We start from the raw sequence: 115343 nt of genomic DNA, 5'->3' as shown, positions 1-115343 counted from the left end.
CTTTATATAATCATATAAAGGAGTCGCAATAATAGAGGGGAGGGACTCAGCATGCTTCAGAACCATCTCCTTATGATGGTCGGGCATCTCTTCGAACCTCGTTGTTTCCTTCATAAGCTTAAGAAATCTCTTAATCTCACCAAGCTTCATATCGAAATCTTCCTTCAACTCTTCCTTGGTTAGGTCTCTCATTCCCTCCCAATCAAACTTTTCCCTGATGAAAAGATCGGCATAATCTGAAAAACCATTCTCTATTAAAAATGTTTTTATATCCATCTAAAGTCTCCTTGCTTGTTGGTAATCTATTACAAAGTATACCAGAGGTTTTGGAATAAGAGATATCCCCCTGTAAATTGTGAGGTCATCAAATAAAGGTGGTATAAAGAAAGTTTATGTCTGTCAGAATAGGTAACACCCTAATTTAGTAGAAACTCATTATCTCTTTTTCCGGGTGCGGAAGAAACTGACATCAATCTCTAGAACTGGGAAATTAATAGCACTTTTTATATTTATCCAGACTATTATCAGTGGTACAATTTACCTATGTAGTATTTTGACGGAATAAGTAGGGGTTTGTCGGAAACTATTTTATAGGTCTTAAGTACGGGGTATCTATTAGCCTGTTGATGTGAATTATACCCGTAGGCTAATAGTTCATATCACAAAGGAGGTCCGCAGCATGTCTCATCACTTAGCTTTTTTAAAGCCAATCCATCCAGATTTATATGTGCAAATGAGAGAAGTAGAAAGCTATCTTAAAACCAAACCGACTCTGGCAGCTACCCGGATTCGTGTTGCACTCGAGACTTATATGATTTGGGTAGCACTAAGGAATGGAACTGCAATTGAAACGGGTGGCAGGCCAGCGACACTGAATGACCTTATTGGCCAAAGTGCCTCTAAAGGATTTGTGAATGGAGAGACACTCCATAATATAAGGAAATTCAGTAATCCGTTCAGCCATGGAACGGTATCAGATAAAGAGAAAGATGCAGTTCAATACCAAGTCATATTAGGATATTTCAAAGAACTTCTTGAATCGATTCAGTCTTATGTGGAAAAAGAAAAGTTGCTTACTGATACGGATTTTTATGACTTTAATGAAAACATGCTGTTGATCAATGATTTTCTCCCGGTAAAAAATATGGATGTGGATGAAGCAGATGAAGGCTGTAATTTAAAGCTTCTCTGTGTCCAAGAATTTAATGGAGAAAAATACTATTCAATCGTACGGCAATTTGAACAATCGGATGATGAATCTGACAAGTATTTTTATAAAAGGGATTATATAACGCTGACTAAACTATGGGCCGGGGGAGTTCATCCAAGGACGGTTATTGCGGCTAAGACACTGGAAACAGAAGAGGATATTCCTTTTATTTTCACAGCCTTCACATGGAATGAATCATATGAAACTCTTAAAGACTTTTTAAAAAAGGAAGTCTCCTATCTAGACAAGATTAGAATTATCCGGGATATAGGAGAGGCACTTATTTATCTCCATTATAGCAAACCGGCAATCTATCATCGGGCCATACAGCCTAGCTCAATCTTCGTCACTAGAAATGTTTTAGACGAGCCTGTCGGCTTACTTGGAAACTTTGAGTTTTCAAAACATATAAATCCTGCAAATGGAACCGTCATTTCAAGGCGCTTGATAAAGAAGCGGAGTGCCTATGACCCGCCGGAGACGTTGACTAAAGACACTAATTGGGAAAAGGTCGATACATATTCTTTTGGCATATTGATTATGCAGATGCTGCGATTGAACCTTGAAAAGGATTCTTCACCAATTGCTGAACTGGTTTATAAAATGATAAGCCAGCATCCAGATCACAGACCGGAAATGAAAGAAATCTATGCTTTTCTTAATAGAGAGGTGTTCCGCTATGAATAATTTATCTTATACGAAGAATCATGATTTTCGTCTTCTTGAAAAATTACATGAAAACAATGGCTCTTCTTTTTGGAAAGCCATGGATTTAGCAGAAAATCGCATCGTCGGTATAAAGAGACTAGCAAGAAGTTCAGCACCGATAAAAGATCTTCAGGCTGAAGCGGATAATCTCAAAAGGGCGAGCCAGTTTTCACGCAATGTTCCTATTGTTTACCAAACTTACATGGATAGAAATTACTTCTACACCATTATGGAATTTTTCGATGGAGCAGTCTTGCTGCGTAAAATGATGGAGCAGCCAATTGTGCTTCGTAATGCATTATCCATGACAATAAAGCTTTGTGAAACATTGCGTCCATTCCACGAAAATGGCTTCTTTCATCGAGATTTAAAGCCGGAAAATATTTTTATAAACAAAAAAACGAAAGATGTTTTCCTGATCGATTTTAACTTAAGCAGCGCAAAGCCTTTTGTTGGCGAGGGTACGCGTAATTATCAGTCACCGGAACAGCGTGAAGCTAACGGCCGTGTGGATTATTCACGGACTGACATTTTTTCTATTGGAATCATTCTTTATGAATTAGTAACCGGAAAAGTACCCGAACCAGACAAGGATTATTACCGAGACCGGTTTAAAATTAAATGGGAAATGTTCACACCACCAAGGGAGCACAATCCTGACTTGCCTGTTACTATTGAAAAAATCATCCTAAAATGCCTGGCATATAACCCGGCGGAAAGATACCGTCTTGTAAACGATGTTGCCAGAGAACTGAATAGAGCAATGAGAGCAGAGCGCTTATAACCAGAATATTGAAAGGGGAGGTTTGAAAATGAACCTGGATGAAATAGACCTTGAGTTTTTATCGGAGCTTAGAAGAGGAGATCAGATTGAACAAGAACTTACTCAATTGAAGGAGTGGTTGGATGAGTACAATGTACAAGAAAGAAGAAACGATTGAACTGAAACAGCCATTCGTTTTTATTTTAACAAACAATATGAAAGAAACAGCAGCGGAATTAGGGCTTCAATGGAACACTCTCGCCCACGAAATCGCTGGTCTTCAAAATTTGTTAGTCAGGTTAAATGCGGCCAAGCGTGAATTGCGTTTTATTACCAGTAAAGCAATTTTCGTATGTGCGATTAACACTGAGTATCAGTTTATCATTAAAACGACAGTCCGAAAGAATGCAAGAAGCCAGGCAGAATTCGTAAAAGATGGCGTAAGTATTTATAGTCCGATGGGTTTCTCCATTAAAGAAGGTAATTCTGTTTTATCAGGACCTACTGTTAATGTCAGTTCTAATAGTGCCTACGTCGAGTCTGTATTGCCAGAAATTTCTGCTAAAATGGCTTACACAGTAATAGAGAATGAAGAAGCGGAAGAGCTAAGCATAAGTGAGGAGCTTGAAAGTTTTCTCGAAACCGCGAAGGCTTATAACGATATAGAAGATGAGCTGGAACGCAATAGATCTTTAGGCAGCCCGCGGCACCCTTTTACGAAGCTTTCGTCAGTCACAGACCAGTCGAGAGTGAAGCAGTTGACATACCAGTTTCTATGCAGCGAAATTGAAATCGATGAGTATAAACCTGGAACAAGATTGCTTCTGACTTTGTCAGATATGGAAATTCCGGCGACACTTGAGGAAATTCAACAAGGTGAAAATGAGCACTTAGTAAAGGTCTTGCTGAATCAGGAAATCAACCACTATGAATTAGGTGACTGGGGATTTTTTCAACTGGAATATAATTCAGTCCAGACAAAGACTAGGTTGAAGGTTGTTGAACAGTTTGAGGAAATGCGGACGAAAGCAACTTACTTGTATAAGGGTATAGGTCATAATGAATTTAGTCCAATAGAGGAAAAGGGCAGGACTGCGCTTGAGGAGGAACTTAATAAGAAAAAGTACCCACCGAATGAGAGCCAGATAGAAGCCATTTCAAAAGGAATTCATGCGGAGGATCCAGTGCTTGTCCTTGGACCTCCAGGTACAGGAAAGACGACGGTAATCGTCGAATGGGTCAAGCACTTCGTGAAAAAAGAGAATAAACGGGTGCTTATCTCATCCCAGAATAACAAAGCAGTTGATAATGTCCTGGCGAAACTGGCAGATGACGAAGACATGACGGTTATTAGAGTAGGCAGGGAAGAAAAAGTTCAGGAAAACGTGAAGCCTTTTTTATACGAAATGAAAGAAGCCGAAATGAAAGAATCAATTTCAAATTCTTTAGCTCATTATAGTCCATTGGTGGATCGGACTTTGGCTACAGTTAAGGATAGGATTAATTCATACAGTGCTTTTATAGAGAAGCTAAGTAACTATTTGGAGAAAAAAGAATATCTAGATGGGTACTACCGTCAATGGCATGAAACATATTTAAGCAGGCTGAGAGTTGGAAGCAGGGCTGTCCATGCCCTCAGGGAAACAATAGCCGAAGGTCAGGAAAGAATCGATCGCAAAGTTTCATTTTTAGAAGATAGGAAAAATAAATCTCTTGGCATTAAGATGTTAACTTATCCGGGTGTGTTGTTTAGTAAAGGAACAATGTTTGCTGCCCAGAGGAAAATACAAGCAGCCTCAGAAGAGATGGCAATGACACTTAAGGAACTGGATGGAGAATGGCTAAGAGCAAAAGCCTATAAGAATGAGCGAATTGATCCCTTAAAACAAGACTTTGCTGTTATTCGTGAATTGATAAACAGTACGAGGGAGGGCTTAAAGACTGAAAGAATTGATGGTATCTGGGGGGAAGACATTGAAGCCTTCCATATTGATTCTTACAATCGTGCTCTTTTGAAAGAGGTTGAACGCTATATTGAGAAACTAGAAGATTTCAAAGTGCAATTGTTAAAGGTTCAAACAGTCCTAAATTCATGGCGGGACCAAATGCTTGATCACTCAAACAGTGCTATTTCTGAAGTTTTGCTAGAATCCGTGAACGTCGTTGGAGCAACCTGTATTGGCATCAATAGTCAGTCAAGATTCCAGCATCTTGAGTTTGATGTGACCATTATTGATGAGTCCGGTCAAATTCAGCTTCACAATGCATTCGTGCCGATGTCGCGCTCTCCAAAATTAATTATGCTCGGTGACCATCTTCAAATCCCTCCTATAGTTGATGAAGATATACTAAAACGTGCTGAGGAAAAGGGCATTAGGTCGGATTTGCTCGGGAAGAGTTTATTCGAAGAGCTTTATAGCCAGTTTCCAGAAACGAATAAGGTTCTTTTGGACACGCAATATCGAATGCCTCATGTGATTTCTGACATTTTGTCCGAGGAATTTTATGAAGGGAAATACCATGCGCATGAAAGTAAAACTGGACTCAATGGAATTGGAGCCGGATTCAATTCTCCATTTGTGTTGATTGATACAGGCAAAGACAGTAACCGGTTGGAGAAAAAGCATGAAAACGGCGGTTATGTGAATCCGCTGGAAATTGATATAGTAGTCAAACTGGTGCGTCACCTTGTGGAAGAAACGGGCTATTCCTTGAATGATATGGGAATTATCGCCCCTTACCGAGCTCAAATTGATGCATTGAAGGATGCAATATCAAAGGCATTTCCAGAATACTCCGAAAGGGATTTGCAGGACATCGTTGCCACTCTGGATAGTTTTCAAGGGCAGGAACGTCCGATCATTATTTATAGCGGGACCAGGAGTAATAGGAAGGCGGAGGATCAGAAACGGATTGGCTTTTTGGCAGAAACGCGCCGGCTAAATGTTGCGCTGTCCAGGGCTGAAGAACAGCTATTCTTCATCGGTGACTTCCCATTCTTGTCTTCTTGTGATTATGAAGAAGTGATAGAATCTGATGATCTATATGGTGAAGACATTGTCCACTCAGAGCGCCCATTCAGCCGATTCATAAGGCGGATATTATCTCATGTGGAGATGGGGAATGTTCAAATGCTTCCTGTGGAAAAACTGATGGAAGGAATAGATAAGAATGAAAAAAACACACGATTTCAACCTGACTTAATGATACAGTCGCTATTCCGGGAGTTCCCTTCATTAATAGATGAAGAAGTCGAAGCGCTGATGCCGATCGAGCTTCCAATCGCCGAGCTTATACTCGAGTTGGAAGAACGTTCTACAGAGAGTTTCCAGATTGTAGAAGAAGCCATCCTGGATTTGATTGCAGCTGGATTAACTGATGTTGATTTGATATCAGACCTTCTTGGTTTGACACCACGTTACGTTTTGCGAATCATTCAAACATTGGAATCGTATGGGCACATAAGACAATCGGAATTGACAGAACAGGGAAAACAATCCTTGAAAGAGAGGCAGAGTATTACTACATATGCAGTAATCCAAAAAATTCAGGCCGAACTTGTCTTTAAACAATTCCTCCCATATTCGATGGTGCAAAATGATGAGACATTGATAAACAGACAAAGCCTTGTCCCTCATAGGGATATTGTTTTACTGCCTAATGCTACATTGAATGACCAGTTTACGGCTAATTTCCTGAATAATACTTCAATCTACGCAAAGGATCAGGTACTTCATACAAATGTTGAACGGATCAAGGATATAAAAGGGCAACGTATTAAATTCGCACCGGCCTATCTAATAAAATTTAAAAATAAGATAGCTTTCCTTCCGGTTTTATCAGTAAAGCATAAGGGCAAGAGAATTTGGCGCCCTATGGTCTTACCTAAAAATTATACGCTGGCACTACAGGAGCATAAGATTCCGACTATAGACAATTCACATTTTCGAGAACTCCAGGGCTTTGCTATGACTGTATGGGAGGATAAGAGCGACAATTTTGAGAATAAAAAGAAGGAGCATCATGCTGAGAATGTAGCTAAAGATTTTAACCTTCAATCGTTGGAACTGCTTGATGATGGAAGGTTAAGACTGGATCCTGGTGACTTTAAGGAGTATACCATAAGGAAACTTGATGTTTTAAAACACCTTTTTATCCCCTATGCAAAACGGATCATGTATAATGAACGGATTTGTTATTTCACTATTGAAGATGAAGAATTAAGGTCACTAGGAAAAAAGTTGTGTGATTTGTACCTCTCCAATATGTCTGAGTATAAAAAGACATTAAGGGAAATGGCATCAGGTCAACCACAGAAAAATGCATTGCAATTTTGACCAGAAATAGTCCGTGACAATGGATAAAATTTAAGATGAAAATATACGGACTTTATAGTGCTGCCAATGACGAAGAATAGACAAAAAGGAGAGGGACAATTGGTCTCTCTCCTTTTTGGAATCTTAAATTCGATAGGCTTATAAATTTGTAAACTTCTTCTCAATATATTTAATTCGTCTGTTAATCGAAGGGTGAGTCGAGAATATATCCAGAAATCTTCCCATTCCATTAAATTGAATTGCGGCATACTTTTTTTGGCTTTTAAGAAGTTGAGCTGGACCATCTAATTCTTTTAGGGCGAGAATCATGTTAGCTGGTGTAGTTAATTGTGCTGCTAAGTGGTCTGCTTTAAATTCTCTCTTCCTTGAAAAGCTTTTGATGAATAAGCTGCTAATAAATAACAAAATAGTGGTGACGATAATTTCAACAAACAAAATAATATAATAAACAAATATATTCTCGTTATCCGACACGAAAAGTGCAATCAACCTGTATAAAGTAATAGGTAAGATAATAACACCGATGATCATTCTTAGAGATGATTGTAATAATGTTTGTGTAACCATATCTCCATTCACAATATGAGCCACCTCGTGTGCGATGACTGCCTCTACAGCTTCCTCACTCATTCCATAAAGCAAGCCTGTTGATACTGCGATTAGAGATTTATTTTTTGAACGTCCAGTGGCGAAGGCATTCTTATCATTAGAAGTATAAATTGCAACTTCGGGCATCTTCTTCATTCCAGCTCTTTTACACAGCTCATAAACTTTTTCCCGGTACCATTCTATATCATCATCATAAGTATAGTTATCATCCAGAATAGTTAACTTATAAGCTTTTTTTACATAATACTTCGAAAACATAAGACTGAAAAAAGGCATTGTTAATGCATAAATCAATAAGAATGGAATAAACTCATTCATTGCTCCCTGAGTGATGACTATTATTGAGATAATAATTGTGACATTAAACCCGAATAGCCATAGAATTCTACTTATAAAACCCGTTTTTAATTGCTTCTCCATTTTTTCTCCCCCTATCTCTACTTTAAAACGAATTACAATCCATTCCATATTAGGAATGATAAACCCTAATAAGTATTATATAGGAATAAAATACTATTTTTGTAGTTTTTTGTCGATATGGAATGAAAAATGTTTTGTTTTGCAAAATGGGGGAGTTTTTTAAGCTGATAAATGATCAAGCAGGTGTTAGTGAAGGAATCGCGGACTATTCAAATACATATAAATAAAAGGCTGAACTCCATTAGTTAGACACTCATAACAAATGGAGTTCAGCTTTTTTTAAGTACCAATATTGTGTTCTAAGTAACCTAAGACTGCAAACCCTACCGTTTCGTCCTGTCGCTGACAATACCTTTTAATGTCTGGAGGATTACTGGATAGTCTTTCTTGGAAATAACGTAATAAGTGGGGATGTAGATGCTGTCTCCGCCAATTAAATTTAACACGTATGCAGGGGTCTTTATTCCCAGGTACCCCGTTGGTATATTGTTTTCTTCTTCAACATTCTTAATGGAGTTCAACTTAACTGATTGATCACGGACTGTGAGGGTTTCCTTGTCGTAGCTGAACATCTGCTTATTTCTGAATAGAAGGATGAGGAGCATGATAGCCATTCTGCCAAAATAAACAATTCCCATGATACCTGCAGTAACAGAAATTACCTTCCTTATAGTGGGAGCATCCAAAAAGATACTTGCCAGGATCAAGGCAACTCCAGTGATGATAAAGATTGCGCAAATGAGTAACCTTCCAATAATGGTTGTATTACGATAATTTACTATTTTCATATTTCCACCTTATAGTTTAATCCGATTTTAAGAGATTTTGCTTGTTATCACTCGAGAAAGAGTTGTTTCCAATAACTGTTGCCATTCTACTTTATGAAGAGTTTTTATGATAATGTTTTTCTCACCCTCGAGTTCTTCTTCCTTCATAGCCCATATGCGCTCTTTCCCAACAAGTAGCATTACAACCTCGAGAAAGTGGGGGAGTTCTTCGTCTTCAGTTCGAATGAGAGAAAAATTAACGATATTACCGTTGTTTTCATGAAAATCATTAGCGAATTGGTCAGCTGTAAGCCCAAAATTGATCTTTTGCTTTAACTGAATCGAGGAAATGAGTTGTTCAAAATGTTTTTCTTTAACTGTAAATTGCATGGAATCCCAGTTATTGAATTGTGGCTGGAAAAAGGCAGTTACTTCCTCCATAAGTTCATCTAACTCCATTTCACATAAAACGTGAACAACTTGATTGGACACTAAATGAAGTATGAATCCATTTCTGCTGCTATGAGCAGTAAGAACGAACTGGCCATTTTCATTTTCATTATATGCCCGGAACATATTATTGGATGTTGCCAGATCTTGTAACAGCTCGCTAAAACCTCCTGTAAATGCGTTGTCTGGATGACCTTCATCAAGCTTAAGCAATATCCCTTTTGTAAATAGGCTTCGGGAAGCTGTTTGAAAAATCAATTCAATACCTTCTTCGTTAACGTCTCCGACACATTCCTTTAGTATGGAAGACGCAAGTACATCATGCTGGCAAAGTGCCAGAGCAAAGCTGAGTTCCTCTGATGATAGAATGAATTCCTGTCGCTTCAATATCTCAATCTCCCATCTTTATTTGAATAAATCTTTGGCCCAATTGAACCCCTTATCCAATCCCTTTTTTATACTGCTTCCGGCATCCTTTATTGCTTCACCAGGGCCCTCGCGAATAACCTTCTCTGAAAAGCCGGCAGCCATATCTCCAAGCCATAGGCCAGCAGATCCTCCTAGAAATGAACCAACTGCTGCACCACCCGGTCCTAATGCCATTCCAAGCGTGCCTCCAATGATGGCCCCTGCAGCGGTCGCGCCAGATTTAATGATTATATTTGAGGCCGCTACAGCGACATCCTGGCCGTCCAAGGTCCCTTTTTTGTGTTCTTTATACAGACCTACACTTTCCTCTGCTGTATTAAAGACTGCATCGACCGCATATACCCGCTTCGCGATCATCTTTGGAATTTTGGAGGTTGCAATGCCATGAACTCCATCATCAATACCTGTAATAACAGTCTTCATAAAATGAGGAAAACTTTTTGCTTTGGAAATACCGATTAATTGGGCTCTAGTTACCTTCTCTAAAAGACCATCAGCGGTTTTCAGCACTTTCATGAACATTCCTGGATTCCGTATAGATTTATCCATTGTTTTTGCGAGTTTATTTAAAAGCTCACTGCTTCCTTTACCTTTAATCCATTTGGCAGTATGAATTACTGCTCTGCCAGGATGGCCTTTTTTGTTATCAATGCGAATTTGCTTTCCTAAAATAAATGCAGCTGCTACCGCACTTTGGGACAAAACTGCAAAATTCCCATACTTTTCAAGGAAGTCAAAAACTGAATCTTCTAGGGCTTTCTTCTGTTCACTGTCTTTCTCATTTACCTTCGCGGCAATATCCTTTAAACGGTGAGAATTGATTTTTCTCTCTGACGCAGCATACCTTTCGAGGGAATTGTCAATAAAGCGTCCCAGTTCAGATAACTGGAGCTCGATTTTGCTTCCCTTTCCGATTGCTTGCGCCATTCTGGCTCCAATCTGTCGACGGGCCTTAATTTGCGGGTCGATAGAATGTTTTAAAGATGTTAAACCTCTTCCTAGATTGTCTACCCCGTGTATTTGTCTTGCTAAGCTTTGTTTAGCACTTCTCACATGCCCCAGATTGAGTTTGATCGAGGTCATTTAAACCACCTCCTGAAAAGGAATTAACCATGCTAACTGAGTGGGTTTCTTAATAAATATTATTATATATAAAGAACAGAAAAAATGTAAAACTTTACCTGAAAACCTGTTTAAAATTGAATCTAAATAACTATTTCCTAAGATCTGTTTGATAACGAATTCGAGTGAAAAATAACAGGGGAATATGGAAGTGGATTTTTTTACTGTTTGGTTTTTTTGATTGTTAAAAGGATTTAGCAAACACATAATAAAAAACAAAAAGGAGGCTGACAAATCCGTCAACCTCCTTTTTTCTATTTAAGCTTCAAATGGGCTTTTAGTTCATCTTGAACTCTTTGTTTTTCACTCTCAGGAACCATTAAATAATAGATTTTGTCTATTTTTGTTCCAGACCCTTTAATTTCCATTTGTTCAATGTTCTTGCCGGCTTCTTTATAGTTCTTTTGAATATCCACCATTTCATCGAAGGTCATGTTCGTCTTTACGTTTTTACCAAGAGCTGCAAAGATATCATCGAATTTAGTTAAAGATGAAAAGCTTGCGCCTTTGTTGATAACACCCTGGATGATTTGTCTTTGTCGTGTTTGACGTCCGAAGTCGCCTCTTGGATCCTGGTAACGCATCCTTGAATATAACAAGGCTTTTTCACCATCGAGGACAAGTTCACCTTTTGGAAAATGAACTCCTCCTTCTTTGAAATCAAGCGTGTTATTAACGGTAACTCCTCCGACTGCATCCACGATGTCTTGAAAGCTTTCCATATTGATTTGCATATAATAATCGATCGGGATATCCAGGAAGTTTTCGACTGTATCCATAGACATCTCAACGCCGCCAAATGCGTATGCGTGATTGATTTTATCGTCATAGCCTTTTCCGATGATCTCGGTTCTTGTATCACGAGGTATACTCAGCATTTTAGTTGATTTCTCTTCAGGATTAACCGTTAAGACAATCATCGTATCTGATCTTCCACGGTCACCCTCACGCTCATCGACGCCAAGCATCAATACTGAAAAAGGCTCTTTCTTATCCAGCGTAATGTCTTCAAGCCTTTTTTCTGATTTATCTCGCTTAATCGGCTGATGCATAGTGTCTACTGCTTTAGTTAGTGAGGAATAGACATTATATACATAAGCTCCGACACCTAAAATCAATAAAAGAAAAATGACTCCAATGACACGGAGCCATGTACGTTTCTTCTTTCCTGTATGTTTTTCAGCTCTCATTAGTTGACCCCCATAGTCTGACAAAAAATCTTTTCTTCTGACAAATAGAATACCAAAAAATAACGGTCTTGAATATCCTTATTTTTGTAAATGTAAGATTGTCTTGTATTATTTTGTCTGCTTATTCTTTCAATATTCTTTTTGCCTGTCAGTTAAAATCTGCATTTTTTTTGCCTTGGATATTATATGTAGAGAAGTTAGAATTTTATGAAAAAGCAGCTGCTTTTATACTCAATTAACAGTTTGAGTGAAAGTTTACTAGAAATATATATTTGTAAAAAAAGCAATATAGCAAATTAATAAAAATTTCACACTTTTTTTACAAAAAATGATATATTCTTCCTAGTTTTGCATATATAATAGATTTGCTGTTACTTACTAGAGAGGTGGGAATAGGGTGAAGAAAGAGTTCAAAAAGAAATTAAATGGACTAGCTGTATCTGCTTTAACTGTTGGTTTACTAGCTTCTCCAATGTATGGTTCATCAGTATTTGCTGAGGGCACGCCGACAAAGGTTATGTCAAGCGAGGCACTTGTGAAGCTGAAAATCATGGAGACAACTGACGTTCATGGCAGCATCATGAATCATGACTATTTTACTGATACAGAAGCAACAAAAGGGTTAGCGAAGGTTTCTACATTAATTAAGGCTGAAAGAAGTGAAAACGCTAACAACCTATTATTGGATAATGGGGACATGCTTCAAGGTAACCCATTCACTGACTATGTTGCAAAGGTTAATCCTTTAACTTTTGTCGACCGTCTGGCCGGCTTTGGCCGTTATGAAACAGCTATTGATATCTCAAAAGAAGGCTGGGATTCAGCAGAGACAGTCGTTCTTGTCAGGTCTGATCAATTTGCTGACGCTTTGGCAGCAGCACCGCTAGCTTATAAATACAACGCACCGATTCTATTGACACAATCTGATAAATTAAATGCAGATACTAAAGCTGAGATCAAACGCCTTGGCGCAAAACGTGTAGTAATTGTAGGTGGTACAGGAGCTGTCTCCGCAGATATCCAATCTACACTATCACACAAAATGAAGCTTTGGGTTAAGCGTCTTGGTGGAGAAAACCGTTTTGACACAGCTGCTCTTGTAGCAGAAGAACTAGGCAACAGCAAGAAAGCAATATTGGTAAATGGCCACAACTATCCGGATGCGATTTCTGTAGCTCCATATGCAGCTAAGAATGGCCTTCCGATTTTATTGACAGACGCAGCAGCACTCCCAGTTGAAACGAAGGCAGCTTTAAATGGGGTTACTGAGACTATTTTAGTCGGTGGCACGAGCGTTATCAGCGACAAAGTTGAAGAGTCTGTTAAAGGAGCGAGCCGTTTCGGTGGAAATAGCCGTTTCGATACATCCTATAAGGTAGCAACTGAACTCGATAGTGTTAAAACAAGAGTATTCGTTGCAACAGGACGTGGATTTGCTGATGCATTGGCAGGTTCTGTTCTAGCAGCAAAAGAAGATGCTCCAGTCGTTCTTGTAGATAAGGATTCCATGCTGAAGAAAGTAGCAGAGCTTGTTGATGGCAAGTCTGTTACGATACTTGGTGGCGATGCTGTAGTTTCCGGTTCCTTGATCAAGAATGAAAATCATCCAATCTATGAAGCTATGAATGAACTAAATTATGACGCTGCAACACTTGGAAACCATGAATTCAACTATGGTCTTGATTTCCTTGAAGGCAGCATGAGGACTGCAGAATTCCCGTTTGTTTCTGCTAACGTATACGAAGATGACCATGATAATGACCCTACTAACGATAAGAACTTTGTAAAGCCTTATCAGATCATTGACAAAGAAGTTGTAGACGAAGCGGGCAAGAAGCATATTGTTAAGGTTGGGGTTATCGGTTTCGTTGCACCGCAAATCATGCAGTGGGACAAAGCGAACCTTGAAGGCAAGGTTGTAACTGAAGATGTAGTCGCTTCTGCTAAGAAGTGGGTTCCACAAATGAAGAAGGATGGCGCTGAAATTGTTGTAACTTTAGCACATACTGGATTCGATGAGGATAAGAGCAATAAAGAAAATACAGTTTTTGCTTTAAGTGAAGTCGAAGGAATCGATGCAATCCTGTTCGGACATACACACAAAGCTTTCCCATCTAAGGACTACGATGGTATTGCTGGTGTCGATAGTGTTAATGGAACAATTAATGGCGTTGCAGCTGTTCAGTCAGTCGTTGATGGAAGCCACCTTGGTGTCATCGACCTTACTTTGGAAAAAGTAGACGGCAAGTGGGGCGTAAAGGGATCAAAGTCAGAGGTTCTTTCCGCTAAAACTGCTGAAGTAGATAAGAAGATCGTTGATGTCATGCAACCTTCACATGAGGCAACAGTTGACTATATCAACCAGCCGATTGGTCAAACTACTGCACCTATTTACAGCTACTTTGCACGCGTTCAGGATGACCCATCCGTACAGATCGTGAGCAATGCTCAAAAAGAATACATTGAAGATGTAATGAAGGGTACAGAGTATGAAGACCTGCCTGTTCTTTCTTCTGCAGCGCCATTCAAGGCAGGAAGAAACGGAGCAGATGAATATACTTATTTCCCATCGGGTGATATTTCTGTTAAGAACGTTTCAGATTTATATAAGTACAATAATACTGTCTCTGCACTTAAGCTTTCTGGAGCTCAAGTCAAAGAATATCTAGAGTGGACAGCAGTAAACTTTAATCAAATCGATCCTAATGTAACAACTGAACAATCGTTGATTAACAGTGAATTCCCTGTATATAACTTCGATACTCTTGATGGAGTTACGTATGAAATCGATGTAACTCAGCCAGCTAAGTATGATAAAGACGGCAAAGTAGTCAACGAAGGTGCAAGCAGAATTAAGAACCTTTCTTATGAAGGGAAGCCTGTTGCAGATGACCAGGAGTTTGTCATCGCTACCAACAATTACCGTGCTGCATTCACTAAGCTTGCAAATCCAGACGGACAGCGAGTCATCTATTCATCACCAGATGAAAACAGACAAGTTGTCATGAACTACATCATCAAGAATAAGACAATCAACCCAAGTGCAGATAATAACTGGACCATTTCACCAATCAACGGGAATGTGAATGTTGTATTTGAATCTTCCCCAGCTGCGAAAAAATTCGAATCTGAATCTATTAAGTATGCCGGTGAAGGTAAAGATGGTTTTGCCAAGTATTCTATCGACTTAAAAGGGCTGGAAGTACAACTGCTTGGAATCAATGACTTCCATGGCCAATTAGACACTTATAATAGCAAATTAAATGCAGGCGGTGTCGATTACTTAGCTGCGTATTTAAAGAAACATGAAGCTGAAAATCCAGAAAACACACTAATGCTGCATGCTGGTGATGCGGTCGGAGCAAGTTCTCCTGTTTCTGCATTGCTTCAGGACGAGCCTACGATCAATATCATGAATAAGCTAGGTTTTGATGTAGGAACTGTTGGAAACCACGAATTTGATGAAGGCGTAGCTGAAATGCTTCGTTTGATCAATGGTGGAAGCCACCCGAAAACTGTAGATAAGTACGGTGTATTCGGAGGAGCAGACTTCTCTTATGTAGCTGCGAACGTGGTCGATGAAAAGACAAACGAACCAATTTTGGATCCTTACGTAATTAAAGAAGTCAGCGGTGTGCCAATTGGCTTTATTGGTATCGCATATTCTGATACACCATCTATCGTCACTCCAAGCGGCGTAGCAGGTGTTAAGTTCACTGATGAAGTTGAGGCAATCAATAAGTATGCTGCTGAACTTAAAGAACAAGGTGTCGAGGCGATCGTTGTTATTACACACAACCCTGCGAAGTCTGATAGTGATGGCAGCAATCCAACAGAAGAATTAGTTGAAATCGCTAAGAATGTTGATGACGAAGTAGACGTAATGTTCGGAGGACACAATCACCAGTACACGAATACTATTGTCGATGGCAAGCTTCTTGTCCAATCATACTCTTACGGTACTGCTTTCTCTGACGTTGACCTTTTAATCGATCCTGTTACGAAGGATATCAAGAAGAAAACAGCTGCGATTGTCAATGTTGCTCGTGATGGTATCACTCCTGATCCTGAAATCAAGGCAATCTTAGACAATTACATTGCAGATGTAGCTCCAATCTTAAATGAAAAGATCGGTACGACTCCTGGATTCATCAGCAGAGAAGCGAATGCTCATGGTGAGTCAGCGATGGGTAACATGGTAGCAGACGCAATGCGCTGGAAAACAGGAACTGACTTTGCGTTCATGAACTCAGGCGGAGTCCGTTCAGACATTGATGCAGGTGAAATTACCTGGAAGGAAGCTTTCACAGTTCAGCCTTTCGGAAACGACCTTGTTAAAATGGAAGTAACAGGTGCTCAAATCAAGACCTTGCTTGAACAGCAATGGGGCAGCAAAGTACGAATCATGCCAATCTCTGGCTTGAAGGTTACTTACGATGATACAAGAGCGGCAGGGGACCGTATCGTTTCTATTGTCAAGAACGATGGAACTCCAGTAGCTCCTGGTGAAACTTACTCGATCACAGTCAATAATTATATGGCTGATGGTGGAGACGGTTATGCAATCCTTGCAACTATTAAAGATCGTACTGTAGATGTAGTCGATCTTGAGGCATTTGTAGGATATATTAAGGAAAACGGCACTGTAGATCCTAAGATCGAAGGCCGTGTACTGAATATTAAAAAGTAAGAAGATTGATAGAGAAGAGTGCTGAATTCAGCACTCTTCTTTTTTTTGGCAAGTTATATATAAGTGATTTTTATATGTCTTTATATTCTATATATATAAAATGTTTAAAATAATATAAAAATATAATAGAATTTGCCTAGTTTAAATTGACTCAATTGGAAATATCTCGTAGAATTAAACTGTATTTTCTAAATATTATAAGAAATGGGGGTCTTTTTTCACATTCGTTTCATTTTTTCAATATATTACTAGGGAGGAAAAAGGATTGAAACTTAGAAAGCCGTTTACGTATCTGTTGGCTGGTTCATTGTTGTTCTCTAATGTGAACTTCGCATTAGCAGAAACTTTGAATAACTCAAAGCCATCAAAGCCTGTAATTACGAAACAATTAGATGGCAGAAAGGCATTTGATAAGTCAAAGCTACAATCAAAAGCTGATTTCAAGGTCTCGGACAAGGTTCGTGTGATTGTTGAAGTTGATGGGGAAACTCCGATTGAATACGCAACCAAAAATAAAAAGCTGTTCAAGGAGCTGCCTGAAAAAACAAAACAAGATCTAGCTGCTAAAGTAGAAAAGCAGCAACAAAATGTGAAAAAATCCCTGGCGACAAAAGGTATCAAAGTTAAGTATAAAGGCAATTTCTCTACTGTCTTCAATGGCTTTAGCGGAGAGGTTACATATGGTGATATCGCTAAAATTGAAAATACAGCTGGAGTTAAAAATGTATACTTGAGCAATGAGTATAATCGACCTGAAGTACAGCCGAACATGGATAAAAGCCATCAGTTCATCCAGTCCTACCAAACCTGGGGAGATGCAAAATACAAAGGGGAAGGCCAGGTTGTAGCTGTAATTGATACAGGCGTGGACCCATCTCACAAGGACTTTGTTCTTAGTGAAGGAGTCGAAGGTGATTTAGAGGAAAGCGAAGTTAAAGAATTAGTAGAAGAAGCTGGCCTTAAAGGTAAGTACTTTACTGAAAAAGTTCCTTATGGCTTCAACTACTATGATATGAACGATACAATCCTTGACCTTGGACCGGGTGCTTCCATGCACGGTATGCACGTTGCAGGTACAGTGGCAGCGAACGGTGATGTGGAAAATGGCGGCCTCCAGGGGGTTGCACCTGAATCTCAGGTGTTGGCGATGAAGGTTTTCTCGAACGATCCACTTTATCCATCAACATGGTCAGATGTATATTTGGCTGCAATTGATGATGCGATTAAATTGGGCGCTGATGTCCTGAACATGAGCTTGGGAAGTACAGCTTCTTTCTACGAGCCTGAGAGTGTTGAAGACTTGGCGATTACTAGAGCAGTAGACAATGGTGTATTAGCTGCTGTTTCTGCTGGTAACTCCGGCCATGTTGGTTACGGATGGGACAACCCTAACTACGAAAACCCGGATATCGGTGTAGTAGGAGCGCCAGGACTTAACCCGGATACATTGCAGGTAGCAGCTTCTGGAAACGAAGGATATCTTTATGAAACTAAATTAACTGTTGATGAGTCTGGTTTCAGTGCAGTTGGTTTTGGGCGCGACAGCTGGGAAGACCTTGCTGATAAGGAAATCGTCAGCCTTGAAGGCAAGCTTGGACACCCAGGAGACTATGCAGGCTTTGATGTAGAAGGCAAGGTTGTTTTAGTCCAACGTGGAGCATTGTCGTTCTACGATAAAACTCAAAACGCTGCTGCTGCCGGTGCTGCCGGTATTATCGTTTATGACAGCAATGCTGGAGCTCCATTCTATAAAGACCAGGGTGGCTGGGACGTTCCATTTACGATGATTTCTCACGCTGATGGAAATGCTCTTCGTGCAGTTGTTGAAGATCAAAACCTTAAGACTCTTGGTACAGAACAATTGAATAAGAATCAAGATCCTGAAATGGGCAGAATGACAGATTTCACTTCTTGGGGAACAACTCCAAGTCTTGAAATGAAGCCTGAAATCACTGCTCCAGGAGGAAATATTTTATCTACTCTCCAAAATGATTCTTATGGTCTTATGAGTGGTACATCCATGGCGGCTCCTCATGTTGCCGGTGGATCTGCCCTTATCCAGCAATACTTGAAGACCGATGAGCGCTTCAAGGATTTAGAAGCTTCTGAGTATACTAGACTTGCAAAGATCTTGCTGATGAACTCAGCAAAAGTGATTGAAGATCTGAATGGCCAGCCTTTCTCTCCTAGAAGACAGGGTGCTGGTATGATGCAGACTTTTGCTGCAGTTGATACTCCTGTATTTGTCGTTAACAAGAATACTGGAGAAGCAAAAGTCGAATTGAAGGATTTCAAAGCGAAGTCTCAAAGCTTCACGCTAACTGCTACGAACGTTTCTGATAAGGAAGTTACTTACAATGTAAATACGCGTCTGCTGACAGATACGTATCAAGAGGTTGAAGGTGCTCCTGACCAAAACGCATTGATTGCTGGTGACATTCAGGGTGCAAAAGTGGTTGCTCCTAAAACAGTAACAGTTCCTGCAGGTGAATCAGTTGACTTTACAGTATCTTTTGACTTAACAGGTGCTAAGATTCCTGGAATCGACAAAGATGGAAAAGCAACTAGTAAGGACTTGGTCGAAGACATCTTCGTTGAAGGCTTCGTCCAGTTTACAGATGCTAATGGTGCAGAGGCCAAGCTTAACGTGCCTTTCCTTGGTTTCTTTGGTGAATGGGATCGTCCGGATATCTTGGATGGATTCAGAGTTAATGATGAAGTAAAGTATTTTGACTATGGCGTAGATGATGTCCTGGTTGATAACGAAGAATACTTTAATTCACCAGTTCCTGAAAAAGGATATTATGCACTTTCGCCTAACGGTGATGGAATGTTGGATAATATGAACCCATTCCTTGGTGTGTTACGAAATGCCAAAGAAGTTCAGTACAACATTCTTGATGAGAAAGACAGCTTATTAAGAAGAGTTTTCATGCAAAATAACGTCCGTAAGACTTATATCAATGGCGGTCAAAACCCAGGATACACTTACGATTCAAACGCTATTTGGGATGGAACAGTAAAGTCGGAAAAGGTTGAAGATGGACTTTACTATTATGAAGTTAAATCCGTTGTTGATTACGCTGGAGCAGATTGGCAATCCAAGAAGATTCCAGTATACGTAGATACAACAGCTCCTGCCGTTGCTGTAACTTTCGACGAAAAGACAGGAGAGCTTAAGTGGGAAGCTAAGGATGAAGGTGTAGGAGTTGCAAGTTATGTAGTTGTAGCAAATGGCGAAGTGGTACAAGAACTCGGCGCAGAGGTTACTTCTCATACATTTGACAATCTTCCAGAAGGAACTTTGTTACAGGTTCACGCTGTAGACCATGCATACAATGTTGGTTATGACGAAGTTGCGAATGGCGATACTGAAAGTCCACTTCTTTTAGTTGATTCACCAGAACCTTATGGTGCATATAACACTAAGGAAGTTCCGGTAGAAGGATATGTCCTTGAGAACGTTAAGGTGGCGAAGGTAACAATTAACGGTGAGCCAGCTAATGTTTCTTATGATGAAGAAGAAGAAGCCTACTACTTCAATGGAGTAGCAAAGTTTGATAAAGACGGTAAGTACGATGTAATCATCACCGCAACAGATGTATCTGGAAATGAATATTCTATCTCTAGAAAGGTCTTCGTTGATTCAACGAAACCAACTGTCACAACTGACGCACCGGCATTTGTTGACAACTCTGTTGGAGAAGTGAAAGTTAACGTTGAAATGAAGGATAACTTCGATTACTTCTCACTATACGTGGATGACAATCATTTATATGATCAGTCTATCGAAAATCCAGTTTCTGTTGTAAATGAGGGAACCAGAACAGTGGCTGTTCCTCTTTCTCTGAAAGAAGGCGACAATGTATTCACAGTGAAGGTTACCGATATTGCTGGAAACGAAACAGTAGAAGAAGTTAAGATTCACCGTAACACAGATGCTTCACGCGTTAATCGCCTTGCAGGTGACGGCCGCTATAAGACAGCTGTTGAAGTCAGCAAGAAGGGCTGGGGTTCTGGGGCTGAGACTGTAGTCCTTGCTCGTGGAGATAACTATGCAGATGCACTTGCTGGTGTTCCATTGGCTAAAAAGTTCAATGCACCGCTATTGCTCACTGAACCAAATAAGTTCACGCAGCAAGCAAGTGATGAAATTAACCGCTTAGGAGCTAAAACTGTATACATCCTTGGCGGAACAGGAGCGGTAAACGAAGCTACTGAAAAGGCTCTTAGGGATAAGGGAATCAAAGTAGAACGTGTATCCGGTTCTGACCGTTATGATACAGCAGCTAAAATCGCTAAGCATGTTGCTCCAGAAGGAGTAGAAGAAGTTGTCGTTGTAAACGGAAATGACTTCCCTGATGCATTGTCTGTTGCATCATTTGCAGCAGCTAAGGGAATGCCAATCCTGTTGACACAAGCTGACTCACTTCCAGGCGTAACAGCTAAGACGATCCGTGACCTTGGCGCATCCAAGTCATTGATTGTCGGTGGGACAAGTGTTGTATCAAATGGTGTAAAGGTTGATCTTCCATATGGTTACCGTCTTGGAGGACAAAACCGTTATGACACAGCCGCTAAGGTTGCAGAATACTTCCACAAAGATTCAAACCATTACTATCTAGCTACTGGCAAAGGATTTGCTGATGCTCTATCTGGAGCTGCATTAGCTGCTAAGGATGGTACTGGAGTATTGCTTACTGACGAAAACCTATCTGCTGAAACTGAGAAGTTTATCAATGGCAAAAACCTTGATAAAGTCACAGTTCTTGGTGGAAGTGGAGTCGTAAGTGACTCGATTGTTGCTAAGCTTAAGAATCTTCTTAAGTAATATGTAAAAAGAGGGAACCGTTGATTCATTCAACGGTTCTTTCTAATTTTTCACTATTTATACAGCTCCTTTGAATTGAGGTGGATTCAATTTTCCATATATGATGGTATAATACTATATAATATTTGATCATTAGGAGGAACGACATTGGCAATCCTAGTAACTGGCGGAGCTGGCTACATTGGTACCCATACTTGTGTAGAGCTGCTTAATGAGAATCATGAAATTATCGTGGTTGACAATTTTGATAATAGTAAACCTGAAGCCTTAAAAAGAGTCAAAGAGATAACGGGACAGGATTTTAAATTTTATGAAGTTGATTTATTGGATCGTGAAGGTTTGCGAAAGGTTTTTGCAGAGAATGACATCGATGCGGTTATTCATTTTGCTGGATTAAAGGCAGTGGGAGAATCCGTTTCTATTCCTCTTCGGTACTATCACAATAACATTACTGGAACGCTAGTTTTATGCGAGGTCATGCAAGAGTTCAATGTTAAGAAGCTGGTATTCAGCTCATCGGCAACTGTTTATGGAATGCCTGAGGAAGTACCGATTTCTGAGAGCTTCCCTCTAAGTGCCACAAACCCATACGGACGCACTAAGCTTATGATTGAGGAGATTTTAAGGGATCTTTATGTTTCCGACGATAGCTGGAGTATAGCACTGCTTCGTTACTTTAATCCGATAGGCGCACATGAGAGTGGAAGGATCGGGGAAGACCCAAATGGAATCCCGAATAATCTGATGCCTTTCATTACGCAGGTCGCAGTTGGCAAGCTGGATGAGCTGAAGGTGTTCGGAAGCGATTATCCAACCGTCGATGGTACTGGTGTCCGTGACTACATTCATGTTGTCGATCTTGCCAAAGGCCACTTAAAAGCCGTGGAGAAAGTATTGTCAGCCACAGGGGCAGAAGCCTATAACTTAGGAACAGGAACAGGTTATAGTGTTCTTGAAGTAGTGAATGCTTTTGAAAAAGCATCAGGAAAGAAGATTCCCTATAAAGTAGTGGAGCGACGTCCTGGTGATATTGCAGAGTGTTATGCAAATCCTGACAAGGCAGCTGGAGAACTAGGTTGGAAAGCAGAAAAGGGAATCGAGGAAATGTGTAAAGATTCCTGGAAATGGCAGTCCAATAATTTGAATGGTTATGAATAAGAATAACTCTGAAAACCGGCTAACTGCCGGTTTTTATTTTTGTGAAATAAGTAAATGACTAAGTGGAATTTTCTTGAACACCAATAATGCTAAATGATATAGAAATACGCAATTATTTTAAAATAAAAATATGGAAACAAATAGGTAGAAATGGTAAATTAGTTAGGGGGGTATAATTAGGTATTTAGAATTAGGACCAATAGGCATTTAATATTATTTAAAGGTAATAGTACGGAAAGGAAGTATGATGATTAAAAAGACTAGCTTTGCTTTGTTTATTTTATTAGTAATGTTTACGACAAGTGCTTATGCTGCAACAGAACGCATTCAAGGAAATGATCGATATCAAACCGCAGTGGAAATTTCGAAGGCAGGCTGGGAGGTATCCGATATTGTTGTTCTTGCAAAGGGTACGGATTTTCCAGATGCACTGGCCGGTGGACCGCTTGCGTTTTATCATGATGCTCCAATCTTATTAACGGATTCGGACAGGCTGCCTTATGTCACGGAAAAGGAAATTAACAGATTACAGACAAAAACAATTATTATTATAGGCAGCGAAAGCGCAGTATCAAGTAAAATTTCTAATAGATTGATAGATTTGGGATTAACGGTTCAGAGAGTCGGAGGAAGAGACAGATTTGAGACAGCAGCGTTGATTTCCCAATTAATCCCTTCAAATCAGGCTATTATTTCAAATGGTCGCAACTACCCGGATGTATTATCGATAGGTTCATATGCTGCCAGGAACAATATACCGATTCTTTTAACCGAGAAGGATCGTTTGCCTATACATACTGAGAAAGCGTTGCAGGATAAGATAAACACTTTGGTCATCGGTGGAGAGAAAGTGGTCGGAAAGGCAGTTGTTTCACAGCTTGCCAAACATAATCCTGTTCGTATTGGTGGCACTGATCGATATGATACCGGGAGAAAAATCATGAACGAGCTTCAGCTTTCAAATGAGATGGCGTATTTGGCAACGGGAGAAAATTTTGCAGATGCATTGGCCGGGTCCGTTCTCGCAGCTCGGACTAATGCCCCGATATTATTGACTAAGACTAGTGTAATCCCAACTCCTACGCGTGCCTTGTTACCAGAATTCAATGAGATTAAGATCCTAGGCGGACAAGGAGCAGTCCATGAAAATGTGAGAAGGACGATTGATGGAGAACCACTTATCCTTGATAATCCTAAGGTCAACACAATAACTGATAATATGTTTAAAATAAGTGGAAGTGCAACAGCTAACACCAAACTAATAGTTAGAAGAAATAATAAAGATTTCAATGTTGTCAATGTACCTGCTAACGGGAAGTTTTCGATATCAATTCCTCTCCAAAAAAGCGGTGCGATGTTCAGTTTCTTCATATTGGATGGTGAAGGGAATAAGAGTGAGACTGTAAATGTGCAAGTTAAAGCTCAAAGTAATCCTTCCAAGAAGATGCTGTATGCTCCACTGGTAAAACAAATGCCAGAGCTTCCAAGAGGCTGTGAGGTTACTAGTTTGTCAATGCTGCTTCAATATACAGGAGTTAAGGCAGATAAGATGAAGCTAGCAAGAGAAGTAAGGAAGTCGCCTACCCCTTTAAGATGGATTAATGGAAAAAAACATTTTGGCGACCCGAATGAGGGATTTGTAGGTGATATGTATTCCTTCAGTAAGCCGGGGTTTGGTGTTTTCAATAAACCAATAGAAGAGCTGGCAAATAAATATCTCCCTGGCAGAGTCGTGAATTTATCGGGAGGTTCTTTCGATCAAGTACTGGATTATGTAGCAGCTGGACATCCAGTCTGGGTGATCACTACTAGCTGGTTCAGTCATGTTCCTGACCGCTATTGGGAAACGTGGTATACACCTAATGGTCCTATACGGATTACCATGAAAGAACATTCTGTCCTTATAACAGGGTACGACAGTCAATATGTATATTTCAATGATCCGCTTGATACGTATATCAATAAAAGAAAACCGTTAAAGAGCTTTATCCAGGGTTGGGAGCAGTATGGAAAGCAGGCAATAAGTTACTACTAAGCTTCAACTTATAATGTAAATGGAAGCCAGGAACCGTTATCGTCATTACGGATCTTGGCTTTTTTATGTTGTAGGTCAAACGGCATGGTTGCTTGGTCCGATTGTTCACTCAGATTGATTTCTCTAGAATGAATACTAGACTACCGAGATGGAGTGAACTAGATGAATAGGTGGAAAGCAATAGTATATTTGATTGTTTTGATCATGCTCATGCCAATATTTCCGCAAAATGTTGTTGGAGCTGAATCAAATGCTGTGAATCCGATACAATGGTCCTCATTCAACAATGGGAATCCAAATGATTCAGACGCTCTTAGAATAAAAGGGATTCTCCTTAATACTAATAAATATGGACTATCTACATGGTGGAATGAAGTCCGGAATTTTGATAGCCAAAGCAGCACCTACTTACAGTTTGGCGGTGTTCTAGAACATGAAATTCGGCATCCTTCTGCTATGTCATTAGGACTGGCCACATCACTTGCATTTGGGCTTTATGACCCAGGGGTTACAGGTGTAGCAAAAGAAGAAGCTATAAAGAAAACTGTCAAGCTAGTAAGTTCTCTATCATATAGACATAGAGCAAATTCTCCTGGTGGCTGGGGAAGCCACTGGCAATCAGCACATTGGGCGAATTTTTCAGGTTTTGCAGGATGGCTGTTATGGGATAAACTCTCTGCCGCAGAGAGGGAATATGTCAGGAAGATGGTTGAGTATGAAGCTAACCGCTTGATTCTTTATAAAGCACCATATTGGAAGGATCCAGCAGGGAATACCGTTTATAAGGGTGACACAAAAGCGGAAGAAAATGCATGGAACTCCCAGATTCTTCAGCTAGCTACAGCAATGATGCCTAATCATGAGAATTGGAAACTATGGATGTCCAAAAATCTGGAATTGATGATTTCATCTGCAGCTATGCCATCTGACTTAAAGAATGAAACTGTAGTGAATGGAAAGCCAATAAAGAATTGGATTAGCGGGACCAATATCAATCAAGATGGAACCGTCATAAACCATGGTTTTATTCATCCCGATTATATGGAATTTATTGCGTTCAATAATACTTCTGCTTTGCATTATACACTGGCTGGCATGCCAACACCGGAAGCAGCATTCTTTAATTCGGATATCGTTTATAAAAGCCTGGTAGATGTACCATTCGATTCTCAAGATTATCTGCCGCCAGGCGGGACTATATATAGGAAGGATTCTTCCGACATTTATTACCCTGAGGGAAATGATTGGGGTAATGATCGGAGAATGCAATTTGCTACACTGGATATCTTTGCGAACGAGTTTGGTTTCGATGGGCTCGCAAGCAGTAAGGGTGATTACTGGGAGCCGCTTCATGCCCAGAAAGTCCTTGATATGCAAAACCGCCATCATGATGGCCGAACTTATGCCGCTCATGAGGAAGATACTTATCGAGGAAGAGAAGAATGGGTTGCGCACCATGCTGCCTGGGCATGGATTGCCAAATGGGTAGGACATAGTGGGGAATTCCACCAGACGAATGCATCATTCGGACCTACCTATACCCGGGTAGCAGGCGCTGGACGATACGAAACAGCTGCTGAAATCTCTTCTACAGGCTGGGAACACGCAGATACAGTCCTTATTGCCAGAGGAGACAACTTTCCCGATGCGCTGTCGGGTACTCCGTTAGCTTATCAGCTGAATGCTCCTTTACTACTGTCAGAAAAAGATTTCTTGCCGAGTGCTACGATTTCCGAGATTTTACGACTAAATGCCGAAAAGGCAGTGATTTTGGGTGGGGATTCGGCAATTGATAAAGCAGTTCAAGAAAAGTTGATCTCATTAGGACTAAAGGTGGAACGTATAGCCGGGGGAAACAGGTTTGAAACTGCCGCGAAAATCTCCAGGTTAATTGATAATCCTTCGGGTAAAGCTTTTGTCGTTAATGGACATGATTTTCCAGATGCACTTGCAGCTGGAGCTATAGCAGCCCAAAAAGGATATCCCGTCCTTCTAGTGGAAAAAGAGCGGATTCCTTTTCATACAGCCCAAGTTTTGGATAAAAGTACTGGAGCCTATGTCGTTGGTGGAAAGGCAGTCATCGATGAAAGAATATTATCAGGGATTCCGGAGTCAGAGAGAATTGCCGGAGCGAATAGATATGAAACAGCCGCCAAGCTGTTCAATACATTCAATCTATCCTCAAAAGAAGCAATGGTGGCTAATGGAACAAGCTTTCCAGATGCACTGTCTGGGGCAGTTTTAGCTGCTAAACAAAACAATAATTTACTACTTGTTGAGGATACCAGAGTTCCTTCGGAAGTGGCTGCCGTGTTAAAAGAAAATGGATTACAGCACTTCAATGTTTTGGGAGGACAGCGTGTTATTGACCGTCAAGTAGTCAGGTTGCTAATGGAATAACTTGAAAGAGGGGGCTGCTTATTGGTCTCCTCTTCTTTCGTTTCCTTTAGGAAGGTATAAGAGTTAGCTATAAAAGTGTGATAGAATTAACTGGAAATACTATTTTATATGAGATGTGCATATATAAATAAGTTTAGTAGAACTATAAACTTTTAATATCTATAAAGGGGAATGCCCTATGAAGTGGAATACGAAATATGCTGTATTCATCGTTACTTTATTTATCCTGGCTTTTTCATTTGATTCCGATCATGAAGTTTTTGCTGGGGAGAAATTTTCGAAGCAATCATTTAAAAGGTTAAGTTCTACGAAGGAAATCACAAATAATATTCATAGTCGACAGATTTTAATAAAGTTAAAAAATAGGAATGTTAATCTTGAGAGTCTTGATTTAATAGAAAAGGAATCACCGACGGCTCTTGATAGCAGAGGCATAGTTCTTGTAGAAGTTCCAATTCACTTTAGTTATCAAAAAATGTTGGATATGTTAGCACAAAACCCTGGAATTGAATATGTAGAACCCAACTATCTGTATGAGCATTTGAATGTATCTGATGATCCTTTTTATAACTATCAATGGCATATACCGGTTTTAAATATTCATAATGCTTGGGGATATATACAAAACCCTCACCCTGTAAGAGTTGCAGTGTTAGATTCTGGAGTAGATCCACATTCAGACCTTGCCGGAAAGGTGCTTCCTGGTTATGACATTCCAGCGAATACTCCCTTTCAGACTGATCTAATCGGCCATGGTACAAACATTGCAGGAATCATTGCCGGAATAAAAAATAATGGAATTGGTATAGCGGGGATTAATGAAAATGTAGAAATCCTTCCCGTGAAAATTACTGACCAAACCACGATTCAGTTGACTGATGTTATTGAAGGCATTTACTATGCTATTGATAACGGAGCTCAGATCATTAATATGAGCTATGGTTCTGAAGAGGGGAACCATATGGAATACGATGCTCTCAAGGAAGCATATACAAAAGGGATTACTTTGATAGCTGCTACTGGCAATGATTATGGAGCTCCAGTATCCTTTCCGGCAGCATATCCATTTGTTATTGGCGTGGGAAGTGTAGATCAAGAGGGAAAACGCTCAGCCTTTTCTAACTACGGTGATTCATTGGATCTTGTAGCTCCTGGAGAAGAAATTGTATCGACTGGTCTCCGCGAAGAGTATGAGTTTGTGAATGGTACGTCTTTTTCAGCGCCAATCGTATCTGGGATTGCTTCCATGTTGCTGAGCCAAGACCCGAAATTATCTCCATCGGAAATAGAGTGGAAATTAGAGAATTCAACAGAGCGTAGTTGGACTGAAACCAAGGGCTTTGGACAAATTGATGCTGTTAAAGCACTTCTAATGCCAAACCCTTCATTACACGACGATGCAGGAAACTCTGTGAGTCAGGCCAGATTGATAAAGGTAGGGCATACATACGAGGAAAGCATCCAAATTCCCGATGATGTGGACTACTACAAGTTTGTAAATAATGAAGTCAGTGATTTATCTTTTCAAACCACTAGTCCTGCTTCCCACGACATTAAAGTCACAATAAAAAAAGTAGCCAATGGGCATATAGAATGGGAAGAAATAGTGGACAATCTGGGCATCGGTGGAATAGAAAAATTATCATTGAGGGTTAATCCGGGTACTTACTATATTGAAATCAGCGATTTTAATTACAGATGGTCAAAGAACCAGTACAAGCTTAAAGTATCTTCGAACAGTTATCATCGTATTGAAGGGAGCAGCCGGACTCAAACAGCTGTTAATATTTCCAGAAAAGGCTGGCCAAGTGGATTGACACATCAAGAAAGAGCAATCATTCTGGCAAGAGCAGATCATCCGGCAGATGCACTGTCTGCTGCAGGTATTGCTGCCATGAAGGATAGCCCAATCCTGCTCACTTTCCCTGAACAGATTGATACCGTTACACTTCGTGAAATTTTTAGACTTAACCCGGAAAAAATCTATCTATTAGGCGGTAAGAATGCCATTGATGAATCTGTAGAAACATTGCTTAAGAATAAGGGTTATACTGTTCAGCGTGTACATGGAAAAGATAGATTTGAAACGTCTATTAACATTGGCAGAGCTGCTGGGTTAACCAATCAAAATGAAGCAATCATCGCCAATGGGATCACAGTTGCTGATGCCCTTTCAGCTTCTAGTATTTCGGTGAGTAAACATATTCCAATTTACCTTTCACAAAAGGAAAAAATGCCAATGCAGCTGCCAGAGGCTATTAAGAAAGTGTATATTCTTGGAGGAGAGGCTGCCATTAGCACTCAGGTGGAAAGTGACTTGAAGAGAAAGAGAATCGAGGTTGTCCGAATAGCTGGACATAGCCGCTATGATACAAATATTAATGCGATTAAGAAGCTTACAAATCCAGATACATTGATACTTGTGAGAGGCACCTCCGCGAAAACAGATTACGAGGATTATCCAGATGCCGTTGCTGCTTCAGGGCTTGCACATCGCAGAAATGGGGCAATTGTTCTGGTAAATCCATTAAAAATAGAAAACGTTACGAAATCATATGTATCGAGTCGTTCATATCCCATGTATGCTCTTGGGGGAGAAAAGGCTTTGCCTGGTGGGCAATTGACTCATCTGGGACTGAAAATAGCAAAATAAAACGAAGAAACCCTTGCATTTCGCAAGGGTTTCTTCTATTTCCTTTTTTCACTTTTTATTTCAAGGATAGCTGTTTCATACTTTTTGGCATTTGCTTTCCAGGTGTAGTGCTTTTCAATAAAATCCCTTGCGTTGAAGGCCATCTGGGCACGAAGCTCATCATTATCAGCAATCTTTTTAATTGCTTCAGATAGGTGCTCGTTCGTGTTCTCTTCTAGGAGTATTCCGTTGTAGCCTGTTTCAATTAACTCCTTGCATTGACCGAGGGCAGGAGCTACTACCGGCTTACCCATTGCCATATATTCAAAGATTTTAAGTGGAGAGAAGTGGAAGAACTCAATATCCTTATATGGTGCAATTGCAATATCCATAAGGTTAAGAGCACCTGGAATCTCTTTATGGTCAAGAAATCCCGTTATTTCAACATATTCAGTAAGTGATAGCTCATTTATCTTTTTCTCGAGTCGCTCTCGCTCATTGCCATCCCCTATTATCAGAAAGCGGAGATTCGGCATTACTTTGAGCAAATCAGGAAGGATATCGATTCCTCTTTCAACTCCGTGCCATGATTTCAAACTTCCCAGGAAGCCAATGACCACGTCTTTGTCCCATTTTTGCTTTAGCGGGACTAGAAAATCAGGAGCAGGAGCATCCAGACTGAATTTATCAATATCAACACCATTTGGGACAACAATAGTTTTGGATACATCATAACTATTTTCCGCAAAGTATCTTTTCAGTTCATTAGATACGACAGTCACAGCATCAGAACTTTTGAACACTTTCTTTTCAAACCAATTCAATAAACCTTTAATATAGAAACGCTTCTCAAGATCTCTTTCAAATACAACAGAAGCATTCACCTCATAAATCACAGGAACATTCATTAGTTTACCAGCTATAATGGCTGATAGATCATAAGGGGAATACCGGTTAATAACACAATCGGGTTTGTGTTCCTTAATAAGCTTGATCAGTCGTAATACCCTCGGGATGTTCATTGCAACTGACCTTGCTTCCCTTAAGATTAGTTTGAGCTTATTGCTCTTTTGTTGAAGCTCCTTTGTCCGCTGGATATTGGAGGCTTGATTTTGCTTGCGCAATGACAATTCAACAGGGATGACTTCATGTCCAAGCTGTTCCATTGCTTCTATAAATTCACTTGCGTGTACTTGTGAACCTTCTCCTGATGAAAACCAGGAAAGATAGATTATTTTCATATACTTTCTTCCTCATCGCTAATAAATTTATTGAACATTAGCCCGATAATGATAAACAAAATGGTGATTGATTGTAGATTGTACCAAACCTCAGCAACCATGCCCATTACTGCATAACCGACGATTGTAAGGTTAATAGCCAACCCAAGAAATTGTTTTGACTTATTTCCTTTAACGATGGAGTAAAAAGTCCTTGCATAAATGTATAGGTACAAGCCGGCTAAAACTAAAAGGCCTAAAATACCATATCTCGCTAGAGTATAAAGATATGAATTATCTGCAAAACGGACAAATCCTTCTTTCATTGGACCTGAGCCAATGATAGGGGACTCCTTGAACTTCTCAAGGTTTAAATTCCAATAGTAATATCTGTTTTTAAAAGAACTCACCGATTCAACACTTCTCTTAAGTCGCTCATCGTCTTCGGAATTAGCGTTGTCACCATCTTCGCCTTCTGAATCTTCTCCACCTTCACTTGGAGCATTTGCGGAAAGTCCGGAAATGATTTGATCTGCAGCATAGTCAAGGTATGGAACTTTAGGGATGACTACGAGTGCAAGCATTGCAAAGATGCCAAGTACGATTAGACCTTGAGATAGGGACTTGATAAAAGTACCTTTTCTTAAAACGAGTCTCAACAGTAGCCAGTAGACAATAACTCCGGCTGTAATAATGACAGCTGTTCTAGAAGTAGTGAAGAATACACTTAGCAAGCTTAAAGTAATAAAGCCATATCCAATAATCGGATTCGTTTTGTAAATTGTCATATATGAAAGAACTAATGCGACAACAATGATCAGGAAAGATCCATACATATTCGGATTCTGGAATGTACTTGTCACCCTATGCTGATGGTCAATCATCTTATATAAGCTTTCACTTTGTGTATACAATAAACCGATATGATTATTAATATTAAAGATATTAAAGAATTGCAGGATACCGAATATCTCAATCGCTAAGATAAAAAGGAAAATCGGAAAGATAAGTTGTTTAATTGATGGAACTCTGACTTCTCTTGCGATTAAATAAAATGAAATATAAAAGGCATATCGATATAGTTCAATAAAGTCACCCAGCCCCGCCTTCGGTAATGCTATAATTCCATACACAGTGGAAATAATGAGTGAAAGGGCTCCTAGTGATAGAAAGATTGTTACATAATCTGGTTTTTTATCTAAATAATAGAGGTTTTTTGGATTTTTCAAGAACCAGTCTTTTGTCATGATGAGCAAAACGACGAAACTGATTAATAAGATTATGATTGGAATGATCTTGACTGAAAAAGAACCGAATAATATGCCTGGTGCCGGTTTAAACATCAGTAAAGCAATCAAAACAAGGAAAATCAATTTATGTTTTTTTGTTAACTCATTAGTCTGCATGTTATTCTCCCTATTAAATTAATTTTTATAATATACAGTTCATACTGTTTTGATTTTGTAATTTAATTAATTTTTATTATAACGAATCGTTTTATTTAATGATGATATTAAAAGCTTGGCCTTATTTTCCCCTTGGATTAAGTTGTACTTTTTGAAAAAGAACAATGTAATTAGTGCCAGGGATACAGGAGTATTATACATTCGTTTAAACATAGGTCCCTTACCCAGAACCGTTTTTGTATTCAATCTTGTAACGATATCTTTCTTCTCGTGATATACAATCAATTCTGGTTCATAAGCAATTTGATACCCTAAAGAATATAAATCAAACAAGAGAATGTTTTCCTCTCCTGACGGATACTTCGCGCCAAGGCCGAACTCCTCATCAAAACGAAGATGTTCTTTCTTTACCTTTTTTAAATCAATGAAAATTTCAATTGATGATTTGGACCACAGTCCTCTTTTGGAAACTGTGGGCTGGACTTCATCAGGGTAATTCTTTAGATACTCATTTTTATCAGGATCAAACATTTGAAAACAAATAATTCCTGCACTGGAATTTTTTAAATAAGAATGCACTTTTTCAAAACTGTCATTCAAATACCAACAATCATCGTCTGAAAAAGTGACGATATCGCCGGAAATATAATTCAAGCCCACATTTCGTGCATGTGATAGGCCTTTTTTATTAATGTGAATATGTTTATGTGAGAAATTATAGTTAGAAAGGAGATTCTTTATTTTCTCTTCGTTGTCCTGAGACACAAGAATAACCTCAAAATCACCATTTGATTGATTTTCCAGACTATCGAAAAGTCGTATGAGTTCGATTTGGCGTGTCCCTAAAGTGGGAACAATTACACTTATCATTAAAAATCACCCTGTTTTTTATTTTAATTAAATACCTAGATATCTTAATTTGAAACAAAAAGTATTATAACATACTTATTGTTTATGATTCGTTTTTAAGTAATTTGTAAAGAGAAATTAACGTAACAATTTTTAATGATGATTCCTGAGTTTCTAATTATAAATAACTATAACGAAAACACCCGGCCAATCAACATAAAAGAACCTGTTAATTAACCGGGTGTTTTAATATTTTACTGGTTGGGATAGTGGTACTTACCTCTAGGATCTTCTAGCAGTTTTTTGAAATCATAGCTTACAGATGTATTGCCAATAGCGTACCTTTTATAAGCAGGGTCCCATAAAGAATAAGCGAGAATGGCTCTTTCTATAAAGGTATCATAGCTTGAATGATAATCCTCATATTCACCTGGCCACAAATGGCGTTCAACATTTTGTATATAGAACTTTGTCTCGCTCAGCATACCGAGGTTATACAAATTCAGTAGAGCAAGACCTGAATTCCGGTGGTCAATATGGTCGTCATGATAGCTAAAGGCTGTATGCTCGGCGGCTGGGAATTCGGCCTTGAAGCGGCGAATGACTTTTTCGATTTCTCCTGCATTGGTGGCTCCATCACGCATATATTCAAAATGCATATTTCTTCGTTTAATGCCCAAAGCTTTAGCGGACTCTACAAATTCACGAAAACGAGCCCGTGAAAAATCATTTACCGTTAATGGTGAAAATGCTTCTTCATTCAACCGTTTGTTAACAGTGTTAATTGCTTTTGACGACGCCCCGTCTGTTAAGAGAACAAGGTGGACATCATAGCCTCTCTGTACATAGTGAACGATTGAGCTCCCCATTGTCAGAAGCTCATCATCCTGGTGAGAGACATAGAAGATAACAGTTTTACTCTCATTTATTTCTTCAGCGAGTGCTGCATGGTTTGGTAAGAAACAGAGCAGCAACACAATAACAATCATTAGCTTATTTTTAAGTAACATTTTAACTACCTCATTTATTTTAAGTACTCATTTAGATTATAGATAACAGAATCATTAACCACGGCACTACCACCGAACACTGTGAAGTTATTGATCGGATAGGTTTCAAAAGTCTTCCCGGTTTCAGCCGGAACTTTATCCGGCCCTACTAACAGCAGAGGCGAACCTTGCTTGGCCGCGAGCACTGAACCTGTTAATGCATCAGCAAACCCAAATCCATTTGCAACATATACATTTTCTGTATTCAATTTTAGCTTGGAGACGATTTTTGCTGCGGTATCGAAACGGTTATTCCCGCCAATTCGGACAGGGTTGTACCTGTTTAGCTCAGAAAACACATTCTTTCCGATAACGGATTCTCCGCCAATCACTAAAGCCTCTGTTTTCCCCTCTAATCCTTTTTTAGTATAGAAGGGCAGACTGTCCTTTTCTGTCAGCAGAATTGGGTAGCCTTTTTGAGCTGCATAGGATGCGATTGATAACGCATCTGGAAAGTTATGTGCGAATGCTATGATTGCTTTTTCAGGATTGCCTGTAAGCTTTTCGGAAATCTTATATGCCGTTTCAAAACGGCTGTTACCGGCTATACGTTCGACACTTTCAACCACTTTTTTGAGCGATTGCTCCACCTGAGGAGAGATTGCCCCAGATCCTCCGAGGATCACTACTTTTTTTGCCCCCAGCCTTACAATCTCTTCTTTTGTAATTGGAGTTAACTTTTCTTTCTCGGTTAAAAGAATAGGCGACCCCATTTGGTACGCAAGTGGTACACCTGCTAATGCATCCGGAAAGGAATCGCCTTTAGCGATAAACACCGTATTAGCCTGGGACCATCCTGAACGGGAAATTTCGACTGCTGTATGATATCTGGTAGTTCCTGCTATTCTATTTTCATCAAACGTAAGGTATGAAATCTCATCGTACTGAACTTCAACTCCTCGAGATTCCAGTAGTTTAATAGTATCGAGGGCATCCGGGAACAGTGGATTTCCCTTCAGATTTACTGATCCGTGCTGTATATTCCTTAATGCCCTTATATCTGTAATCTTATTATTGCTTAAGTCTATGTATCCTGCGGTTACATTAGATAGCGCGTTAATATCGATAATTCTATTGTTCATCAAGTTTAAATAATGAACATCCTCTTGGTTCAGGTTTAATCCCTTCAGAGATGAAATCAAATTATTGCTGGCTTCTATATCAGTTAACTGGTCTAACTGTGCAAGTGATGAAAGGCTAGAAACCTTATTATTGTTAATGTTCAACTTTCTTAAATTCGTGAGTTCTGATAAAGGTGCAAGGTTTCCAATTGTGTTATTAGCAGCCTCAAGTGTCGACAATTTACTAATAGATTCGAGACCATTTAGGGAGTTTACTAGATTATTGCTAATATCCACAGAGAAACTGTTGTTTATTTCTGTAATTTCTATATTCATTAGAGAAAAAATGCTTTGTATTTTATTCTTGCTCAAGTTAAGGTTGCACGAATTACAATTAAACTTCATGCTTTGAAGAGGTGAAATATCATTTATTTGATTTTGATTAAGTCTTAAATCTTGGATATTCTTCAAGTTGCCCAGTGATCTTAAATCCTGTATGGAATTCCGGGATAAATCTAGAATTTCTATCTGATTGAGATTGCTAATAGGGGCAAGGTCCGTTATGAAATTATCTGAGAGATATAGTTCAGTGGCCGTTAACAGATTTTCAAGCCCAGCGATATTGGAGACCCCCATCCAGCTGGCATCGAGGTCTGTCAGCGTACCCATCCAATCGGCTGTAATATCAGGGTTGCGTTCATTTATTCCAGCTAGAGTCAATCTTAAATTTGGATCGGGAACTAGGAACTCCTCGGCCGAAGCAAATCTATTATTATGTGAATACGAAGTGAATAACAATGGCAAAAGTAACAGAATTAGCGATATTTTTTTCATAGCTTATGTTTCACCTTTCGACTGAATTTCCTTGGCAATTATACTACCATTTTACATTTAATGAAATGTTTTATAATATTTTGCTAATAATTAACAAATAAAAAGAGGTTTAATGTCGCAAATGTAATATTTTTGTAAAATTGTAGAATAGAGATAAATGATAGAATGGACGAAAGGAACATCGAAGGGAGTCCCATTAATGACTTTAAATTTTATGCGTAAGGGCTTGCAATTAGGGTTTTTGACCTTTCTTGTTACACTAGGATTTGTGTTTTTGGATACTGACCGTGGACATGCTGTTGAAATAGATAGGATTTATGGACAAAATAGATATGAAACTTCTATACATATATCACAGAAAGGCTGGCCGGATGGAGCAGAGACAGTAATTTTTGCTGTAGGAAATAACTTTCCGGACGCTCTTGCAGGAGTTCCGCTTGCACATAAGTTAAACGCTCCGATGTTGCTGACGGATAAAAATTACTTGCCTGTCAGTGTAAAAAAAGAAATTGGGCGATTAAACGCTAAGAAGGCAATCTTACTTGGTGGATCACAGGTCATTTCTTCCAAGGTTGAGACAGAACTTGATGCTCTTGGACTTTCAGTCATCCGTTATGCGGGGAAAAATCGCTTCGAAACAGCTGCTCAAATTGCTAAGGAAGTTGGCAATGGAAAGGCTGTTATAGCAAATGGGTATTCTTTTCCTGATAGTCTTGCGATTGCTTCCTATGCAGCAAATAATCAAATCCCGATTTTGTTAACGAATAAAGATAATTTGCCACAGGAAACTAAAGAAGTAATAGGAAACTTTAAGGATACGCTGGTCATTGGCGGAAGTGCGGTAGTAAATGATAACGTCCTTGGAGATTTGCCTAATCCAGAAAGAATTTCCGGGTCCGATCGATATGATACTGCTGCAAAAATTGTTGAATCTTTATTTGAACCAACTTTGGAAAAGTCCTTCATGGCAACAGGCGAAAGCTTTGCGGATGCTTTGACAGGATCTGTGTTGGCAGCTAAATATAATCGGCCAATGATTCTGACGCGTTCTTCTAATTTATCTTCTTCAGCGTATGACCTGATACAAAAGAAAAATGTCGAAAGGCTTACGGTTATTGGAGGAGCAGGTGTGGTATCTGATGCCGCGCTTAGTAAATTGAATTTAAATGTGGACAAAATAATAGAAACTGCAAAATCCTTACAAGGCACCAAATATGTCTGGGGTGGAACAACTACTCAGGGGTTTGATTGCAGTGGATATCTGAATTATGTATATGACGCACATGGTATCAATCTTCCTCGGACTACTGCGGATATATGGAATAGCGGTATAAAAGTGGACAAACCACAAGTAGGGGATATTGTCTTTTTTGAAACCTATCAGCCTGGACCTTCCCATGCTGGAATTTATATCGGGAATAATTCTTTCATTCATGCAAGTAGTTCCTACGGAGTAACGATCACAAGTATGGACAATGTTTACTTCAAACCTAGATACCTCGGTGCAAAAAGAGTGTTTTAATAGAATTGAAAGGTTAAAGCTAATCTAGCTTTAACCTTTTTTTGTAAAAAATCTAAATCGACAATGTCAAATTATTTGCACTCGATTTTACCTATTGGATAAAAGTACCAACACCTAATTTGGACTATTTTCCAATTTTCTTATTTTTTATAGCTACATAGATTGCTATAATACTACACAGATACAGAAAAATTGACAATATTCTAGGGAGGGCAACAATGAGGATCAAACTGTATGGATTTATGGCTGCATTAATAGGGATTTTTCTATTTGCAGCACCTTCTTTCGCTGGTGCGGAGAAGGTAGTAGTAATTGACCCGGGACACGGAGGGAGATTTTCTGGTACTTGTGGACTTACTGGAAGTAGTACAGGGATCTGTGAAGAAACTAATAATCTTAACGTGGCATTAAAGTTGAAGTCTTTATTGGAGAGCCGTGGAATCACAGTGAAAATGACGCGCTCCGATGACAGACACTTTTCGACATATTTAAGTGGGGATGGCGGAGACCTGGATAAAAGAACTCAGGTAGCCAATGGCTTTGCAACGAATAATAATGATAACACGGTTTTAATTTCCGTTCATCATAATGCACACCCACGAGATCCCTACGTTAAAGGAGTCGAAACATATTATTATGATGGAGTGAATCACTACCAGTCTGAATACCCACATGACCCACTTCAGATTAAATACCTGCCGGACAACAAACGTCTTGCTACTAACATACACTCTAAGCTAATTCCTAGCTTAGGAACTCTTGACAGAGGTGTTCGGAACAATCAAAGCTTTTATGTGATTAGAAATGCAAAAATGCCAGCCGTATTACTTGAGCTAGGTTTTATGACGAACAGGGAAGAAGAAAGCAGAATCAAAACAAGCAGTTATCAGTGGGCAGCTGCTAAAGCAATTGCAGAAGGTGTCGTTAATTACTATAAGGTTTTTGAAGTGTTCGATGAAAATAATAAGCGACTTGCTACTTTTACAACATTAGAAGAAGCTAAAAACTATGTATCAAAGCAAACAAAGTTAGCGAAAGTTTTTGACAAAACTCAACAAAAGTTTGTTTTTGAAAATGGTAAATTTATCGTCGTTCACAAAGAAAATGGCTATCTAAAAGAATTCTACTCTATTGATGAAGCAATTAAATTTGCCAGCAATAATGGAGAAACAAGAATTTATGATAAGTACAACAGATGGACTGTTTGGTCCAACTACCTAACGAAAAAGTATGCTGTCAAACAAAGTGAAACTGTGAAGGAAGAGTTGTTTGACTACAACCAAGCAGTTACAAAAGCAAACGAGCTGGAAAATAGCTATATTGTCCGCAATGACACTGGAGAGGTTATCTGGTCTAAATCAGATGCTGTTAAAGTAGAACGATCTGCATCTCCTACATATATAGCCGGATCTGGAAGAATTCAAACATCAATTGAAATTTCTAAGAAAATATACCCTAATGGATTTGCGGCAGATAAGGCAGAAAAGACTGTCCTTCTTACAACAGGTGTTGATCCTGCAGATGCACTATCTGCTGGTCCGCTATCCGGATTGTATGGTAAAGCACCAATCATACTGTCAGAAGCTGATGTTCTTGTTGAAAGTGTAAAGACAGAGTTAAAACGTTTAAAAGCATCCAAGGTTGTCATCATTGGTGGTCCAGCCGCGATAGATACTGTTGTTGAAAATCAAATCAAAGGACTTGGTATTCAGGTTGATAGAATCAATGGAAGCAACCGTTATGATACCAACAGGAAGATCCTCGCCAAACTTGGGAATGTAAATGGCTATTTTGTTGCATCAGGCAAGCAGTACGCAGATGCATTAGCAGTCGCGCCGATTGCTGCATCACAAAATTGGGGCATTGTTCTGACCGATTTGGATAAAGTGTCAGATGTGTCAGTTAATTTAATGGCAGGAAAACCAGTAAGGATTGTTGGAGGAGACAAAGTCGTTGGTTCTGCAGTAGAAGCTAAGATTAAAGAGAAGACTAGCAATTTAGTCCGTCTTGCTGGTTCTAATCGTTACGATACATTGGCTAAAGTACTGTGGGCGTTTGGCGACAAGCTTGAGTCTGAAACTGTGCTGCTGACGACAGGTGAGAACTTCCCTGATGCTCTTGCAGCTGCACCTCTTGCTGTGAACAATCCTGCTCCACTGATCCTAATCAATGGATCAGTAAAGGTTAATCTCGAATCCTTCTTGCTTGAGCATGGTGAAAACCAATCAATTAAAGAAGTATTGGTCATCGGTGGAACTCTAAGCAAGGATGCCGTTACGGAAGTGACTAATAAAGTTAAATAAAGACTCGGTTTTACCGAGTCTTTCATCTATGGAGGAAGCTTATGTTTAAGAGATTACTAATTCCTTTCTTTCTAATAATTTCATTGCTTTTCGCTTGTTCCAATGACGAAAGCAAGCCGGTACAAGATGATGAAAAATCAGAAGAACTTGATCAAGTATCTGAAGAGAATGATGCTGAACAAAATGATGAAGCGTCTAAAGATGAAGACAAAAATGCCGATAGTAATAAAGAAGAAAATGGTGATGAATTAACCGAGGATAGTGGTTATGTGAAGTATAGGCCTAGCACAGGAGAAGTAAGGGAGTTTGTGGAAAAAGGTGCAGTTCTTTTTACAGAAGAAGTGGTTGACCAAAATGACCAGTACCTGCAAATGAAAGTTACTCTCGGATCTTCTGTTACTACAGAGGTTTATCTCTGGACCAAGGATAAGGTTGCTTTGGTCTACCAGAATACTAGTCTGGATGATCATAATGCTAGTATCCTTGACACATTTGAGTCAGAAGTGGGCCCAGAGGTATTGCTGGGTAGCGATAGTGACTGGGAGTTAGTAGCAAGAGACACTACGGTCAAGATTGGAAATCAAGTTCTTCAAAGTGTCTATGCTATTAAGCTAGTGACGGAAGAAGTAGTTGGGGCAGAAACAATCAAAACACGTTATTACGCACCTGAACATGGAATGGTAAGGGAAGAAGTTGAGGTTACTGGAGAAGGTGGCTATAAGTCGACTGTTGATCTGGTCATGTGAAAAACATTTACGGGGGAATATATAAATGAAACAAATATACAAGCAATTGATTTTGCTTATAGCTGTCTTTTTGCTTGCAAGTACGTTTTCGGGTAAAAGCACTTTAGCCAATTCAGAACCAATTGTGAAAGTTAAACTAGTAAACTATTTAGGGAACAAAACTAGTATTCCATTAAAAATAACTGGGGAATACTTGCTTGATGGAACATCCCTAACTTCTGGCAATCAATATTATGTAAAAAATGAAAATGGAAAGATAGCAATCTACCATGGTTCAAAGCTATTGAAAAGTTCGGACATGCCATTAACGATTACTCCAAAAGAGTACGGGCAATCCCATTATGCCAATATAAATGGAAGAAACTACCTTGGTACTATGAGGTTTACTAAGGAAGGGAGTTATGTTCGGCCAGTAAACGAACTTTCGATGGAAGACTATTTGAAAGGCGTTGTTCCTGCTGAAATGCCTGCATCATGGTCGCTTGAAGCATTAAAGGCACAGGCTATAGCAGCTAGAACATATATTAAGGCAAGAATCTCCCAAGTAATTGATGATACAGTTAAGTATCAAGCATATTCTGGCTATACATGGAACAGCTCTTATTATGCTAAGACAAATCAAGCAGTCAACGACACTGCAGGGCAAGTTCTCACTCATAATGGCAGATTGATATCAGCTGTTTATTCATCAAGCAATGGAGGACATACAGAATCCAATTCAAATTATTGGGGTTCTGCAAAGTTACCATACCTCCCTTCAAAGCCGGACCCATACGATCCTAAAATTGAATGGAACATTACATTAAATAAAGAGCAAATCAGTCTATCAGGCCTGGATTTAAGTCAGCCTCAATTGTGGTGGGGACAGGTGAGGGAAAAGGCACAAGGCAATGAATTGCTGAATATTAACTATATCAAATCCTATATAAGGAATAACTATCATCCGAATACTGAAATCAAGGTTACTGGCATTCCAAAAGTTGGTGTAGGAAGTGGTTATACTTTAGCGGATAGCGGCACTACAACAGGAAAAAGGACAACAGGTACCCTGCATGTAGAATATATTATGAAGGATTCAAGTGGTAACTATGTACGAGACTTGCCAGGTAACCTTCCTGATAATTATTCTACAACACTTGGAGGGCCTTCAAGGTATCACACTAGTGTTGATATTTCTGAAAAGGGATGGCCAAGTACTGCTTCTGCCGTGGTGCTGGGAAGAGGTGACATCCATGTGGATGCCATTACAGGAACGGTTCTTGCCAAAAAGTTGAATTCTCCATTGCTTTTGACAAAATCTGATGAAGTTCCATCTGTAGTTCTAGAGCGAATTAAGGAGCTGCAGCCAAGTACTGTTTACCTGCTTGGTGGAGAATCAGCAATCGATAGCTCTTCAGAGAATCAGCTGAAGACAATGGGATACAATGTGGAGCGGATTAATGGGGCTTCTCGTTACCATACTGCTTTGAAAATAGCAGATCAAATTGGAGCATTCTCAGAAGTGTTCATTACAAGTGGTGACGAAAATTCACCTGATGCTTTGTCTATTGCATCCTATGCAGCAAGCAAGCAAATTCCTATTATCCTTACGGCACAGGACAAGCTCCTCCAAAGCACGTTAGATACGTTGAAAAAGCATCAAGTAAATAAAGTCACGATCATTGGTGGCGAGAGTGCAGTTTCAACAGGAATTGTAGATCAATTGAAGTCATCGGGAATTGGTGATGTCAGCCGAATTGAAGGACCATCACGCTATCATACAAGTATTGAGATTGCCAAGAGACTTTCATTTGATACAAATACCCTTTATTTCGCACAAGGTCAGACTTTCATCGATGCTCTTCCTGGTGCTGTATTAGCATCAAAATCCAATGCACCAGTCATCTTGACTGAAAAGGATTCATTGTCATATGATGCGGAGAAGTGGATTAAGAGCCTAGGTATTAGACCGAGTGTTGTATATTTAGGCAGTGAAGCGGCTATTTCTGAAACAGCAAGACAAGAAATTAAAAATGCATTAATTGGCGACATTAAGGTACATGTAATGAAGAAGGACAATGTAGGCATTGGAGTCCTAAGGGCGATGATGGGTGGAACTTTATTTAAGAGCTATCATATTGACAATGTTAATGAAACATCAACACAGTTTGCTATAAATGGTAAAGGATTCGGTCATGGAGTCGGCATGAGCCAGTATGGTGCCAAGAAAATGGCGGAACTAGGAAAACCATACCAGGAAATACTAGGCCATTATTATCCGGGTTCAGTGATTACCAAATAACAAGATGAGAGAGACGGGGTATTGCCTCGTCTCTTTCATTTTTTTCAATTGTGTTAAATGTTTAGTTTGTCGATTATTAAGGAATAACATTTATGGTATTCTAGAGTATAGTTATACCAAAAGCTTTTTTTATGTGCTTATGATATAATACACATGTTAAAAAAGTAAATTGAGGAGTGTAAAAATGGTAAAAGTTAAAAAAGCAATCATACCTGCGGCTGGCCTGGGAACAAGGTTCTTACCCGCCACAAAAGCTCAGCCTAAAGAGATGCTTCCTATCGTTGACACACCTACTATTCAATATATTATTGAAGAAGCCGTTTCTTCAGGAATCGAAGATATTCTGATTGTAACAGGTCGAGGAAAAAGAGCGATAGAAGATCATTTTGATAAAGCTATGGAACTTGAAGAATCACTTGCAGCTAAAGGCAAGTTTGAAGAGCTCGAAAAGATTAAACAAATCTCGAACTTAGCAGATATCCATTATATCCGCCAAAAAGAACCAATGGGACTAGGGCATGCAATTTGGTGTGCAAGAAAGTTCATCGGCAATGACCCGTTTGCTGTTATGTTGGGTGATGACATTGTAGTATCTGAGACGCCATGCCTCAAACAGCTTATAGATCAATTTGAAGAGAAAAATGCTTCCATCATTGGTGTACAAGAGGTTGAAGAGAATGACATTTCTAAGTATGGTGTTATTGATCCTATCTCCAAGGAAACTGATGGTGATTTATATAAAATCAGGAACCTGGTGGAAAAGCCTGCAAAGGAGGAAGCTCCTTCAAACCTGGCTATTATGGGACGATATGTGTTAACACCAGAGATATTGGATATCTTAGAAAATACAGAACCAGGCAGAGGAAATGAAATTCAGCTTACTGATGCGCTTCAAGCTTTAACAGAAAAGCAAGATATGTATGGGTACTTATTTAGCGGCAGAAGATATGATATCGGCGATAAATATGGATTTGTACAAGCTACAGTAGAATTCGCCCTTATGAGGGACGATTTGAAGGATCCTTTAAAGAATTGGTTAAAAGAAATTATTAAGTGACAATAAAGGAGAAACATCATGAATGTATGTGTTGTAGGTACAGGCTATGTGGGATTGGTATCGGGAGTTTGTTTTAGTGATATTGGTAACAAAGTTACATGTATCGATTTAGATCAGGAAAAAATTGACAAGCTGAAACAGGGGATTATACCTATATATGAACCAGGTCTATCAGATCTTGTTTTAAAGAATATAAATGAAAATCGACTTTCCTTCTCGACGGATTTGACGGAAGGATTGAAAGATGCAGATGTTGTATTTATTGCCGTTGGTACTCCGCCGAAAGAGAATGGGGAGGCAGACTTGCAATATGTAGAAGCTGTTGCAAAGTCTATCGGTGAGCATCTGGATAGCTATAAAGTGATTGTGACAAAGAGTACAGTCCCTGTTGGAACCGGGAAGCGAGTTAAAGAAATTATCGCTTCAGTTTCGGGCCACACAAACTTTGATATTGCTTCGAATCCTGAATTCTTGCGTGAAGGATCCGCGATTTACGATACGATGAATATGGAAAGAGCGGTCATTGGTGTTGAAAGCGAAAAGGCGGGCGAAGTCCTGACAGAGCTTCATAAACCGTTTAATACAAATATTGTTTTAACAGACGTTGAGACTGCAGAAATGATTAAATATGCATCTAACGCCTTTTTGGCTACTAAAATCAGCTTCATAAATGAAGTAGCGAATGTTTGTGAACTAGTTGGAGCTGATGTCACTAAAGTAGCCGAAGGAATGGGTTTTGATAACAGGATTGGGAAAGCGTTCTTGCAAGCCGGAATCGGTTATGGAGGTTCTTGTTTCCCTAAAGATACAAGTGCTCTTGTTCAAATTGCAGGGAAAGCAGGCTATGACTTCAAGATTGTCCGCAATGTAGAGGAAGTCAACCAGAACCAGAGATTCAAAATCATTGATAAGCTAGAGGCTGTATTTAACAATGATCTCTCCGGCCGCAAAATTGCTGTCCTGGGATTGGCCTTTAAACCGAATACAGATGACATGAGAGATGCTCCATCTATTGATTTGGTACCATTGCTGCAGGAAAAGGGAGCAGATGTTTTCGCATTTGATCCTGTAGCTGCTGAAAATGCTCGAAAGGTAATTCCTGGTTTGAATGCAGTGGAAAACCTGCAAAAAGCAGTTAATAACGCTGATGCGGTGGTCATTTTAACGGATTGGCCGGAATTCAAAGAGATGGATTTGGTGCAACTAAAAGAAACAATTAACCAGCCAATCATCATTGACGGGCGGAATATGTTTGAACCTGAAACAATGAAGGAATTAGGTTATTATTATTCCTCTATTGGTCGCCCGTTAGTTGACGGCAGGGAATAATAAAATTCCATTGATCAATGGATAATAAATAATATTAGTAATGATAAACCTTGTCGACAGGCAAGGTTTTCATCCTTTTTTACTGAAAGGAAGAAGATAATGATGGTATTGCAAGTCGCTTTTTGGTTTTTGATTTTTTTAATAGTATATATTTATTTTGGGTACCCGGTATTACTTAAAATTATTTCTTCGTTCAAAAAAGTTCCTTCAAACGAAGGCCAGACTTTTAAGCCAAAAGTTACATTCTTTATTGCTGCCTATAATGAAGAGAAAGTAATTGGGGAGAAACTTCAAAACGCAGTGGGTTTAAACTATCCCAGGGAATTATTAGAGATTATTGTCGTATCTGATGACTCATCAGACAGGACAAATGAAATTGTCGAGGAATACTCAACGAAGTACCCTTTTATCACCTTGAATGTTGTCAAGGGACGTAAAGGGAAGACGGAGGCGCTTAATAAGTCTGTTCCTTTAGCAAAAGGGGATGTATTAGTCTTCTCGGATGCGAATTCAATGTATGAAAAGGATGCGCTGCTGTATCTGGTAAAGCATTTTAGCGAGCCATCCATTGGTGGAGTATGCGGTGAACTAAAACTTCTTAACTCTACAAATTCATCTATAGGGGAATCTGAAGGCGCTTATTGGAAATATGAAAAACTCCTTAAAACGTTAGAAACCCAAACGGGGACAAGCATTGTCGCGAATGGTTCCATCTATGCGATCAGGAGAGAATTATTTAAAGAGATGAATCCTAATGTTGGGGATGACATGCAAAATCCATTAATCATCATTAGCCAGGGGAAAAGATTCGTCTATGAGCCAAATGCTATTACAAAAGAAGAAACATCGACTAAAGAAAAAGAAGAATTCGGACGTAAAGTCAGGATTGTCACCAGAAGTTTTACTGGAATAATGGCCTATAAAAAAGTTCTTAATCCATTTAAAAACTTTGATTTCTTTTATAAGTATATGTCCCATAAATTCCTGAGATGGCTAGTGCCTTATTACATGATTGCCGTATTTATTATGAATCTTTTTTTACTTGAACATGAATTATACAAATGGGTCTTTGCTGCTCAGCTTCTTTTCTATGGATTGGCCGTACTAGGAATTTGGGTAAAACACAAGATCACCTATATTCCGTACTATTTCTGTTTAGTTAACTATGCTGCCTTGTTGGGTACAATGAGAGCTATGACCGGCAAGAGGCAAGCAACATGGAAACCTACTTCACGATAGGTGCTGCCCCTCTAAAACAATGGATGCCGTTTTAGGGGGCTTTTCTGTTGTTTTTTACTGGGATGAATGGGAGACAACTGTCGTTAATTTCATATTGGACGGTGTAAATGACAATGAATAATGTAACAAAACTCTTTTTGGGTGGCATGAAATGGACTGGTCTATCTACGATCGTGGTTACAGTCGTCCAATTAATGCAATTTGCCTTGCTTGCGAGACTATTATCTAAAGAAGACTTTGGTTTGATGGGTATGATCATGGTCGTTATTGTTTTTTCGCAGGTTTTTACAGATATGGGGATCAGCAGCGCCATAGTCCATCGCCAGGATTTGAATAAAAAACACCTGTCCAGTCTTTACTGGCTGAATATATTGGCGGGAATAGCAGTCTTTGCAATATTACTGCTCATAATCCCTTATATTGCTGATTTTTATAATGAGCCCAAACTAAAAGATCTTTTATTTTATATAGCTTTTATCTTTTTGATCACGCCATTAGGACAGCAATTTCAATTTTTGATGCAAAAGGAACTTAAGTTTAACAGTCTAGCCAAAATTGAAATTGTATCGGTTTTACTTGGCAGTACTTCTGCCGTTCTCCTGGCGGTTCTTGACTATGGAGTTTGGTCATTGGTTTGGGGACAAATCATTACTAACTCGGTAAAGTCATTGCTTCTGATGATGTATGGTTGGAGAACATGGAGACCAGCTCTCAGGTTTAAAACAGAGGATTTAAAGGGATATATCAGCTTTGGTGCGTACCAAATGGGGTCACGCTCAGTTAACTATTTTGCTTCTAATATCGATTACATCCTTATCGGGAGATTTTTAGGGACAGAAGCACTTGGTATATATAGCTTGGCCTACCAGCTTATTGTCATACCAGTGACCAAAATTAATCCTGTTATTACAAAAGTAGCTTTCCCGGTCTTCTCATTAAACCAGAAAAATGACGAGGTCATAAATCAGGGTTTCATTCAAATGACCAAAATGCTGTCATTTGTGACTTTCCCAATATTAATCGGATTAATTGCCGTTTCTGATATTCTTGTCCCAGTGGTGTTTGGAGCTAAGTGGGTTGATGCTGTTCCAGTTATTCAAATTTTAGCCGTATTAGGCTTACTAAGAGTTCTGATGAATCCTAATGGGTCGGTATTGTTGGCAAAAGGAAGAGCTGACCTTGGTTTTATGTGGGACTTGGGTGTAGCGATCATTAATGGCCTTGCCATCTACATGGTCGTCAACCAGGGCGTATTAGCGGTAGCAATCGCTTATGTAGCGGTGAGTTTCATTAATTTCGTATTGGGCAGAAAACTCCTCCATTATGTAACGAAGCTAAAAGCAGGGGATTATTTCCGCTCACTGAAGGTACCTTCAATTATCTCCATTTTGATGGCCGTAATTGTTTACCTGCTGTTGTTATTATCAATTCAAATTGGACTGCAGCCGAGTTGGATACTACTGATTGCTTTAGTCCTGATAGGGGTCCTTTCTTACGTATTCCTGGCAGCACAATTTGATAAAAATCTTTTCAACAAAGTGTTGAGTATGGTATTAAAACGGAAAGCTGGAAAGGCATAAAAAAATAGAACCCTGTATCTGATTAAGGATACAGGGTTCTATTTTTATTTATAGCTTTGGTTCATATTAGCTCGCATTTTCTTAAAAGCATTTAACAGTGGCTTATGGCTTCCGATTAGCCCAACCAGTTCCGCTATCACCTGTATAAGGATTAAAACCACTGTAATGACAGCAATCGATCCCCATAAGGTTGATCTTGTGAAAATAATCGCTGCGAGTCCGAAAAAGGCGCTAATTGCATATATTGTTAAAACAGTTTCCCGATGTGAAAATCCCATTGTTATCAAGCGATGGTGAAGATGGGATTTATCAGGTGCTGAAATCTTTTGCTTATTGAGTATTCGTCTGATAATCGCGAACAGCGTATCGAAAATTGGGACTGCAAGGATGATGATTGGAACGACCAAGCTAAAGATCGTAACGCTTTTATATAGCCCCATTAATGAAATAATCGAGATACAATAACCAAGGAACAATGCACCTGTGTCACCCATGAAAATCTTTGCTGGATGGAAGTTGAAGAACATAAAGCCAATAGTACTTCCAATCAGAATGACAGTAAGGGAAACAACTATAAAGTGACCATTTAAGGCTGCCAGTGACATGATTGATGTCATAGCTATAACTGAAACGCCAGAAGCGAGTCCATCAAGGCCATCGATCAAATTGATTGCATTTGTAATCGCCACAATCCAGAAGACGCCAATGACATAACTGAATGGACCAAGGTAAATCCTTTCTTCCATGAATGGAAGAGTAATGAAATCGATATTAAAGTCAAATGCGACTACAATTGATGCAGCAACGATCTGGCCTAAAAATTTTACTTTTGCAGATAATGTATATTTATCGTCAAAAATACCAATAATTATTATCACTGCGCCTCCGAGGAGAACGGGCCAAAGCAGGGGAATCAATTTATTAAGATAAAGCAGTCCAGCTGTTGCGCCAATTAAAATTGATAAACCACCAATCCGGGGCATCAATTCTGTATGGACTTTCCTGTAATCAGGTTTATCTACAAAGCCAAATTTCTTGGCAAATTTAATTGTAAATGGTGTTATTGCAATTGAAACAACAAGAGAAAGGACAAATGCAATAATATAATCAATTATTGTATACATAAATTCACCTCAAGACATGCATCTGTTGTTAGGATATCAAATCAATAGAAAAAAGCAATCAATTTTTTGTCGTATCTTGTTTTATTACTGATCTGTAGATATCCTCTAATTTGTGTGTCTGCCTTTCAATATCAAAGTTTTTTCTTGCATGGTCTAAAGCATTAAGTGACATTTTTTCGATGAGGGCCGGGTTCTGTAATAAAGTTAATAAAGAATCAGCAAGTCCTTTAACGTCTCGTTGGTTAACTAAAAGGCCTGTTTCGTTATTGATCACTGCTTCCGGAATCCCGCCGGTTTTAAAGCTTACAACTGGGAGTCCCATTGCATGTGCCTCTACAAAAACCATCCCTAAACCTTCTGAAGCGCCAGTATCAATTTCGACACTAGGTACTGAAAAAATCTTTGCACGATTCATTAGACGTATTACTTCTTCATAAGGTTTCACACCAAAAAAAGTTATTTTTGTGGAAATGGCTCTTGCCTTTTCTTCAAGTTGCTTTTTTTCTGGGCCATCGCCTACAATCCACAACTCTGTTTCAGGGGAGTGGGCTGAAATCTTTTTGAATGCCTCTAATAAAAATTCGCAGCCTTTATTTTCAATTAGCCTGCCTACAAACAATACAGCATTTTCTCGTTTAACGCTTTGAGAAATTTGGAGTTTTTGCAAATCTACTCCGATATAATGCGTAAAAATTCTCTCTTCGGGAAAACCTTTATCTATAAGTTTTTTTCTAATAAATGATGATACAGCAACAAAGGAAGCATTCGGATCATTTTTCAGCATGTGCTGATTCTTCGCATACTGCCTTATATTATAAGACTGTTTTAAAAGGTATTCGTCTTTAACTGTTACGTCATAACCATGGAAGGTAACCAATAACGGTTTGTTATGGCGCTTTGCATAAGGCTGGGCAATTAAGCCATCTGGTCCGAAATGCGCATGAATCAAATCCGGATTGACATCCCTGATAAAACGGTTGAATTTTGGATTTGTTCCAAGCTTTTTCCATAGTATTTCGTCAGGATTGTTTCTGGAAGATATTTTTTGACTGTAGAGACATGTTTTCTCCTCAGGGAGGTCAATGCCTCCTTGTACTTTTTTATATCCTAAAAAATAGGGGTTGAAACTTTGCAGAGACAAAGCTTGATTTATGACAAATGTTTCAGATCTTGGCAATAACGAATCACGATAAATAATAATATTATTTGGGTCCTTCAAAATTTTGACCCCCTTTAGTTGTACTAATTAGTATGGTTAAGATGGCCTTGAAGTTGCTCTTTAATATTTTCCAACTCGATTTCATCTAGTTCGAAATAATAAACGTTATCATAGTAGGCGTCTGTTCCTTTTAAGGCCAATTTTTCAATGTTAGATGTATCGAACCCAATAAAGGCTTTTTGAACACCTAATGCTTCAGAAATCTTCAAGTTCGTTTCAATGTTATTGCCAACATGTTGGGCAATATCATCCAAACTTAGAAGGTTCTTCACAGAAACCATTTCCTTTACAGATGCTTCAATGATTTCTTTCTGCCTGTCGTTTCTTCCAAAGTCGCCTCTTGGATCCTGTTTTCTCATTCTTGCATATGCAAGAGCTTCATCACCGTTAAGGTGCATTGGGCCTTCATAGAAATAAAGCTTTTTACCGCCTACGTCACTTTTTTCCCAAAAATCAAACGGAACATTAACATCTACTCCGCCAATTTCGTCAATAATTTGTTTGAAACCTTTGAAATTAACCGTCGCATAATAGTCAATAGGTATATTTAACAGCGTTTCAACCGTTTCGATTGTAGATTCTTTTCCACCATAGTTATAGGAGTGATTGATTTTATCATTTGATCCCTTGTTTGGAACCATTACTAATGAATCCCTTGGAATGCTCAATAGTTTAATAGATTTAGTTCTGGGATTAATAGTTGCTACAATTAATGAATCTGCACGACCGCCTTTTCCTCCGCTGGAATAAGTCTCAATTCCCATCAACAGGACGGAAAAGGGATCTTCCATTACAGTGATTTCTTTGGCCCTGAGTTTTGATTTACTGCCACGCTCGAGCTGGTTAAAGGATGAAGAGGCTGCATCATAAGCCTTATAAGCAACAAATCCGAAATATGATCCAATTATGATTAACATGCTAATAAACATTAGGACGATCTTCTTTAATATACTTCGTTTCTTTTTTCTCTTTTTTAGGGTAGAGCGATCCATACTCTTGTTTCCTCCCAGATTATAAGTAAATGCTCAATAAGCAATTATATCGCCTTAATGAAAATAGAGCAATTCCATTTTAAGTAACTTTAGGATGTATATTCAGATTCAAGATATAAATTGTTGCCGGAATGGAAGGAAGCCTGTCCATTCGTTAAGTCCACCATCCACTGCGTAAAGTCATCTGTCTTAGCTTCATCCACATACGTTTCAATTTTTACATTATCAAGATAATGAATGTCTTTAATCTGATATTCTGAAGATCTTAATTCACTTTCGATTTTTCCCAGCCAGTTGTAATCTATGGTCGTATGGATTATTTTCATTAGTTTACGTTCGACTATGCCCGTTGCTTTTAAGCCCTCTGTGGTTGCCTTACCGTATGCCCTGATGAGACCGCCGGCCCCCAGTTTAATTCCCCCGAAGTATCGAGTGATGACTACGACAGTATCCTTGAGGTGCTTTTTCTTTAAAACCTCTAGGATCGGAACACCTGCTGTGCCACCCGGTTCACCATCGTCATTTGCTTTTTGGATTTGGTCTTGCTCTCCTATGATATATGCTGAACAATTATGATTGGCATTCCAATGTTTCTTTTTTATTGTTTGAATGAAGTCCTGAGCTTCTCCCTCAGTTTCAGCTCTCTGTACATATGCAATGAAACGTGACCTTTGGATCTCGATTTCATGTTCGCCGTATCCTTTGACTGTATAGTAACTCGGTAACAATTCTGACTCTCCTCTCGGACGAAAAATTTCCCAACCCTATTTATGGATTCTTCGACATCGTTCTTATGTTCGACATTCGTACTTAGTGCTACAATTCATTATAAGTTGACGGCAATCGGGGAACAATGATGTCTCATGATTGTAATATAACTTTAATACTGTAAATAGCTTTGGATGTTATAATGATTAGTGGTCTGACAGGTAAAAAATATGTTGGAAAAATGTTTTTATTTTAAAAAAGGAGTTTATCTCCTAAAATTATAGGATATTAGGCTTAGAATAGGAAATGCCTTCTAAGACTTTGTATCGATTTTTAGCAAAATTGGCATCATTTTCTTGTTGAAATTAGTAACGAGATAGTTTTCAAGTTAAAATATTTCTAGTGCCGCCCGTGGGGGAATTTTACATGGCGATAAAAAAATTCGACACAAAAGCCCTCGATCTAATTTTAGAAAAAATGATCGAAACCGTTGGAAACAGCAAAGACGAAATCTTCCGAATAGGTGAGCAATGCCGAACGGACTATGAGTCTATCACCGATGAATTAAAAGATATTAAGAGGAAGGTCGCTCAAATCATCAATGATGGCGACAAACTGGATTCCCAGGTAAGGGCAGCCAGGGTGCGGCTTTCCGAGGTAAGCAAGCACTTTAAGGATTATTCTGAAGCCCAAGTTCGCGAGGCTTACGAAGTGGCTCATAAGCTCCAGATGGATCTGACACTGAACAGGCAGACAGAAAAGCAGCTGCGTGAAAAGCGTGATGACCTTGAGCGAAGGCTTGTAGGCTTAAATGAAACAATTGAACGCGCCGAACATCTTGTTTCGCAAATTTCAGTAGTGATGAACTATATGATGAGCGATATCCGGCAAATGGGTGAAGCGCTTGAGACTGCGAAGCAAAAGCAGGATTTCGGGCTGAAAATTATCGAAGCTCAGGAAGATGAGCGAAAAAGGCTGTCCCGTGAAATTCACGATGGCCCAGCCCAGATGATGGCGAACGTCATGATGCGCTCTGATTTAATTGAAAGGGTCTATAAGGAACGAGGAGCTGCCGAAGCGATCAGTGAAATCAAGAGCATGAAAAAGATGGTCCGATCAGCTCTATATGAGGTCCGAAGAATCATATATGATTTGAGGCCAATGGCTCTTGACGATCTCGGTCTGGTCCCTACCCTCAAAAAGTACTTGCAGACAATCGAAGAGTATCATAGGACTACTAGAATTCAGTTTACTAATATCGGAGAGGATAAAAGGCTGCCATCCAACTATGAAGTTGCCTTGTTCCGGATCATCCAGGAGTCGGTACAAAATGCGCTGAAGCATGCAGACGCCTTGACGGTTCAAGTCAAGCTGGAAATCAAGAGGGACAACATCATGGCTGTCATAAAGGATGATGGCAAAGGCTTTGATATTAATGAAAGCAAACCAGAATCATTTGGACTGCTTGGAATTAGGGAAAGAGTCGAGCTGCTGGAAGGTGAACTGACGATTCATTCAAAAATTGGCACGGGAACGTTGGTCATCATCCAAATTCCAATGAATTTATAGAAAATATAAAAAATAGATAGATAAAAAAGAGATAGAAGCCGTAAGGGAGGCGAATGTTATGACAACAAAGATTGTCATTATTGACGACCATCAACTTTTCAGAGAAGGGGTAAAACGGATCCTTGATTTTGAATCAACATTCGAAGTGGTTGCAGAAGGAGACGACGGCAGTGAAGCCATCTCTCTAGTAGATCAGCATCAGCCAGACGTCGTAATAATGGATATCAATATGCCTAACACGAATGGTGTGGAAGCAACAGCTGAATTGATCGAAAAGTATCCTGAATCAAAAGTCATTATCCTATCCATCCACGACGATGAAAACTATGTCACGCACGCTCTTAAAACAGGAGCAACAGGCTATCTATTAAAAGAAATGGATGCCGATGCACTGGTTGAAGCTGTTAAAGTCGTGGCAGACGGCGGATCATACTTACATCCTCGAGTAACGCACAATTTGGTAAAAGAATACCGTCGATTATCAGCGGATGAAGGCGGATCAGATAAGTACATATCACCGGTTGAAATTCGCCGTCCGCTTCATCTGCTCACACGCCGTGAATGCGAAGTCCTCCAGCTCCTTGCAGATGGCAAGAGCAACAGAGGAATTGGCGAGGCGCTGTTCATTAGTGAGAAGACAGTTAAAAACCACGTAAGCAACATCCTGCAAAAAATGAATGTAAACGATCGTACCCAGGCAGTAGTCGTAGCGATCAAGAATGGCTGGGTAGAGGTAAGATAATCTTTAGAAACCACATTTGTCGAATCGACAGATGTGGTTTTTTGTCGATAACTGTATGAATATGTTGGAAAAATACGATAGAAAATCCCCTAGACATTTACAAAAACTTAATAATATTCGATATAATTAGGGAAACGAAAAGTAAATGCAGAAGGGGTGGTCACAATTTCATTACTATGGGAACTCTCAGATGAAAAATTAATCGAAGCATACCAACAGGCTACTCTAATGAATTTAGATGAAACCTTTATTGAAATGCTAATAGAAGAGATAGCTACCAGAGGGCTAGAGAGTAGAATCCATTCACATGTATCTTAAGTTTGTAACGCTGTGCAATCGATTGCCAGCGTTTTTTTATTTATTCGGTTTTGGTATGAAGGGCTTGGTCGGTAAAGAGTCGCATAGGGAAGTTCTATGTGACCGAATTGAAGTGTGGATTTTAAAAAGGGGCATAGGAAGATTCTATAAGCCTGAAATAGGCTGTAGATCCTTAAAAGGGCAAATAGGACAGTTCTATAAGCCCAAAATGAGGAGTGGATCCTTAAAAGGTCCTATAGGAAAGTTCTATAAACCCAAAATTGAGTTGTGGATTCTAAAAGGTCACATAGAAAAAATTATATAAGCCCAAATGAGGTGTTGAATCCAAAAAGGTCACATAGAAAGATTCTATAAGCCCAAAATGAGGAGTGGATCCTTAAAAGGTCATATAGAAACGAAATTAGGAATGGAATCCATCCTATCGAATTAGTTCCCGCTTTTCCAAAACTCTTTATTAAAATAGTTTTCCTGAAAGAATGCATTTTGCAGGAAGTTCATATAAAATGGGATTGTACAAACTGTAGAGAAAAACATAAGGATGGTAATATAACAATGAAAACGGCAGTTATCACGGATAGCACTGCGTACATCCCGAAGGAATTGCGGGAGAAATGGAATATCCACATGATTCCGTTAAGCGTGATTTTCGATCATGAGACATATAGAGAAGAAATAGATATCAGCGCTGAAGAGTTTTATGAAGAAGTGAAGCAGCGAGAGCTTCCGACAACGTCGATGCCTCCGATTGGCGAGTTCATCGAGCTTTTTGAAAAATTGGCCAAGGATTACGATGCAGTCATTAGCATCCATCTGTCCAGCGGAATCAGCGGCACCTACCAGGGTGCGGTGAGCGCTGGGGAAATGGTTGACGGTATAAAGGTGTATCCATTTGATTCTGAGATCAGCGCAATGGTTCAGGGGTTCTATGCTCTTGAAGCTGCAGAGCTGGCAGAGCAAGGTGTTGAACCTGAGAAAATCATCGAGCGCTTGAATGAAGTGAAGAAATCCATCCGTGCTTACTTTATGGTGGATGATTTAAGCCATCTTCAGCGCGGCGGTCGGTTGTCCAGTGCCCAGGCGCTGATTGGAAGCCTGTTGCAGGTGAAGCCTTTGCTTCATTTTGAGGACAAGAAAATTGTTCCTTATGAAAAGGTCCGTACACGAAAAAAGGCGATGAACCGTGTCGTCGAATTGCTAGCGGAAGATGCGAACAGCGGCGGCGAGTACCGGGCAGTCGTCATCCATGCCAATCGTGAAGCAGAAGCACTTGAATGGAAAAGCGAGCTAGAAGCTCAGTTTCCGAATGTTGAATTCATGCTAAGCTACTTCGGTCCGGTCATTGGAACCCATCTCGGAGAGGGTTCGATGGGGATGGGCTGGTACAAAAAGTAATTTACGGAAAAGTTCTTACAACAATGATGAAGCGCCAGATCCGTAGGGGGAGTTGGCGCTTTTTTTAGTGTCTAGCTCCAGCGCCTAGCCCCTCGAGTCGCTTCGGTTCGCCCAATGAAGTCAAAGAACGACTTCACAGGTCGGCCCTCTAAGGCACAGGACGTGTAAACCCGCCAGCCACACGATGTGGCGTTCTAGGCGGACATCGCTTGTCGGGGCTGACCAAGGCGCTTGCGCTTTTCTAATTATCCACATAAATATAGTAGTTATCAACAAAACCATCCACTTATTAACAGGTATTTAACACCACACTCCCGTTTATCCACAGTAATAACCGCTTACATCAACTCGAACAACCACTTACCAACAAATTAACCCACATTGTACACAGAAAACTCTTATTATCCACAGAGAAATCCACAAAAGGTTGTGATTAACTTTGTTAAAAGAAGAAAATTTAATCCCCACCTCAAATAATTCTGTTGATGAATGTGCATTCAGCAACATGAAGGCTCCTCAGTTTCCTTCGTTATCCACAGAACGAGCTTTCCGATACAATTTTGAACTGCAAAAAATGCTGACTGGTAAACAGCTGCTGCTTGAAGAATTGCCTTTTTCGATGGAGGAAATACAGAAACATCATGACCATGGATATTTTCTTTATCGAAAGGGTATCAATCGAGATCGATTGTCCTGCACAAGATGCGGCACGACAGATCCTGCGAGGTTTGCGGAGTTTCCCTGTTCGCGTTGTGGAAAAGTTGAGATGTATTGCCGGAAATGCTTGATGATGGGAAGAATGAGTGAGTGCACGCTGCTTGTCAGCTGGGCGGGACCGCAGCCGGAGTTCAATAGAAGTGTGGAACCTCTTCAATGGGATGGTCAATTATCAGCAGGACAGAAAATTGCTTCCCGACGAGTTGCCGAAGCTGTGGAAAACTCATCGGAGCTCCTGGTCTGGGCAGTTGCCGGCGCTGGTAAGACGGAAGTATTATTTGCAGGGATTGCCCAGGCTCTATCCACAGGCAAGCGGGTGTGCGTGGGAACACCCAGGACGGATGTGGTGTTGGAGCTGGCTCCTCGTTTTGAAAAAGTGTTTCCGGGTATTAAAATTGCCGCTCTGTATGGAGGCAGTGAAGACCGACATGAATATGCCCAACTCACAATTGCGACAACGCACCAGCTGCTCCGCTTTTACAGGGCGTTCGATGTCATGATCGTCGATGAAGTTGATGCCTTTCCTTACTCCATTGATGAAACTCTTCAATATGCAGTCAAGCAATCCAGAAAACTGAAATCCTCCCTAATTTACTTAACAGCAACCCCAAACAAACAATGGCAAAAAGAATGCCGGTTAGGAAAAAGGGACTTCGTTACGATTCCTGCCCGATACCATCGACGCCCATTGCCTGTCCCGAGTTTTAAATGGGCAGGCAACTGGGAAAAGAAGCTCAATAAAGGGAGGCTACCTGTCCCTCTTATAAAATGGATTGAACAAAGATTAGCCAGCGGCAAACAGGCATTGATTTTTGCCCCGAAGATCTCCGCCATGGGAAAAATCCTCACTATCCTTCGTCAGTTGAATCCTCTCATTGAATCAATCCATGCTGAAGATCCAGACAGAAAAGATAAAGTAATGAAATTCCGAAATAAAAATATCCCCATCTTGCTCACCACCACTATTCTTGAGCGCGGTGTTACCATCCCCGATATCGATGTGGCTGTCATCGGCTCAGAGGACCGGATTTTTACCGAAAGCGCTCTTGTTCAGATTGCCGGCCGTGCAGGAAGAAGTGCGGAATACCCGACAGGTGACGTGACATTTTTTCATTATGGTAAAACAGAAGCAATGCTCAGTGCCCGCGGCCAAATTATGATAATGAACAAAGAAGGGATCGAGAAGGGGCTGATTGATATATGAAAGGGTGTCATTGTCTGATATGCCATGCGGAGATTGAATCTGCTTTATCATGGAGAACTCTTTTTGGGAAAGAAGAAGCGCCAAAGATATGTGGAGAATGTAAGGAGAACTTTGCGTCGATTACAGGGGAGGTTTGCGAAATATGTGGAAGGCCATTTGTCTTTTTGGAAACGGAGTATCGAGTGGAGAATCTATGCTTAGACTGCAAGCGATGGGAGGAGGACGAGCACTGGAGCGGGAGCCTCGACCAAAACCGCGCAGTGTATCGTTATACCGATTTTGCAAAAGACGTAATGGCGAAATTTAAGTTCCGCGGAGATTATGTACTTGCCGAGATTTTTGCAGAAGATCTCTGTCAGGCTTTGCAATCTTTCCAATATGATTATATTGTCCCCATTCCGCTCAGTGATGAACGACTCTATGAAAGAGGTTTCAACCAGGCAGAAGCCCTCATCACCACTGCCGGCTTCAAACCAACCCACCTCCTCTCCAGAGTCCACACCGAAAAACAGTCAAAAAAATCACGCTCAGAGAGAATCCATCTAAAGCAGGTGTTCAAATTGGAAACAGAGCTAAATCTTAACAGTAAAACAATTTTACTTATTGACGATATATATACTACAGGCTCAACGCTGAGGCATGCGGCCAAATTACTAAAAGAAAACGGAGCGGCGAAAGTGTATTCATTCACTTTGGCGCGCTAGATGAGATATTATTGAAGGAGGAAGGACATTGGACCTTCAAAATTGCCCAAAATGCGATTCACTTTATGTGAAAAATAAATTCCGTGATGTATGTGAAAAATGCTGGAAAGAAGAAGAGACAGCATATGATACAGTGGCTAAGTATATGAGGAAACGGGAAAACAGAGCAGCGACCGTAATACAAGTTGTAGAAGCGACCGGTGTACCAGAAGATCTGATATTGAAATTCATCAGGGCAGGCCGGTTTCAGCTGACTCAATTCCCTAATTTCGGTTATCCTTGTGATAAGTGTGGTGCGGTGATTCGTGAGGGCAGGCTCTGTGCGTCGTGCGCAGGGGAACTTATGGCTGACTTGCGTACCGTCCAGAAAGAGGAGAAGCGTAAGAAGGAAGTGGCAGAGCAACATGCGACTTTTTACACACATCGAGAATAGGTGAAAAGAATTATTAAAAATTGGCTGATGATTGCCGATACTAATAGTAGAAATCGTTCTGAAAGTGAGGTTTAGACGATGAAAATCAACAATAATATAGGCCCATCAGGGATCAATCCATATAAACGCCAGATGAACAAACTAGATGCAGCAGCGAACACGCAAAATAAAAAGGCGGATAAAGTGGAGATTTCTTCGACTGCAAAAGAAATGCAGCAGCTTTCCCAAGTATCCGTTCAGCGCCAGCAAAAGGTTGAAGAGCTGAAGCTTCAGGTTGAAAACGGTACGTATAAATTGAATGCTAAAGAAACAGCGAAAAGCATCATTAATTTTTATCATAATAAATAGGGTGAATACTCGTCTACCTGGCGAGTGTTTCTTTATGCCTAGAAGGAGGGCAGTCCATGTCTGCTGAATCACTTGTTGTCATTATGAATAAAATGCTCAAATTGCATAAAAGCCTCTACGAACTGACCGTGAAGAAAACGGATGTCGTGAAAAAAGGAGACACAGCTGCCCTCGACCGGCTTTTAAAGGATGAACAGGCGCATGTAGCTGCGATCAATAAGCTGGAGCAAGAGCGGCTGGCGGTATCTAAAGGTATTTCCCCTGATGCGTCTTTACAGGAAATAGCAGAGGCAAATCCTTCGGAAAAAGAAGAGCTTTTACAAATCAAGGAAGGTTTGATGGGAGTTATTTCAGAAATAAAGGCACGAAATGAACTGAATCAGCAATTAATCCATCAATCACTCCAATTTATCAATTTTTCCAAAAGTCTTGTGATGCCGCAGGAGAAGGAATTCAATTACGGACCGCCTGCCGGCAAGAAAGCAAAGCCTGGTCAATCGCCGGGTATGTTCAACTCAAAAGCATAATATTTGGAGGAACGAAAAATGCGTTCAACCTTTATGGGATTAGAAACAGCGCGCCGCGGAATGTTCACACAGCAGAGCGCTTTACATACAACCGGACACAATATTTCAAATGCCAACACACCTGGCTATACTCGTCAGCGCATTAACTTTGAGCAGACTGAACCATATCCAAACGCATCACTTAACCGCCCGCAGATTCCTGGGCAGGTTGGTACGGGTGTAAAGGCTGGATCGATTCAGCGTGTGAGAGAGAGCTTTCTGGATGTTCAATACCGTGGTGAGAACAATAAGCTCGGATATTGGGAGACAAGGGCAGAGTCATACCTGAAGCTTGAGGAAGTCCTAAATGAGCCTTCCGATTCTGGTTTGGCGAAAACAATGGATCAATTCTGGCAGTCTTTACAGGATTTAGCGGTGAACCCGACAAACTCTGGGGCCCGTTCCGTAGTAAGGCAGCGTGGAATTGCGGTATCGGAGACATTTAACTATCTGCATAATTCACTTTCTTCCATTCAAAGCGATTTGAAGAATGAAATAACCGTTACCGAAAAGTCTATTAACTCGATTCTTGATCAAATTAGTAAAATCAATGGTCAAATAGCTGATGTAGAACCACACAGTTACTTGCCCAATGATCTATATGATGAACGAGACCGTTTGATTGATCAGTTGTCATCAATGGTCAACATCAGAGTCGATTACACAAGCTCAGGAAAAGGCTCTCTTGATATCGCTGAAGGACAGGCTGTCGTCAAGATGGTTAGCGACAGCGGGAAAGAGCTCGGAATCCTGGTCAGCGGCGACCGCTACAATGAAGTGAAAGTTAACTTTGATGGTGTTGATGAAACTGTAAAGACGTTATCGATTGGAAGTTCGGAATTTGATTACAATACAGTGAATTCTACTGGGAAGCTTAAGGCATTAGTAGATTCCTATGGATTTGAAAAAGCGGGTAAAGCAACCGGAGTTTATCCGGATATGCTGACGAAGCTTGATGATCTGGCGTATACGTTTGCTACTGAATTTAATAAGCAGCACGCATTGGGCGTAAGTCCAAATGAAATAGACGGAAATCCGCCTGCTGACCGGAACTTCTTTTCTGACGATAGAAGTGATATCGGAACCAGCCAAAAAGGATTTGCTGGCAGAATTGCTTTGGCAGATGGAATAGAGCAGAGTCTTGATAATATTGCAACAGCCAGCGGCCAGGCGGCTTCCGCAACTAAGGGAGATTCGGGCAATGTTTTGGCGCTGGCCAATATCTTTAATCAAAACTTTGATTACCGTAAAGGCGATAAACCAGAGCTAGCTAATTTCAGCAATTACTATGAAAGTGTAATCGGCGGGATGGCAGTCCAATCACAGGAAGCTGAGCGATTGACCCAAAACAGTAGTTCTCTGAGGGAATCTGTAGATGGTCGCCGTAAATCAGTCAGCTCTGTTTCGCTAGATGAAGAAATGACAAATATGATCCAGTTCCAGCATGCCTATAACGCATCAGCCAGAATGATCACTCTCCAGGACGAAATGCTTGATAAAATCATTAACGGCATGGGAACCGTAGGAAGATAGGTGAAATGAAATGCGCGTAACACAATCAATGCTTTCTTCTAATTCACTTAGGAACTTAAGTGAAAGCTATAAGAAAATGGGACAGTATCAGGACCAGTTGGCGACGGGGAAAAAGATCACCAAGCCATCAGATGATCCTGTCGTTGCGATGAAGGGAATGTTTTACCGTTCCAATTTAACTGAAGTCGAGCAATATAAGCGCAACCTTTCCGAACTTTATTTGTGGATGGAGAATTCCGAGGCTGGAATCGAGCATGCCAATAATGGCTTACAGCGGGTTCGTGAGTTAGTGGTCCAAGGGAAAAATGGTACGATGAGTCCTACTGATAGAGAAGCAGTGGCACGTGAGATTGAACAGATTAAAAATGACTTAGTGCAGGTGGCGAACACCCAGGTTTCAGGAAGGTATATCTTCCATGGAACAGATACGGATAATCCACCTGTACCGACGGGAAACCCTCCTACTGTAGCGGCAAACCTTGCAGACCCGGCAATTAATACCTATAAAGTGGAAATCTCACGCGGAGTAACATTGCGGGCAAACGTTAACCCTGCTAACCTATTTAATCAGGAATTTTTCAATACAGTCCAAGAAATCCAAACAGCTTTGGAGAATGACACTCCCTCTGATTTAGATGGTCTATTAGGCCAACTGGATGACGTGATGGACAATCTTTCCGCAGAACGTTCAGAGCTCGGCGCTCGTTACAATCGACTAGAAATGATTGACAATCGGATTGCTCAACAGGAAGTAATGGCAAACCGAGTCTTATCTGATAACGAGGACGCCGATATCGAAAGAGTCATTACCGACATGAAAACCCAAGAAAGCGTGCACCGCGCAGCACTGGGAGTTGGCGCCCGCATTCTTCAGCCAACACTTTTAGACTTTTTAAGATAAGCTATTCTCCTAGGGAATAGCTTTTTTTACTAGGAGGGAAGATTATGCAGTTTCCGCAGATTCGTCTAGAGTCAACACCGGGGCAAATTTCAATAAATGCTATTAAATCAAATATGGAGATCGAGCAGCCAAAAGCTGAGTTAAGCATCGAGCAGCCAAAAGCAGACTTGGATATCAACAAGACTCCATCCAGGCTTACGATTGAACAGACAAAAGCACGGGAAGATATGGACTTGAAACATATCTCGCGCCGGATAGAAGAAGCTGCACAACAGGGATATCAGGACTGGCTTGCAGGGCTCGCCCGTGTTTCTCAGGATGGCGATGAAGTGATGATGATTGAAAATGGCGGCCACCCAATCGCTGATCAGGCAAAACGAAACAGCGAGTCGCCAATGCTCGAATTCAATATTGGCTGGATACCTTCAGCTGGCGGGGTGAAGATTGACTATGCCCCGGCGAAGGTTGATATAAATTGGAAGGTTAATATGCCAATTATTGAAAGCAATGTAAATAACCCTGTAATAAACTACACACCTGGAAAAGCAGAAGTATCTTTGAAACAGCACCCTTCGTTAAAAATAGATTTTGAAAATTTAAGACATGTCGGAATTAATTATGAACAATCTATATAAAGGACTGATTACAGAATGAAAATAGCCACGAAATATCATGGAGAAGTAGATATTAATCCTAATGAAATTTTAACCTTTGAAAAAGGGATACCAGGTTTTCTGGATGAAAAAGAATTTATACTACTTCCTTTATCAGATGACAATACATTTAACGTTCTGCAGTCACTTTCAGCATCGGAGCTGGCATTTATCATATCTAATCCATTCAACTTTTTTAGAGAATATGATTTCAAATTGGAAGATTCAGTGGTTAACGAACTTGATTTGGATTCAGAAAAAGATGTGCTAGTTTATTCGATCCTTACTGTGCAGGATCCATTCGAAAAAACAACAGCCAATCTGCAGGCTCCAGTCATTATAAATTCGAAAAATCGCAAAGCAAAACAAGTTATTCTCCATAATGAGGAATTCAGTACGAAACACCCAATCTTTGAAAAAACAGAAACGAAGGGGTGATCAGAGATGCTAGTACTATCCAGAAAAAACGGTGAAAGCATAAAAATCGGAGATGATATTGAAATCACAATCATTTCTTCAAAAAACGATCAAGTTAAAATTGGCATCAAAGCACCGAAAAACATAGAAGTCTTCAGAAAAGAAATCCTTGAGCAAATCCAAAGTGAAAACGAACAAGCATCTAAAGACATTTCTTCAATGATTGAATTTATGAAAAAATAAACAAATTTTTTTCAGCAACTATTAAACTATTCCCGTCGAGAGACGATAAAACTATTGTAAGAGAAAATAAGGGCGGCCGACCTTATCACTCAAACAAATAAAACCATTGTTCACAAGGATGTGAACAACAAATTCAAGGAGGAAAAATAGTAATGAGAATTAATCACAATATTGCAGCGCTTAACACGCACCGTCAGTTGAACAGTGCAACTAATGCACAATCAAAATCAATGGAAAAATTATCTTCTGGTCTTCGTATTAACCGTGCTGGTGATGATGCTGCTGGTTTAGCAATCTCAGAAAAAATGCGTGGGCAAATTCGTGGACTAGACCAGGCTGGAAAAAATGCTCAAGACTCAATTTCAATGATTCAGACTGCAGAAGGTGCATTAAACGAAACTCACGATATTCTTCAACGTATGCGTGAACTAGCTGTTCAAGCTGGTAACGATACAAACACAGATACAGACCGTGGTGAAATCCAAAAGGAGATTAACCAATTAACTTCGGAAATTAACCGTATCGGTAACACTACAGAGTTTAATAATCAAAAATTATTGAATGCATCTGCTGGATCTGTTACAAATGCTACCCCATCTGCTGCAGTGCCATCTCAGGCTACTGCATCTCAAACAGCGGGAACTAGCGGTAATGTTACATTTACAGATGCGACTACCTTTACAGGTACTACTGGAACATGGACTCTTTCTACGGCTGACGGTACAGCATTTACCCTTGATAAAGGTGATGGTAATGGTCCACAAGCTATAACATTTACTACTGGAAAGAGTACGGTAGATGGCTTAGAACTAAACCTACCTGCAACTCCAGCAGCAAATGATAGTTGGGAAATTAATGTAACAGCGGGGGTTGCGGCAGGAGCAACTACAGAACCAGCAAAATCATCTTTCTCTACTCAAATAGGTGCAAATGAAAACCAAACTATGACTCTAGAATTTACTGACATGAGATCTTCAGCTCTTGGTATTACGGGGACTGCTAACACATCAGGTTTTACTACTGCTGATACAGTTACAGACGGAACAAACAATCTTGCTAATGAAGCTGCCTTAGATGTATCAACAGCTGCAAATGCTGGTAATGCTGTTACTGCAATTCAAAGTGCGATTGATAAAGTTTCAGCTGAGCGTTCTAAACTAGGTGCAAACCAAAACCGCCTAGAGCACACAATCAACAACTTAAACACTTCTTCTGAAAACCTAACAGCTGCTGAATCACGTATCCGCGACGTTGACATGGCGAAAGAAATGATGACTCAAACTAAGAATTCTATCCTTTCTCAAGCAGCACAAGCAATGTTGGCTCAATCTAATCAGATGCCTCAAGGGGTTTTGCAACTTTTGAGATAATGATTTAAGGGCGTCTTATCTGGTAACGGGTAAGAATATAACTGGGTGAATTGCTGGAACTTCCTAAAGCCTCATCAACCACAACGTAACTGGAAACGGTCAGCGTGAGGGTCTGAAAATGATGGGGATGTAACAATGGATAATCAGCAGCCAAGCTCCTGTAAGGAAACTTTGGAGAAGGTTCAACGACTAGAGAACACGGTCTAAGGCAAAGCTATGACTATGAATCTCGTAGGGCAGCAAATGCTGTTCGAAGTGCCCAGCTCCATGAAAACATGGATGAAGATATAGTCTATTCTGTAATCGAAAGATGCAGTCGCAAAGCAAGCGAACCAACAACCACAAGGAGTTCTTCAACTTCTTCGTTAATTTATATTCATTAAAGAGACCCTAATTCAATTTGGGTCTCTTTTTTTCTTTATAATTAATGCGCACTAAAATGTTTGTTATTTTTTTAAAAGTACCATTTAATCCGCTCGCTTTTTGAAAGCAATTTACCGTCTAAACATCATCCAATATTTACCGATATAATAACTGGAAAATAATTATAGTCGGTGATTTTATGAGAATCAGAAATAATATTCCAGCCTTGAGGGCTTCAAATCAAATTGGTAAGAACGAATCCTTATTAGCTAAGGCTCATAGTAAATTATCTTCAGGATTAAGGATCAATCAAGCTGCTGATGATGCAGCTGGATTGGCAATTTCTGAGAAGATGAGAGCGCAAATCCGTGGGTTAGAAACTGCTCAAAGGAACGTGCAGGATGCTGTTAATTTGGTTCAGACGGCTGAAACAGCTCTTGGACAAATATCAAATGAAAGTTTGCTAAGACTCAGGGAACTGGCTGTCCGGGCGGCGAATGATACAATGACTGAAGCTGACCGCCAGCATATTCAGGATGAAGTCGAACAGATAAAGCGAGGAATCGATAATATAGCAAATAGTACGATTTTTAATGAAGTAGAACTATTAAATCAGCCTATTTCAGAAGCATCAACTACCCAACGAGTAATTGAAATGGGAAGCTATGCCCAAGTTATCGCTCCGAATTCAATGCCAGTAGGATTTACGATTAAAAGTGGAGTTAATGACCAATTGTCTTTTCATATTAATGATACCTTAAAGGAAATCACTATAACTTCAGGCATATACAATGATCTTCCATCCTTCATTGAAGAACTTAACCGCCAAATGAAAAATGAGGATATTCCCTTATCGGCTTCACTGGAAAATAACACAAAAAAGTTGATGTTCACAAGCCCGATAGGGGAGTATGAAATCAAAGATATTAGTGGGAGTGCCGAGGGGTACTTGCTACCACTAAGTACTGCAAATCGAACGAGCGGTATTTCAATGAATGGTTTGCCGGTTTTGAGTCCTGAAGTGACCATCACTGAAGGCGTAAATGATACTCTGACCTTTGATATTGATTCGGTTACATACTCTATTACAATCGCAGCAGGCACCTACACAGTCTATAATGCTTCCGCTTCACATCTCAATGAGAATTCTCCATTATTAGAGGAAATAAATCAGAAGTTGATTGCTGCTAATGCTCCAGTTTCAGCGCGTTTCATTTACTATGTAAATGGAGATACACCATTTAATAATGGGGCGGGTTTATATTTCACAGCACTGGAAAACAACGATGAATCAGCTTTTTTGGAAAACGGCAGTCACAGTTTCGGCAACTTTGGGGGGGATGCTAAAACTACGCTTTTTGATAAGGTCATGGATAGTTCGGGATGGGGTTATCAGGATGCTGCGGGCTATACCAGGTCCGGTACAGTTGTTACGTACCCTTCAACGGTCCGTGGAGAAGCAGACCTTTCGGATGGAGTAACAATTGTATCCGGACAAAATGATATTCTGAGTTTTGACATAAATGGTGTGAATAATTCAATTACGATCAGTCAAGGCTCTTACGACTCTAATTCCCTGATAGAAGAGTTAAATCACCAGTTTACAAGTGACTCCATAGAGATGCAGGCGAGCCTCAACGCTTTCAATAAATTAGTATTGAGTAAGACTAATCCCTTTGATGACGATGTTATTAGGAATATTACAGGAACAGCCAAAGGAGACTTGTTTTTTGAATCGATCAAAGGTAAATCCCCGGTGACTGAGACAGTCAATCATCCTGCACAGGGCATACTATCCATTCAAAATGGAGCTAACAGTAAGGATGGTTTTGATATTTACTTATCAGATGTAAGGACATCTGCCTTAGGTATAGAAAATATTAGCGTCATGACCGGGGAGTATTCAGGCCACGCAATTGAATTGATAGACAAAGCGATGGATAAAGTGCTGGGTGAGCAGAGCAAAATGGGGTCATATCAAAATCGTCTTGAGCATTCATATAATAGTCTATTGTCTTCTAGCGAAAACCTTGTAGCAGCAGAATCGCGAATCAGAGACGCAGATTTAGCAAAGGAAGTTGTGAAAAAGGTTAAATTTTCTATGCTTTCAGAGGCGACACAAGCTATGTTGGCACAATTCAACCAAAATTCTAGCGGGATCTTACATTTAATTAAATAGAGGGTTTTTTCCTATTCTAGAATGAAGCATTCAAACAGGAAACGATAACTTTATAAAGAGAGAAAAAACAGATCGAGGGGCAACTTTGGTTGCCCCTTGTTTAATCTGACTTCATAAATATCCTCCTTTATTAAAAGAAAAGATTATATCAATTTCAAATGTTGAAACTGATATTAAACTAAACAAACTTTTTAATAATCCGATATAAATACTAAAAGAATATAAAAATTCAGGAGGAACTCGTGATGATTGAACGTATATCATCCACACCCATTTCCTCACAACCCAGAACCACTGAAATAGGTGGAATTACAATCGAGAATACGGAAATAGAAGTAAATAGGCAGGCAGAAACAAATGAAGAAAAAACAGAGTTGATAAACTTCCCAAAAGAAAAAGTGAAAGAAATTGTTGATGGTATGAACAAGTTTATGGAAGCCTCTCCCACAGCGTTAAAATTCGAATTCCATGAAAAGTTGAATGAATATTATGTGAAAATCATTGATGAAAGAACGAAGGAAGTTGTGAGAGAAATCCCACCGAAGAAAATGCTCGATTTTTATGCGGCAATGACTGAATTTATTGGACTGATGGTGGATAAAAAGATTTGAAGGTGATTAGATATGTCTAATATGCGGATAGGTGGTTTGGCGAGCGGCATGGACATCGACCAGATTGTGGGCGACTTGATGAAGGCTGAGCGTATGCCGCTTGATAAATTGAAACAACAGAAACAGGTGCTTGAATGGCAACGAGATGATTACCGTTCAATGAACAGCCTGTTGTTGAACTTTCGAACAGAATTGACGAACATGAAGCTGACGACACAGTACCGGGCACGTTCAGTTACTTCAACGAATTCTGAACTAGTGACAGCGACTGCTAGCAGTGCAGCATCACAATCTTCTTATACAATAAAAAATGTAAGCCAATTGGCTTCGGCAGCTACAAAAGTCAGCGCCGGTTCTATAGCTGTAACAGGGCAGAAAGTTGATCCGTCCAAAGCTTTATTAAGCCAACAAGGAAACTTAGCAGGAGGAGCCGGCTACCCATGGGAGAATGGTAGTATAGGTAATAAGACATTCATTGCTGATGGTGTCCTCGATAAATTTACGATTACAAAACACGCTGATGAACTTGTAGACTTAACAAAAATTTCAGACATGACTGTTAAGGTAAATGGCAAGGCTTATAGCATAGTGGCAGGGGATACAACGACTACTCCAGCCTCTGCTGACCAAGTTATTATTGATAAAAATGGAAATCTTAAATTCAGCGGTCCTGTTGCCAAGGATGCAAAAATAGAATTCAATTATGTTCTTGATAAAAAGGTGGAAGAGAAGACTTTAAGTGCAGATACTTCGGAATGGCAGCTTGGAGCTACTTTCATTAATAACACAAATTTTTCGTTAGGTATTACCAAAACGGATGGTACTACTACGAACTATACGCTATCAGGTACGGCGGATGGTGATGGGTTCATTGCTCTCGTTGATAGCGGAGCCACCCGGATTGGGAGAGTGAATCTTGAAACAGGAAAAGTAATTTTCGATACTGCTCAAACATCTGGGGTCACGGTTAAAGCTTCATATCAGCAAAAATATACTTCCATGGATTTGTCTACTGAAACTTCGACAGGACAAAAGACGGAAAAGTTCCTGATTTCTGGCAGTGATACTTTAAATCAAGTCATGAATAAAGTTAATAGTTCAAATGTGGGCGTTACAATGTTTTTTGATAGCTATTCCGGGAATGTTTCTCTGACTAGATCTGAAACAGGGAATTTCAGTAAAGGGAACCTGGATAATTCAGATACTGCCGACCAAATCAAAGCGACTGGTTTCTTTGCTACTGATTTATTAAAGCTTTCGAGTGCAGCTACTTATGGATCGAATGCAATGTTTAACATTAACGGAATGAATACAAGCAGAAGTTCAAATGCTTTTGAAATGAACGGGGTCACATTTACCCTTAAACAAACTTTTACGGATCCTGCTGTATCAGCATCTCTATCTATTAGTAATGATACAAATAAGGTTTTCGATAACATCAAAGCATTCGTCGAAAAGTACAATGAGCTTATTGATAAAATACAGAAAAAATCATCTGAGGAGTATTACCGCAGCTACAAGCCGCTGACGGATGAACAGCGGGAAACTCTTTCTGAAAAACAGCAAGAGCAGTGGGAAGAAAAGGCAAAAAGCGGGCTGCTGAAAAGAGATCCAATCCTTACTGGCGTCCTTGGCGGCATGCGCAGCAATTTTTATGCGCCGGTCAGAAATGCTGCTGTTGATCCGCTAATGAACCAGTTGGCTAGTATCGGCATTAAGACGACTGCGAACTATCTTGAAGGCGGTAAGCTTGAAATTAATGAAGCCGCGTTGAAAAAGGCGATTGAAAACAACCCTGAATCCGTAGAGAATCTTTTCCGGGGTACTGGGACAACAAGTGATGAGCAGGGGATTGTACATCGTTTATATGATACAGTCAATGGAGCGATGGATAAGTTGAAAGCTCGCGCGGGAAATACCTTCTCCACGACTAAACAATTCACGCTCGGCCGTCAGTTAGATAATGTTGATAGCCAAATCAACCGCTTCGAATCACGCTTGACTCAAGTTGAAGATCGCTACTGGCGTCAGTTTACAGCAATGGAAAAGGCTATTCAAAAAGCAAATAGCCAGTCGGCATACTTAATGCAGCAATTTAGCGGTGGATATTAAAATGCCCTTTTTAAAAAGGAGAGTAAAATATGGCACTAACTAACCCATACCAATCTTACCAGCAAAACTCAGTCAATACCGCCTCTCCAGGTGAATTGACATTGATGTTATATAATGGATGCTTAAAGTTTATCAAACTGGCGAAGCATGCGATTGAGACGAGAGATATCCAGGCGAAAAATACAAATATCCAGAAGGCACAAAAGATTGTGCAAGAGTTGATGGTCACGCTTAATATGGACCTTGAAGTTTCTCAAAATATGATGTCATTATACGATTATATGAATCGCCGGTTAATCGACGCGAACATTAAGAATGACACTGCGATTTTGGAAGAGGTAGAGACTCTTGTTACTGACTTCCGCGATACCTGGAAACAAGTCATCCAACTGAACCGCCAGAAGCAGCATGGCCAGGGTGGCGCAGTTTAATGAGTGCTGTCCTACTAGTTCATCAGCTGACTAATGATCTTGTGCAAATTTTGGAAAATGCTGATTTGGAACGCGATGATAAAATCTCTCGGACTGAAAAGTTATTAAGTCAGAGAGAAGCACTCATGAATGAAATTATTCCTCCTTATACTCCTGAAGAAATGGAAGCTGGGAAAGAAATCAATCAGTTGAATATGAAGCTTGCTCAGCTTTTAAAAGCTGAAAAGGCTTCTGTTCAAAGAGATATTAAAGGTCTGCAATCAAAAAAAGAATCTAACACAAAATATGTCAACCCATACCAAAACCTTTCAACGGACGGCATGTTTTACGACAAGAGAAAATAGGTGGCTGGCTTGAACGCGTTAACTGAGGAAAAGTTTTTATTGGTCAACCAGTATATCGGTTTGCTAGATATCATCGATGAAGCTTTTAGCCATATCCTTGTCAGTCTTGAAAAGAATAATCGTGAGGACGCCGAACAATTGTGGGAAGACGTGACCATGGCTTTTATGCAAATCCATGAATCAAACAAAATCCTTGCGGAGCATTTTTCCGATCAGCCAGGCGTTATCCAACAATTTTCACAATTCGATTTGGTATTGGAAAAGGCACATTTGGTTCAATTTACAGATGATCGATTTCTCGAGATACTGATGAGGGAGAAGGTTTATCCTTCCTTCCTTGGATGGTCGGGGCAAATCACTCAACAATTCAGGCCCTGCTATATCAACTAAACCGCCCAATCCCGGGCGGTTTTTTCGTATTAGGACAAGTTCCAACAAATTATCCACTATTCCGACAGTAAAAACAGACATAAAAATGTCAAATCTTCAGACTGTTTTTGCAGGAGTTCTTTGGGGTAAAATAGAATTAGTAATACATAGTCATATCCCAAAGGAGGAGTCCACTATGAACTACAACATTCGTGGAGAAAACATTGAGGTAACTCCAGCAATCAGAGAGTATGTTGAGAAGAAGGTTGCTAAGCTTGAGCGTTATTTTACGGAGTCACCCAATGCCAATGTAAATGTGAATTTGAAAGTTTACCAAGATAAAAAATCAAAAGTTGAAATTACAATTCCAATGAAGGATCTTGTGCTTCGCGCAGAGGAGCTTCATGAAGATATGTATGCGGCGATCGATTTAATCACTGATAAGCTTGAGCGTCAAATCCGCAAGCACAAAACAAAGGTAAACCGCAAATTCCGTGATAAGGAAAGCCTGAAGGATTTCGTTCCTATTTTCACAGAAGTTGAACAGGTTGAAGAAGATGAAGACCTTGAAGTTGTTCGTACAAAGAGCTTTGACCTGAAGCCAATGGACAGCGAAGAAGCGATTCTGCAGATGAACATGCTGGGCCACAGCTTCTACGTGTTCACAAATGCTGAAACAAACCAAACAAATGTTGTTTACAAGCGTAACGACGGACGCTATGGTTTGATTGAAGCTCAATAATATACCAACACTCTACCCACAGCCAGAAATTGGCTGTGGGTTTTAATTTGTACGTTAGAAGGGAATTTTATACCGAGTGCCGAAATAATTTTTACAGGAGGCGATACATAATGACATTTTCAATCGTTGGTTTTGATACTCAGGAAAAAGAATGGGGAATTGCAGTTCAGTCGAAATTTCTTGGAGTTGGTGCGGTTGTTCCTTTTGCGAAGGCTGGAGTTGGAGCTGTTGCTACTCAGTCGTACGCGAATACTGCGTATGGTCCACAGGCCTTGGAGTTGATGGCACAGGGAAAATCAGCTAAGGAAGCCATGGAATTAATCACGAAGGAGGACCCTGACAAGGAAATGCGCCAGGTCGGCTTGATTGACGCCGAAGGAAACCCAGCAACCTTTACCGGTACATACTGCTATGACTGGGCAGGCGGAGTGACTGGCAAGCATTTTGCGGCTCAGGGCAATATTTTAGTAGATGAGAATACGGCTAAGGCGATGGCTGAGACCTTTGAATCGACGGAAGGTTCGCTCGCTCACCGGTTGCTGCAGGCGCTAAACGCCGGCCAGAAAGCTGGAGGGGATAGCCGAGGCCAACAGTCAGCGGCACTCCTTGTCGTCAAGGAGAAAGGCGGCTATGGCGGCTACAATGACCGATATATCGATCTTCGTGTAGATGACCATCCAGAACCAATCACGGAACTCATCCGTATCTACGGCCTTCAGCAGCTTTATTTTGCAAAATCAAAGCCTGAGAACGTGGTCGCAATCGAAGGGGATGTGAAGGATACAGTCGTCCAGTACCTTAAGCGCCTAGATTATCTTAAGGCCGATCCATCTGATGGTGAAGAGCTCCATAAAGCGCTCACTTCTTACATCCATACCGAAAACTTCGAGGAACGAGAGCAGGAGAAAGGCAAGATTGATTTAGAAGTGCTGGATTTTATGAAAAATCAGTAAATCCTTCGTCCCTCTGTCGACCGGCAGAGGGACTTTTCGCATACCTCGATTGGTTGTCACCCCTTGTTGTAAGTGGTAAGATAGTATTTAGCAATAAATCGAATTTTTCTAAAAGGGATTCGGTATGTTTACAGCGAATCTTTTTTCTTTGGGATAATTTTTAACAATCGAATTCAACGAGATTCAATAGATAAAAGGAGCGTCTGTATGGGGATTTTAACGAAAATTTTCGACCAGAATAAACGCGATATCAAAAGATTGACGAAAATGGCGGATCAAATCGATGCGCTCGCAGGCGATATGGAAAAGCTGTCAGACGATCAGCTAAGGGAAAAAACGGAGGAGTTCAAATCCCGTTACCAGAACGGCGCGTCTACTGATGACCTGCTGATTGAATCGTTCGCAGTCGTCCGTGAAGGAGCCAAGCGTGTCCTTGGTCTGTATCCTTATAAAGTCCAGCTGATGGGTGGTATTTCCCTCCATGAAGGAAATATCTCTGAAATGAAGACTGGTGAAGGTAAAACCCTAACTGCTACAATGCCGGTTTACTTGAACGCGATCACTGGACGTGGCGTACACGTTATCACTGTCAACGAATATCTGGCAAGCCGTGACGCCGTTGAGATGGGCAAGCTGTATGAGTTCCTTGGCCTGTCTGTTGGTTTGAACCTGAACAGCATGACGAAGGAAGAAAAGCAGGAAGCGTACCGTGCCGATATCACTTATGGTACGAACAACGAGTTCGGCTTCGACTATCTTCGCGACAACATGGTGCTTTACTCAGAACAGAAGGTTCAGCGTCCGCTGCATTTCTGTGTCATCGATGAAGTTGACTCCATCTTGATCGATGAAGCGCGTACTCCGTTGATCATTTCCGGCTCTGCTCAAAAATCTGCCGCGCTTTACATGCAGGCAAACGCATTCGTTCGCACATTGAAGCGCGAAGAAGACTACACTTATGATGAAAAAACGAAGGGTGTCCAGCTGACTGAGGACGGAATCACGAAGTCCGAGAAGGCTTTTGGCATCGAGAACCTTTTTGACATCAAGCATGTGACATTGCTTCACCATATCAATCAGGCGATGAAAGCCCAGGCGAGCATGCACAAGGATGTAGATTACGTCGTTCAGGACGGCGAAATCGTCATCGTTGACCAATTCACTGGACGTCTGATGAAGGGCCGCCGCTATAGCGAAGGCTTGCACCAGGCGATTGAGGCAAAAGAAGGCCTTGAGATCCAGAATGAGAGCATGACGCTTGCGACAATCACATTCCAGAACTACTTCCGTATGTACGAAAAGCTTTCCGGTATGACCGGTACGGCGAAGACTGAGGAAGAGGAATTCCGCAATATTTACAATATGAACGTTGTCGTGATTCCGACGAACCGTCCGATCGCACGTGACGACCGTCCGGATTTGATTTATGCAAGTATGCAGGGCAAGTTCAAGGCAGTAGCAGATGACATCGCTGAGCGCCACCAGGCCGGACAACCAGTACTAGTTGGTACGGTTGCGATTGAAACTTCTGAAATCATTTCAGCCTTCCTATCGAAAAAAGGTATCAAGCATAATGTCCTGAACGCGAAAAACCATGAGCGTGAAGCGGAAATCATTGCTGAAGCCGGTCATCAGGGCTCGGTTACGATCGCGACAAACATGGCAGGCCGTGGTACGGATATCAAGCTTGGTGAGGGCGTTAAAGAAGTTGGTGGTCTTGCGGTAATTGGTACCGAGCGTCACGAGAGCCGTCGTATTGATAACCAGCTCCGCGGACGTTCCGGACGTCAGGGAGATCCTGGTGTCACACAGTTCTACCTTTCCATGGAAGATGAACTGATGCGCCGCTTCGGTTCTGACAATATGAAATCGATGATGGAGCGCCTTGGCATGGATGATACCCAGCCAATCCAGAGCAAGATGGTCTCAAGAGCCGTTGAATCTGCGCAAAAACGTGTTGAGGGCAACAACTTCGATGCCCGTAAGCAGTTGCTTCAGTACGATGATGTTCTTCGCCAGCAGCGCGAAATCATCTACAAGCAGCGTGACGAGGTTCTGGAATCTGAAAACCTACGTGACATAGTAGTAAGAATGATCAGGTCTGCATTGGAGCGCAATGTCTCAGCCCATACGCCAGCAGGCGAGGATATGGAAAAATGGGACCTGAACAGCATCATCGACTACGTGAACGGCAACCTGCTTCACGAAGGTGACATAACTGCTGAAGACCTTCGCGGCAAAGAGCAGGATGAAATCATCGAAGTCATCATGGCGAAGGTGAAAGAGCGCTATGATGAAAAAGAAGAAATGCTGACAGACGAGCAAATGCGTGAATTTGAAAAAGTCATCGTGCTTCGTTCGGTTGACTCAAAGTGGATGGACCACATCGACCAGATGGATCAGCTGCGCCAGGGTATCCACCTGCGTGCGTATGGCCAGATCGATCCACTGCGCGAGTACCAGCATGAAGGCTTCGCGATGTTTGAGAATATGATCCTTTCCATCGAAGACGATGTTGCGAAATATATCATGAAAGCTGAAATCCGAAGCAACCTTGAGCGCGAGGAAGTAGCGAAAGGCCACGCGGTTAATCCAAAAGAAGGTGAAGGCGGTAAAGTGAAGAAAAAGCCTGTTACCAAGACTTTGGATGTCGGCCGTAATGACCCATGCATCTGCGGCAGCGGCAAGAAATACAAGAACTGCTGCGGCAAGGCGGAATAGGAATTGCTCCTTGCTGCACCGCACCAAGGGTCGGACCCCGGTTACGGTGCAGCGTTAAAGTGCAGAGGCGAGGCGGAATAATTTTTACAATCAAGAGGGCCGGATTATCGGCTCTCTTTTTCCTTGGAACATACAATACGGTATAATGGAAAGTAACTTATCTATGAGGTGAACGATATGGAATTAGCAGATATCAGGAATGAGCTTGAAAAAACAGCTAAGAAATTAGCGGGCTTCAGGGGGTCTCTTTGACCTCGAAAATAAAGAAGCACGAATTGCTGAGCTAGAGGATGGCATGCTTGCGCCAGACTTCTGGGATGACCAGCAGAAGGCACAAGTTGTCATCAACGAAGCAAATGGGCTTAAGGAACAGGTTAATGTTTTTAACGAGCTGAGCGAGACATACGAAAATCTCGATTTGACATATGAGCTTGTAAAAGAGGAAGACGACGCGGATCTTCGTGAAGATTTGGAGAAGGAGCTTCTGGAATTTAAGGAGCGCATGAGTGAGTTTGAGCTCCAATTGTTGTTGAGTGAAGAGCACGATAAAAATAATGCGATTCTTGAACTTCATCCGGGTGCTGGCGGTACGGAATCCCAGGACTGGGGCTCGATGCTTTTGCGTATGTATACTCGTTGGGCAGAAAAGCGCGGCTTCAAGGTGGAGACTTTGGATTACCTGCCGGGTGATGAGGCAGGAATCAAGAGTGTGACTTTGGCCATTAAAGGGCACAATGCCTACGGTTATTTGAAAGCGGAAAAAGGCGTACACCGTCTGGTCCGTATTTCGCCGTTTGACTCATCGGGCCGCCGCCATACTTCATTCGTTTCCTGCGAAGTGATGCCAGAATTCAACAACGAAATCGAGATCGATATCCGTACGGAAGACCTGAAAATCGATACGTACCGTGCAAGCGGCGCCGGCGGTCAGCATATCAACACAACTGACTCTGCCGTCCGGATTACCCACTTGCCAACTGGTGTTGTTGTATCATCCCAGGCAGAACGATCACAGATCAAGAACCGTGAAACGTCGATGAAAATGCTGAAAGCTAAGCTTTACCAGCGCGAAATCGAACAGCAGCAAGCCGAACTGGACGAAATCCGCGGCGAGCAAAAAGAAATCGGATGGGGCAGCCAGATCCGCTCCTACGTATTCCACCCATACTCCATGGTAAAAGACCATCGCACCAGCGCCGAATCCGGCAACGTGCAGGCAGTCATGGACGGGGATATTGATATGTTTATTGATGCTTATTTGAGATCTAAGTTGAGTTTGGGAGAGTAAACTCAACTTCATATGAGTTTTTATGAGTCCCCCGCCGGGTTGGCGGGGGATTTTTTAAATCGGAGTATAATGGCAGCTTCTCCGCGTAGGCCCTTGGCATTTCAGGTTCATATTTGCGAGAAGCTTTGTTGCCAGTTTAGGTGAGTGAATGTGAAGGTATTCCCGGAACTGCTTGTTGTTGATACTACCGTTGATCAGGAGAAAGTAATCCTCGATGGCCTGGTGATGAGCATCTTTAGCTGTGGTCCCGCAATGTGTACAATTCCAGGTTCCGCTGTACCGCTCCATTGCATACTGGGAACAAGAGGGACATTGAACACCGGTCAAGTATTCAGATGGGTCAATCTTGAATTGATGAAGATGGGAGCCAGGAGGAACATCACTCTTTAATAAAAGCTTGCTCAGTTTTTTATATTCTTTTACGGAAATTAGCTCTTTTTTATATTTTGATATGAACTCTTCAATTTTAAAGATGATTTTTCCCGGAGGACAAACGCGATGGTAGATTTCCAGATCATTGTTTGGATTTCGTAATGCTGTCGAGGGATTGCTGCTGAAGACAAGGTACTCAATAGGAATCTGGGGGAAATGGTGGTCGTTCAGCCACTTCATTAAAAGAAGACGGTGTCTTTTTACTTGAAGAATAGGATCTTCATAGGTATCTGTTTTATCATTAAAAGTACGTTCCATTTGATTAAAAGGAGAATGGAAGGTTAGGGTGCCTGCCATGTTCTTGGCATCGATAATGAGTGCAAATGAGGGCGAGAGCAGCAGAGAGTCTATTTGGAAGTGAGTTTGACCTGATTTAAGCCGAAGCCCTTGGAATATGTGGAATTCATCTTCATGTAGGAGGCTGGTGTAATAGTCTAGAGCTTCTTCGCCTTTATGGCCAGCCCTGGTTTTCATGGAATCTTGGATCACTTCTGGGAGTTTGGGATGATTAGCAGGTAATCTTCTTTGAATTGCATTATTTATTTTGATACGGAGTGGGAATGTTCTTCTTTTTACGATCAAAATTGTCTCAGTCCTCTCGTTCTATTTAATTACGGTAAAAGAATTCGCTGTAAACTGGTTAAAATCCTGCCTAATACCATCATGGGTGTCAGTTTTTTAAAGGTCCATTACACCATCACTACGAAATGAGTGACAATCACTACGAAAAATCGAATAATCACTACGAAAATGTCACCAATCACTACGAAAATTACAATCATCACTACGATTTTCCCCTTAATCACTACTTTTCCCATATATCAGGTAAAAATCAACACAACCCAAGGACCAATTACCTTTTTTTAGCAACCCCATACGCCCAGAAACATGCTGTCTACATAAAAAAGCGGCCTCCCACGAGAAGGCCGCTCTCCAATCAATATTAGATAAACAAGTTCAATCCAGAATCCTCAGCATCGCCGAGGTAGGCTGCTACGCCGCCGATTTCGACTCCGTCGATGAGTTCTTCTTTTGCAATGCCCATGATGTCCATGCTCATGCCGCAGGCTACTAGCTTGACGCCGGCGTCCATGGCGTTTTTCATCAACGTTTCAAGGCTGTCGACGTTTTTGTTTGCCATAACTGTCTTGATCATCTTGGAGCCCATGCCGCCCATGTTCATCTTGGACAATGGCAGGTCGTTTGCGCCCTTCGGCATCATCATGCTGAACATCTTCGCCATCATGTCTTTCTCGGTTGACGGTGCGTCGTTGCGTTTCAGGATGTTCAGTCCCCAGAAGGTGAAGAACAAGGTTACTTCTTTGCCCATCGCCGCTGCGCCGGATGCGATGATGAAGGTTGCGATGGCCTTGTCAAGGTCCCCGCTGAACACGACCATTGTCGCGCCATTTTTAGCCGGAGCAGCAGTTGGCACGCCAGTTGGAACCTCAACAGGAGCAGCCATCGTATTCAAAGGAACGACCACATTACCTTTCATAATCTGGGCCTTGAACTTCTTATCTTCAAATTTGTTGCTGATCAGTTTGTTGCCAGTCTTCTCACACCATGCTTTGATGTCCTTTGCGAAGCCTGGGTCTGTTGCATGTACTTCCATCACCTCTCCGTCCTGCATATCGCCAATTGTCTTATACACCTTCATGATTGGACCTGGGCAAGACAGGCCGCAAGCGTCAAGTGTCGTTTTTACAGTAGGCGGTGCAATTGGAGTAACAGGTGCCTGAGCTACAGGAGCAGCCTCTACGGCCAATCCAACGCTAGTCTGGGCAGCACCAGCAGCGATTTCTTCCATCGCAGCATTACGCTGAGCAACGCCATTGTCGCTGATTGGTGTTCCACAGTTTTCACTTGCATCTGGCTCATACACGCAAGAGTAAGTTTTGTAGCCACCGTCAAGGTTTTTTACCTTGAACCCAGCCTGCATCAGGATACGTGTAGCAAGGTAACCGCGAAGGCCAACCTGGCAGTAGACGTACACTTCTTTCGTCGGGATCTCATCAAGACGATCGCGAAGCTCTCCCAAGGGAATATTCACAGAACCCTCAATCATGCCCATGTCGCGCTCGATTGGCTCGCGGACGTCGATCAAGTAGCCGCCACCAGTCAAAATGTCATTGATTTCATGCCATTGAACAGTTTCTACAAGACCTTCAGCAAGGTTTTTCGCTGCATAGCCAGCCATGTTGACTGGATCTTTTGCAGAAGAGTATGGCGGTGCGTATGCCAGTTCAAGATCCGGCAAGTCAAAGATTGTCATGCCGCCCTTGATCGCAGTCGCCAATACATCGATACGCTTGTCTGCACCATCATATGATACAGCCTGTGCACCGAAGATTTTGCCTGTCTCGCGGTCAAAGATTAATTTTAGCGCGATCGGGAATGCGCCAGGATAGTATCCGGCGTGAGAGCTTGGGTGAACGTGCACGACATCGTAAGAAATGCCAAGACGCTTCAATGTCTTCTCGTTATTTCCTGTTGCCGCAACGGTCATGTCAAAAACTTTCGCAATGGATGTGCCAAGCGTGCCCTGGTACTTGGAATCGATGCCGTTGATATGGTCAGCAACGATTCGTCCCTGGCGGTTAGCCGGCCATGCAAGCGGAATGTGAGTCGCCTGTCCGTTGATATAGTCTTTAACTTCAATCGCGTCACCAATTGCGTAGATGCTTTGGTCAGCCGTCTGCAGGCGCTCGTTGACACGGATTGCACCGCGGAGACCAAGTTCAAGGCCAGATTCTTTCGCCAGCTTGTTCTCAGGAGCCACACCAATCGCAAGGATTACCAAGTCAGTATCAATTTGTTTGCCGCTGTTCAGGTTGATCAGCTTGCCGTTCTTTTCAAAAGATTTCACGCCATCTTCAAGAACAAGATTCACGCCTTTTTCACGAAGGTGCTGATGTAAAATAGAAGCCATTTCAAAGTCGATTGGCGCCATGATCTGATCAGCCATCTCGACCAGTGTTACCTCAACACCGCGTTCCCAAAGGTTTTCGGCCATTTCAACTCCGATGAAGCCGCCGCCGATCACAGTCGCTTTCTTAGGTTGTTGCTTATCAACATATGCTTTGATTTTATCAGTGTCAGGAATGTTGCGAAGCGTGAACAATGCTTCAGCTTCACTAATACCAGGGATTGGAGGCTTGATTGGGCTTGCACCTGGTGATAAAACAAGCACATCATAGCTTTCTTCATATGTTTCGCCAGTTTTAAGGTTCTTGATTTCAACCACTTTGCGCTCGCGGTCGATGCGATTCACTTCACTCAAATTGCGGATATCCATGTTGAATTTCTTGGACATGCCTTCAACAGTCTGGACAAGCAATGCGTCACGCTCTTGTATTGCACCGCCAATATAATAAGGAAGTCCACAGTTTGCAAAAGAAATATATTCACCGCGTTCAATCATCACGATTTCTGTTTGTTCATCCAATCTTCTTAAACGGGCAGCCGTTGTAGCTCCGCCAGCAACTCCACCTACAATAACAACTTTTTTAGCCAAATTAATTACCCTCTTTCTGAAAAATTTTATATAGTTTCGATTTGTTTTTGGTTAATTCCTAATTCGCTTTTTCATTACAAGCCGTTATCTACAGTCTGGCCAGATGCGGGACTCAACTATTGTGTAATGGTGAGCATGTAAGATATTGAAAAAATGTATTTTTCTTTTCTACAGGAAAGACTAATCAATATGACCGCCTCCTTATACGTGAAATATATCACAAAGTACTACTAGGGGTAAGGGTATTTGGTGAATCGTCAAAAATTGTTCATAAATTCACAAACTTGATGAGTCAGGGTAAAATATTGCTTGCAAAAAAAGTGGGTCTAATTGTTTCTATAATATAGGCTCATCGAGAACATCCAGAGATAATAACCAGAGTTTGAATTGGGTAAGTTTCTTTTTAAGTACCGACAATCAAAAAAAATACAGGACTGCAACTTTTGCCCTTTAACACGGCGCACTATTAGCGTTTACAGAAAATTCGACACGTGCTATACTCACTGACGGCATTAAAGGAAAAAGGGGATAGGACTTTGAAGAAAAGGCGTAATCATACATTAAATCCAACTATAGAAAAGCTTATTGAATATGTTTATGTGCTCATTGGATCGGCAATTGTGGCAATCTCATTTAATGTTTTCTTGCTGCCGAACCGGGTTGCTTCGGGCGGTGTTAGCGGGATCAGTACGATTATAGATGCGACGCTTGGCTGGGAGCCGGCATACGTGCAGTGGGCCTTTAATATACCGTTGTTTATTGCAGGGGTTGTTTTACTTGGAAGGCAATATGGGTATAAAACTCTTGCAGGAACCATTTTTCTTCCATTTGTAGTGTTCATGACAAATGACGTGAAGCCGTGGACTCTCGATCCTTTGCTTGGTTCATTGTTTGGCGGGATTGGTGTCGGTCTGGGACTTGGGATTGTTTTCAGAGGGAATGCGTCAACTGGCGGTACTGATTTGGCAGCACAGATCATCCACAAGTACACGGGGCTATCGCTTGGTACCTGCGTGGCGTTGATTGATGGACTGATTGTATTATCTGCAGCGATCGTATTCGATATTGAACGCGGTCTTTATGCTTTGATCGGGCTTTATGTTACTAGTAAAACGATTGACCTGGTACAGGTCGGCATCGGGCGCTCGAAGATGGCGATGGTCATTACAAACCGCCAGGATGAAGTTCGTGAAGCGATTTTGAATAAAATTGACCGTGGAGTGACAAAACTATCAGCATACGGCGGCTATACGGACCAAGAACGTCCAATTATCATGTGTGTTGTGGATCAAACGGAGTTCACAAAATTGAAACAATTGGTCCAATCCATTGATCCTGCTGCATTCGTCATTGTAATGGATGCTTCAGAGGTATTAGGCGAGGGTTTTAAAAGAGCTTGATATTGGTATAAAATAGTCGTGTATGTAAAATTTTCTTAGGGGGAGTTAAGTTTGAAGAAGAAATTATTGGCTCTATTAATGGGAACCTCCTTGGTACTGGCAGCTTGCGGCGGCGGCGATGAAGCTGGCGGCGGAGACACAGCTGGTGCGGATCCAGAAAAGCTCTATAATCAAAAATGCTCTAGCTGCCATGGCGGCGACCTGGAGGGCGGCGCAGGACCTAAGCTTAGTGATGTAGGTTCACGTCTGTCTCAGGAAGAGATTGAAAGTGTAATTGCTAATGGCCAGGGCTCAATGCCTCCAAAGATGCTTGAAGGCGAAGAAGCTTCAGCAGTGGCAGAATGGCTGGCAAACAAAAAATAAGTTTACAAGGAAACGTCCTGAAATTGTCGGGACGTTTTTTTGTGCTGTTTTTTCCAATACACTTACGGTAAAAATGCTGTCTCTATGCATTTCTGTAAAATCGCCAAATTATTTAGCAATTCAGCAAGCTTCACATTTTGTACATACAAGTTATGACAAAATATTGTTACATTACAGTAATAAAACTAAAAATTCTACTAAATAAGAAACTCGACAACAAATAGATTTTTCTAGGTAAGTAGCTAACTTGGGAGGATGAACCGTTCCCAATTAGCTAGCTAGAATAACCTGTGGAGGAATTTAATGGAATAAAAAATGGTATTTGAAAAGAAACTGTAATATTTAAAAGGGTTTTTTTAGTATAGGGAGATGCTATAATAGGTTTGTTACAAATTGTCGAAGTTTAGCCGTGTGATAAGACTAACTATCTAAGGTGATACAAAAATGATAGATATGCAGGATGTTTACAAAACATACCGAAACGGCATAACTGCCGCTAATGGGATCAATGTTCATATAGATGCAGGTGAATTTTTATACGTAGTAGGGCCCAGCGGTGCTGGAAAATCCACTTTTATAAAGATGATGTACCGTGAAGTTAAGCCTTCTAAAGGTTCCATCATTATAAATGGTGTCAATCTAGCAAAGCTGAAGGACAACAAAGTACCATTGCTGCGCCGGAATATTGGCGTCGTGTTCCAGGACTTCAAATTGCTGAATACTCTTTCAGTCTATGAAAATGTCGCTTTTGCGATGGAAGTCATCGAAGAACAGCCGCAATATATCAAGAAGCGTGTCATGGAAACTCTGGAACTTGTAGGACTCAAGCATAAAGCAAGAGCGCTTCCTACTGAGCTTTCAGGCGGGGAGCAGCAGCGTGTTGCCATCGCTCGTTCAATAGTGAACGCACCAAAAGTAGTGATTGCAGATGAGCCTACGGGAAACCTTGACCCTGATACATCATGGGAAATCATGAACATTTTCGAGGAAATTAACTTAAGGGGAACCACGATCGTCATGGCAACCCACAACAAAGAAATCGTCAACACAATCACGCATCGCGTCATCGCGATTGAGAACGGCAGGATTGCCCGTGACGAAGTGAAAGGTGAATACGGATATGAAAGCTAGAACATTCCGCCGCCACGTTCGCGAGAGCTTTAAAAGCTTAGGCCGAAACGGTTGGATGACGTTTGCATCCGTAAGTGCCGTAACGGTTACCTTGCTTTTGGTCGGTATCTTTTTCGTCATTATGATGAATTTAAATAAAGTCGCAACCACGATTGAGGAAGATGTAGAAATCCGAGTCCATGTGGATGTAGCTGCGAACGACAAAGATAAAGAGGTCTTGGAACAGCAAATCAATCAGGTTTCCGGAATCAAAAATGTGACCTATTCTTCCAAGGAACAAGAACTTGAGAGCTTGATTAAAAGCCTGGGAGATGAAGGGGAAGCCTTTCAGTTGTTTGAGCAAGACAATCCTTTAAATGATGTCTTCGTCGTAAAGACGAAAAATCCTACTGATACAATGAAAGTTGCCAAGCAGATTGAGAAATTCAATTATGTCTCCTCTGTAAAGTATGGACAAGGCAAGGTCGAAAAACTATTCAGTTTTATAAAAGTAAGCCGCAATGTTGGACTCATATTAATTGTCGGACTTCTTTTTACAGCCATGTTCTTAATCTCCAACACTATTAAAATTACGATTATGGCCCGTAAACGAGAGATTGAAATTATGAGACTTGTAGGCGCTACGAACGGTTTCATCAGATGGCCATTCTTCCTTGAAGGTCTCTGGTTAGGAATCCTGGGAGCGGTTGTGCCAATCGCGGTCGTATCCGCAGCCTATTATTATGCTTACGATTACTTGAACGATAAGCTGAAGGACCATTTTATAAAATTGCTTGAATTCAATCCGTTTGTTTACCAGTTATCAGCCATCCTGATCATTATGGGGGCTGCTATTGGAATCTGGGGAAGTCTCATGTCCGTCCGTAAATTCTTGAAGGTGTAAGGAAGATTATTATTCTTCCTTAACACTACATAGCCAATAGACGATAGATAAAAAGACAAAGTTACGAAACTATCATGAGTAAGAGAGGGGAAAGATCTAGTGAAAAAGCAGATACTCTCACTAGCAATAGTCAGTACTTTAAGCCTGGGTTCTTTGCTAAGCCCAATATCGACTAATAACGTAACAGCAGAATCAATTTCAAAGATGGAACAACAAAAGCAGGAAGTTCTGAAAAAACGCTCGGGATTGGATTCTGAAATTCAAAATAAAGAATCTAAAGTCAGTGAAATTCAAAATGAGCAAGATGAAGTAAGAAATGAAATTAATAAATTGGATGTTGCAGTTAAGGATACTGAAGGGAAAATCAGAAATAAGAATGTTGAAATTGAACAAACTACAGCTGAAATAGATGAGCTGAAAGTTGAAATTGCGGATTTGATTGAGCGGATTAACAAAAGAAACGAATTGTTGAAAGATAAAGCTCGCTCTATGCAGGAAAGTGGAGGATCAGTAAGCTATATTGATGTTCTCCTTGGTGCACAAAGCTTTAGTGATTTCATTGATAGAGTGAATGCTGTTACAACAATTGTACAGGCTGATAAAGGTATTCTTGAGCAACATCAAAAAGATAAAGACGATTTAGAGACAAAGCAACAAGAAGTCGAAACAAAGCTAGTCAATCTTCAATCCATGAAGAAGGAATTGGAAGACTTAAAGGTACAGCTTAAAGGTAAAATAGCTAGGCAGAATGAGCTAATGAAAGAGTTAGAACATGAAGAACACAAAATGCATGGGGAAATAAATGATTTAGCTGAACAGAAACAAATTTTAGCTGCACAAGCAGCTACCATTCAAAAAGCAATTGCGCTTGAAAAACAGCGTCAGGCCGAGTTAGCAGCTGAACGTGAAAGACAAGCTAAGTTAGCGAAACAAAGGGCTGCGAAGAAAAGCAGTGGAGATTCATCTTCAGCACCTGATCCTGTAGTGTCTTCCCCTCCAGTATCAGATGGGATGTTTATGTGGCCTGCTCGTGGCTATGTATCTTCATCAACTGGCTCAAGATGGGGTGCCTATCATTTTGGTATCGATATCGCGAGTGGAGGGACTGTACCTATTGTAGCTGCTGCTGATGGTGTGGTTAGCCGATCATATGAATCTGGCAGCTATGGACAAGTAATATTTATTACTCACTCCATTGATGGTCAAATATATACTACGGTATATGCGCACATGAGAGATGGTTCACGGACAGTTGGCCAAGGTGAGATTGTCAGAAAAGGACAAAAAATTGGTCTAATGGGAAATACAGGCCAATCAACTGGTCAGCATTTGCATTTTGAATTGCACAAGGGAACATGGAGAGCTGACAAGAAAAACTATGTCAATCCTATACCATATTTAAGATAGTTAATTTCGGGAAGAGACTACACGTCTCTTCCTTTTTGATTTTCCCGATTAAAAGTCTCGGAAACCTGTAAATTATAACCATTTAGGGATTCGTTCTGAAATTTATCCTTCATACCCTGTCCCTCCTCGTCATATAATGGGAATCATAGAAATTTTTACGGCAGAGGAGCAGTTGATGCGGTAAACAGGGAGGAGTTTGGCAATGGAACGCAAGTGGATTGCCTTTTTGATGACGGGCTCGCTGCTTACAGGTGCGGGGAGTACATACGCCGGCATGCAATGGTACGAAAGCAAGGCGGGTGTTCTGGAACGCCAGATTGTGCCCCTAAAAGATCATGCGGGTGCACAGGCTGGCGATGCGAGCAGTCTCGAAAAAGTCGAGCAGGCATACAGTTTGATTTTTAACAGTTACGTAGAAAAGGTTGAAGAAGAAGAGCTGATTGAAGGAGCGATACAGGGCATGCTTTCTACCCTGGAGGATCCGTATTCCGTTTATATGGACAAGGAAACGGCCAAACAATTCAATGAGACGCTCGAATCATCTTTTGAAGGAATTGGTGCCGAGGTCAGTACAGTTGATGGGAAAATCGTGATTGTTTCACCTTTTAAAAATTCACCGGCAGAAAAAGCGGGCTTGAAGCCAAATGATCAGATTTTAAAGGTCGATGGCGAGAGTATCGAGGGATTGGATCTATATGAAGCCACATTGAAGATCCGCGGCAAAAAAGGGACAACAGTTGTTCTCGAAATAGAGCGCCAAGGCTTGAAGGATCCGTTGAAGGTAAAAGTGATTCGTGATGAGATTCCGCAGATTACTGTCCATGCTGACATGAAAAAGGTGAACGGTGAAAAAATTGGTTACATGGAGATTACCTCTTTCTCCGAAGAAACTTCTAAGGAGTTTAATAAGGAGCTTAAGGCTCTTGAAAAAGAAGGGCTGGATTCGTTGCTGATCGATGTGCGCGGAAATCCTGGCGGGCTCCTTTCCAGCGTGGAAGAGATTTTGCGAGAATTGATTTCGAAGGAGAAGCCTCTGTATCAAATTGAAGAACGCAACGGCGATAAGACTCGTTATTTCTCCAATCTGGAAAAAGCGAAACACTATCCGATTGCCGTCTTGACGGATGATGGCAGTGCTTCCGCATCGGAAATTTTGGCCGGTGCATTGAAGGAAGCTGGCGGCTATCCCGTCATTGGCGAGAAGAGCTTCGGCAAAGGGACAGTCCAGCAAGCTGTGCCAATGGGGGATGGCAGTAATATCAAGCTGACGCTGTTCAAATGGCTGACACCTGACGGCAACTGGATCCATAAAAAGGGCATCGAGCCGACAGTCGAGGTCAATCAGCCGGCGTTGTATGATACCCACCCAATTCAGGCCGAAAAACCGCTCAAGTTGGACATGAATAATGAGCAAGTGAAAAATGCTCAAGAAATCCTTGCTGGTCTCGGTTTTGAGCCGGGTCGTACGGATGGCTACTTCAGCGGCATGACCGAAATTGCCGTCAAAGCATTCCAGCGGAAAAACGACATGACCGTTACAGGTGTGATTGACGCAAAAACAGCCTCCGCACTCGAGGATGCGGCAAGAGAAGCAATGAAACGAGAAGAAAACGACCTACAGCTTCAGACCGCGTTGAAACTGCTGGCAAAATAGATACCTAATCCGCCGTACCAAAACTTGGTGCGGCGTTATTTTTTACATTGATTTGGAAAAAGTAGTGATTACATCAAAAATCGTAGTGATTAGTTTGAATACCGTAGTGATTATTCGAGATTTCGTAGTGATTACTTACAAAAACGTAGTGATTTTTGGCAATTCCGTAGTGATTCGGATCCTGACCAGTATAAAAGAAGAAAAATACTGCGTTCCTTTTTCGAATTTCACTAAGTATTTAATGTTCCACTCCTACTCAAGAAAAAAATCCCACCAATATTCCTCAACTATTAATAGGTTTTACCCTGCAGATTTGATAGAATAAGCTTAATATCATGTAATCTATGAAGGCTGGTGACATAGGGGTGGCACAGGATTGGTTCATTGAACTTTTGAAAGGGACGGGCAGGCTTCTGCTTCACCCTGTGTTCTATTATTCTATATTTTTGGCGGCGGTCCTTGGTGTTTTACGCGTGAAGCGGGAGCGGAAGAACTTCACGGTGAGAGCGAAGGATGCTTATTTTGAGCTCAGGCAGCTGTTTCCGCTGGGATTGCTGGTCGGACTCGGCATCTCCATCCTAATCATTGCGGCGGGCATCGCGATTCCATTCGGTGCGATTGTTTTAGTTGCCACTGCAACGCTGCTATTTAGTCTATTAACAAAAGTCAGGCTACTTACGCCTGCATATACAATCGGCGCTGCATTTTTCGCGTTGATCTTCCTTTCGGGAAAAGAAATCGATCTTCCGTTAGTCGGAGACTTATTTTCAAGTCTTGATGAAAAAATTTATCCATCCATTGCGATTTTGTTAGCATTATTAACGATTGGCGAAGGCTTTCTTATTTTACGAAATGGAAAAAAGGGAACTTCTCCTAAATTGATCAAGAGCAAGCGTGGCCAGACGGTTGGTGTCCACGAGGTAAAGCGCCTCTGGGTCGTGCCGGCATTCATGCTCATTCCGGGCAACATCCTTGCGCTACCGTTCGAGTGGTGGCCTGTGTTCACGCTTGGAGACAATACATATTCACTGATACTTGTTCCATTTGCGATTGGTTTGCATCAGCAAATCCAGGGGATGCTGCCAAAAGAAGCTGTCAGTCAGCTCGGCAGACGTGTGGTTGGTCTCGGCATTCTGATCACATTGATTTCTGCAACGGGTTACTGGTACCCAATTGCGTCGGTCATTGCTGTCGCGATTGCGATGATCGGCCGCGAAGCCCTGACATTGGCACAGCGGATGAAGGAGGAGAACATGCCGTTCTATTTTTCGAAAAAGAACCACGGCATGATGATTCTTGGCATCCTGCCGGAATCTCCGGCCGATAAAATGGCCCTTGGTGTAGGCGAGCTTGTCACAAAGGTCAACGGCACGATTGTCCGTGATGAACAAACATTCTACGAGACTCTGTCACGAAACAGGGCGCATTGCAAGCTGGAAGTCCTTGATACAAACGGGCAAATCCGCTTCGTGCAAAGGGCGCTGTATGAAGGCGATCACCATGAACTAGGCATCCTTTTTGTCCTGGATGAGAAAAAGTGGGATAGTGCCGTTGTTTAAAATTTGTAGTTTTTCATAATTAATTGGAAATTTGTCAAAATTCTTTGGCGAGCTGCTAAGTCCTTTGAAATAATAACTCGAAGGACTTTTTTTTATCTTAGCTACTAGTTGAAAATTTAGTATAATTGTAGATAACGGTATACCCCCTGAAGGATAGAGGGCAAATCTAAAGGGACTTAGGCCGCCTGGGCTACGTCAGCCAACTGCTGAATCCCACGTATAATGGGACTAATCAGATGATTGATTGGTCTCTTTTCACTTAAAGGAGAAAACATAATGGGGAAATTAGGCTCTCTGCAGGACTTTAAGAGGACTGTCTATTTAAGTATGATCATTCCCAGTCTGCTGGCGATGATTTCTTATAACTTTTTCGTATTCAACCATCCAGGACATAGGAAATATATAGTGTTAACAGGAATACTAACTTGCTGGTTCACAATCAGTTTAATACTGTTATATCAAAAAAAGCTCATGCGTCTTGTGGAATATGGAACATTAATAATCATTACTGCTATGCATATAGGAACAGTATACGATGGATTTTTTAATTATATTGCCATTGACAAAGCTGGAGCATTTGGAGTTACAGTCATGTGGGTACCTGCTGTGATTCTCAGCTTTTTTCTTATTCTCGGAGCAAGGCGAGGGCTAGTCTTTTCTTTATCTGTTTTTTTGGTCATTTTTGTTATGGGTTTGGTGAATTTTCCTGAAATGTCCGAGGATTACTTAATATCAGTTATTCAGTTTTATGTTGCCTATCTTTTTTACATTCTGATTATTTATTTCTCCCGGTTTTTAATTAAACTTTTTGCAGACTTTGAGGATATGAAAGAGAATGCTTTTACTGATGCATTAACAGGAACCGCCAACCGTCATCAAATCGACATTTGGCTGGAAGAAAATGTGTTGGAAACAACTGAAGTTCCTGTATCTTTATTATTTTTCGATATTGATTATTTTAAGGCTGTTAATGATACATATGGACATAAAGTAGGGGATTCGGTCCTTAAGGAATTAGCCGGACTTGTTAAACAAAATCTGACACCAAACGAACAATTTGGCCGCTGGGGAGGGGAAGAGTTTATTATCATTTCCTCTCAATCCGGCGAAAATGCACTTAAACTGGCTGAGAAACTGCGCTTGAAAATTAATCAACACCCCTTTAAAACAGCTGGACGACAGACAGTAAGCTTTGGAGTAACTGAGTTTAGAGTGGGTGAATCAGTCGATTCATTAATTAGCAGGGCGGACAGAGGTTTGTATCAGTCAAAGCATGAAGGTCGGAACAGAGTTACATTTATTTAAAAGTGGCCGAAGAAATGGACTTATACCCCTGTAACCGGTTCTGTTTTGAAGTACAAACTTTAAAAAAATCGAAAAAGGGATATCAAATCGCAATGGTTTGATATCCCTTTTTTCTTTGGTATGACGGGTTTTCTAGTACTGCCAGGCTTTTATTTGACGGCTAGCACCGGCGCTTGCCCTCCAGAGCAGATTCAGTATGGTCAAGGTGCTTCATTTACTATAGTTTATTCCACCACCCCAGTCCGCATAACCTCAAACTCGATTTTCACATCGACTTTGCTTTCTGGGTACATGCTATGCCATTTCTCAGGGGTCAAGTTGGCTTTTCTGACACTCTTTCGATAGATCTCTCCAAAACCGAATGGGTCGGCCCCTGACTCTCGTGCCTTTTTGATCAAATTTTCAATATCTGATGTTATTTTTTCCTCGAGCTTTTTTTCTAGTTGCTCAAGGTATTCCGGGTTTTTTAAGTCTAGTGCCTGGTTAATTTCGAGTAGTCTTGATTGTAATTTTACTTTCAGTTCGAAGTTGAGATTTTCCTTGCTTAACAGGTTCATGTCACTTTTGCTGTGAATCGTGTCGAGAACCACTGCGAGTTTGACGGGAGCTTCAGGAGACTCTAGCAGATCAAAACCTTCATTGTCGATTTCCAGTTCTATTGCTCCTGCCTGGTAGCGATCATTGATCAGCTTTAGGTAAAAGGCTTCTTTTGCATTTATTTTACCGACCATCTTATCCTTCTTTATCAGAGCCATGCCGGTAATTTTGACTATGCCTCCATCACTTTTTAAAGTAGGCAGGATTGGGTCAATCCCTGGTGCGTAGAAATCATGCAATACTTCCTGCAGGGTGGAAGATGGAATTTTTTCACCTTTTATGTTTTGGTCCAGTTCCTTGTATATGAGCTGGCTGATGTCGGAAAATTGTTCGTTTTTTTGGTTAAGGAGTTTATTTGTACTTCCTTCAACTACTGCAAGATATGTGAGATCACTGATCGAGGGGTCACGTGCAAGTGTATCTGCCAGATTGATGAGACCCGCTTGGACAACTTCTTCACTGAAAAGCGCTACCCGCAGCTGGCCTGACTGCAATTTCTTAGGACTTTTTAAATCGGCCTCATTTCTCGCTCCTTTACTTGTTGCCGACTTCGCGGACAGGATTAGGGAGCTTTGCGCAGCTTCCGGGTCGATTTGGAGAAGCACCATTGTCGCCAGAATCTGCTTATCGTCTGTGAGGTCATAACCCACCGTTGTGAGCAATCCCATCTTCTCCAGTGTTTTCTGTTCTGCACAGCCAGAAAGGGTGATCACAAGCATGGCAATCAGGAGCTTATTCATTTGTTTGCGCATTGGCCTCATCCTTTTTACGGGAAAATTTCTTTTTGATCAGGACAGCACCGAATAGGAGCAATGGATAGACAAAAACAATATAAAGAGCGCCCTTTGCAAAATAGTCGTTGAACATATTGATTTGGACTCGGGTGAGCGGATATAGCAGGGTCAGGAAAATAAATGTAAGAAGAATCCAGCTGATTTTTTGTTCTTTTTTATTGAAAATCCTTGAAATCCCTCTTGTTGCTGCCCACATATAGAGCATAAGGTTTGGCAGGATCAGCAGGACCCAAAAGGTGATTGCCACGTACTCAAACCTTTCAATGAAAGGAAAACGAACAATTTTAAAAAGGGACAGCGTACCCCAAATCGTGCGTTCAAGCTGGCCGCCGCTGAAATAAGCCAGGGAGACAACCATGATTGCAAGATACAGGATAGTCGTGAATGCAAGACCATATTGCATATGCCTATGGACTCGGTCCTTTTCTTTTAAAAAAGGATAGATGACGTAAATGATTTCAAAACCGATGACAGTGAAGGTCATTTGCTTTGCCCCTCTCAGTATTTCAGTTATTTTCGCTTCAAATATCGGAAAAAGGTAATCCCAATTGGCGAACTGGATGGGGTAGGCGAGCAGCATGACCAGCCACAAGGATAGAACGACACTGAAGAAGCTGACACCGACGACTGTCCGCAATCCGCCATTCAAGCCGTAGTAAACAAGATAAACGAGAGTCAGGGAAAGCAACCAGGTCGGGACCTCAGGGAAGACCCATGCCTGAATGACCTCGATATAATTCCGGACGATGACGTGGAAGCCTCCAAGAAAGTAGAGAACAAACAGGACATTAATCATGTTTCCGAGCCACTTTCCAAGTACATCATATTGGATTCCATATAAATCCGAATTCTCATATACACTTAATGTTTTCACCATAATGAACCCGATGATGGCAGTTGCTACCCCGCCGAGAATCACGGAAATCCATGCATCATGCCTCGCTTCAAGATAGATGATCCGCTGGAAGCCCTGGATTCCAACGCCCACCTGCATAGAATGGATTACGAAGATGAGCAGGAAAGTATTGACCATATTTTGAGGCTTAGGCTCGATGTGAACTTTCATTCATAACACCACAACTTATTTTTTGTTTTTTTGATATCTGTACTTCACTCTGTCCAATGGCCTTGTCTGCAACGGACGGCTGTTGGTCCAGCCGATTGGAAGACGAATGATACTGTCGCGCCAATCTTCAAACCTCGGCGGATAAAAGGGAGCCATAAACGGGGTCCCCAGGCTGGATTGGCGGAGCAGATGAATCAGCAGGAAGCAAAAGCCGACCATCAGTCCGTAAAACCCCCAAAATCCTGCCAAAATGATTAATGGAAAGCGCAGAACCCTGATGACATTGCCCATCATGTAGTTTGGCGTAGTAAATGAAGCGAGTGCGCTAACGGCGATGATAATAATCAGGATGTTACTTGTGAATCCTGCTTCTACCGCAGCTGTCCCGACGACAATACCACCAACGATACCCATCGTCTGGCCGACCTTCGTTGGCAGCCGTGCTCCGGCTTCACGCAAGAGCTCAATCATTGTTTCCAGCAATAATGCCTCGATAATTGGAGGGAAGGGTACGCGAGATCTTGACTCACCAAGCGGAATCAGGAGTGTTTGCGGGATAATTTCATAATGAAAAGTTAAAGCTGCCACATATATCGCCGTGAAAAAAATCGACACAATCATCGAGAACACCCTTAAGACTCTGAGAAAGGTCGCGATTTGCCATCTGACGCTTTCATCCTCCATACTCTGGAAAAATTCGATAAAGGTTTGTGGTGCACCTATTACCTGAACACTGCCATCTACAAGAACAACCATCTTTCCATTTAAGATCCAGGCACAGGCGCGATCGGGTCTTTCTGTCAGCAGCAGCTGCGGAAAAATGGCAAATGAATTATCTTCAATAAGCTGTACCAAAATTGAACTGTCGAGGATGCCATCAACGTCAATCGATTTGATTCGCTCGCGCATGCGTTCGATCATGTCATCGTCTGCAATCCCTTTCAAATAAAGAAGCGAAACCGCTGATTTCGTTTGTTTTCCTAATGTAAAACTTTCATTGCATAGATTTGGGTTGGTAAGAAAACGGCGGATCAACGATATATTGGTCGCAAGACTTTCATTAAAGGCTATTTGCGGGCCCAAAACCTGTGACTCATTTTCCGGACGCGTCAATGACCGATTTTCCTGGGTTCCGACTATTGCACTGATGATGACAGGGTGGCCAGGCGAATGAACCACTACTGCTCCATGTAAAATCGAATCAATCACATCTTCGACATATTTATGTTTAGAAGTACTTGAAACTGTAATATGCTTAAGCGCTTCGTTTGGGGATGCCTTCGCATCTTCGAGACGAGAAAGTACATCTTGATTCAGCATCTTCTTATCTGTCAAGGTATCCAAGAAAATCAAGGTAAAGCCATTCTGGAGTTCCTTAATATTTAAATCCGCACTATCATGAAGGCAATCCTTCATTTTTTGGATGAAATCGGCCTTATCTACAGGGATTAATTCCTTGTCGACGAGGTTTTTTTGATTCATGCTGTTGTCGACTTCGTCTTTCTTTCTCTTGAAAAACATCAAAATCCCTCCGATGCAGTCATCTACTCAACAGGTTTTGCTTTAATGGGAAAAATTATACTGCTGATAGTTTTTGTGATTGCATGAAAAAAGAAGCTGACATTTCGTCAGCTTCTCATTAAATGAAACCTAGTGAATCAAGGAACACAATAATAATGACCACAGGTATGATAAACCTCATCACATTGTACCAGAGATTGAAGAGCAGGCTTCCGCCCTTTGAGTGCTGCAGCAACTCCTGGCGCAATACTTCCTTTTTGATTTTCAGTGGGACAAAGATTGAAATCAGAAATACGCCGAGCGGCATAAGGATGTTGCTTACAAGGAAATCGGCTGTGTCAAAGATGTTTTTTCCGAAAATCGTTGCTTCCGCCATCGTTCCGAATGACAGGGCAGAAGGGATGCCAAGCAGGAAAATCAATCCGCCGGCTATCCAAGCAAATTTTGCCCGCTTTTTCTGATTGCCTTTTGCAAGGGTGGCAACGACGATCTCAAGCATCGAGAACGCCGAAGTCAGTGTCGCGAACAGGAACAATACCAGGAAAAGAAGCAGGAACAGTTCGCCGAATACCATTTTTTCAAAGACTGCTGGAAGGACGACGAATAGCAGCCCCGGTCCTTCTGCCGGTTCAAATCCAAGCGAGAAAACCGCAGGGAATATTGCCAGCCCGGCTAGCAGCGCGATAAAAAGGTTCATTCCTACAACCGACAGGGCAGGCTGGACGATGCTGCCCTTTTTCGGGAGGTACGAACTGTATGTCACCATCACGGATACGCCGACACTCAGGGAGAAGAAGGATTGTCCCATCGCGAATAGTATGCTTTCCGAAGTGATACTTGAAAAATCAGGCGCCAGGAAAAACTTCACGCCATCAAGTGCATGATCAAGCGTTAATGAGCGGATGATCAAGATGATGAACAGCACGAACAAAGCCGGCATCAGGATTTTGCTTGCTTTTTCAATGCCCGATTGAACGCCCTTTGCGACGACAACAATCGTAACTAATAAGAAGGCAGCCTGAGCAGCGAGCACGCTCCATGCACTGCTGATCGTCTGTCCGAACAAGCCTCCATAATCAGCTCCTTCTTCAATCACTCCGCCAGCCAGCCCTTTTACAAAATAAAGACTGATCCAGCCGCCGACAACACTGTAAAAGCTAAGCAGCACAAAGCTGGTGACGACCCCGAGTATCCCGATTAAATACCATTTGCTTTTAGGCGCGATTTCTATGTAGGCGCGGATTGCTTCCTTGCCAGTACTGCGGCCGATGACAAACTCCGCCAGCAATAGTGGCAGTCCGATGAATAACGAAAATAAGATAAACATTAGGAAAAATGCCCCGCCACCGCTTACTCCCGTTACATACGGAAGCTTCCAGATAGCCCCGATGCCGATTGCCGAACCAGCTGCTGCCAATATGAACCCGATTTTTGATGACCATTGTTCTTTCTCCATGTGTATTCTCCCTTTTGCTCTCTATTTCAGCTGATATGATTGATGACCGGGCAAAACAAAAAGCCACGCCGCTATCCATCAATCTGGATAGGGACGTGGCTGAACACGCGGTACCACCCTATTTGGAAGCATGCTGCTTCCCGCTCAAGTTACTGGATAACGGCCAAAACCGTTCCTTTTTTAAAACTTTTTCGTCAATGCGAAAACAGCTTTTATTAAAAGGAAAAGCTCCAAGAACGAAATTCACCAGGCCTTTGTATCAGTTTCCACCAACCACTGATTCTCTATCAACAGGGAGACCGGCTTAATAGACTCTCTTCAACGCTTCAACTTATTAAAATATTACTTGAAATTATAGTGTGATAATGAAAGAGTGTCAAGGATTGATTGGAACAGCTAGTTTATTTTTCGTCACATCTTGTAGATAAATCCTAAAAAAAATAACTGCCAAAAGCCCAGGCCAAAGCGGTGAATAAACCTGTGGATCCAAAAGTATAATAAAGCATTTGCCGGGACTTCTGTTTTTTAGCTAAAAGGTACTGCCTGTAGCTAAGCTCCCCTTCAGCAAATCGCAGCCCTAATTCATCCGGCTCCACACAAAATTGCTTTCCGGATTTTGTTTGTAAAATCAGATTCTTAATCAACGGAAGGTTCGCAATGTCTTGAACCTCGTCTCTTAAAGATATCCCCTGGTCACATTTAAGAAATGTACCGCCGATAAAATCAACACGTACAATGTTGTATGAGGAGCTCTCCTGAATTTTTTCGGAAAAACGGTATGCCTGGAGCTCGATTGCATTATTTGATACACACATATATTCTCCACCTCGCCATCACTTTGCTATTCATTATATGCTAAAAGTGTTGTGATGCTGATCTTTCAAGGCCTCCAATCCCTTCTGGGTGATTGTGGTTCCGCTTCTGCCGCGACGGATGACGACAAAGCCTTGTTGTTCGAGTTCTTTTAAACGCAGACGTATTTGCTGTTCGGTAAGCGGACAGCTGGTATTTGCCATCATAAGCCTAAGTTGAGGTCTGCCGGCGCTTTTTCCTGCCAAGTTCAATTCTTCTATGAACTGAAGAAGTGTTCTGTATTCTGCGCCCTTTATATAGCCAGTCAGTTTTGTTTCAGGAACGTGATATTTTTCCTGCTGGTCGACAGGGAGGTCTGCTGTGAAGATGGTATCGCCTTCCGATACGGCAAGCATGTACAGCAAAGTGTTTTTTAGCTCGCGGATATTTCCCTTCCACGGCATCTCTGTCAATCTGGCTATGGCATCATAATCTATTTTGGCTTTTGGCTTATGGCTTTCATAGATGAAATGCTGGACCAAGAGAGGGATGTCTTCCTTACGCTCCCTTAGTGGGGGCAAACTCAGGGATAGCACCTTCAGGCGGTGGTAAAGGTCCTCGCGAAACTCGCCTTTTTCAATCATTTCTTTCAGATTCTTATTCGTTGCCGCGATGATTCTTACATCTACGGGGATATTCCTGGTACCGCCTATCCGGCGAATCTCTTGTTCTTGTAAAACACGCAAAAGCCTTGCCTGCAGCTTCATGCTTATATCACCGATTTCATCAAGGAACAGTGTGCCGCCGTCAGCCTGTTCGAATACCCCCTTTTTGCCTCCTTTTCTTGCACCAGTAAAAGAGCCTTCTTCGTATCCAAATAATTCGCTTTCCAGGAGATCTTCGGGCAGTGCGTTGCAGTTTATCGCCAGGAATGGAGCGTCCTTTCGGCTTGATACCATATGAATGGCACTTGCGAAAAGCTCTTTCCCTGTTCCGCTTTCCCCCTGAATTAGGATTGGCAGGTGGGTCCTTGCCAGCTTGCGGGCGATTTTCTTCGTCTCTTTGATTGCTTTGCTTTTACCTAGAATATTCTCAAAAGTATGTTTGGCAACATAGCCTTTCTTCTGGAGCTCGAGTCTGACGGCTTTCTCCATTTCAATTGTTTCGTCCATATTTTTGAATGTGGCCACGATCGTATTTTCCTGGTTAATGGGCATCCGGTGGACCATGACATTCGTTTGCCTTACAAGAAACGGATAAGGTACCTCAGCATCAATATCTTTTAATAGAAAATGCAGGAGGTCGGGATTATGGAAAACGTCATTTACTTTCCTTGTCAGTGCCCTTTCTTTCGGTATGCCAGTGATTTTTTCCAAAACATCGTTAAAAACTGTGATGCTGCCTGTGGAATCCAGTGCCATGATCCCGTCATTTACGCCATCAACCACATGTTTCAGGTACTGGTTTAACTTGGCTTCTTCCTCTTTCAGAAAAGATAGTTTCTGGCTTAATTCAATGATCCTTCTCGTATACCTGTCAGCGACCTGAATTCCGAGCGCCTCAGGCAGGCCAAGCCGGTCCACGATTTTCATGATTGTATGAATATCGATCAGCCTGACGCCAAGGTTGATTTTTGTCGCGATTGAATCTGGGATGAGCTCCATTTCCCCGGGTGTGACGGCAATATCGATAGATTGTGGGTATTTTATTCCTGGAAAATACGGATGGTAATGTAAGTGATCTATTCCCAGTGCCTTTAAGGTGTGGATGGAGTCATTGACACTCTCGGAAAAGTCATTCACATAGAGGACATTTGAGCCAGCGGGGAGGCTGAATAGCCTGTCGATATACTGGTGGTTAATTGTCCTGTTCGCGATAATCACCTCGCAGTCGTTTCCAATTACATGCTTCACTTCTTCCTCAATCAGGTAGGATGAATAGATAACAATCTTGTCAGAAATCCTTTCCGGCAAGGATTCCTCGGATGAATAGCTCTGGATTGATACATAATTTCCTAGAATGCTTTCTAGTTGGTCTTGCAGTGCCAGCCTTGTTTCCTTTGTTCCAGCTAAAAGAATGAGTTGTTTTTTCATTTTAATTGGTCCTTTTTGGTTTAATGGTAAATTTATTATACCATTTAAAAGAACCATATAGAACCAATTTAATTTTGGTGAGCAGCTTGTAAACGAGTATTTTCACAGTTTCAATGGCTTCGTAACTATTGGCACGAAAATTGCAAAAACTTTATATAAGGAATTATTTTATAAAATCAAGGGGGTTTAAGGGATGGAAAATAAAGTATGGAAGGTTCCGCATACATTTGTGATTGTGTTTTTCGTTGTCATGCTTGCGGCAATCGTGACGTATTTCGTGCCGGTGGGCCAATTCGAAACGAAGGAAATCACCTATAGCGACAATGGAGAGGAAAAAACGAAGACTGTATTGGACCCGGAGAGCTTTCAGATTGTAAAAGATGAACAGGGGAATCCTGTCCATAAAGGCACCGATTTGTTCGAAGCAGGTGGAGAAGCAGGCTTCCTGAACTTTGTCTTTGAAGGGTTGGTTTCTGGAGATAAATGGGGCTCTGCTGTCGGAGTTGTAGCTTTTATCCTTATCATTGGCGGAGCTTTTGGCATCATCATGAGAACAAGGGCGATCGAGGAAGGCATCCTGAACGTCATCGACAAGACAAAGGGCAGGGAAATCCTTATCATCCCGATCATGTTCTTCTTGTTCTCCCTTGGCGGAGCTGTTTTTGGAATGGGTGAAGAAGCGATCGCCTTTGCGATGATTCTCGTACCATTGATGGTTGCGCTTGGATATGACGCTATTACAGGTGTTATGATCACTTACGTGGCTACACAAATAGGATTCGCAACATCATGGATGAATCCTTTCGGTGTCGCGATTGCACAGGGAATCTCTGGTGTGCCAGTTTTATCCGAGTCCCCGTTCCGCATGGCAATGTGGGCTGTATTTACGCTGCTCGGAATTATCTACACATGGCGATATGCGGCAAGCATCAAGAAGGATCCGGTAAGGTCGCTTACCTATAAAAGCGACGATTATTTCCGTAAGGATATGAGTAACCACGATTTAAATGTGAAATTCACACTGGGTCACAGCCTTGTGATTTTGACAATTGTGGCCGGAATCGCCTGGATTGTCTGGGGAGTTATTGAGCATGCATACTATATTCCGGAAATCGCTTCTCAGTTTTTCACCATCGGACTTGTGGCCGGAATCATTGGCGTCATTTTTAAGTTGAACAATATGAAGGTCAATGATATTGCAGATGGATTCATTGACGGCGCGAAGGACTTATTGCCAGCCGCCCTAGTTGTCGGAATGGCCAAAGGAATCGTCATCATCCTTGGAGGCGACAGCCCGGATGCACCGTCCGTGCTTAACACGATGCTTTTTGGAGCTGGCCAGGCGATTGGTGACCTGCCGGCATCGGTTTCCGCGGTGTTTATGTATTTGTTCCAATCCGTTTTCAATTTCTTTGTCGTATCAGGATCGGGCCAGGCAGCATTGACGATGCCTTTAATGGCGCCGCTTGCGGATATCGCCGGTGTTTCCCGTCAGGTTGCGGTCCTTGCTTTCCAGTTGGGAGATGGTTTGACAAACATCATCGTTCCGACTTCAGCTGCATTGATTGGCACGCTGGGGGCAGCGCGGATTGACTGGGGAGTATGGGCAAAGTTCATTTTCAAATTCATGTTGCTATTAGTAGCAGTATCAATCATATTTATTATCATTGCTGTATCCATTGGTTTATAATGGGCAAAAAGATTGCAGGAGGGGACCCTAGTGCTGACGTTAATCAAGAATGGAGACATTTACGCACCAGATTACCTTGGGAAAAAAGATATATTGCTAGTTGATCGTAAAATAGGATTTATCCAGGATGAAATTGAGCTTCCTGAAAACTTCGTGGAAATAAAGGTCATTGATGCAACAGGCAAGAAGGTCGTACCGGGATTCATCGATTCCCATGTCCATTTGATTGGAGGAGGTGGGGAAGGCGGGTTTCGTACGAGGACGCCGGAGATTCAGCTAACACAGGCAACAACTGCCGGCATCACGACGCTGGTCGGCGTGCTCGGCACCGACGGGACGACACGGACGATGCCAAGTCTGATTGCCAAGGCGCGCGCACTTGAGGAAGAAGGAATTACCACCTATGTTCAGACAGGATCCTACCAGGTCCCTGTTAAAACTCTAACTGGTAAAATCGAAGACGATATCATTTTAATCGATAAAATCATCGGGGCAGGGGAAATCGCGATTGCCGATCATCGCTCATCGCAGCCGACTCCTGAAGAGCTGGCGAAGATTGCTTCTGCAGCACGGATTGGCGGGATGCTTTCCGGTAAAAGCGGCATCGTCAATGTCCATGTTGGCGACAGCCCTGACCATTTAAAAGTGATCGAGCAGGTCGTCGAGAACACCGATATCCCGATCCGACAATTTTATCCGACACACATCAACCGTAATCCGCATTTGTTTGAAGCGGGCATTGAATATGCGAAAAAAGGCGGCTGGGTTGATTTCACAACCAGTTCAATTCCGAAGTTTCTTGAGGAAGGGGAAGTGAAGTGTAGCGTCGCGCTGAAACGCATGCTTGAAGCAGGAGTAGATATAGGCCAGATTACTTTCACATCCGATGGACAGGCAAGCTTGCCTGATTTTGATAAAAATGGCGAATTGATCGGCTTGCAGATCGGACAGGTTTCCTCATTGTACGAAGCGGTAAAGGATGCTGTTTTAAATGAGGGGATTCCGCTTGAAACGGCCATCCGTGTGATTACCGCAAACCCTGCCGCAATCCTGAAGCTGAAACAAAAAGGCCGGATTGAGAATGGACATGATGCGGATATAGTCCTACTAGACGATAATTTTGACATTGATACCGTCATCGCCATGGGCAAGGTTATGGTGGAAAACCGAGTTCCGCTGGTGAGAGGGACATTTGAATGATTTGAAGAACCTTGACCGTGAGTGGTCAAGGTTCTTTTTACTCAATGCACGTATCTATGACCGACTTGGTCGAAATATCTGTAAAAGTGGTCGATATATTCGAAAAAGTGGTCGAAATAATAGAAAATCCGCCAATATATTAAAAAAAGTGGTCGAAAAAATCCTATTATCGCCCGGAAATCGGAAACGGGAAATCAGCGATTAATAAAATATTGCTTGTAAACCTCTGTTAAACAGAAATAAACCGGACCAACGCCCGGTTTATTTTAAAAAATCATATACAAAAACAATCCACCAACAGCTCCAGTAACAACGACAATCCATGGTGCAAGCTTCCAATACACCAGCATGCTGAACAGCACTGCTGCAAACACAAAATCAACTGGCTCGAGAATCGAACTCGTCCAGATTGGATGGTAGAAGGCTGCAATCAGGATCCCAACTACCGCGGCATTGACGCCCATCAAAGCGGAGCTGATTTTGCTGTTTCGTCGTAATGCGTCCCAGAAAGGCAATGTCCCGAGGATCAACAGGAACGCCGGCAGGAAGATAGCTGCAGTCGCGAGCAATCCGCCTTGCCAGCCGTTGATGATCGCTCCGATATAAGCAGCGAATGTGAATAATGGTCCTGGAACCGCCTGGGCAGCGCCGTAGCCTGCAAGAAACGCTTCTTCACTTAGCCAGCCTGTTGGCACGAATTCACGCTCGAGCAAAGGTAGGACAACATGGCCTCCGCCGAAAACGAGTGAGCCTGATCGGTAAAAGCTGTCGAACATCGCGATCCAGTTTAACGAAGTCGCTTCTCGTAAAATCGGCAGGAGAATCAATAAGCCGAAAAACAATCCCAGGCTGACATAGCCGACAGTTTTGGAAATCGAAAAAGTCATTCTTTTATCATCTGTTGCTGTGTGAGACTTGAAAAATACATATCCTAAAATTCCAGCAATGATAATGACGCCGATTTGAGTAAATGCTGTCTGCCAAAGCAGCGTTGCAGCGAGCGCCAATAAAGCAATCGTCTTCCGCGGCAAATCGGGAGTCAGTTTCTGCGCCATTCCCAGGATGGCATGGGCAACGACGGCGACGGCAACAATTTTCAGTCCGTGAATCCAGCCGGCATCGCCAACATCAAATCCCTGTAAAATGATTGCGAAAATAATGAGTGCCAAAACAGAAGGCAGTGTGAAGCCTAGAAAGGCGAACAATCCGCCTAGCAATCCACCGCGCATCAAACCTACGCCGATCCCGACCTGGCTGCTTGCGGGTCCGGGCAGGAACTGGCATAATGCCACCAAATCTGCATAGCTTTCTTCATCCATCCACTTTCTGCGGCGGACATATTCCTCATGAAAATAGCCAAGGTGAGCGACAGGCCCGCCAAACGATGTCAGGCCAAGCCTGGTAGAAACCATCAATATCTCCAGCAGCGACTGGAACGTAACACTTTTTTTCTCTGTCATTTCTTTAACTCCTTCATAACTAATTGTAAACGCTCATTGAAAAAAGATTTATAGGCCATTTGTAAATATAAAATCACCGTCAATGAAACGCTACCGACAATCCCGAGCATGATGGCGATCTGGTATTCTACCGCAACGATTGGCGATGTTCCGGACAGGATCTGCCCTGTCATCATCCCGGGGAGAAAAATGATCCCCATTCCAACCATCGAATTGATTGTCGGCAGCATGGCAGAGTCAAACGCCTCATTGACGACCTTTTTGGCAGCATCCTTTGGAGTTGCGCCAAGCATCAGTGCTCCTTCAATTTCAGCCCTGTGGGATGCAAATCCCGAGATCAAATTATTCACTCCAAGCGAAACCCCGGTCATCGAATTCCCGATGATCATCCCAGCAATCGGTATAAAATATCGAGGCTCATACCAAGGAGTGACATTGAGGACCACCAGAATGAAAAAGAATAAGCTCGTCAGGATGCCAATACCCATTGCATAGGCGATGTGCTTTTTCATCTCGCCCCCAAGCGGGTGCTTCGTCCGTTTGTAGACATTATAGATTGCAAAAACTTGCATGATGGCAATAATCACTAATGTATAAAAAGGATTCGGATTATCAAAAAGATAGACGAGCAGGTATCCGACCAGAACCAGCTGGAGGGACATGCGTACAGTAGCCAGCAGAATCTCTTTTTCTCGTGGAATCCCGCGAACTCTGACGATAACAATTAAAATCAGAATGAAGATATAGGCTGCTGCAAGCTGCAGAAAGGATAGATCCATCACATCATCCATCAGCTCAACCCGCTTTCAATGGAGTATTGCGACATATCGATTGTCTGCTCAGCTACGAGCTCGGCAAGCTCTTTCGAGTGTGTGATCATGATGACCGTTTTTGAATTTTGTTGTGCATATTCATAAAACCTAGTTAACACAGTCCTTGCTGTCTCCTCATCTAGTGCGGATGTCGGCTCGTCCAGCAAATAGACTTCGGGATCAAGCAGCATCGCCCTTGCCCAGGAAAGCCGCTGTTTTTCACCTCCAGATAGATTTTCCGCTTCATCGCTGAGTTTTTTATCCAGCATGAACAGCTTTAACAACGATTCCATTTCATGTGCATTAACTGCTTCTTTTCCGGAAAAAGAAAGGCCGATCTGCAAATTATCTTCAATACTGCCACCAAAGATGACCGGCGCCTGTGACACCATCACAACTTTACGTCTGAGCTGTAGCGGATCGATATAACTGACGGGTTTGCTTTTAAAGAAAATCTCCCCTTCGTCAGGACTGGAAAGGTCGTTCAGCAATCGAAGAAGTGTGGACTTGCCGCTTCCGCTTGGTCCAAGGATGCAGGTGAATTGATTTTCTGGAATCGTAAGCTGCTCGATTTGTAAAATACCGTCCACTCTGACATTTTTCAGTTCAAACATGCTATTCCTCCAATCAATCCTTGATTTCCTTGAAAAGTTCATATGCCTTCTGTTGGGCTTCTACAAGCACGCTGTTCCCTTTGTCGGTTGTCCGATAGTATTTGCGGATTTTCCCCTCGACATTTCTCTCTTCTTTTACTAGCAATCCGTCTGATTCCATACCGTGCAGGATCGGGTATAGAGTGCCGGCACTCAAACTGTAGCCGTGCTCTTTAAGCTCCTCCAGCATCCACAACCCAAAAATCGGCTGCTCCTTCGCATGATGCAAAATATGGATCTGTATGAATCCGAGAAAAAGTTTCCTAAGAACTTTATCCTCCATAAATAATTCCTTCTTTCATTGATATCGAAATTCAATAACGAAACCCGATATCATTTTAGCGTATCTCAAATATTATTCAACTATTTTACTTTATCTTTGCCATAGAGAAGGAAACTTTGCAAAAAGCAGGGCGTTAATTTTACTGTAGAACTTTGCAGATTTTATCAAGTTCAAAAAGGTGTTAAACCTTTCTGCGATATATTTAGGTATGTGATGAACTTAACATTTTCCCTTGAATTAGAGGAATTATCATGATGATAGATTTTCAAAAGGGGGGCTCGAGATGAGTCGTTTTAATGTAAAAGTAATTAGTGCAGTTTTGTCTCTTGGAATAGTGCTGGCTGGGTGTGGCTCGGAAGACACGTCTAAAGTTCAGGAAAAGCCTGCAGTTAAGGCTGTCAAACAGGAACAAGTATTAGAAAAATATTATTTTACTGCGAATGAGGGCGGGTCAATCAGTAAGGTCAAAGTAAAGGACAATAAAGTGACTGATACGATCTCGGCTGATGGAGTGGTTCATAATATCCAGCTGTCACCAGACGGCAAAGTTGTTGCTGCAACTCTAGTTCCGGGGACGGAAGGAGATCATAGCGGTCATGGAGACGAATCTCCCGGAAAAGTATTAATCTATGATGCTTATACAAATGAACTCTTAAAAGAAGTAGAAGTAGGGAATCACCCTGCGCATGTTGTCTATTCAGGGGATGGAAAATACGTTTTGGTAACAAACAACGAAGATGACACAGTTTCGGTAATTGACCCTGCATCATATGAAGTTGTAAAAACCATTCCAACAGGCAAAGGCCCTCATGGGTTCAGGATTACGGCGGACAGTAAATTTGCCTATATCGCCAACATGGGTGAGGACACGGTAAGTGCGATTAATCTGGAAACATTTGCAGAAGAAAGAATTAAAACAGGTAATACACCTGTAACAACAGGAGTGACAAAGGACGGGAAGACCCTGGTGGTAACACTTTTCGCAGAAAATTCATTGGCCATAGTCGATATAGAAACGAAAGAGGTGGTCAAGGTAGAAGTTGGTACAGGTCCTGCCCAGGTATATATAGGGCCGGACGGCAAATATGCGTATGTGGCTAACCAGGGCACCGAGGAATCACCTTCAAATTCAATGTCTATTGTAGATCTTGATACGAAGAAGGTTGTCGATGAAATCAAGACAGGGAATGGAGCGCATGGTGTAACTGTAAGCAGTGACGGGAAGTTCGCCTATGTAACCAATATGTTTGATAACACAGTCAGCATCATTGATCTTGACAGCAAGCAAGTAGAGACGATTGACGTCGGCGAAATACCAAATGGAATCACGGTAATGGACTAACAATATTGTCCGTCACCCAAAAAATCCACACAATCTCCACTTTTTCACGGTATGATGGAATTAAATTTATTCACAAAATCCCGTGAAGGAGGAAGGAATGTAATTGGAAGTGACAGAAAAAACAATAAAGTTGGCTGTTAATGGTGGCATAAATTTTGGAGCAAAGCTGAATGCCAAACAACTAATCGTTCTGGCGAAATATCTGGAAGAGGATCAGGAACTCGAGCTGACGACGTTTCAGCAACTGTATATTGAAATCCCGGAAAGCCGTAAAGATGAGGCAATAGCCGAATTTAAACAGGCCGGACTTAGCTGTTATCCAGTAGGGAACTTTGTGAAAAGCCTGCGCACATGCAATTTCTGCAAAGGGGCCGAGGAGGAAGGGATGCCGGTTGCGATTGAACTCAACAAAAGGATCGCCGGCAAACCTGTTCCTTTTACCTTGAAACCAGCCTATACCGGCTGCCCAGTTGGCTGTGGCGAACCGCTTATAAACGACATCGGCATCATGAAAGTGAAAGATGGCTACAACCTGTATGCTGGAGGCAAATCAAAAGGCCAGGACGCTGCAGCTGGAACCCTGTTATTCGAACAGCTGACTCCGGATGAACTGTATCAGAAGGTTGACAGGCTTATAGAAATATATAGTGAGCAAGGAAAGAAACGAGAACAAATGCATAAATTCATCAACCGCATCGGTAAAGACGAGTTAGTTGGACTATTGAAGTGATCATGCTGAAGCCAACCGTAGAAAAAAGCTCGGTAACCGTATAAAAAATGAAGCCAACCGTAGAAAAAAGTAATGCAACCGTAGAAAAATTGCTGCCAACCGTAGAAAAAACTTTCTATTTAAGGTGATTCGGTCCAACTGTCGATAAAATTGTGTTAAACGGTGAAAAAAGATGTTCAACCGGTATAAATCAATCCCAACTGGTATTAAATTTATCAAAATTGGTATTAAAACAATCCACCTGGGAAAAAACGACTTCAATTAGTGAGAAAAAGCATTTTAAAAAGAATCTATCCCGGGTGTATGGGCGCAGGTTAACGGGGAATTAGGCATAGGCCAGCCAGGCTTATGCTTTTTGGTTCAAAAATAGGCCCCGGTACAAAACCGGAGCCCTAAAACCCAACTATTCTACATTAAACTGTCCCATCATTCCGGCATCCTCATGCTCGAGGATGTGGCAGTGGTACATGAACAATCCTTTGTGATCAAATGTCGCGATGGCCCGCACTTTCTCACCAGGCTCAACCAAAATCGTATCCTTCCAGCCGCGTTCGTTGGCAGGTGGGGGATTGCCATCACGGTCTAGAATCAGGAACTGGGTCCCGTGTCCATGGAATGGATGCGCCATGCCCATATTATTGCCCATCATGCCCATTCCCTCGTTCGAAATTTCCCATATTTCTGTATCATGGAGCTTGAGCTGCTCGTCGATCCGGTCCATGTCCATCTGCTTGCCGTTGATGGTGACATTTCGGCCCATCCCTGACATGACAAATTCCCTCGTCCTGGAGGCAATCGATTCATCGACTTCCGGAATGTCAACTAGTTGGGAAGGGATCTCTTTTGGCCCCTTTTCCTCACCGGACACAACAAATTTCATGAAGGGCATACCCTGGTCCGTCAGTTCAACACTTTCCCCTTTTTCATACTCGGAGAAATCGATGATTAATTCGGCCCGCTCTGCCGAACTTAACACAAGGCTATCCATTTTCACCGGTTCTTCCAAAAGCCCGCCATCCGTACCAATCTGGTAGAATTCCTGACCATTGCTTAATGCGAATTGATAGATCCGCGCGTTCGAACCATTCAGCAGACGGAAGCGAACCTTGCCTTTTGGAACCTCGACATACGGATTGATGGCGCCGTTGACCATGATGGTGTCACCCTGAAGTCCCATCATCACATCGTGCATACTCAAATCATATGCAAACTGGCCATTTTCATCGAGCTGTTTATCCTGGACAATCAACGGAATATCATTCAAGCCATATTCATCTGGCAGGTCCAGTTTCTCACTTTCCTGATCATCGATTAAAAATAATCCGGCAAGCCCTTTGTATACATGTTCACCTGTTTTGTGAAGCAGGTGTGGATGGTACCACAGCGTGGCTGCGTTTTGTTCAATTGTAAATTCTGGCTTCCAGGTAGTATCCGGCTGGATTCCGGAATGCGGCCCGCCATCATCCTCGCCATCCACTTCGAGACCATGCCAGTGAATTGTTGTTGCTTCGCCCAACTCATTTCTTACCTTAACGGAAACATCGTCACCCTTCTTCACGCGAATGACCGGACCTAAATAATCCCCATTGTATCCAAACGTATCTGTTACTTTTCCTTCTAAGAATTCCATTGATCCTTTTTGGGCAACAAGAGTGAATTCTGCTTTATCTGGGTCTGGATTCTCATCTTCAAGGATTGGCGGAATTGGCAGCGGTTTATCTCCCTCTGCGATAGAGTCATTCCTCAGATCCTCAACCTGGCCGGAACCTCTGCCCATCATGCCGCCATTTTCCATACCTCCGCCGTTCATCATGCCACCACCTTGGCCGGGCATATTTCCGCCTGTACCACCCATGCTCCTCATGAAAAGCCAGCCGCCGGCTATGATTAACACAAGAATGATGATTGCTGCTATGCCAATCTTTTTCAACTTTTTGCGCCCTCCTTTGGTGTCCTCATTATTTTTCTCAAGCTGTGTTATTTACATTCTATATACCTCGCTATGTATTTTATAAGCGCCATTTTTCAATTGCAAACAATACAGACCCTATCAGCTAAATATGCATTTTCTGTGGAGTTTAGGCTTCCCTGAAAGTGGTAGTTGTTATTTGAGACAACGAAAAATCAGGAGGAATATTCATATGTTACTTCCGGCGTCTGATTTAGGTTTGATCACATCGCACTTACCCGCCCACGACGGCATGATCATGAAGGTGAAACTTTTTGCAAAAGAAGCAAAGGATGAAAAGTTACTTGAGTTGCTTAATAGAAAAGTAGGGATCATGAGATGCCATGTGCGAATCATGATGGACATGCTTGATTCAGATAAAAGTGAATTCGAGAAGCTTCCTGATTTCGATGAGCTCCCGCAGAGTCAACTCGAAACGACAACAAGAGGCACCCAAAAGATGGACAAGCATATCGCGATGGAAATCAAGGCTTCGACCGAGGCGATGGCAAAAGATAATTTCGTGTCAGCATTGAAAATGAAGGACCCAAAGGTTAAGCAAATACATATTGAAATGGCTCTCCAGCAAGTTCAGCTCCTCAAAATGGTCACTGAGTACCTTCAGGAAAATGAAGCAGATGTAACGCCTCTTGGTACAGCGGAAGAACAAAAGAAGGTAGTGAATCATTTCAGTCATATGATGGAAGAATAATTTTATAAATCGGAGGTTGAGAAGATGAATCGTGAAACGGAACATGGAAGTGGCAGCCATCACGACCACTCACAGCAAGAAAACTTAACTGGAGAAAGCAGCCAGACCGGGGAAACCATACGTGACAGCAATGGCGATCATCAATCACATAGCCTGCAGGATTCCCACGCTGGCCACCACGGGCACGATCAGCTTTCAGGCGAGTTGAATGCTGCCAAAGTCCAGGTGGAGTGGACGTCAAACCCGGAACCCATCCAAAGTAATCAGGAAACAGACATATTTCTTGATATCAAGGATGCATCGGGCAAGGCTGTCGAGATTTTTTCTGCTGTCCATGAAAAAGAAATGCATCTCCTGACTATTAAAAGGGATTTATCTGTGTTCCAGCATCTTCATCCTGATTACCTGGGGAAGGGAAGGTTCCAGATCAAAACTACTTTCCCGAAAGCAGGGAGATATAAACTGTATGCAGATTTCCTGCCTGAAGGGGCGAATCAACAGCTGGCATCGCATGAGCTTGTGGTAACCGGAGCTGAATCCAATGAAGAAATCCATGCTGATAAGGTTTTGAAAAAGAGAGTGGATGACCTTGAAATCGAGCTTATTCTTCCGGAAGCAAAGGTAAATGAGCACCTAAAAATGATTTTTGCGCTCAGCGATAGGGATGGAAGCCCGATTACTGAACTCGAGCCTTATCTTGGGTCTGCGGGGCATGTGGTGATTGTAAGCGAGGATATGGAAGAATTCCTTCATGTCCATCCAGCTGACGAGAACACGAAAGGCCCAAAAGTAGAGTATATGACAAGTTTCCCTCGGAAAGGGATATATAAAATCTGGGGACAATTTAAGTATAAAGGGAAACTATATACCGCTCCTTTTGTCATAGAGGTCCAGGAGTAGGCCATGCTAAAAACAAATGCACACTGTGATGGTGTGCTTTTGTTTTACTTCTCAGAAAAGGAGGTTATGTGGTGAAGGATAAAGTCATTGAAGGCAAAGTAAGCATGCCGCAAACGAATAAAGAACGTCTCAAGATCATTACAGTGCTTGCTGTACCGGCAGTAATCGAGAACTTCTTCCAGACGATCCTTGGTTTTGTTGACACCTACTTTGTTTCAAAAATTGGGCTGGCCGAAGTCTCTGCAGTAGGGGTAACCAATGCGGTCCTGGCCATTTATTTTGCTTTGTTCATGGCAATCGGGGTAGCGGCCAATGTAAGGATTGCGAACTTCCTTGGTGCGAATCTTCCGGAAAAAGCCCGGCATATTTCACAGCAATCGATCGTCCTGGCTGCAATATTTGGAATTTTAACAGGTATCATCACTTTGATTTTTGCAGAGCCTCTGCTGAAACTGATGGGGATAGAAGCTGAAGTTCTCGAGGCAGGAGCCCTCTATTTCAGGATTGTCGGAATTCCGTCCATTGTGATGAGTTTTATGTTTGTATTAAGCGCCATCCTGCGTGGTGCTGGAGATACAAAATCACCAATGAAGGTCAGCATTGTCATCAATATTGTCAATGCTGTTTTGGATTACGCACTAATCTTCGGGTTTTTGTTCATACCGGAAATGGGCATTGTCGGAGCCGCATTGGCTACAGTATTCTCACGGCTAATCGGCAGTATTGCACTATTTTACTATGTGAATCGTAAAGAAACGCTTACCTTCCGCAAGGATTACTGGAGTATTGACAAGACTCATTTGAAGGAATTGACAACGCTGGGAGCACCAGCAGCAGGAGAGAGACTGGTCATGCGCGCCGGGCAAATCGTCTACTTTGGTTTTGTTGTAGCCCTAGGGACCAACGCTTTTGCTGCCCATCAAATTGCCGGTAACGTCGAGGTTTTTTCCTATATGATCGGTTACGGTTTTGCGACGGCTGCGACAATTCTCGTCGGCCAGCAAATCGGAGCCGGGAATCTTGAGGAGGCTAAACACTATGCCAGATTATCAACATATCTTACAGTCGGCTCTATGACTGTACTTGGTGCTCTGCTATTTTTCCTCGGCGACTGGGCCGGCAGCTTTTTTACCGAAGATCAACAGGTTGTCGCCAACATCGGTACAGCATTAAAAATCTCAGGGGTTTTTCAGCCATTTCTTGCGGTATTAATGGTGCTGACAGGCGCATTCCAGGGTGCGAACAACACCAAGTTCCCGATGTACCTGACTGGATTCGGGATGTGGGCTGTACGGACTGTACTTGTCTATGTCCTCGGAATCAAGCTGGGCTGGGGCCTTGCTGGTGTCTGGGTTGCGATTGGCATTGACATTGCTTTCCGTGCCGTGGTCCTTGCTATCCAGTTCAAGCGCGATAAATGGATGGCACTCGAAAAAGCACCGGATCCAGAATCCCATTGCCACCCGCAAACCACAAAAGAAAACATGTCCGCCTGCGCCAATAATTATTGACCACAAGCATACAGTTCAAGACTGTATGCTTATTTTACAATCTAACGGTTAGGATACAAGAAGATGGACAAAGTAAGGAGGGTGAAACTTTTATTTAAGGATGTTTTTATGGCTCTTTCAATTTACATTACGATTACAATATTGCTGCTGCATTTCGCATATCATGTGCAAAAACCGCTGAATTTCCTCCAGAACGCTCTGGTCTTCATGGTGGTTGCAATCATCACGCGTCAATGCGTGACGATTTTTGCGATGGAATGGCATCTTTTTAGAATAACGGAGGATCATTGGCTGTTTATTTGTTTGATTCTTTGCCGGGATGTATTGACACCGATGGTCACCGTGCTTTTTGCAAATTATTATGTACGAGCAAAATCGTCAATTTATAAAATAGCAACATTCTTGATTTCATTGGTAATCATGCTTGCCATGCATGAGCTGGCTGTGAAATTTCATATTCTCACTTATGTTAAGTGGAACTTTTTCTATACGATTTTATTGAATGCCGGCTTCCTGCTCTCGGCAGTAGGTGTTTTAAAGCTGGTATCATTTATACAGACATTGGAGAATCGTCAAAATGAAAGTTTATGATACTGCGTTCAATGAAAATGAATGGTTCGTGATCATCAGCATCATCGTCATGAATTTGGCAATTTGGTTCGCCCCCAAAATTTTCAGCAAGCTGGAGGGTGTCGGTTATTACATTTTTGGCATCTACATTGGTTTATTTTACGACCATACCCTTTCGATCAAGCCCTGGGATTTTTATGATGTCAACGACAACTCGTCCTATCAGTTCATCGATTTCATGAGCTATATCATGTATGGACCATATGGATATTTCTTTCTCTACTTTTATGTAAAATGGAACATTCGAGGGCTCAAAATAATTCCTTATATCCTATTGTGGTCGACAATCTCGTTACTGCTGGAATGGATTGGGCTGAAGGTAGGCCTGTTCCATTTCGATAAAGGCTATAAAATGTATTGGTCGTTCCCGATCTACCTGCTTTCGCAGACGATGATCATCGTGTTCTACCACTTAAGCATCCGACATGAAAAAACTGGAAACAATCAGAAAACTCAATTATAATTTTAAGGACTAAAGGTAGAGGTTGAGGGGATTCGTTATGGTGGTAAAAAGTGCAATAAGGTTCATAACTGTTATTTTGCAGTACATAGCCGGTGTGCTTCTGTTTATTCTAGTTGGAAGTCTGCCAGTCCTTATGAGGGATTTAAATTTTGACAGTGAGGGCTATTTTCATACTGTCAGGGAATTGACTGTTAAAATTTTCACCTTAAGCAATTTGACTTACAATGGCGAGCGTGAGATGCTGCCGGCGGTGATGGAGCGCTTCTTCTACTCGATGAAGACATTGGGCATTGCCTTTTTGACGGCAATGGCGATTGCTTTCCTGCTTTCTTATTTGATCGTCCTCTTTTTTGAAAAGAAAAAAGACTATATTTTAAGTTTTATAGAAATCATCCGCTCTGTCCCTGATGTTTTATGGATGTTCCTGTTACAGGCAATCGTAATCTGGATCTACAAGACATTTGGCGTGAAGTTTATCCAGACCGTTTCGCTCGGAAGTGAAAACCGGGCGTTCCTGCTGCCGCTGATCAGCCTGAGCATGCCGATTTTTCTTTTTTTGACACAGATAATGGTCCTTAAGATTTTTGAGGAATTGGATAAACAGTACATCACATTCGCTAAGGCAAAAGGATTATCTTATCTTTATATGCTTAATATCCACGTCATCCGCAATATCAGGCAGGATTTGCTGGGCCACTTTAAAACAATTATCTGGATGATGCTCTCCACGCTTGTGATGGTTGAGTATATCTTTAACCTGGACGGGTTGATGCTGTTCAATATCAAGCATATATCAGTCGAGCTTTTCGTATTCAGCTGCATTCTCTTTTTCACGCCATTTTTCATAATTTATAGACTAATAGATTTTAGAAGGTTATCAATATGACCAGATTATTGAAAACGAAAAAATTCATATTCGGGGCTTCATTTCTGGTTATCCTGTTGACTTTGAGCATTTTGAACACTGTTTTCAATGACGGGGAAATCAGGCAGGCACCGCTATTCTATAATGAAGATGGTACACTGGAGAAGTCCCCTCCATACCCGCCGTTCGACGTCTTTCTTTTTGGTTCGGATATGTATGGCTATGATATGCTCCATACAGTGATTGAAGGAGCGAAATATTCAATTGGCATCGTCATTGTCGTCGCTTTTTTCAGGATGACGTTATCCATTCTGCTCAGTTACTTTTTATTCCGTGTTCCAGAACGGATCTTCAATCTGATAAAAGCAATCTCTGAGCCATTGTCATTTTTTCCGCAAACGCTGATTTCGTATTTCCTTCTGAGCACAGTGGTCATTTATACAATCGATGGCTTCCATCATCCTTTTTGGGTCAGGGCGCTGTATGAATTCATTATCTTGATTTTGATCGCGCTGCCGGCTCTGACTGTTCAGTTGATTGAGCAAAAGCGTAAGGTGTGGAGGGAAGAGTTCATTGAATCGGCAATTACGCTCGGCGGGAGCAAACGGCATATATACTTCAAACATGTCCTGCCACAGCTGTACGAGGAATGGATATTGATGTTCGGCCAGCAGTTCTTGC

At 41.6% G+C, this 115343-nt stretch carries 90 protein-coding genes and 1 other annotated feature (1 of these 91 running past the window's edge); of the genes, 62 read left to right on the top strand and 28 right to left on the bottom strand.

Annotated features, from left to right (window positions below; genetic code table 11):
- A protein-coding gene (locus TY49_RS00785) for a P-loop domain-containing protein (RefSeq protein WP_041963985.1) crosses the window boundary here: on the bottom strand, positions 1-276 show its 5' portion. Its footprint begins 3117 nt before the window's first position; 276 of the gene's 3393 nt are visible here — the first part of the coding sequence; its start codon is at positions 274-276; the stop codon falls past the left edge of the window.
- 403 nt (positions 277-679) lie between these two features.
- Here TY49_RS00785 and TY49_RS00780 point away from each other — a divergent pair, with 403 nt between their 5' ends.
- The 4 genes from TY49_RS00780 to TY49_RS00770 are packed head-to-tail and all read left to right on the top strand — an operon-like array spanning position 680 to position 7018.
- Entirely contained in the window at positions 680-1897 is a 1218-nt protein-coding gene (locus TY49_RS00780; protein WP_041963984.1) for a protein kinase domain-containing protein, read from the top strand.
- Positions 1890-2702 (top strand): serine/threonine-protein kinase, encoded by an 813-nt coding sequence (locus tag TY49_RS00775; RefSeq protein WP_041963983.1) that lies wholly within the window; start codon positions 1890-1892, stop codon positions 2700-2702. Before TY49_RS00780 ends, TY49_RS00775 begins: the two co-directional genes overlap by 8 nt.
- Before the next feature lie 28 nt (positions 2703-2730).
- Positions 2731-2859: a hypothetical protein gene (locus TY49_RS25355; protein WP_269745696.1), complete on the top strand. Its 129-nt coding sequence runs from the start codon at positions 2731-2733 to the stop codon at positions 2857-2859.
- Entirely contained in the window at positions 2825-7018 is a 4194-nt protein-coding gene (locus tag TY49_RS00770; protein WP_041963982.1) for a DEAD/DEAH box helicase, read from the top strand. Before TY49_RS25355 ends, TY49_RS00770 begins: the two co-directional genes overlap by 35 nt.
- A gap of 138 nt (positions 7019-7156) precedes the next feature.
- On the opposite strand, the gene TY49_RS00765 is transcribed toward TY49_RS00770, so the two are convergent.
- The 5 genes from TY49_RS00765 to tagU form a co-directional block, all read right to left on the bottom strand.
- Positions 7157-8047 carry a zinc metalloprotease HtpX gene (locus tag TY49_RS00765; RefSeq protein WP_052442029.1) on the bottom strand — a complete coding sequence of 297 codons (891 nt, stop codon included), beginning with the start codon at positions 8045-8047 and terminating at the stop codon, positions 7157-7159.
- A 323-nt stretch (positions 8048-8370) separates the two neighbouring features.
- Entirely contained in the window at positions 8371-8835 is a 465-nt protein-coding gene (locus TY49_RS00760) for a DUF5381 family protein (RefSeq protein WP_041963981.1), read from the bottom strand.
- A gap of 27 nt (positions 8836-8862) precedes the next feature.
- The gene (locus TY49_RS00755; protein ID WP_041963980.1) at positions 8863-9651 is read right to left on the bottom strand and encodes a YfjC family protein; all 789 of its coding nucleotides are present in this window, start codon (positions 9649-9651) and stop codon (positions 8863-8865) included.
- 18 nt (positions 9652-9669) lie between these two features.
- A complete protein-coding gene (locus TY49_RS23725) occupies positions 9670-10776 on the bottom strand; it encodes a hypothetical protein (RefSeq protein WP_052442028.1) in 1107 nt (368 codons plus the stop codon).
- Between the two features lie 293 nt (positions 10777-11069).
- On the bottom strand, positions 11070-12005 hold the full coding sequence (gene tagU / locus TY49_RS00740) for a polyisoprenyl-teichoic acid--peptidoglycan teichoic acid transferase TagU (RefSeq protein WP_041963978.1): 936 nt from the start codon (positions 12003-12005) through the stop codon (positions 11070-11072).
- A 397-nt stretch (positions 12006-12402) separates the two neighbouring features.
- Here tagU and TY49_RS00735 point away from each other — a divergent pair, with 397 nt between their 5' ends.
- The 6 genes from TY49_RS00735 (at position 12403) to TY49_RS23710 (ending at position 29772) form a co-directional block, all read left to right on the top strand.
- Positions 12403-16695 carry a bifunctional 2',3'-cyclic-nucleotide 2'-phosphodiesterase/3'-nucleotidase gene (locus TY49_RS00735; protein ID WP_052442027.1) on the top strand — a complete coding sequence of 1431 codons (4293 nt, stop codon included), beginning with the start codon at positions 12403-12405 and terminating at the stop codon, positions 16693-16695.
- 265 nt (positions 16696-16960) lie between these two features.
- Complete coding sequence (locus tag TY49_RS25350) at positions 16961-21526, top strand: cell wall-binding repeat-containing protein (protein WP_041963977.1); 4566 nt, start codon at positions 16961-16963, stop codon at positions 21524-21526.
- Positions 21527-21673: 147 nt separating this feature from the next.
- Positions 21674-22684 (top strand): UDP-glucose 4-epimerase GalE, encoded by a 1011-nt coding sequence (gene galE, locus TY49_RS00725; RefSeq protein WP_041963976.1) that lies wholly within the window; start codon positions 21674-21676, stop codon positions 22682-22684.
- A gap of 244 nt (positions 22685-22928) precedes the next feature.
- Complete coding sequence (locus TY49_RS23720; protein WP_084135332.1) at positions 22929-24719, top strand: cell wall-binding repeat-containing protein; 1791 nt, start codon at positions 22929-22931, stop codon at positions 24717-24719.
- Between the two features lie 162 nt (positions 24720-24881).
- Complete coding sequence (locus tag TY49_RS23715) at positions 24882-27119, top strand: cell wall-binding repeat-containing protein (RefSeq protein ID WP_052442025.1); 2238 nt, start codon at positions 24882-24884, stop codon at positions 27117-27119.
- A gap of 178 nt (positions 27120-27297) precedes the next feature.
- The gene (locus TY49_RS23710; protein ID WP_052442024.1) at positions 27298-29772 is read left to right on the top strand and encodes a S8 family serine peptidase; all 2475 of its coding nucleotides are present in this window, start codon (positions 27298-27300) and stop codon (positions 29770-29772) included.
- A 35-nt stretch (positions 29773-29807) separates the two neighbouring features.
- On the opposite strand, the gene TY49_RS00700 is transcribed toward TY49_RS23710, so the two are convergent.
- The 5 genes from TY49_RS00700 to TY49_RS23705 form a co-directional block, all read right to left on the bottom strand.
- Positions 29808-30992: a glycosyltransferase family 4 protein gene (locus tag TY49_RS00700; RefSeq protein ID WP_041963975.1), complete on the bottom strand. Its 1185-nt coding sequence runs from the start codon at positions 30990-30992 to the stop codon at positions 29808-29810.
- The gene (locus tag TY49_RS00695) at positions 30989-32377 is read right to left on the bottom strand and encodes an O-antigen ligase family protein (protein WP_041963974.1); all 1389 of its coding nucleotides are present in this window, start codon (positions 32375-32377) and stop codon (positions 30989-30991) included. Before TY49_RS00695 ends, TY49_RS00700 begins: the two co-directional genes overlap by 4 nt.
- Before the next feature lie 66 nt (positions 32378-32443).
- Entirely contained in the window at positions 32444-33247 is an 804-nt protein-coding gene (locus tag TY49_RS00690; protein ID WP_041963973.1) for a glycosyltransferase family A protein, read from the bottom strand.
- A 233-nt stretch (positions 33248-33480) separates the two neighbouring features.
- Positions 33481-34236: a PIG-L family deacetylase gene (locus TY49_RS00685; RefSeq protein ID WP_041963972.1), complete on the bottom strand. Its 756-nt coding sequence runs from the start codon at positions 34234-34236 to the stop codon at positions 33481-33483.
- 14 nt (positions 34237-34250) lie between these two features.
- Positions 34251-36170, bottom strand: coding sequence for a cell wall-binding repeat-containing protein (locus tag TY49_RS23705; protein WP_052442023.1), 1920 nt, complete (start codon positions 36168-36170; stop codon positions 34251-34253).
- 199 nt (positions 36171-36369) lie between these two features.
- Between TY49_RS23705 and TY49_RS00675 the strand changes: the two genes are divergently transcribed.
- From TY49_RS00675 to tuaB, 8 genes are all read left to right on the top strand, one after another.
- Entirely contained in the window at positions 36370-37692 is a 1323-nt protein-coding gene (locus tag TY49_RS00675; RefSeq protein WP_052442022.1) for a cell wall-binding repeat-containing protein, read from the top strand.
- A 218-nt stretch (positions 37693-37910) separates the two neighbouring features.
- Positions 37911-39995, top strand: coding sequence for an N-acetylmuramoyl-L-alanine amidase (locus tag TY49_RS00670; protein WP_041963971.1), 2085 nt, complete (start codon positions 37911-37913; stop codon positions 39993-39995).
- 41 nt (positions 39996-40036) lie between these two features.
- Positions 40037-40741, top strand: coding sequence for a hypothetical protein (locus TY49_RS00665; protein WP_041963970.1), 705 nt, complete (start codon positions 40037-40039; stop codon positions 40739-40741).
- A gap of 25 nt (positions 40742-40766) precedes the next feature.
- Positions 40767-43022 (top strand): SpoIID/LytB domain-containing protein, encoded by a 2256-nt coding sequence (locus TY49_RS00660; protein WP_041963969.1) that lies wholly within the window; start codon positions 40767-40769, stop codon positions 43020-43022.
- 184 nt (positions 43023-43206) lie between these two features.
- Entirely contained in the window at positions 43207-44079 is an 873-nt protein-coding gene (galU, locus tag TY49_RS00655; protein WP_041963968.1) for a UTP--glucose-1-phosphate uridylyltransferase GalU, read from the top strand.
- Positions 44080-44097: 18 nt separating this feature from the next.
- Entirely contained in the window at positions 44098-45408 is a 1311-nt protein-coding gene (locus tag TY49_RS00650; protein ID WP_041963967.1) for a UDP-glucose dehydrogenase family protein, read from the top strand.
- A 99-nt stretch (positions 45409-45507) separates the two neighbouring features.
- On the top strand, positions 45508-46647 hold the full coding sequence (locus tag TY49_RS00645; RefSeq protein WP_052442021.1) for a glycosyltransferase family 2 protein: 1140 nt from the start codon (positions 45508-45510) through the stop codon (positions 46645-46647).
- Between the two features lie 113 nt (positions 46648-46760).
- Positions 46761-48227 (top strand): teichuronic acid biosynthesis protein TuaB, encoded by a 1467-nt coding sequence (gene tuaB, locus TY49_RS00640; protein ID WP_041963993.1) that lies wholly within the window; start codon positions 46761-46763, stop codon positions 48225-48227.
- Between the two features lie 44 nt (positions 48228-48271).
- On the opposite strand, the gene TY49_RS00635 is transcribed toward tuaB, so the two are convergent.
- The 4 genes from TY49_RS00635 to TY49_RS00620 form a co-directional block, all read right to left on the bottom strand.
- On the bottom strand, positions 48272-49351 hold the full coding sequence (locus TY49_RS00635) for a glycosyltransferase family 4 protein (RefSeq protein ID WP_232310333.1): 1080 nt from the start codon (positions 49349-49351) through the stop codon (positions 48272-48274).
- Between the two features lie 58 nt (positions 49352-49409).
- A complete protein-coding gene (locus tag TY49_RS00630) occupies positions 49410-50570 on the bottom strand; it encodes a glycosyltransferase (protein WP_052442019.1) in 1161 nt (386 codons plus the stop codon).
- 23 nt (positions 50571-50593) lie between these two features.
- Positions 50594-51562 carry an LCP family protein gene (locus TY49_RS00625; protein WP_041963965.1) on the bottom strand — a complete coding sequence of 323 codons (969 nt, stop codon included), beginning with the start codon at positions 51560-51562 and terminating at the stop codon, positions 50594-50596.
- Positions 51563-51651: 89 nt separating this feature from the next.
- A complete protein-coding gene (locus tag TY49_RS00620) occupies positions 51652-52290 on the bottom strand; it encodes a YigZ family protein (protein ID WP_041963964.1) in 639 nt (212 codons plus the stop codon).
- Positions 52291-52696: 406 nt separating this feature from the next.
- On the opposite strand from TY49_RS00620, the gene TY49_RS00615 reads away from it, so the two are divergent.
- From TY49_RS00615 to prfB, 25 genes are all read left to right on the top strand, one after another.
- On the top strand, positions 52697-53839 hold the full coding sequence (locus TY49_RS00615; RefSeq protein WP_041963963.1) for a sensor histidine kinase: 1143 nt from the start codon (positions 52697-52699) through the stop codon (positions 53837-53839).
- A gap of 58 nt (positions 53840-53897) precedes the next feature.
- Entirely contained in the window at positions 53898-54581 is a 684-nt protein-coding gene (locus tag TY49_RS00610) for a response regulator (protein ID WP_041963962.1), read from the top strand.
- A gap of 156 nt (positions 54582-54737) precedes the next feature.
- Positions 54738-54899, top strand: coding sequence for a sporulation histidine kinase inhibitor Sda (gene sda / locus TY49_RS25530; RefSeq protein ID WP_084135330.1), 162 nt, complete (start codon positions 54738-54740; stop codon positions 54897-54899).
- A gap of 552 nt (positions 54900-55451) precedes the next feature.
- Complete coding sequence (locus TY49_RS00600) at positions 55452-56291, top strand: DegV family protein (RefSeq protein WP_041963960.1); 840 nt, start codon at positions 55452-55454, stop codon at positions 56289-56291.
- Between the two features lie 505 nt (positions 56292-56796).
- A complete protein-coding gene (locus TY49_RS00595; protein ID WP_041963991.1) occupies positions 56797-58212 on the top strand; it encodes an ATP-dependent helicase ComFA in 1416 nt (471 codons plus the stop codon).
- A gap of 182 nt (positions 58213-58394) precedes the next feature.
- Positions 58395-58916 carry a ComF family protein gene (locus TY49_RS00590; protein ID WP_369388997.1) on the top strand — a complete coding sequence of 174 codons (522 nt, stop codon included), beginning with the start codon at positions 58395-58397 and terminating at the stop codon, positions 58914-58916.
- 28 nt (positions 58917-58944) lie between these two features.
- Positions 58945-59349 carry a TIGR03826 family flagellar region protein gene (locus TY49_RS00585; protein WP_041963958.1) on the top strand — a complete coding sequence of 135 codons (405 nt, stop codon included), beginning with the start codon at positions 58945-58947 and terminating at the stop codon, positions 59347-59349.
- A gap of 78 nt (positions 59350-59427) precedes the next feature.
- A complete protein-coding gene (gene flgM / locus TY49_RS00580; protein WP_041963957.1) occupies positions 59428-59697 on the top strand; it encodes a flagellar biosynthesis anti-sigma factor FlgM in 270 nt (89 codons plus the stop codon).
- A 56-nt stretch (positions 59698-59753) separates the two neighbouring features.
- Entirely contained in the window at positions 59754-60224 is a 471-nt protein-coding gene (locus TY49_RS00575) for a flagellar protein FlgN (protein WP_041963956.1), read from the top strand.
- An 18-nt stretch (positions 60225-60242) separates the two neighbouring features.
- On the top strand, positions 60243-61796 hold the full coding sequence (gene flgK / locus TY49_RS00570; protein ID WP_041963955.1) for a flagellar hook-associated protein FlgK: 1554 nt from the start codon (positions 60243-60245) through the stop codon (positions 61794-61796).
- Between the two features lie 10 nt (positions 61797-61806).
- Positions 61807-62697 (top strand): flagellar hook-associated protein FlgL, encoded by an 891-nt coding sequence (gene flgL, locus TY49_RS00565; protein ID WP_041963954.1) that lies wholly within the window; start codon positions 61807-61809, stop codon positions 62695-62697.
- A gap of 44 nt (positions 62698-62741) precedes the next feature.
- Complete coding sequence (locus TY49_RS00560) at positions 62742-63332, top strand: DUF6470 family protein (RefSeq protein WP_041963953.1); 591 nt, start codon at positions 62742-62744, stop codon at positions 63330-63332.
- Between the two features lie 15 nt (positions 63333-63347).
- Entirely contained in the window at positions 63348-63788 is a 441-nt protein-coding gene (fliW, locus tag TY49_RS00555) for a flagellar assembly protein FliW (RefSeq protein ID WP_041963952.1), read from the top strand.
- A gap of 6 nt (positions 63789-63794) precedes the next feature.
- Positions 63795-64010 carry a carbon storage regulator CsrA gene (gene csrA, locus TY49_RS00550; RefSeq protein ID WP_041963951.1) on the top strand — a complete coding sequence of 72 codons (216 nt, stop codon included), beginning with the start codon at positions 63795-63797 and terminating at the stop codon, positions 64008-64010.
- A 152-nt stretch (positions 64011-64162) separates the two neighbouring features.
- Entirely contained in the window at positions 64163-65380 is a 1218-nt protein-coding gene (locus tag TY49_RS00545) for a flagellin N-terminal helical domain-containing protein (protein WP_041963950.1), read from the top strand.
- A 562-nt stretch (positions 65381-65942) separates the two neighbouring features.
- Positions 65943-67922, top strand: a complete 1980-nt coding sequence (locus TY49_RS23700) for a flagellin family protein (RefSeq protein ID WP_052442018.1) — start codon at positions 65943-65945, stop codon at positions 67920-67922.
- Between the two features lie 245 nt (positions 67923-68167).
- Complete coding sequence (flaG, locus tag TY49_RS00535; RefSeq protein ID WP_041963949.1) at positions 68168-68533, top strand: flagellar protein FlaG; 366 nt, start codon at positions 68168-68170, stop codon at positions 68531-68533.
- A 12-nt stretch (positions 68534-68545) separates the two neighbouring features.
- The gene (gene fliD, locus TY49_RS00530; RefSeq protein WP_041963948.1) at positions 68546-70645 is read left to right on the top strand and encodes a flagellar filament capping protein FliD; all 2100 of its coding nucleotides are present in this window, start codon (positions 68546-68548) and stop codon (positions 70643-70645) included.
- 29 nt (positions 70646-70674) lie between these two features.
- A complete protein-coding gene (fliS, locus tag TY49_RS00525) occupies positions 70675-71076 on the top strand; it encodes a flagellar export chaperone FliS (protein WP_041963947.1) in 402 nt (133 codons plus the stop codon).
- Positions 71076-71420 carry a flagellar protein FliT gene (fliT, locus tag TY49_RS00520; RefSeq protein WP_041963946.1) on the top strand — a complete coding sequence of 115 codons (345 nt, stop codon included), beginning with the start codon at positions 71076-71078 and terminating at the stop codon, positions 71418-71420. Before fliS ends, fliT begins: the two co-directional genes overlap by 1 nt.
- Before the next feature lie 9 nt (positions 71421-71429).
- The gene (locus TY49_RS00515; protein ID WP_156972569.1) at positions 71430-71810 is read left to right on the top strand and encodes a DUF8042 domain-containing protein; all 381 of its coding nucleotides are present in this window, start codon (positions 71430-71432) and stop codon (positions 71808-71810) included.
- A gap of 175 nt (positions 71811-71985) precedes the next feature.
- Entirely contained in the window at positions 71986-72531 is a 546-nt protein-coding gene (gene hpf / locus TY49_RS00510; protein WP_041963944.1) for a ribosome hibernation-promoting factor, HPF/YfiA family, read from the top strand.
- Between the two features lie 110 nt (positions 72532-72641).
- Entirely contained in the window at positions 72642-73484 is an 843-nt protein-coding gene (locus TY49_RS00505) for a DUF1028 domain-containing protein (RefSeq protein ID WP_041963943.1), read from the top strand.
- Between the two features lie 207 nt (positions 73485-73691).
- Positions 73692-76205: a preprotein translocase subunit SecA gene (gene secA / locus TY49_RS00500; RefSeq protein WP_041963942.1), complete on the top strand. Its 2514-nt coding sequence runs from the start codon at positions 73692-73694 to the stop codon at positions 76203-76205.
- Between the two features lie 177 nt (positions 76206-76382).
- A protein-coding gene (gene prfB, locus TY49_RS00495) for a peptide chain release factor 2 (protein WP_156972568.1) occupies positions 76383-77493 on the top strand; the annotation gives its coding sequence in 2 pieces (ribosomal slippage) (positions 76383-76454 and positions 76456-77493; 1110 coding nt in all).
- A 54-nt stretch (positions 77494-77547) separates the two neighbouring features.
- Here prfB and TY49_RS00490 read toward each other — a convergent pair.
- The gene (locus TY49_RS00490) at positions 77548-78507 is read right to left on the bottom strand and encodes an NERD domain-containing protein (RefSeq protein ID WP_041963940.1); all 960 of its coding nucleotides are present in this window, start codon (positions 78505-78507) and stop codon (positions 77548-77550) included.
- Between the two features lie 361 nt (positions 78508-78868).
- A complete protein-coding gene (locus TY49_RS00485) occupies positions 78869-81442 on the bottom strand; it encodes a CoA-disulfide reductase (RefSeq protein WP_041963939.1) in 2574 nt (857 codons plus the stop codon).
- A 536-nt stretch (positions 81443-81978) separates the two neighbouring features.
- Between TY49_RS00485 and TY49_RS00480 the strand changes: the two genes are divergently transcribed.
- From TY49_RS00480 to TY49_RS00445, 8 genes are all read left to right on the top strand, one after another.
- Positions 81979-82842 (top strand): YitT family protein, encoded by an 864-nt coding sequence (locus TY49_RS00480; protein ID WP_156972567.1) that lies wholly within the window; start codon positions 81979-81981, stop codon positions 82840-82842.
- Positions 82843-82893: 51 nt separating this feature from the next.
- Complete coding sequence (cccB, locus tag TY49_RS00475; protein ID WP_041963937.1) at positions 82894-83205, top strand: cytochrome c551; 312 nt, start codon at positions 82894-82896, stop codon at positions 83203-83205.
- A 444-nt stretch (positions 83206-83649) separates the two neighbouring features.
- Positions 83650-84336, top strand: a complete 687-nt coding sequence (gene ftsE / locus TY49_RS00470) for a cell division ATP-binding protein FtsE (RefSeq protein WP_041963936.1) — start codon at positions 83650-83652, stop codon at positions 84334-84336.
- Entirely contained in the window at positions 84326-85219 is an 894-nt protein-coding gene (gene ftsX / locus TY49_RS00465) for a permease-like cell division protein FtsX (protein ID WP_041963935.1), read from the top strand. Before ftsE ends, ftsX begins: the two co-directional genes overlap by 11 nt.
- A gap of 99 nt (positions 85220-85318) precedes the next feature.
- Positions 85319-86626: a murein hydrolase activator EnvC family protein gene (locus tag TY49_RS25345; protein WP_041963934.1), complete on the top strand. Its 1308-nt coding sequence runs from the start codon at positions 85319-85321 to the stop codon at positions 86624-86626.
- 202 nt (positions 86627-86828) lie between these two features.
- On the top strand, positions 86829-88280 hold the full coding sequence (locus TY49_RS00455; RefSeq protein WP_041963933.1) for a S41 family peptidase: 1452 nt from the start codon (positions 86829-86831) through the stop codon (positions 88278-88280).
- Positions 88281-88645: 365 nt separating this feature from the next.
- Positions 88646-89839 (top strand): PDZ domain-containing protein, encoded by a 1194-nt coding sequence (locus TY49_RS00450; protein ID WP_041963932.1) that lies wholly within the window; start codon positions 88646-88648, stop codon positions 89837-89839.
- A 276-nt stretch (positions 89840-90115) separates the two neighbouring features.
- Positions 90116-91144, top strand: coding sequence for a GGDEF domain-containing protein (locus TY49_RS00445; protein ID WP_041963931.1), 1029 nt, complete (start codon positions 90116-90118; stop codon positions 91142-91144).
- A gap of 224 nt (positions 91145-91368) precedes the next feature.
- On the opposite strand, the gene TY49_RS00440 is transcribed toward TY49_RS00445, so the two are convergent.
- The 6 genes from TY49_RS00440 to TY49_RS00415 form a co-directional block, all read right to left on the bottom strand.
- Positions 91369-92493: a Ger(x)C family spore germination protein gene (locus TY49_RS00440; protein ID WP_041963930.1), complete on the bottom strand. Its 1125-nt coding sequence runs from the start codon at positions 92491-92493 to the stop codon at positions 91369-91371.
- A complete protein-coding gene (locus TY49_RS00435) occupies positions 92474-93601 on the bottom strand; it encodes a GerAB/ArcD/ProY family transporter (protein ID WP_041963929.1) in 1128 nt (375 codons plus the stop codon). The genes TY49_RS00440 and TY49_RS00435 overlap by 20 nt, the downstream gene beginning before the upstream one ends.
- A 15-nt stretch (positions 93602-93616) precedes the next feature.
- The gene (locus tag TY49_RS00430) at positions 93617-95122 is read right to left on the bottom strand and encodes a spore germination protein (protein WP_041963928.1); all 1506 of its coding nucleotides are present in this window, start codon (positions 95120-95122) and stop codon (positions 93617-93619) included.
- Positions 95123-95240: 118 nt separating this feature from the next.
- A complete protein-coding gene (locus TY49_RS00425) occupies positions 95241-96578 on the bottom strand; it encodes a sodium-dependent transporter (RefSeq protein WP_041963927.1) in 1338 nt (445 codons plus the stop codon).
- A gap of 86 nt (positions 96579-96664) precedes the next feature.
- Positions 96665-96909 (bottom strand) — a binding site (T-box leader).
- A 100-nt stretch (positions 96910-97009) separates the two neighbouring features.
- Positions 97010-97393 (bottom strand): hypothetical protein, encoded by a 384-nt coding sequence (locus tag TY49_RS00420; protein WP_041963926.1) that lies wholly within the window; start codon positions 97391-97393, stop codon positions 97010-97012.
- 33 nt (positions 97394-97426) lie between these two features.
- Positions 97427-99463, bottom strand: coding sequence for a sigma-54 interaction domain-containing protein (locus TY49_RS00415; protein WP_041963925.1), 2037 nt, complete (start codon positions 99461-99463; stop codon positions 97427-97429).
- A gap of 193 nt (positions 99464-99656) precedes the next feature.
- Between TY49_RS00415 and yfcC the strand changes: the two genes are divergently transcribed.
- Together yfcC and iadA are read left to right on the top strand one after the other, a co-directional pair.
- The gene (yfcC, locus tag TY49_RS00410) at positions 99657-101153 is read left to right on the top strand and encodes a putative basic amino acid antiporter YfcC (protein WP_041963924.1); all 1497 of its coding nucleotides are present in this window, start codon (positions 99657-99659) and stop codon (positions 101151-101153) included.
- A 30-nt stretch (positions 101154-101183) separates the two neighbouring features.
- Positions 101184-102353, top strand: a complete 1170-nt coding sequence (gene iadA, locus TY49_RS00405; RefSeq protein ID WP_041963923.1) for a beta-aspartyl-peptidase — start codon at positions 101184-101186, stop codon at positions 102351-102353.
- Between the two features lie 266 nt (positions 102354-102619).
- Here iadA and chrA read toward each other — a convergent pair whose 3' ends face one another.
- The 4 genes from chrA to TY49_RS00385 are packed head-to-tail and all read right to left on the bottom strand — an operon-like array spanning position 102620 to position 105561.
- Positions 102620-103813, bottom strand: coding sequence for a chromate efflux transporter (gene chrA / locus TY49_RS00400; RefSeq protein WP_041963922.1), 1194 nt, complete (start codon positions 103811-103813; stop codon positions 102620-102622).
- Entirely contained in the window at positions 103810-104604 is a 795-nt protein-coding gene (locus TY49_RS00395) for an ABC transporter permease (protein ID WP_041963921.1), read from the bottom strand. The genes chrA and TY49_RS00395 overlap by 4 nt, the downstream gene beginning before the upstream one ends.
- A complete protein-coding gene (locus TY49_RS00390) occupies positions 104604-105239 on the bottom strand; it encodes an ABC transporter ATP-binding protein (protein WP_041963920.1) in 636 nt (211 codons plus the stop codon). The genes TY49_RS00395 and TY49_RS00390 overlap by 1 nt, the downstream gene beginning before the upstream one ends.
- Before the next feature lie 13 nt (positions 105240-105252).
- A complete protein-coding gene (locus TY49_RS00385; protein WP_041963919.1) occupies positions 105253-105561 on the bottom strand; it encodes a PadR family transcriptional regulator in 309 nt (102 codons plus the stop codon).
- A 283-nt stretch (positions 105562-105844) separates the two neighbouring features.
- Between TY49_RS00385 and TY49_RS00380 the strand changes: the two genes are divergently transcribed.
- Together TY49_RS00380 and TY49_RS00375 are read left to right on the top strand one after the other, a co-directional pair.
- Positions 105845-106903 (top strand): YncE family protein, encoded by a 1059-nt coding sequence (locus TY49_RS00380; RefSeq protein ID WP_041963918.1) that lies wholly within the window; start codon positions 105845-105847, stop codon positions 106901-106903.
- Positions 106904-107006: 103 nt separating this feature from the next.
- Positions 107007-107633: an NAD(P)/FAD-dependent oxidoreductase gene (locus tag TY49_RS00375; RefSeq protein ID WP_041963917.1), complete on the top strand. Its 627-nt coding sequence runs from the start codon at positions 107007-107009 to the stop codon at positions 107631-107633.
- Between the two features lie 403 nt (positions 107634-108036).
- On the opposite strand, the gene TY49_RS00370 is transcribed toward TY49_RS00375, so the two are convergent.
- On the bottom strand, positions 108037-109563 hold the full coding sequence (locus TY49_RS00370) for a multicopper oxidase family protein (protein ID WP_041963916.1): 1527 nt from the start codon (positions 109561-109563) through the stop codon (positions 108037-108039).
- 211 nt (positions 109564-109774) lie between these two features.
- On the opposite strand from TY49_RS00370, the gene TY49_RS00365 reads away from it, so the two are divergent.
- The 7 genes from TY49_RS00365 to TY49_RS00335 form a co-directional block, all read left to right on the top strand.
- Positions 109775-110293, top strand: coding sequence for a hypothetical protein (locus tag TY49_RS00365; RefSeq protein ID WP_041963915.1), 519 nt, complete (start codon positions 109775-109777; stop codon positions 110291-110293).
- Between the two features lie 24 nt (positions 110294-110317).
- Positions 110318-111193, top strand: a complete 876-nt coding sequence (locus tag TY49_RS00360) for a DUF8832 domain-containing protein (protein ID WP_232310331.1) — start codon at positions 110318-110320, stop codon at positions 111191-111193.
- A gap of 104 nt (positions 111194-111297) precedes the next feature.
- The gene (locus TY49_RS00355; protein WP_041963988.1) at positions 111298-112704 is read left to right on the top strand and encodes an MATE family efflux transporter; all 1407 of its coding nucleotides are present in this window, start codon (positions 111298-111300) and stop codon (positions 112702-112704) included.
- Between the two features lie 108 nt (positions 112705-112812).
- A complete protein-coding gene (locus tag TY49_RS00350; protein ID WP_156972566.1) occupies positions 112813-113295 on the top strand; it encodes a hypothetical protein in 483 nt (160 codons plus the stop codon).
- On the top strand, positions 113282-113797 hold the full coding sequence (locus TY49_RS00345) for a hypothetical protein (protein WP_041963913.1): 516 nt from the start codon (positions 113282-113284) through the stop codon (positions 113795-113797). Before TY49_RS00350 ends, TY49_RS00345 begins: the two co-directional genes overlap by 14 nt.
- Positions 113798-113834: 37 nt before the next feature.
- Positions 113835-114683 carry an ABC transporter permease subunit gene (locus tag TY49_RS00340; RefSeq protein WP_041963912.1) on the top strand — a complete coding sequence of 283 codons (849 nt, stop codon included), beginning with the start codon at positions 113835-113837 and terminating at the stop codon, positions 114681-114683.
- On the top strand, positions 114680-115343 hold a 664-nt coding region (locus TY49_RS00335), incomplete at its 3' end, for a hypothetical protein (RefSeq protein ID WP_041963911.1). The genes TY49_RS00340 and TY49_RS00335, both read left to right, overlap by 4 nt.

This window comes from Mesobacillus selenatarsenatis SF-1 (assembly GCF_000813125.1).
Taxonomy (GTDB): Bacteria; Bacillota; Bacilli; order Bacillales; family Cytobacillaceae; genus Mesobacillus; species Mesobacillus selenatarsenatis.
Note: the sequence above shows the minus strand (reverse complement) of the source record. Positions and strands in the feature narration are given on the sequence as shown.

Coding starts and splice junctions, on each gene's coding strand:
- TY49_RS00780 (WP_041963984.1), top strand. CDS start 680: ATGTCTCATCACTTAGCTTTTTTAAAGCCAATCCATCCAGATTTATAT.
- TY49_RS00775 (WP_041963983.1), top strand. CDS start 1,890: ATGAATAATTTATCTTATACGAAGAATCATGATTTTCGTCTTCTTGAA.
- TY49_RS25355 (WP_269745696.1), top strand. CDS start 2,731: ATGAACCTGGATGAAATAGACCTTGAGTTTTTATCGGAGCTTAGAAGA.
- TY49_RS00770 (WP_041963982.1), top strand. CDS start 2,825: ATGAGTACAATGTACAAGAAAGAAGAAACGATTGAACTGAAACAGCCA.
- TY49_RS00765 (WP_052442029.1), bottom strand. CDS start 8,047: ATGGAGAAGCAATTAAAAACGGGTTTTATAAGTAGAATTCTATGGCTA.
- TY49_RS00760 (WP_041963981.1), bottom strand. CDS start 8,835: ATGAAAATAGTAAATTATCGTAATACAACCATTATTGGAAGGTTACTC.
- TY49_RS23725 (WP_052442028.1), bottom strand. CDS start 10,776: ATGACCTCGATCAAACTCAATCTGGGGCATGTGAGAAGTGCTAAACAA.
- tagU (WP_041963978.1), bottom strand. CDS start 12,005: ATGAGAGCTGAAAAACATACAGGAAAGAAGAAACGTACATGGCTCCGT.
- TY49_RS23720 (WP_084135332.1), top strand. CDS start 22,929: ATGATGATTAAAAAGACTAGCTTTGCTTTGTTTATTTTATTAGTAATG.
- TY49_RS23715 (WP_052442025.1), top strand. CDS start 24,882: ATGAATAGGTGGAAAGCAATAGTATATTTGATTGTTTTGATCATGCTC.
- TY49_RS23710 (WP_052442024.1), top strand. CDS start 27,298: ATGAAGTGGAATACGAAATATGCTGTATTCATCGTTACTTTATTTATC.
- TY49_RS00700 (WP_041963975.1), bottom strand. CDS start 30,992: ATGAAAATAATCTATCTTTCCTGGTTTTCATCAGGAGAAGGTTCACAA.
- TY49_RS00695 (WP_041963974.1), bottom strand. CDS start 32,377: ATGCAGACTAATGAGTTAACAAAAAAACATAAATTGATTTTCCTTGTT.
- TY49_RS00690 (WP_041963973.1), bottom strand. CDS start 33,247: ATGATAAGTGTAATTGTTCCCACTTTAGGGACACGCCAAATCGAACTC.
- TY49_RS00685 (WP_041963972.1), bottom strand. CDS start 34,236: ATGTTACTTAAAAATAAGCTAATGATTGTTATTGTGTTGCTGCTCTGT.
- TY49_RS23705 (WP_052442023.1), bottom strand. CDS start 36,170: ATGAAAAAAATATCGCTAATTCTGTTACTTTTGCCATTGTTATTCACT.
- TY49_RS00675 (WP_052442022.1), top strand. CDS start 36,370: ATGACTTTAAATTTTATGCGTAAGGGCTTGCAATTAGGGTTTTTGACC.
- TY49_RS00670 (WP_041963971.1), top strand. CDS start 37,911: ATGAGGATCAAACTGTATGGATTTATGGCTGCATTAATAGGGATTTTT.
- TY49_RS00665 (WP_041963970.1), top strand. CDS start 40,037: ATGTTTAAGAGATTACTAATTCCTTTCTTTCTAATAATTTCATTGCTT.
- TY49_RS00660 (WP_041963969.1), top strand. CDS start 40,767: ATGAAACAAATATACAAGCAATTGATTTTGCTTATAGCTGTCTTTTTG.
- galU (WP_041963968.1), top strand. CDS start 43,207: ATGGTAAAAGTTAAAAAAGCAATCATACCTGCGGCTGGCCTGGGAACA.
- TY49_RS00650 (WP_041963967.1), top strand. CDS start 44,098: ATGAATGTATGTGTTGTAGGTACAGGCTATGTGGGATTGGTATCGGGA.
- TY49_RS00645 (WP_052442021.1), top strand. CDS start 45,508: ATGATGGTATTGCAAGTCGCTTTTTGGTTTTTGATTTTTTTAATAGTA.
- tuaB (WP_041963993.1), top strand. CDS start 46,761: ATGAATAATGTAACAAAACTCTTTTTGGGTGGCATGAAATGGACTGGT.
- TY49_RS00635 (WP_232310333.1), bottom strand. CDS start 49,351: ATGTATACAATAATTGATTATATTATTGCATTTGTCCTTTCTCTTGTT.
- TY49_RS00625 (WP_041963965.1), bottom strand. CDS start 51,562: ATGGATCGCTCTACCCTAAAAAAGAGAAAAAAGAAACGAAGTATATTA.
- TY49_RS00615 (WP_041963963.1), top strand. CDS start 52,697: ATGGCGATAAAAAAATTCGACACAAAAGCCCTCGATCTAATTTTAGAA.
- TY49_RS00610 (WP_041963962.1), top strand. CDS start 53,898: ATGACAACAAAGATTGTCATTATTGACGACCATCAACTTTTCAGAGAA.
- TY49_RS00600 (WP_041963960.1), top strand. CDS start 55,452: ATGAAAACGGCAGTTATCACGGATAGCACTGCGTACATCCCGAAGGAA.
- TY49_RS00595 (WP_041963991.1), top strand. CDS start 56,797: ATGAAGGCTCCTCAGTTTCCTTCGTTATCCACAGAACGAGCTTTCCGA.
- flgM (WP_041963957.1), top strand. CDS start 59,428: ATGAAAATCAACAATAATATAGGCCCATCAGGGATCAATCCATATAAA.
- TY49_RS00575 (WP_041963956.1), top strand. CDS start 59,754: ATGTCTGCTGAATCACTTGTTGTCATTATGAATAAAATGCTCAAATTG.
- flgK (WP_041963955.1), top strand. CDS start 60,243: ATGCGTTCAACCTTTATGGGATTAGAAACAGCGCGCCGCGGAATGTTC.
- flgL (WP_041963954.1), top strand. CDS start 61,807: ATGCGCGTAACACAATCAATGCTTTCTTCTAATTCACTTAGGAACTTA.
- TY49_RS00560 (WP_041963953.1), top strand. CDS start 62,742: ATGCAGTTTCCGCAGATTCGTCTAGAGTCAACACCGGGGCAAATTTCA.
- fliW (WP_041963952.1), top strand. CDS start 63,348: ATGAAAATAGCCACGAAATATCATGGAGAAGTAGATATTAATCCTAAT.
- csrA (WP_041963951.1), top strand. CDS start 63,795: ATGCTAGTACTATCCAGAAAAAACGGTGAAAGCATAAAAATCGGAGAT.
- TY49_RS00545 (WP_041963950.1), top strand. CDS start 64,163: ATGAGAATTAATCACAATATTGCAGCGCTTAACACGCACCGTCAGTTG.
- TY49_RS23700 (WP_052442018.1), top strand. CDS start 65,943: ATGAGAATCAGAAATAATATTCCAGCCTTGAGGGCTTCAAATCAAATT.
- flaG (WP_041963949.1), top strand. CDS start 68,168: ATGATTGAACGTATATCATCCACACCCATTTCCTCACAACCCAGAACC.
- fliD (WP_041963948.1), top strand. CDS start 68,546: ATGTCTAATATGCGGATAGGTGGTTTGGCGAGCGGCATGGACATCGAC.
- fliS (WP_041963947.1), top strand. CDS start 70,675: ATGGCACTAACTAACCCATACCAATCTTACCAGCAAAACTCAGTCAAT.
- fliT (WP_041963946.1), top strand. CDS start 71,076: ATGAGTGCTGTCCTACTAGTTCATCAGCTGACTAATGATCTTGTGCAA.
- hpf (WP_041963944.1), top strand. CDS start 71,986: ATGAACTACAACATTCGTGGAGAAAACATTGAGGTAACTCCAGCAATC.
- TY49_RS00505 (WP_041963943.1), top strand. CDS start 72,642: ATGACATTTTCAATCGTTGGTTTTGATACTCAGGAAAAAGAATGGGGA.
- secA (WP_041963942.1), top strand. CDS start 73,692: ATGGGGATTTTAACGAAAATTTTCGACCAGAATAAACGCGATATCAAA.
- ftsE (WP_041963936.1), top strand. CDS start 83,650: ATGATAGATATGCAGGATGTTTACAAAACATACCGAAACGGCATAACT.
- ftsX (WP_041963935.1), top strand. CDS start 84,326: ATGAAAGCTAGAACATTCCGCCGCCACGTTCGCGAGAGCTTTAAAAGC.
- TY49_RS00455 (WP_041963933.1), top strand. CDS start 86,829: ATGGAACGCAAGTGGATTGCCTTTTTGATGACGGGCTCGCTGCTTACA.
- TY49_RS00445 (WP_041963931.1), top strand. CDS start 90,116: ATGGGGAAATTAGGCTCTCTGCAGGACTTTAAGAGGACTGTCTATTTA.
- TY49_RS00440 (WP_041963930.1), bottom strand. CDS start 92,493: ATGCGCAAACAAATGAATAAGCTCCTGATTGCCATGCTTGTGATCACC.
- TY49_RS00435 (WP_041963929.1), bottom strand. CDS start 93,601: ATGAAAGTTCACATCGAGCCTAAGCCTCAAAATATGGTCAATACTTTC.
- TY49_RS00430 (WP_041963928.1), bottom strand. CDS start 95,122: ATGTTTTTCAAGAGAAAGAAAGACGAAGTCGACAACAGCATGAATCAA.
- TY49_RS00425 (WP_041963927.1), bottom strand. CDS start 96,578: ATGGAGAAAGAACAATGGTCATCAAAAATCGGGTTCATATTGGCAGCA.
- TY49_RS00420 (WP_041963926.1), bottom strand. CDS start 97,393: ATGTGTGTATCAAATAATGCAATCGAGCTCCAGGCATACCGTTTTTCC.
- TY49_RS00415 (WP_041963925.1), bottom strand. CDS start 99,463: ATGAAAAAACAACTCATTCTTTTAGCTGGAACAAAGGAAACAAGGCTG.
- yfcC (WP_041963924.1), top strand. CDS start 99,657: ATGGAAAATAAAGTATGGAAGGTTCCGCATACATTTGTGATTGTGTTT.
- chrA (WP_041963922.1), bottom strand. CDS start 103,813: ATGACAGAGAAAAAAAGTGTTACGTTCCAGTCGCTGCTGGAGATATTG.
- TY49_RS00395 (WP_041963921.1), bottom strand. CDS start 104,604: ATGGATGATGTGATGGATCTATCCTTTCTGCAGCTTGCAGCAGCCTAT.
- TY49_RS00390 (WP_041963920.1), bottom strand. CDS start 105,239: ATGTTTGAACTGAAAAATGTCAGAGTGGACGGTATTTTACAAATCGAG.
- TY49_RS00385 (WP_041963919.1), bottom strand. CDS start 105,561: ATGGAGGATAAAGTTCTTAGGAAACTTTTTCTCGGATTCATACAGATC.
- TY49_RS00380 (WP_041963918.1), top strand. CDS start 105,845: ATGAGTCGTTTTAATGTAAAAGTAATTAGTGCAGTTTTGTCTCTTGGA.
- TY49_RS00365 (WP_041963915.1), top strand. CDS start 109,775: ATGTTACTTCCGGCGTCTGATTTAGGTTTGATCACATCGCACTTACCC.
- TY49_RS00360 (WP_232310331.1), top strand. CDS start 110,318: ATGAATCGTGAAACGGAACATGGAAGTGGCAGCCATCACGACCACTCA.
- TY49_RS00355 (WP_041963988.1), top strand. CDS start 111,298: ATGCCGCAAACGAATAAAGAACGTCTCAAGATCATTACAGTGCTTGCT.
- TY49_RS00350 (WP_156972566.1), top strand. CDS start 112,813: ATGGCTCTTTCAATTTACATTACGATTACAATATTGCTGCTGCATTTC.
- TY49_RS00345 (WP_041963913.1), top strand. CDS start 113,282: ATGAAAGTTTATGATACTGCGTTCAATGAAAATGAATGGTTCGTGATC.
- TY49_RS00340 (WP_041963912.1), top strand. CDS start 113,835: ATGGTGGTAAAAAGTGCAATAAGGTTCATAACTGTTATTTTGCAGTAC.